This window comes from Pseudomonas sp. (assembly GCF_030690725.1).
Classification (GTDB): Bacteria; Pseudomonadota; Gammaproteobacteria; order Pseudomonadales; family Pseudomonadaceae; genus Aquipseudomonas.
In genome coordinates this window covers 112,712-200,104 of sequence record NZ_JAUYGD010000089.1, presented here as the reverse complement: position 1 = coordinate 200,104, position 87,393 = coordinate 112,712, and the positions used below count along the sequence as shown (strand labels likewise).

At 60.9% G+C, this 87,393-nt stretch carries 77 protein-coding genes, 1 tRNA gene and 1 pseudogene; 35 read left to right on the top strand and 44 right to left on the bottom strand.

What is annotated here, in order from left to right; translation table 11 throughout:
* Window positions 1–592: 592 nt before the first annotated feature.
* Entirely contained in the window at window positions 593–1,405 is an 813-nt protein-coding gene (gene pssA / locus Q8O69_RS21665; RefSeq protein ID WP_296127291.1) for a CDP-diacylglycerol--serine O-phosphatidyltransferase, read from the bottom strand.
* A gap of 156 nt (window positions 1,406–1,561) precedes the next feature.
* Window positions 1,562–2,578, bottom strand: coding sequence for a ketol-acid reductoisomerase (gene ilvC / locus Q8O69_RS21660; RefSeq protein WP_160088600.1), 1,017 nt, complete (start codon window positions 2,576–2,578; stop codon window positions 1,562–1,564).
* Window positions 2,579–2,703: 125 nt separating this feature from the next.
* On the opposite strand from ilvC, the gene ilvY reads away from it, so the two are divergent.
* Entirely contained in the window at window positions 2,704–3,585 is an 882-nt protein-coding gene (gene ilvY / locus Q8O69_RS21655) for an HTH-type transcriptional activator IlvY (RefSeq protein ID WP_305594484.1), read from the top strand.
* 78 nt (window positions 3,586–3,663) lie between these two features.
* Here ilvY and ilvN read toward each other — a convergent pair whose 3' ends face one another.
* Window positions 3,664–4,155, bottom strand: a complete 492-nt coding sequence (gene ilvN, locus Q8O69_RS21650) for an acetolactate synthase small subunit (RefSeq protein ID WP_090256033.1) — start codon at window positions 4,153–4,155, stop codon at window positions 3,664–3,666.
* A gap of 2 nt (window positions 4,156–4,157) precedes the next feature.
* The gene (locus tag Q8O69_RS21645; RefSeq protein WP_160088604.1) at window positions 4,158–5,882 is read right to left on the bottom strand and encodes an acetolactate synthase 3 large subunit; all 1,725 of its coding nucleotides are present in this window, start codon (window positions 5,880–5,882) and stop codon (window positions 4,158–4,160) included.
* Between the two features lie 407 nt (window positions 5,883–6,289).
* Between Q8O69_RS21645 and Q8O69_RS21640 the strand changes: the two genes are divergently transcribed.
* Complete coding sequence (locus tag Q8O69_RS21640; RefSeq protein ID WP_305594481.1) at window positions 6,290–6,733, top strand: DUF4124 domain-containing protein; 444 nt, start codon at window positions 6,290–6,292, stop codon at window positions 6,731–6,733.
* A gap of 15 nt (window positions 6,734–6,748) precedes the next feature.
* Here Q8O69_RS21640 and Q8O69_RS21635 read toward each other — a convergent pair whose 3' ends face one another.
* Genes Q8O69_RS21635 through mrcB form a run of 3 tightly spaced genes read right to left on the bottom strand, consistent with a single transcriptional unit; the run spans window position 6,749 to window position 10,112 of the window.
* Window positions 6,749–7,078, bottom strand: coding sequence for a YqcC family protein (locus tag Q8O69_RS21635; RefSeq protein ID WP_305594479.1), 330 nt, complete (start codon window positions 7,076–7,078; stop codon window positions 6,749–6,751).
* The gene (locus tag Q8O69_RS21630; protein WP_305594477.1) at window positions 7,078–7,776 is read right to left on the bottom strand and encodes a M48 family metallopeptidase; all 699 of its coding nucleotides are present in this window, start codon (window positions 7,774–7,776) and stop codon (window positions 7,078–7,080) included. The genes Q8O69_RS21635 and Q8O69_RS21630 overlap by 1 nt, the downstream gene beginning before the upstream one ends.
* Window positions 7,777–7,793: 17 nt before the next feature.
* On the bottom strand, window positions 7,794–10,112 hold the full coding sequence (gene mrcB, locus Q8O69_RS21625; RefSeq protein ID WP_305594475.1) for a penicillin-binding protein 1B: 2,319 nt from the start codon (window positions 10,110–10,112) through the stop codon (window positions 7,794–7,796).
* A 117-nt stretch (window positions 10,113–10,229) separates the two neighbouring features.
* On the opposite strand from mrcB, the gene Q8O69_RS21620 reads away from it, so the two are divergent.
* The 5 genes from Q8O69_RS21620 to Q8O69_RS21600 all read left to right on the top strand — a co-directional run bounded on the left by Q8O69_RS21620 (window position 10,230) and on the right by Q8O69_RS21600 (window position 14,192).
* Complete coding sequence (locus Q8O69_RS21620; RefSeq protein ID WP_305594474.1) at window positions 10,230–11,792, top strand: bifunctional aminoglycoside phosphotransferase/ATP-binding protein; 1,563 nt, start codon at window positions 10,230–10,232, stop codon at window positions 11,790–11,792.
* An 84-nt stretch (window positions 11,793–11,876) separates the two neighbouring features.
* Entirely contained in the window at window positions 11,877–12,221 is a 345-nt protein-coding gene (locus tag Q8O69_RS21615; RefSeq protein WP_275961630.1) for a pentapeptide repeat-containing protein, read from the top strand.
* A complete protein-coding gene (locus Q8O69_RS21610; protein ID WP_305594473.1) occupies window positions 12,218–12,973 on the top strand; it encodes a class I SAM-dependent methyltransferase in 756 nt (251 codons plus the stop codon). The genes Q8O69_RS21615 and Q8O69_RS21610 overlap by 4 nt, the downstream gene beginning before the upstream one ends.
* A 39-nt stretch (window positions 12,974–13,012) precedes the next feature.
* The gene (locus tag Q8O69_RS21605) at window positions 13,013–13,285 is read left to right on the top strand and encodes a TfoX/Sxy family protein (protein WP_275961632.1); all 273 of its coding nucleotides are present in this window, start codon (window positions 13,013–13,015) and stop codon (window positions 13,283–13,285) included.
* 106 nt (window positions 13,286–13,391) lie between these two features.
* The gene (locus Q8O69_RS21600; protein WP_275961633.1) at window positions 13,392–14,192 is read left to right on the top strand and encodes a Crp/Fnr family transcriptional regulator; all 801 of its coding nucleotides are present in this window, start codon (window positions 13,392–13,394) and stop codon (window positions 14,190–14,192) included.
* Window positions 14,193–14,468: 276 nt separating this feature from the next.
* Here Q8O69_RS21600 and Q8O69_RS21595 read toward each other — a convergent pair whose 3' ends face one another.
* Genes Q8O69_RS21595 through Q8O69_RS21555 form a run of 9 tightly spaced genes read right to left on the bottom strand, consistent with a single transcriptional unit; the run spans window position 14,469 to window position 21,389 of the window.
* Window positions 14,469–14,876, bottom strand: coding sequence for a nuclear transport factor 2 family protein (locus tag Q8O69_RS21595; RefSeq protein ID WP_305594472.1), 408 nt, complete (start codon window positions 14,874–14,876; stop codon window positions 14,469–14,471).
* Between the two features lie 54 nt (window positions 14,877–14,930).
* Entirely contained in the window at window positions 14,931–15,812 is an 882-nt protein-coding gene (locus Q8O69_RS21590; RefSeq protein WP_305594471.1) for a ChaN family lipoprotein, read from the bottom strand.
* Window positions 15,813–15,822: 10 nt separating this feature from the next.
* Complete coding sequence (locus Q8O69_RS21585; protein WP_305594469.1) at window positions 15,823–16,590, bottom strand: heme ABC transporter ATP-binding protein; 768 nt, start codon at window positions 16,588–16,590, stop codon at window positions 15,823–15,825.
* Window positions 16,590–17,627: an iron ABC transporter permease gene (locus Q8O69_RS21580; protein ID WP_305594467.1), complete on the bottom strand. Its 1,038-nt coding sequence runs from the start codon at window positions 17,625–17,627 to the stop codon at window positions 16,590–16,592. Before Q8O69_RS21580 ends, Q8O69_RS21585 begins: the two co-directional genes overlap by 1 nt.
* Complete coding sequence (locus tag Q8O69_RS21575) at window positions 17,624–18,523, bottom strand: hemin ABC transporter substrate-binding protein (protein WP_305594465.1); 900 nt, start codon at window positions 18,521–18,523, stop codon at window positions 17,624–17,626. The genes Q8O69_RS21580 and Q8O69_RS21575 overlap by 4 nt, the downstream gene beginning before the upstream one ends.
* Window positions 18,510–18,941, bottom strand: a complete 432-nt coding sequence (locus Q8O69_RS21570) for a biopolymer transporter ExbD (protein ID WP_305594463.1) — start codon at window positions 18,939–18,941, stop codon at window positions 18,510–18,512. The genes Q8O69_RS21575 and Q8O69_RS21570 overlap by 14 nt, the downstream gene beginning before the upstream one ends.
* Window positions 18,938–19,579 (bottom strand): MotA/TolQ/ExbB proton channel family protein, encoded by a 642-nt coding sequence (locus tag Q8O69_RS21565; RefSeq protein ID WP_305594461.1) that lies wholly within the window; start codon window positions 19,577–19,579, stop codon window positions 18,938–18,940. Before Q8O69_RS21565 ends, Q8O69_RS21570 begins: the two co-directional genes overlap by 4 nt.
* A gap of 1 nt (window position 19,580) precedes the next feature.
* On the bottom strand, window positions 19,581–20,651 hold the full coding sequence (locus tag Q8O69_RS21560) for a hemin-degrading factor (protein ID WP_305594459.1): 1,071 nt from the start codon (window positions 20,649–20,651) through the stop codon (window positions 19,581–19,583).
* A 21-nt stretch (window positions 20,652–20,672) separates the two neighbouring features.
* Window positions 20,673–21,389 carry an energy transducer TonB gene (locus tag Q8O69_RS21555; RefSeq protein ID WP_305594457.1) on the bottom strand — a complete coding sequence of 239 codons (717 nt, stop codon included), beginning with the start codon at window positions 21,387–21,389 and terminating at the stop codon, window positions 20,673–20,675.
* Between the two features lie 130 nt (window positions 21,390–21,519).
* On the opposite strand from Q8O69_RS21555, the gene Q8O69_RS21550 reads away from it, so the two are divergent.
* Together Q8O69_RS21550 and Q8O69_RS21545 are read left to right on the top strand one after the other, a co-directional pair.
* Window positions 21,520–23,712, top strand: coding sequence for a TonB-dependent hemoglobin/transferrin/lactoferrin family receptor (locus tag Q8O69_RS21550; protein ID WP_305594455.1), 2,193 nt, complete (start codon window positions 21,520–21,522; stop codon window positions 23,710–23,712).
* A 126-nt stretch (window positions 23,713–23,838) separates the two neighbouring features.
* Window positions 23,839–24,165 (top strand): Rieske (2Fe-2S) protein, encoded by a 327-nt coding sequence (locus Q8O69_RS21545; protein ID WP_305594453.1) that lies wholly within the window; start codon window positions 23,839–23,841, stop codon window positions 24,163–24,165.
* Here Q8O69_RS21545 and Q8O69_RS21540 read toward each other — a convergent pair.
* Window positions 24,162–25,052, bottom strand: coding sequence for a triacylglycerol lipase (locus tag Q8O69_RS21540; protein ID WP_160088634.1), 891 nt, complete (start codon window positions 25,050–25,052; stop codon window positions 24,162–24,164). The genes Q8O69_RS21545 and Q8O69_RS21540 overlap by 4 nt on opposite strands.
* Before the next feature lie 121 nt (window positions 25,053–25,173).
* Between Q8O69_RS21540 and Q8O69_RS21535 the strand changes: the two genes are divergently transcribed.
* Window positions 25,174–25,902 carry a bifunctional 2-polyprenyl-6-hydroxyphenol methylase/3-demethylubiquinol 3-O-methyltransferase UbiG gene (locus Q8O69_RS21535; protein ID WP_305594450.1) on the top strand — a complete coding sequence of 243 codons (729 nt, stop codon included), beginning with the start codon at window positions 25,174–25,176 and terminating at the stop codon, window positions 25,900–25,902.
* 177 nt (window positions 25,903–26,079) lie between these two features.
* Here Q8O69_RS21535 and Q8O69_RS21530 read toward each other — a convergent pair whose 3' ends face one another.
* Window positions 26,080–27,168, bottom strand: coding sequence for a fatty acid desaturase (locus Q8O69_RS21530; RefSeq protein ID WP_305594448.1), 1,089 nt, complete (start codon window positions 27,166–27,168; stop codon window positions 26,080–26,082).
* A gap of 17 nt (window positions 27,169–27,185) precedes the next feature.
* Window positions 27,186–28,301, bottom strand: a complete 1,116-nt coding sequence (locus Q8O69_RS21525) for a ferredoxin reductase (RefSeq protein WP_305594446.1) — start codon at window positions 28,299–28,301, stop codon at window positions 27,186–27,188.
* 141 nt (window positions 28,302–28,442) lie between these two features.
* On the opposite strand from Q8O69_RS21525, the gene Q8O69_RS21520 reads away from it, so the two are divergent.
* The 7 genes from Q8O69_RS21520 (at window position 28,443) to Q8O69_RS21490 (ending at window position 34,904) form a co-directional block, all read left to right on the top strand.
* Complete coding sequence (locus Q8O69_RS21520) at window positions 28,443–29,105, top strand: TetR family transcriptional regulator (protein WP_275961648.1); 663 nt, start codon at window positions 28,443–28,445, stop codon at window positions 29,103–29,105.
* Window positions 29,106–29,276: 171 nt separating this feature from the next.
* Complete coding sequence (gene ureE, locus Q8O69_RS21515) at window positions 29,277–29,777, top strand: urease accessory protein UreE (RefSeq protein WP_305594444.1); 501 nt, start codon at window positions 29,277–29,279, stop codon at window positions 29,775–29,777.
* Window positions 29,774–30,448, top strand: coding sequence for an urease accessory protein UreF (locus tag Q8O69_RS21510; protein WP_305594442.1), 675 nt, complete (start codon window positions 29,774–29,776; stop codon window positions 30,446–30,448). The genes ureE and Q8O69_RS21510 overlap by 4 nt, the downstream gene beginning before the upstream one ends.
* A 31-nt stretch (window positions 30,449–30,479) precedes the next feature.
* The gene (gene ureG, locus Q8O69_RS21505; protein ID WP_305594440.1) at window positions 30,480–31,094 is read left to right on the top strand and encodes an urease accessory protein UreG; all 615 of its coding nucleotides are present in this window, start codon (window positions 30,480–30,482) and stop codon (window positions 31,092–31,094) included.
* Between the two features lie 32 nt (window positions 31,095–31,126).
* On the top strand, window positions 31,127–31,699 hold the full coding sequence (locus Q8O69_RS21500) for a HupE/UreJ family protein (protein ID WP_305594438.1): 573 nt from the start codon (window positions 31,127–31,129) through the stop codon (window positions 31,697–31,699).
* Between the two features lie 242 nt (window positions 31,700–31,941).
* Window positions 31,942–32,856 (top strand): glycerophosphodiester phosphodiesterase, encoded by a 915-nt coding sequence (locus tag Q8O69_RS21495; protein WP_305594436.1) that lies wholly within the window; start codon window positions 31,942–31,944, stop codon window positions 32,854–32,856.
* A gap of 1,091 nt (window positions 32,857–33,947) precedes the next feature.
* Window positions 33,948–34,904 carry a DUF808 domain-containing protein gene (locus Q8O69_RS21490; protein ID WP_305594434.1) on the top strand — a complete coding sequence of 319 codons (957 nt, stop codon included), beginning with the start codon at window positions 33,948–33,950 and terminating at the stop codon, window positions 34,902–34,904.
* A 41-nt stretch (window positions 34,905–34,945) separates the two neighbouring features.
* On the opposite strand, the gene Q8O69_RS21485 is transcribed toward Q8O69_RS21490, so the two are convergent.
* From Q8O69_RS21485 to Q8O69_RS21460, 6 genes are all read right to left on the bottom strand, one after another.
* A complete protein-coding gene (locus Q8O69_RS21485; RefSeq protein WP_305594432.1) occupies window positions 34,946–35,794 on the bottom strand; it encodes a mechanosensitive ion channel family protein in 849 nt (282 codons plus the stop codon).
* Between the two features lie 56 nt (window positions 35,795–35,850).
* Window positions 35,851–36,756, bottom strand: coding sequence for a transglutaminase family protein (locus tag Q8O69_RS21480; protein WP_305594430.1), 906 nt, complete (start codon window positions 36,754–36,756; stop codon window positions 35,851–35,853).
* On the bottom strand, window positions 36,753–39,245 hold the full coding sequence (locus Q8O69_RS21475; protein ID WP_305594428.1) for a circularly permuted type 2 ATP-grasp protein: 2,493 nt from the start codon (window positions 39,243–39,245) through the stop codon (window positions 36,753–36,755). The genes Q8O69_RS21480 and Q8O69_RS21475 overlap by 4 nt, the downstream gene beginning before the upstream one ends.
* A gap of 126 nt (window positions 39,246–39,371) precedes the next feature.
* Window positions 39,372–42,662, bottom strand: a complete 3,291-nt coding sequence (locus Q8O69_RS21470) for a DUF2126 domain-containing protein (protein ID WP_305594426.1) — start codon at window positions 42,660–42,662, stop codon at window positions 39,372–39,374.
* 291 nt (window positions 42,663–42,953) lie between these two features.
* Window positions 42,954–44,066: an SO2930 family diheme c-type cytochrome gene (locus Q8O69_RS21465; protein WP_305594424.1), complete on the bottom strand. Its 1,113-nt coding sequence runs from the start codon at window positions 44,064–44,066 to the stop codon at window positions 42,954–42,956.
* Window positions 44,066–45,304, bottom strand: coding sequence for a parallel beta-helix domain-containing protein (locus Q8O69_RS21460; RefSeq protein WP_305594422.1), 1,239 nt, complete (start codon window positions 45,302–45,304; stop codon window positions 44,066–44,068). The genes Q8O69_RS21465 and Q8O69_RS21460 overlap by 1 nt, the downstream gene beginning before the upstream one ends.
* A gap of 164 nt (window positions 45,305–45,468) precedes the next feature.
* On the opposite strand from Q8O69_RS21460, the gene Q8O69_RS21455 reads away from it, so the two are divergent.
* The 17 genes from Q8O69_RS21455 (at window position 45,469) to Q8O69_RS21375 (ending at window position 66,529) form a co-directional block, all read left to right on the top strand.
* Window positions 45,469–45,645 (top strand): hypothetical protein, encoded by a 177-nt coding sequence (locus Q8O69_RS21455; protein ID WP_003244646.1) that lies wholly within the window; start codon window positions 45,469–45,471, stop codon window positions 45,643–45,645.
* Window positions 45,646–45,705: 60 nt separating this feature from the next.
* Window positions 45,706–48,660: a sensor histidine kinase gene (locus Q8O69_RS21450; protein WP_305594420.1), complete on the top strand. Its 2,955-nt coding sequence runs from the start codon at window positions 45,706–45,708 to the stop codon at window positions 48,658–48,660.
* A 76-nt stretch (window positions 48,661–48,736) separates the two neighbouring features.
* Window positions 48,737–50,164 (top strand): sigma-54 dependent transcriptional regulator, encoded by a 1,428-nt coding sequence (locus Q8O69_RS21445; RefSeq protein ID WP_305594418.1) that lies wholly within the window; start codon window positions 48,737–48,739, stop codon window positions 50,162–50,164.
* A gap of 700 nt (window positions 50,165–50,864) precedes the next feature.
* Window positions 50,865–52,271, top strand: a complete 1,407-nt coding sequence (locus tag Q8O69_RS21440) for a polynucleotide adenylyltransferase PcnB (RefSeq protein ID WP_305594416.1) — start codon at window positions 50,865–50,867, stop codon at window positions 52,269–52,271.
* The gene (gene folK / locus Q8O69_RS21435) at window positions 52,268–52,780 is read left to right on the top strand and encodes a 2-amino-4-hydroxy-6-hydroxymethyldihydropteridine diphosphokinase (protein ID WP_305594414.1); all 513 of its coding nucleotides are present in this window, start codon (window positions 52,268–52,270) and stop codon (window positions 52,778–52,780) included. The genes Q8O69_RS21440 and folK overlap by 4 nt, the downstream gene beginning before the upstream one ends.
* Before the next feature lie 263 nt (window positions 52,781–53,043).
* Entirely contained in the window at window positions 53,044–53,844 is an 801-nt protein-coding gene (gene panB / locus Q8O69_RS21430; RefSeq protein WP_305594411.1) for a 3-methyl-2-oxobutanoate hydroxymethyltransferase, read from the top strand.
* A complete protein-coding gene (panC, locus tag Q8O69_RS21425) occupies window positions 53,841–54,701 on the top strand; it encodes a pantoate--beta-alanine ligase (protein WP_305594410.1) in 861 nt (286 codons plus the stop codon). The genes panB and panC overlap by 4 nt, the downstream gene beginning before the upstream one ends.
* Window positions 54,702–54,873: 172 nt before the next feature.
* Window positions 54,874–56,538: a glucose-6-phosphate isomerase gene (gene pgi / locus Q8O69_RS21420; protein ID WP_305594408.1), complete on the top strand. Its 1,665-nt coding sequence runs from the start codon at window positions 54,874–54,876 to the stop codon at window positions 56,536–56,538.
* A gap of 95 nt (window positions 56,539–56,633) precedes the next feature.
* The gene (acs, locus tag Q8O69_RS21415) at window positions 56,634–58,571 is read left to right on the top strand and encodes an acetate--CoA ligase (protein WP_305594406.1); all 1,938 of its coding nucleotides are present in this window, start codon (window positions 56,634–56,636) and stop codon (window positions 58,569–58,571) included.
* Window positions 58,572–58,623: 52 nt separating this feature from the next.
* Complete coding sequence (locus Q8O69_RS21410; protein ID WP_305594404.1) at window positions 58,624–59,502, top strand: oxygenase MpaB family protein; 879 nt, start codon at window positions 58,624–58,626, stop codon at window positions 59,500–59,502.
* Window positions 59,503–59,597: 95 nt separating this feature from the next.
* A complete protein-coding gene (locus Q8O69_RS21405; RefSeq protein ID WP_305594402.1) occupies window positions 59,598–60,779 on the top strand; it encodes an acetyl-CoA C-acetyltransferase in 1,182 nt (393 codons plus the stop codon).
* 178 nt (window positions 60,780–60,957) lie between these two features.
* On the top strand, window positions 60,958–61,332 hold the full coding sequence (locus Q8O69_RS21400) for a hypothetical protein (protein ID WP_305594400.1): 375 nt from the start codon (window positions 60,958–60,960) through the stop codon (window positions 61,330–61,332).
* 119 nt (window positions 61,333–61,451) lie between these two features.
* Complete coding sequence (locus Q8O69_RS21395) at window positions 61,452–62,468, top strand: class I SAM-dependent rRNA methyltransferase (protein WP_305594398.1); 1,017 nt, start codon at window positions 61,452–61,454, stop codon at window positions 62,466–62,468.
* A gap of 102 nt (window positions 62,469–62,570) precedes the next feature.
* Window positions 62,571–65,582, top strand: a complete 3,012-nt coding sequence (locus Q8O69_RS21390) for a DUF748 domain-containing protein (protein WP_305594396.1) — start codon at window positions 62,571–62,573, stop codon at window positions 65,580–65,582.
* A gap of 12 nt (window positions 65,583–65,594) precedes the next feature.
* Window positions 65,595–65,891, top strand: a complete 297-nt coding sequence (locus Q8O69_RS21385; RefSeq protein WP_305594395.1) for a DUF2845 domain-containing protein — start codon at window positions 65,595–65,597, stop codon at window positions 65,889–65,891.
* Window positions 65,892–65,894: 3 nt separating this feature from the next.
* Window positions 65,895–66,194: a DUF2845 domain-containing protein gene (locus Q8O69_RS21380; protein WP_305594393.1), complete on the top strand. Its 300-nt coding sequence runs from the start codon at window positions 65,895–65,897 to the stop codon at window positions 66,192–66,194.
* A 44-nt stretch (window positions 66,195–66,238) separates the two neighbouring features.
* Entirely contained in the window at window positions 66,239–66,529 is a 291-nt protein-coding gene (locus Q8O69_RS21375; protein ID WP_170049074.1) for a DUF2845 domain-containing protein, read from the top strand.
* Window positions 66,530–66,593: 64 nt separating this feature from the next.
* Here the strand turns inward: Q8O69_RS21375 and Q8O69_RS21370 are convergent, their stop codons facing one another.
* The 16 genes from Q8O69_RS21370 to rlmE all read right to left on the bottom strand — a co-directional run bounded on the left by Q8O69_RS21370 (window position 66,594) and on the right by rlmE (window position 82,778).
* On the bottom strand, window positions 66,594–66,791 hold the full coding sequence (locus Q8O69_RS21370; protein WP_305594391.1) for a CsbD family protein: 198 nt from the start codon (window positions 66,789–66,791) through the stop codon (window positions 66,594–66,596).
* 63 nt (window positions 66,792–66,854) lie between these two features.
* Window positions 66,855–67,223, bottom strand: a complete 369-nt coding sequence (locus tag Q8O69_RS21365; protein ID WP_304870946.1) for a BON domain-containing protein — start codon at window positions 67,221–67,223, stop codon at window positions 66,855–66,857.
* A gap of 287 nt (window positions 67,224–67,510) precedes the next feature.
* A complete protein-coding gene (gene pnp / locus Q8O69_RS21360; RefSeq protein WP_305594389.1) occupies window positions 67,511–69,616 on the bottom strand; it encodes a polyribonucleotide nucleotidyltransferase in 2,106 nt (701 codons plus the stop codon).
* A 212-nt stretch (window positions 69,617–69,828) separates the two neighbouring features.
* Window positions 69,829–70,098: a 30S ribosomal protein S15 gene (gene rpsO, locus Q8O69_RS21355; RefSeq protein ID WP_275961681.1), complete on the bottom strand. Its 270-nt coding sequence runs from the start codon at window positions 70,096–70,098 to the stop codon at window positions 69,829–69,831.
* A 151-nt stretch (window positions 70,099–70,249) separates the two neighbouring features.
* Complete coding sequence (gene truB / locus Q8O69_RS21350; RefSeq protein ID WP_275961682.1) at window positions 70,250–71,167, bottom strand: tRNA pseudouridine(55) synthase TruB; 918 nt, start codon at window positions 71,165–71,167, stop codon at window positions 70,250–70,252.
* A 4-nt stretch (window positions 71,168–71,171) separates the two neighbouring features.
* Window positions 71,172–71,576, bottom strand: coding sequence for a 30S ribosome-binding factor RbfA (rbfA, locus tag Q8O69_RS21345; RefSeq protein WP_305594387.1), 405 nt, complete (start codon window positions 71,574–71,576; stop codon window positions 71,172–71,174).
* Between the two features lie 108 nt (window positions 71,577–71,684).
* Window positions 71,685–74,174, bottom strand: coding sequence for a translation initiation factor IF-2 (gene infB, locus Q8O69_RS21340; RefSeq protein WP_305594385.1), 2,490 nt, complete (start codon window positions 74,172–74,174; stop codon window positions 71,685–71,687).
* A gap of 27 nt (window positions 74,175–74,201) precedes the next feature.
* Window positions 74,202–75,683: a transcription termination factor NusA gene (gene nusA, locus Q8O69_RS21335; protein WP_305594383.1), complete on the bottom strand. Its 1,482-nt coding sequence runs from the start codon at window positions 75,681–75,683 to the stop codon at window positions 74,202–74,204.
* Window positions 75,684–75,750: 67 nt separating this feature from the next.
* Window positions 75,751–76,212 carry a ribosome maturation factor RimP gene (gene rimP / locus Q8O69_RS21330; protein WP_305594381.1) on the bottom strand — a complete coding sequence of 154 codons (462 nt, stop codon included), beginning with the start codon at window positions 76,210–76,212 and terminating at the stop codon, window positions 75,751–75,753.
* A 301-nt stretch (window positions 76,213–76,513) separates the two neighbouring features.
* Window positions 76,514–76,599: transfer RNA gene (locus Q8O69_RS21325), tRNA-Leu, on the bottom strand.
* A 32-nt stretch (window positions 76,600–76,631) separates the two neighbouring features.
* The gene (gene secG / locus Q8O69_RS21320) at window positions 76,632–77,015 is read right to left on the bottom strand and encodes a preprotein translocase subunit SecG (protein ID WP_275961686.1); all 384 of its coding nucleotides are present in this window, start codon (window positions 77,013–77,015) and stop codon (window positions 76,632–76,634) included.
* Window positions 77,016–77,019: 4 nt separating this feature from the next.
* Complete coding sequence (gene tpiA / locus Q8O69_RS21315) at window positions 77,020–77,775, bottom strand: triose-phosphate isomerase (protein WP_305594379.1); 756 nt, start codon at window positions 77,773–77,775, stop codon at window positions 77,020–77,022.
* Window positions 77,776–77,840: 65 nt separating this feature from the next.
* Window positions 77,841–79,178: a phosphoglucosamine mutase gene (gene glmM / locus Q8O69_RS21310; protein WP_305594377.1), complete on the bottom strand. Its 1,338-nt coding sequence runs from the start codon at window positions 79,176–79,178 to the stop codon at window positions 77,841–77,843.
* Window positions 79,179–79,196: 18 nt separating this feature from the next.
* Window positions 79,197–80,048 carry a dihydropteroate synthase gene (gene folP / locus Q8O69_RS21305; protein WP_305594375.1) on the bottom strand — a complete coding sequence of 284 codons (852 nt, stop codon included), beginning with the start codon at window positions 80,046–80,048 and terminating at the stop codon, window positions 79,197–79,199.
* 8 nt (window positions 80,049–80,056) lie between these two features.
* Entirely contained in the window at window positions 80,057–81,973 is a 1,917-nt protein-coding gene (gene ftsH, locus Q8O69_RS21300) for an ATP-dependent zinc metalloprotease FtsH (protein WP_305594373.1), read from the bottom strand.
* Window positions 81,974–82,154: 181 nt separating this feature from the next.
* On the bottom strand, window positions 82,155–82,778 hold the full coding sequence (gene rlmE, locus Q8O69_RS21295) for a 23S rRNA (uridine(2552)-2'-O)-methyltransferase RlmE (RefSeq protein ID WP_275961691.1): 624 nt from the start codon (window positions 82,776–82,778) through the stop codon (window positions 82,155–82,157).
* Window positions 82,779–82,880: 102 nt separating this feature from the next.
* On the opposite strand from rlmE, the gene yhbY reads away from it, so the two are divergent.
* The gene (yhbY, locus tag Q8O69_RS21290; protein WP_305594371.1) at window positions 82,881–83,192 is read left to right on the top strand and encodes a ribosome assembly RNA-binding protein YhbY; all 312 of its coding nucleotides are present in this window, start codon (window positions 82,881–82,883) and stop codon (window positions 83,190–83,192) included.
* A gap of 65 nt (window positions 83,193–83,257) precedes the next feature.
* Here yhbY and Q8O69_RS21285 read toward each other — a convergent pair whose 3' ends face one another.
* The 3 genes and pseudogenes from Q8O69_RS21285 to carB form a co-directional block, all read right to left on the bottom strand.
* Window positions 83,258–83,704 carry a DUF4149 domain-containing protein gene (locus Q8O69_RS21285; protein WP_371136213.1) on the bottom strand — a complete coding sequence of 149 codons (447 nt, stop codon included), beginning with the start codon at window positions 83,702–83,704 and terminating at the stop codon, window positions 83,258–83,260.
* A complete protein-coding gene (gene greA / locus Q8O69_RS21280; RefSeq protein WP_305594367.1) occupies window positions 83,676–84,152 on the bottom strand; it encodes a transcription elongation factor GreA in 477 nt (158 codons plus the stop codon). Before greA ends, Q8O69_RS21285 begins: the two co-directional genes overlap by 29 nt.
* A pseudogene (carB, locus tag Q8O69_RS21275) lies at window positions 84,149–87,370 on the bottom strand (carbamoyl-phosphate synthase large subunit). The gene greA and the pseudogene carB overlap by 4 nt, the downstream one beginning before the upstream one ends.
* Window positions 87,371–87,393: the final 23 nt, after the last annotated feature.

Below are 87,393 nucleotides of genomic sequence, written 5' to 3'. Positions count from 1 at the left end.
CTGATAATCTTGCGACTAGCAGTCTTACCTCACAAGCACCCACACGAATTGCTTGATTCAGTTGTTAAAGAGCGGTGGTTAAGTCTTTCGTCTCAACCGAGGCGCGCATTCTACAGCAGCCTCATTCTCTGTCAAGTGGTTTTTCTTACCGAGAGTGAAAATTTCTTTTCAATCTCAACCACTTGCGCCTCCGATCAACATCTAGCTTCTCGTCAGCGGGTGGCGAATTCTACAGCGTTTCAAACTGCTGTCAACCGCCTCTTTTACCGCCTTCGATCATCTCGACCGAACCCCTTCAGACTCAAACACTACCTCCTGAAGAGGAGGCGCATTCTACGCAGCTTTCGCTGCTTTGCAACCCCCTTTTAAAATCTAACTTCTTGTTTTATAAGAAGTTTAAGGAGCAGCTTACGCCTGAAGAGCTGCGCATTATAGGGACTGCCGAACGAAGGTCAATCGATTGTTATGCTTTTGTTTCAATAGCACGAAATCAAGGGCCGCAGCCACACAGCCACCTGCGCGCCGCCTGCAGAAACGACAAAGCCGTTGAAGCTGACGCTTCAACGGCTTTGTCGAACCAACCGCGCAGTAACTAGGCGCTTTTACCGCGACGCAGGCGCAGCAGGTACTGAATCGGCCCCGAGGCCGCGTAAGCCAGGAAGATGATCAGCAGAATACGCGGCGGATCACTGAACACCACGGCAAACACCAGCACCACCGCCAGGATCGCCACAAACGGCACACGCCCCTTGAGATCGAGATCCTTGAAGCTGTTGTACTTGATATTGCTGACCATCAGCATGCCGGCAGCTGCTACCAGGATCGCAACCACAAAGGCCATATTCGAACCCTTGATACCGAAATCACTGAAGGCCCACACCGTACCCGCCACAACACCCGCAGCAGCAGGGCTGGCCAGGCCGATAAAGTAGCGCTTGTCGACGCTGCCGATCTGCGTATTGAAGCGCGCCAGACGCAATGCCGCGCCCGCTACATAGATGAAGGCAACCATCCAGCCAACCTTACCCATACTGCCAAGCGCCCACTCAAACGCCAGCAAGGCAGGCGCCACACCAAAGGCGACCATATCGGATAGCGAATCGTACTCGGCACCAAAGGCGCTCTGGGTATTGGTCAGACGCGCTACACGACCATCGAGGCCATCAAGCACCATGGCAACAAACACTGCGGCGGCGGCCACATAGAAGTTGCCGTTCATAGCATTGATGATGGCGTAGAACCCGGCAAACAAGTTGGCCGTGGTAAACAGGTTGGGCAGCAGATAAATACCGCGATGACGGACCTTGCGCCCTTCGGCGTCATGCCCCTCTTCTATATGCTCATCGATTGGCAGCAAACTTTCGGCGTCGACGGGAGACTGCGGCTCATCTGGACGTTCATTCATGAACAACACCTTGCAACGGATTTGGAGAATTTCGACAGGCGCTGACGAACAGGGTTCACGCCAGCGCCCATGCAACACTCAGGCTTTATACCAGAAGCCTTGCCGCACCATGAAAAAACGCGGCCTTGGCCGCGTCTTTTCTTACGTCATAAAACCTTAGTTCTTGGCTTTGTCGACGATTTTGTTGGCACCGATCCACGGCATCATGGAACGCAGTTGCTCACCGATGATTTCGATACCGTGGGCAGCGTTGTTACGACGCTTGGCGGTCATCGAAGGGTAGCCGGTAGCACCTTCGCTGATGAACATCTTGGCGTATTCGCCGTCCTGAATGCGCTTCAGAGCATTGCGCATAGCCTGACGGGATTCGGCGTTGATCACTTCCGGGCCGGTCACGTACTCGCCGTACTCGGCGTTGTTGGAGATCGAGTAGTTCATGTTGGCGATACCGCCTTCGTACATGAGATCAACGATCAGCTTCAGCTCGTGCAAGCATTCGAAGTAGGCCATTTCCGGCGCGTAGCCCGCTTCAACCAGGGTTTCGAAACCGGCTTTGACCAGCTCAACGGTACCGCCACACAGAACAGCCTGCTCGCCGAACAGGTCGGTTTCGGTTTCGTCCTTGAAGGTGGTTTCGATGATGCCGGTACGACCACCACCCACGCCAGCGGCGTAGGACAGGGCAACATTCTTGGCGTTGCCGGAAGCGTCCTGATAGATCGCGATCAGGTCAGGGATACCGCCGCCTTTGACGAATTCGGAACGTACGGTGTGACCCGGCGCTTTTGGCGCGATCATGATCACGTCGAGGTCAGCGCGCGGTACAACCTGGTTGTAGTGGATCGCGAAGCCGTGGGAGAAGGCAAGGGTGGCGCCTTTCTTGATGTTCGGTTCGATTTCGTTTTTGTACAGCGAGGATTGGAACTCGTCCGGGGTCAGGATCATGACCAGATCGGCAGCAGCAACGGCGGAAGCAACGTCAGTCACTTTCAGGCCATGGGCTTCAGCCTTGGCAACAGTGGCCGAGCCTTTGCGCAGGCCAACAGTCACGTCAACGCCGGAATCTTTCAGGTTGCACGCCTGAGCGTGGCCCTGGGAACCGTAGCCGATGATGGCAACTTTCTTACCCTGGATGATCGAGAGGTCACAGTCTTTGTCGTAATAAACTTTCATGTTCTTGTCTCTTTTAATCGGAAAGGGATGGGGTGCATGCACCGCGACGAAGACACCTTAAGTGATCCGCACCATTGCGTAAAATGATATATTTGCAACACAACATGCCGATAATTGAAACAATCATGGATAGTAACGCACTCAGGCTCTTTCTCTCTCTGGCCGATAACCTGCACTTCGGCAAAACCAGCCGCGAGCAGCACGTCAGCCCTTCCGCACTCAGCCGCAGCATCAAACAACTTGAGGACGAGCTCGGCGCGCCACTGTTTCTGCGCGACAACCGCTCAGTGCGCCTGACCCGCGAGGGACAACAGTTCCGCGAGTATGCGAGTGAGGTCATGAACGGCTGGCAGGCCATCCGCCAGACCTTTAAGCAGGACCAGTTGATCCTGCACGGCGAGCTCTCCCTGTATTGCTCGGTAACGGCCAGCTACAGCTTCCTCTATGACATCTTGAGCAGCTTTCGCCAGGACTACCCACGCATTGAAATGAAGCTGCACACCGGCGACCCGGCCAAAGCCGTAGAGCGCGTGCAAGAAGAACTGGAAGACCTGGCCATCGGCGCCCGCCCCGACAGCTTGCCCGCTGGCGTCGCGTTTCAATCCATTGCTCGCTCCGCACTGTGCTTTATCGGCCCGCTGTCACCCCAGCTGTTAACCGAGGAACAACTGAAACACCCCGGTACGGACACTTGGAAAGACGTGCCAATGATTCTCTCAGAAGAAGGCCTTGCCAGGACCCGTACCGATCGATGGTTAAAAAACCACAACATCAAACCGCGCATTTACGCCCAAGTGAGCGGTAATGAAGCCATCGTCAGCATGGTGAGCCTGGGTTTTGGCATTGGCGTGGTTCCGCAAATCGTCCTCGACAACAGCCCACTGACAGCACGCATCCGCATCTACGATATTCAGCCGCCGTTAACCGCCTACGATATCGGCCTGTTCGCGCTGGAGAAACGCCTTAAAGATCCGCTGATTAATGCCTTCTGGAATCGCCAACGCTAAGAGGCATTTACCCCAAAATGCAAAAAGCCCTCAGGAGATATCCTCCCGAGGGCTTTTGGTTTTATCAGTACAACGTAATCAGATGCTCAGCACCTTGTCGCCACGGGCAATGCCGGTCACACCACTGCGTACTGTTTCCAGAATCGACGCAGTGCCGATGGCCTGGATAAAGCTGTCCAGCTTGTCGCTCGTGCCGGCCAGTTGAATGGTGTAAACGCTGCTGGTCACATCGACGATCTGCCCACGGAAGATGTCGGTGGTACGTTTAACTTCAGCACGTTGGGCGCCAGTGGCCTTGACCTTGACCAACATCAGCTCGCGCTCGACGTGAGCGCTTTCCGACAGATCAACCAGCTTGACCACCTCGACCAGCTTGTTGAGGTTTTTGGTGATCTGCTCGATCACTTCATCATGGCCAACAGTGGTCAGGGTCAGACGCGACAGGGTCGGGTCTTCAGTCGGCGCCACGGTCAGGCTTTCGATGTTGTAGTTGCGCTGCGAGAACAGACCCACCACGCGGGACAATGCGCCGGGCTCGTTTTCCAGCAGCAGGGAAATAATGTGTCGCATGATTAGGTACGCTCCGTCTTGCTCAGCCACATATCGCGCATTGCACCGTCTTTGATCTGCATCGGATAGACGTGCTCACTGGTATCAACCTGGATGTCGAGGAACACCAGGCGATCTTTCATCGCGAAGGCTTCCTCCATCATCGGTTTTAGATCCTTCAGATCAGTGATGCGCATGCCGACATGGCCATAGGCCTCGGCCAGCTTGACGAAATCCGGCAACGATTCCATATAGGAATGCGAGTGACGGCTACCGTAGTTCATGTCCTGCCACTGGCGCACCATACCCAGCGCACCGTTGTTAAGGTTGACGATCTTCACCGGCAAACCGTACTGCAGGCAGGTCGACAGCTCCTGGATGTTCATCTGGATGCTGCCTTCACCGGTTACGCAGGCGACTTCGTCATCCGGGAAGCTCAACTTGACGCCCATAGCTGCTGGGAAACCAAAGCCCATGGTGCCCAGGCCGCCGGAGTTGATCCAACGGTTCGGCTTGTTGAAGCGGTAGTACTGAGCAGCAAACATCTGGTGCTGACCAACATCAGAGGTCACGAACGCGTCGCCACCGGTGACTTCGGACAGCGTCTCGATCACGGTTTGCGGCTTGATGATGCTGCCGTCGCCCTTGTCGTAAGGGAACATGATGCGACCACCGCGCCACTCTTCGATCTGCTTCCACCAGCTCGCCAGGGCATCCTTGTTCAGTTGCTCGCCGATCTCTTTAAGGATCGCGACCATCTCGGTCATCACGCTATCAACCGGGCCGACGATAGGGATATCGGCCTTGATGGTCTTGGAGATGGAGGCCGGATCGATATCAACGTGGATGATCTTGGCATTCGGGCAGAACTTGCTTGCGCCGTTGATCACGCGGTCATCGAAGCGTGCGCCCACCGCCAGGATCACATCCGCGTGGTGCATTGCCAGGTTGGCGGTGTAGCTGCCGTGCATACCGAGCATGCCGAGGAACTGGCGATCGGTCCCTGGATAGCCACCCAAGCCCATGAGGGTGTTGGTGACTGGCAGGTTGAGCATCTGCGCCAGCTCGGTCAGCGGCGCTGCTGCACCGCCCATAATCACACCACCACCGGAGTAGATGACTGGACGCTTGGCCGTCAGCAGCAGTTCAGCCGCCTTACGGATCTGCCCGGAATGACCGCGCAGAGCCGGGCTGTAGGAGCGCAGCTTGACCTTCTTCGGATAGACGTACTCGAACTTCTCAGCCGGGTTGGTCATGTCCTTCGGAATATCCACGACCACCGGGCCTGGACGGCCGGATTGCGCCAGATAGAAGGCTTTCTTCAGGACTTCCGGGATCTCCGAGGCGTGCTTGATCATAAAGCTGTGCTTCACAATTGGCCGCGAGATACCGATCATGTCGGTTTCCTGGAAGGCATCGGTGCCGACCATGGTGCTTGGCACCTGGCCAGACAACACCACCATCGGAATGGAGTCCATATAGGCAGTGGCAATACCGGTGATGGCATTGGTTGCGCCAGGGCCAGAGGTTACCAGTACCACACCGGCTTTACCGGTGGCACGGGCATAACCGTCAGCCATATGGGTTGCCGCTTGTTCGTGACGAACCAGGATGTGCTGCACTTCCGGCTCTTTGAACAGGGCATCGTAGATGTGTAGAAGAGCACCGCCAGGGTACCCATAGATGTTCTTAACGCCTTCGTCACGCAAAAAGCGGACGACCATTTCAGCGCCGGATAAAAGCTCCACGTTGTTCACCTCTAAAACGCCAGAAAACCGCCCAACAAGGAGGACGGCCTAAGATAGGTTTACTGTCAGCAGAGCATGAGCGACGGTGGTCGCCGACTACGTCAGCTACAACTGAGCAAGTATTGGGAATACCCCAAAGTGTTGCGGGGTCTTCCCACCCAGCGCGAGGTAACGCGTTGCGGGTGTAACAGGTCGGCGCGGGTGTGCACCTCATGTCTACTGAGCTAAAGCCTGCTTGCGGCGGACTCCACTACAGCGAGCGTGGAATTGTTGGGATTCGGCGCTGCCAAGTCAAGCAATCCGTGATTGAATCTGCAATCTTCTGCTGTGACGCAGCGCAGGATGACGATTCGAACATTTTGGTTATAGTAGTCAGCAGGCACCGCAGCTCAATATAAGGAAACCGCATGCGCCGCATGATGATCACCAGCAGCTTGCTGCTCGCCATGAGCGCCACCGCCATGGCCAGCCAGGTTTACAAGTGGGTCGACGCCCAAGGCGTAACGCACTTCAGCGCACAACCGCCACAAGGCCAAGACGCCACCAGCATCAATACCGCAACACCGCCGCCAAAACCTGTCGCAGCAGAAGAGAAAAAAGCGGCACCGACCTTCGAAAGCATCGCAGACCCCGAGCAGGCGGCCATCGATGAAAAGGTCAAACAGGACGTCGCGGCCAAAGAAGTGGAGCGCAAGAAGTACTGTGAAGATGTGCGCACTAACCTCGCACAACTGCAGAACAATCCGCGCCTGCGCATGGAAGTAGAGGGTGAAGTGCGCCGCCTAAGCGAAGAAGAGCGCCAAAGCCGTATCAGCGAAGCGCAGAAGGCGATTGCCGAAAACTGCAAATAAACCGATTGGCGCGACTCAGCTCGCGCCAACAATTAGCTGATCGAATTCACCCAGCAGCTTGATCAGCGTCCTGGCTTTTTTGGCCTGACTGCCATACACCTGCTCGGCCATCGGCTGAATCCCGGACACACTGGGCAATGTGGCCCCTGCTTCCAGCATCTGCTTCATCCTCGGTAGAAATATCCACTGCAGCCACTGCTCGAACGCCAGCGTATCGACACAGAACGGCTGCTGACTGGATAGCGCCTGCGCACTGGGCGCCTGCGCATCCCACCAGCCTTGCACGCGCAGCTCCCGCTCGATCAGCAGCAGCTGCTCCGCCACCATAGGTACGCGCGCATCCATCAGAGGCTGACTCGCGCCTGTTCACGGGCCTGGGCGGCACCCGCAGCATCACCTTGACGCTCGCGCGCCTGGGCGATCAGGTTCCACAGACTGGCCTGCAAGGCCGGGCGACCGTTGGCATAGCTCAGACCACGACGGGCGAACTGCTCGGCCTGCGCTGCATCACCTTGGGCTAAACGTACTTCGGCAAGTTTATAGAGCACCTGCGGTTCACGCGGCGCAATACGCTGGGCGCGCTCCAGACTGGAGGCGGCACCATTCAGATCACCACCACCCTGCTGTTGCTGCGCCGTAGTCAGCAAGGCCAGGACCGGGCCATCCAGCTGCTCATCCATGGCCAAACCACCGCTTGGGATGCCACTGGGTGCCGGCGCGACATAGCCGCCTTGAGTGGTGGCAGGCGGCGTAGCACTCCACGGCTGGGTAGTGCTGCCGATATCCAGCGGGGCATTGCTTGCCGGGAACGACTGAATCGGCGCGGAACTCCCGCCACCACCCGGCACCATCACTACCACACCGGAGTCTTCCGGCAGGGCCTGAGGCTGTGCGGCGGGGGCACCATAACCGCCTGGCGTACCCGACTGCGCGCCGGCTACCGAAGTACCGCCTTCAACTACCGGGATCGAGCCGCGCGGCACGCTGCTACAGCCGGCCAACAACAACGAAGCCGTTACAGCTGGGATCAACCACTTATTCACGTCACGCCCTCTTTAACTTAATCCAACCAGCCGCGTACCCAATCCATCACCTCGTTGACCGGTGCCTGAATACCACAGGCCGGCCCGGCGACGGGTTGGCTGCCGCGAATATACGGCATCTGTACTGCATTCGGACAACTCGGGTCAGTGCCCTGGCCGCTGCTGGCATCCACCCAGGCCTGCACCACGTTATCCGGCACGGGCATATCCAGCGGCAGTGGGTCGGCCTTGCGCATAAAGTCCGTCCACACCTGCAGTGCGCCCGTCGCCCCGGTCAGTGGCGTTGGGCCGTTGTCATCACGGCCCAGCCAGACTACAGCCAGGACATCCTGGCTGAAGCCGGCAAACCAGCTGTCGCGCGAATCGTTACTGGTGCCGGTCTTGCCGGCCAGGGCCAGGGAGCGCGGCAGCTGACTGTAGACCGAGCGCCCTGTGCCTTCTGACATCGTGCGCTGCATGGCGTTCTGCAGCAGGTAGATGGCGCCGCTGTCAAAACGCTGCTGAATCTGGAATGGATAACGTTTGAGCGGCTCGCCCTCGGCCGTCAATACCGCACGAATACCGCGCAAGGGCGTATTGAAACCGCCATTGGCCAAGGTCTGGTACATATTCGCCACGTTCATCGGGCTCAGCCCACCAGCGCCCAGCAGCATCGACGGATACGCCGGCCACTGCTGCTCGACACCCAATCGATTGAGGGTCTTCAACACCTCCGGCACGCCGAGTTCCAGGCCGAGCTTGGCAGTCGACAGGTTGTAGGAATTGACCAACCCCTGGTACAGATAAATCGTGCCATGGGCTTTGCGGTCATAGTTCTGCGGGCTCCAGACCTGACCGTCCTGGCCCTTGATGGAGAACGGCTGATCTTCCAGCAGACTGGTCAAGGTGTACTGGCTGGGCCGCTCCAACGCGGTCAAGTAAATCGCCGGCTTGATCAGCGAACCAATCGGCCGTACTGCATCCAGCGCGCGATTGAAGCCGGCAAAGCGCGGCTGGCGGCTACCAATAATGGCCTGCACCTCACCACTTTCCGGACTGGTCACCACCATCCCGGCTTCGACCTGATCAACCCCTTTGCGCCCGGACAAGCGTTTCAGGGTGTCGGCCAAGGCGCTTTCGGCCTTGAGCTGCATGATCGGATCGAAGCTGGTGAAGATGCGCAGGCCCTCTTCGGTCAGGTCCTGCTCCTGGTAGTCCTCGCGCAGCTGGCGCTTGACCAGATCAAGGAAGGCTGGGAACGAGCTGTCCGCCAAAGTACCGCGCTGGGTAATGCCCAACGGTTTTTGCTTCGCCGCTTCCACTTCTTCAGTGCTGGCCACGCCCTGGGCGGCCAGTACATCGAGCACCAGGTTGCGCCGCTCCAGCGCGCGCTCGGGGTTGCGCCGCGGGTTGTAGTAGGTCGGCCCCTTGACCATGCCCACCAGCAGCGCCACCTGATCGAGCTTCAGCTCGGACAGCGGCTGACTGAAGAAATACTGACTGGCCAGACCAAAGCCGTGCACCGCACGCTGACCGTCCTGGCCGAGGAAGACTTCATTGAGGTACGCCTCAAGAATGTCCTTCTTCTCGTAATGCAGCTCCAGCAGCACCGCCATCATGGCTTCGGTTGCTTTACGGGCCAGGGTGCGCTCGTTGGTCAGGTAGAAGTTCTTCACCAACTGCTGAGTCAAGGTACTGCCGCCCTGGCGCAGCTGACCGGCAGTGGCGTTGATCCACACCGCGCGGGCTACGCCCTTGGGCGAAACGCCAAAGTGGTTGAAAAACTCGCGGTCCTCAATCGCCACCAGGGTTTCAACCAGATACGGCGGCACCTGCTCCAGCTTGATCAGCACGCGGTCTTCCTGATGCGCGGGGTACAAGCCGCCAATCAGTAACGGCTCAAGCCGCGCCACGGCCAGGTTGCCACCACCTGCCTGAGTCAGTCCTGCAACGTAATCGCCAGAAAAACGCACACGTACGCGTTGCGATGGCTCAACACTTTCGTAGAACTGAAAACCGCGTGAATGCAGCTCGATATTGTTGCCGGCGACCGAAACACCGCCTGGGCCGGCCACCGCGCTTTCACGGCGATAACCCAGGGCATCCAGCTCCTTGAGGAAGTCATCCTTGGCCAGTTTCTGCCCAACAAACAGCTCCAGCGGCCTGGCATAGACCTTGGCGGGCACAGTCCAGCGCTTGCCGGAGAACTTCTCCTGCACCACAGCATCGAGGTAAACCGCAAACACGGCGAGCACCACCAAACCAACCAGGCCGAGCTTGATAGCCCAGCCCAACCAGGGGCGCATACCGCCGGAACGGCGTTTAGAACGGGGACGGGAAGATCGGGTACGAGTCATGGCGCGGCATTATACGCACTTTGCCCACTTGCCAGCAGACCAGCGCAGCGGTTTGCAGACTGCCGTTGAGCGGCCATAATGGCCGCCTCTTATTCAGTACAACGCCAAGGATCGCCCGTGAGCCAAGCTCTGATCGCCGCACTGCAGAACCCGGCCCTCTACCCTCATCCCGTAGAGCAGTTCCAGGTCATCGAAACCCATATTTCCTGGGTGGTGCTCACCGGCCCCTTCGCCTACAAGCTCAAGAAGCCGGTGAATTTCGGCTTTCTCGACTTCACCGAGCTGAGCGCCCGCGAACACTTCTGCAAGGAAGAACTGCGCCTCAACCAGCGCCTGACCCAGGGCCTTTACCTGGACGTGCTGCCGATCAGCGGCAGCGTCGACGCCCCGCAACTCGGCGGCAGCGGCCCGGCCATCGAATACGCACTGAAAATGCGCCAATTCCCGCAAAGCCAGCTGCTCAGTGACGTGCAGGCACGCGGCGAACTGAGCGAAGCGCATATCGATGCCCTGGCCAAACAGATTGCCGACTTCCACGGTTCGACCCCTGCGGTCGCGGCCAGCCATGAATTGTGCACACCCGAGGCAATTGTCGCGCCGATGCGGCAGAACTTCGAACAGATCCGCCCGATGCTCAGTGACGCGGCCGACCTGCAGCAGCTGGAAGCCCTGGAGGCCTGGACCGAAGCCAACTGCACGCGCCTTGAACCGCTGCTGGCCACGCGCGCGGCCAATGGCTCGATCCGCGAATGCCACGGCGACATCCACCTGGGCAACGCCACCCTGCTGGATGATCAGGTGGTGCTGTTCGACTGCATCGAGTTCAACGAGCCGTTCCGCCTGATCGATATCGCCTCGGACGCCGCCTTCCTCGCCATGGACCTGGAAGACCGCGGTCTCAAGGCCCATGCCTGGCGCTTCGTCAATGCTTGGCTGGAGCACACCGGTGATTACGCCGCTCTGGAGCTGCTGAATTTCTACAAAGCCTATCGTGCGCTGGTACGCGCCAAGGTCGCGCTGTTCAGCCTGGCCCATCAGACCGATGCAGTGCAAAAGGCGGTAACCCTGCGCCAATACCGCAACTACGCCAACCTGGCGGAAAGCTACAGCGCCATCCCGTCGAACTTCCTGGTCATTACCCACGGCGTTTCCGCTGTAGGCAAAAGCCATGTGGCCATGCGCCTGGTCGAGGCACTGGGCGCTATTCGTCTGCGTTCGGATGTAGAGCGCAAGCGCCTGTTCGGCGAGCAGAAGGATGCTGACCTCGGCAAACTCAGCGCCGGGATCTACACCCAAGACGCCAGCGCCGCCACATACCAGCGCCTGCACCAGCTCGCCGAAGCGGCCCTGCATGCCGGCTTCCCGGTAGTCATCGACGCCACCTACCTCAAGCAGGCGCAGCGCGAAGCGGCCAGCCAGGTTGCCGAAGCCTGCGGCGCGCCCTTCCTGATTCTGGAATGCAGCGCCCCGGACGAAGTGATCGCCAGCTGGCTGGAACAACGCAAAGTCGCCGGCAGCGACCCGTCGGACGCCACCATGGACGTCGTACACGCCCAACAAGCCAGCCGCGAAGCCTTAAGTGACGATGAACTGCTGCACAGCAAGCGCGTCGACACCCACGAAAGCGCCAGCCTGGACACCTTGATCGCACGCATTCGCCAGCGCCTGACGGGTCTGTAATACGTAAACGGGTAACAGAGTTGCGGCGCGAGCAGAGCGCGCCGCGGCTTCTATACTGGCGGTGAGCCCATAAGGAGATGCACCATGAGCCAGCCCCGACAACTGGATAGCCCGCTGTATAGCCTGATCCACAACGAACAAATTTCTGCCTTCAATGCGCAAAAGCCCAAAGACACGGTCGTTGACCTAAGCGGCGGCGACTTTCGCGGCATTGACCTGCGCGCCCTGAATGCCGAGGGCATTAACTTCACCAACGCCTACTTTCGCGGCACCGACCTGCGCGGCCTTGACCTGCGCAATGCCCAGCTCGAAGGGGCCAGCCTGGCCCACGCGCAGATTTCCGGGGCCTACTTCCCGGTCGAGCTGACGGCAGACGAGATTCTGATGTCGGTGAATTTCGGCACCCGCCTGCGCTACAACACCCGTTGAGCGGTAACCACGTCAGCCAACTGTTCGGCGCCCGAGCAGATGCCTACGCCAGCTTCCGCCCGCATTACCCAGAGAGCCTGTTTGCCTGGCTGGCCGCGCAATGCGCGGAACGCCAGCGGGCGCTGGATATTGCCTGTGGCAATGGCCAGGCCAGCCGTCCGCTGCGCGAGCACTTCAAACAGGTGCTGGCCTGCGATGCCAGCCTGGAACAATTGCAGGCCGGCGTGGATCAACCTGGCCTGCAGTTGTTCGTCGCCGAGGCGCAAACGCAGCCCCTGCCCAGCCAGAGCCTGGACCTGATCGTGGTAGCGCAGGCCCTGCACTGGTTTGCCACACCGGCGTTCTTTGCCGAAGTACGTCGCCTGCTCAAGCCTGGCGGGGTGTTCTGTGCCTGGTGTTACAGCTTGATGCGCATCGACGATGAGCTGGACGCGCTGATCGACGAGTTTTACTGGAATACCCTCGGCGGTTACTGGCCGCTGGGCCGCGCCAGTGTCGATGCCGGCTACCGTGATATCGACAATCCCTTTACCCCACTCGCCCCGCCCGCCTCGGCTATGGAAATCAGCTGGTCGCTGGAACAGCTACTGGGCTACCTGCGCACCTGGTCAGCGGTGCAGCGCTACGAGCAGCAAAACGGCGTCGATCCACTGCGGCAACTGCAGCCAAAACTGCGCCAGGCCTGGGGTGATGCCAAACAGCCACGCTTTGTCCGCTGGCCGCTACACTTTCTGGCAGGCACGCCAAACTGACTCCATCCGCACGACTGCCCAGCAGCGCAAGGAGGCTTGATGAACGATGAACTGCAACACCTGAAGAACCTCGGCAAAACCTCGGCCCAGTGGCTCCACGCAGTCGGTATCCACAGCGCCAATGACCTGCGCCGACTGGGCGCGGTCAGTGCTTATCGCGCGGTACGCGCACGGGGCTTCAGGGCATCCAAGGTGTTGCTGTATGCAATTGAAGGCGCACTACTGGACGTGCACTGGAACGAGCTACCACCCGGGCATAAAGCCGAACTGAACGGCCAGCTCGATGAAAGTTCACCCCACAACAAGAGCTAGCTCACAACCTCTCAGGCTTTTGATTTACCTGAAGCGCGCTGGCAACTATTGTTTTAGGGACGTTCGTGCGGTTTAGTATGCCCAGCCAGTTCAAGGAAATTCGCTCATGTATTTACTCGGGGAGCAACCGGCTTACGCCGATCAGCTAATCAACCGACTACAAAGCATCCCCACTCAATTGCTCGATGGGCTTGCACCTGCTGGATCGCCACTACAGCTTGAACGTGCAGAAGACCTGGCCAAGGTGCTGCCGGGCAATCAGCTATTCATCATTGAAAATGGCCTGCTGCATGCCGTAGTCGATGAACGTCCGCTGTTTTATCTACAGGAAGGCGACCTGGTTGGCCTGCGCCAGGGCCTGGACATGCCCAGCTGCCGTTACAGCAGCGAAGAGCAACTGAGCCTGATCCCCTATTCGCGCAGTGATGTGTTCAAGCACATCTATGCCAGCGAACAGCGCCAGGAACTGTTTATCCAGTACCTGATCGGCCATACCGCCCTGCTGTCCGACGCCCTGGCGCGTTTGAAACAGCCAGAAATTCGCCCCTCCACCGGCTTCCAGCACTTTGCTGCGGGTGAAGAGCTGATCCATCAGGGTGATGTCGCCGACAACGTCTTTATCATTATCGAAGGCCATGCCGAGGCCTATGTCGATGGGCACAAGGTCGGCGATGTGCAAAAGGATGAAATCTTCGGCGCCATGGCCGTGTTCACCCGCGAGAAGCGCAGCGCCACCGTGCTGGCGAGCGAGCCGTGCACCGTAATGGTCATCCCCAAGGAGCAGTTCCTCAGTCTGATGCAGAGCAACCCGCGGATTGCCCACAGCCTGATTGAAAGCATGGCCAAGCGCATCGACCTGCTGAACAAGGAAGTCACCCAGCTGCGCTTGCCGGCCGAAGCGTCCTGAAACCGGCTTGCGGCCTCAACAACCCGACCTTGTGTCGGGTTGTTTGTTTATGGGCCGAACAGGTCGCCAGCAGATCGATAAAAAAGTTTGCTTGGAGGTGTTGACTTGAAAATGAGAATTGTTATTATTACCACAACTGATCGCGAGATCAGCCGATAAGCTTAAGAGACCTTCAGTCGGCCTCTTCAGATTATCTCCTCATCAGGCTAATCACGGTTATTGACCCGGCTCTTGCCGGGTCTTTTTTTGCCTGTCAAAAAGTACGCTCAGCAGCCTTTAGAAATCGACCTGCGCCAACCACTCCGGCAGATTGAAGTGTTGGCTGACCCGGCAGATCTTGCCGTCACGAATCTCGAAGAAACTCGCTGCCGTCAGTTGATAGCTCTGGCCACAGGCATCCGGCAGACCATCATCGGTGCTCAGGTATTCACCGCTCAGGGTGAATTCGCAGGCGGCGCGCTGCCCGCTTGGCTCGGTGAGGATCTGCAGGTTATCGATGCTTTCGCGGTAGCAGCGCTGGGTGCGTTCCAGGTAGTCGGCAAAAGCTTGTACGCCCTGCTCGCGCGGGCCCTGGTTGATATCCAGCAGCACATCAGCGCTGAGCAGGGCCAGGCAGGCGCGGCTGTCACGTTCGTTAAGGGCGTTGAAGTAGCGGGTAAGCAGGGCGTGGGCAGCGGCTGGCATCAGCAGTCTCCGGTAAAAACCGCAGACTACCCGCTCAGCCGCAGACAAATCGGGCTAGGGTCGCAGTTTTGCGCAGTGGTCCTGCTCAGGTTGCGCTGGCGTGTACCAGACGTAATCGGCCGATTCCGCAGCGACCTGGCTACCAACCTCCGCCAGAATCAGCACCTGCACACCTTCAGCTGCACCTAAATCCTGCAGATGCAACGGCACGCCCAGTTCACGGCGCACATGGAAGGCACCGGCAAACAGCAGGCTCGGCTCGGGCGCGGCCAAGAGAGCTTCGGCCATGCGCCGATCACGCTGTTGCTGCACGGCGAGCATGGCGGGCAGCTGACTGTCCGGCAGCAGATTGCAATGCGACTGGCGAATCTGCTGGAACAACGCCTCACGCACCGGCTGCGCCATGGAGGCCTGGCCTTGCAGCTGCGGCACTTCGGCGTATATCTGCATGATCTCGCGACGCTCAAGGTTGGCCGCCAGTAACGGATAAGGCTGACGCAGCGCATGCTGCACCAGCGGCCCGTACAGCGACCAGGCCCAGCCCGGCTGCCAGGCCAGGGCGCTGAGCATGTCCTGCGGCGCCTGTCCGGCCGCGATGGCAGCGCGCACCTGATCGACCTTGGCCTGCTGATCCGGCGTCAGCATTTCCAGCAGCAGACTGCCCTGCGGCCGCTGCGCTGCCAGCGCGCGCAACAGCCAGAGCTGCAGCGCATGGTGATCGGGATTGTCATGCCGCTCGCCGACCAGCACTTTGGGTGCCGCGGCCAAGTGCTCCAGCAGTTGCTCAGGCGTCAGCAGTGCACCGGTGCGCAACTCGACAATCTGCCCCAGCTCAGGATGCTGCAAACCTTCAGGGCTTTGCCAGGCGGGCAAAGCCAGTAACGAGGCATGACAGGCACTCAACAGCGCAGCGACCATCAATAACGCAATACGCATAAACACAACCTTAACGAGCAACGATTAATGGATGACCCCGTTCCGGATGCCGCTGCACCAGCACTTCGAGACCGAACACGGCCTGTAGCGGCTCGGCGCGCAATACTTCCTCTGGACTACCGAGCGCATGGGGCCGGCCGCGCTCCAGCAGCAACAGGCGGTCGCAGTAACGCGCGGCCAGATTAAGATCGTGGAGGATCACCAGCACTGCGGCGCCCTGCTCGACAAAGGCGCGGGTGGCCTGCAGCGTGGTGTGCTGATGCAGTGGATCGAGCATCGAGGTGGGCTCATCGAGCAACAGCATCTGCCCCTCACCACCGGGCCAGAGCTGTGCCAGCACCCGCGCCAAGTGCACTCGTTGGCGCTCGCCGCCGGATAACGCCAGGTAACTGCGTCCGGCCAGGTGCAAGGCATCGGCCGCCTCCAACGCCTGCTTGATAATCTGCGCATCGCGCACACGCCCACTCGCATGGGGCAAACGACCCATGCCGACCACTTCTTCTACGCGAAAGGCGAAGTTCAGCGTCGAGGTTTGCGGCAACACCGCCAGGCGTTGCGCACGCTCGCTGCCGGGCCAGTCCTGCAGCCGCCGCTGATCCAGCCACACGTCGCCGTGGCTCGGCTGCAACTCGCCACACAAGGCACCGAGCAAGGTGCTCTTGCCGGCGCCATTGGGCCCCAGCACACCTAGCACTTCACCCGGACGCAGCTCCAGATTGATATCCGCCAACACCGTGCACGGGCCGCGCTGTACCGCCAGATTTTCCGCGCGCAGCATCAGGTACGCCCCCGCAGCAGCAGATAAAGGAAGAACGGCGCGCCAATCAGCGCCGTGACAATACCAATCGGCAATTCGGCCGGCGCCAATGCCAGCCGCGCCACCAGATCGGCCAGCAGTAACAGACTGGCACCTGCCAGGGCCGAGGCAGGCAATAGCACGCGATGATCCGGCCCCACCAGCAGACGCACCAGATGCGGCACCACCAAGCCGATAAAGCCGATCATCCCCGCCGCTGCCACGGCCGCGCCGACACCGAGGGCGGTGCAGAACACCAGCTCGGCCTTGACCCGTTCCACGGCAAAACCCAGGTGACGCGCCTCGGACTCGCCCAGCAGCATGGCATTCAGCGCCTTGGCACGCCTTGGCAACCACAGCGCCACGGCTGCCGTCACCAGCAGCAGCGGCCACAGGCGCGCGTAACTGGCGCCATTCAGGCTGCCCAGGTTCCAGAACGTCAGGGTACGCAAGGTGGCGTCGTCGGCCAGGTAGGTGAACAGGCCGATGGCCGCACCGGCCAATGCCGTCAGCGCAATACCGGCCAGCAGCATGGTTGCCACATTGGTTTCACCGTCACGCCGACCCAGGCGATAGACCAGCGCTGTTACCCCCAGGCCGCCGATAAAGGCGAACAACGACAACAGATAAGGTGCAAAGGCTTCCGGCAAGCCACCCAGTGCCGCGCCACCAACAATTGCAATCGACGCGCCGAGCGCCGCCCCGCTGGATACCCCGATCAGCCCTGGATCGGCCAGCGGGTTACGAAACAAACCCTGCATCGCCACCCCGCACAGCGCCAGCACCGCGCCGACCAGCAACCCGAGCAAGGTGCGCGGCAAGCGGATCTGCCCGAGGATCAGTTCCGCCTGGGCCAGATCATCACCCGGTTGTGCCAGGCCCAGCAGGCGCAATGCCGCTTTAAGGGTATCGAGCAGCGGCAGGCTGACCGGCCCCAGCGCCAGGGATAACCAGAGCGCGAGCGCCAGCAACAGGCTCAGTGCGATAAACAGTGAGCGCGGACGAATAACAGGATTCATGGCGTGGGCTTAGCTTCGGCGACCAGAGGTTGGCTGGCAGGATAAAAGGCTGCGGACAAGGCCGCCAGCCCATCCGGCAAACGCGGGCCAAGGCCACCAACCAGCAGTGTCGGGTCGAGCATCAGCAAACGCTGGTTACGCGCTGCTCGGGTAGCCGCCAGCGCCGGGTTCTGCTGCAGCAATGCCTCACGCGCGGCATCACCGGCCAGGCTGCGGTCGGCGATGATCACCACCTCCGGGTCAAGCGCCAGCAGGGCTTCGGTGGACAGCGCCTTGTAACCGCTATGGCTGGCCAAATTGCGCCCACCGGCACGCTCGATCAGCCAGTCCGCCGAGGTGTCCTTGCCGCCCGCCATCGGGCTACTACCGGCATGGCCGAGCAACAGCAACACACCCGGCGCCGCCTGCCGACGCTGTGCAGTTACCAGCCAGTCGGCCTGCTGCTGCAAGCGCTGTTGATAAGCCGCAAAGGCCTGATCGGCACGTTGCGGCTCGCCCAACAGCGTGCCGATACGTTGCAAGCTGGCCTGCAGGCTAGTCAGATCCGCTTTGGAGGAGAGCATTTCCACCCGCACACCGGCGCCGCGCAATTGCGCCAGCACCGGCGGCGGGCCCATCTCCTCGCTACCGATCAGTACATCCGGGCGCAGCGCCAGCATGCCCTCGGCGGCCAGTTGGCGCTGATAACCAATGCTCGGCAACGCGCGCAGCGACTCTGGATGCTGGCTGGTGCTGTCCACTCCCACCAGGCGGCTTTCACCACCCAGCGCCACCACCCATTCACTGAGCGAGCCGCCGGAACTGATCCAGCGTTGCGGCAAGGGTTCGGCGGCCATCACTGAGGCACAAGACAACAGGCTCGCGCCCAGGGCGAGCAGAGTATTAAGGCGTTTCATGATTGGCCTCTAGAAGAATGCGACTGTCCTGAATGCCCTGCTGTTGCAGCAGCGCCATCAGGTCGAGAAATGCCGACAGCGGCGCCTGGCGATCCAGCGCCAGATCCAGGCCCGCTGCGTTATCGGCGGCAAAGGCTGCAGTCAGTTCAGTGCGCAGCGTGTTGAAGTCCGCCTGCTGCACGCCGTTAAAGCGCCAAGTCCCGTCCGCGGAGAGTTGTAGTTGCATGCGCTCGCCGCTGCCGGCGCTCGCTGTAGGCAGCGCTTCACGGCTCTGCGGCAACTGCAGGGGCAGTTCCAGCAACGGCGTTTGCGCGGTCAGCAGAAAGAACACCAGCACGATAAAAATCACGTCGAGCAGCGGCGTCAAATCGGGCAACAGATTGCCCTGGGAGCTACTGGCAGCCGGCAGACGAATCACGACAACACCCACTGCGCGGCTGGCGGATTACTCGGCAGTTCCAGCTCCAGGCCATCCAATGCCAGCTGGCAGCGATTGAGCAACGCCTGCACGCCCTCCAGATAATGCTCGGCCCACAAGGCAAAGCCCTGCCCCGCCGCCAGCGCCGGGATGGCGACCAGCAAGCCCCACACCGTGGTGTACAGGGCCTGCCACAAACCATCGGCGAGCAACGCCGGGGTGACCGGGCTGTTCTGCCCGGCGATATTGGCAAACATTTCCAGCATGCCCAGCACCGTGCCGAGCAAGCCGAGCATGGGTGCCAGCATGCCGATCAGCTGCAGCAAGCGCAGCTGGCGATTGAGGCGCTGACGCTCTTCCAGCAACCAGCAGCCGAGCAGCTCTTCGCGCTGCACCGCCGGCAAGGCGCTGTGTTTGAGCAACAACGCCAGGCCATAGCGCCAACCACGCGCACGGCCTTTGCAGTGCTCGCGCTCACAGGTGCGACAGGCGCTGACTGCCGCACGCCCGGCGGCAGTGCTCAGCGGCTGCAAACGCAAAAATACGCTAAGTCGCTCCAGAATCAGTGCCAGCGCCAGCAGCGAACACAGCGCCAGCGGCCAGCCCAGCGGCCCCATCGCACTCCACCACTGGCTCATCTCAGCACTCCAGCGCTGGTGCGCTTTCGGCTAGGGCGCGCCAGTCTTCAAGCTCCGGGATGCCTGGTTTGCGCGCACCAAATAGCTGCACTACCAGCTCGCCATTGGCATCGAAGGCTTCCCAACTGGTGATCACGCCATCGCTGCTCGGCTTGCGCACCCGCCATAGCTCGGTCACGCCAGTGGTCTGCAGATGTAGGTTGAACTCGGGGTCGAGCACGTTGAACCAGGTGTCCATCCAACGCAGGTTGCGCACCGGGCCGGAGTGAATCTGGATGCAGTGGCGATTGCCGACAAACACCATGACCGGCACTTCACGCGCACCAGCCTGCTCCAGCAGTTTCGGCAGCTCGCGCACGTCCAGCTGCTCGGCCCACTCACCCCCGGCCAGACGCAGGGCCTGGGTGCGTGTGGTGCCGTGTTTTTTCAGCAGGGCAAAGAAGTGGTGAGTGTCTTTGAGGGTCGACCAACCCACGCGCAGGGCATTCACATCCACCAGGGCATCGGCTTGCGCCGGCTGCGCCTGGGGCAAAGGCATCAGCTCCAGTTCGGCGCTCTGCTCAGCCATACGGAAACGCTCCAGCAGCGGCGCCCAGGCATTTAGCTGGCTGTCAGCGGTAAGAAACACCTTATGCACCGCAGTGCCCTGGCGGTCGAACACCTGAATGCTGCGCTGGGTGCCTTTGCCGGTTTGCTCCTCGATGGCAAACACACTGGCCCAGCCACCGAGGAACAGGCGCAGGTCGATATCGGCCGACACCACCAGGCCCATCTGGCCATTACCGGTAACCGTTACTTCACGGTAATAACCTTTGCGCTCATGCACGCAATGCTCATTGCGGGTCAGCGCCATCACATAGCCCAGCTCGCCCAGCGCCGGCAGCAGCTGCGCCCAGTCTGGCTGCAAGCGCACAGCGTCGACACCGAGGCGGCTGGCCACCAGTTCGGCCTCGCTAACGGCCAGGCGTTCGGCGGCATCGCGGGCACGCAGGCGTGGCTGCTCGCTGCGCAGCACCTGCCAGGCCAGATACAGATCATTGGTGGGCGCGACGGATTGGGCGTGTGTGCTCATGGAAAACTCCTCACTGATTAATCAACGGCTCGCCGTCAAAGCGAACTGAATAGGGATCTGTACGCGGCTAGGCACGGCCTGGCCGCCGCTGGTTTCAGGGCGAAAACGCCACTTGGCAACCGCCTCCAGGGCGGCTCGATCAAGGCTGTCCACGCCCGAAGAGCGCAGTACGTTCAAGCTGCGCTGCTGGCCGCGCTCATCCAGGCGCACCTCGACCAGCACCACGCCCTGCTGATTACGCCGCCGCGCCTGGGACGGGTAATTCGGCTGGCGGGGCGGCTCACGGAAACTCGGTTTGCTGCTAAGCACTTCAGCGGCCGGCGTTGCGGCAACCGGCTTTGCGGGCGCGGCTTGAGCCGCTGCAACCAACGCTGCCGACTGATTGGTTGTCTCGGTTGGCTGCGCTTGCACGGGCTGGTTTTGAGTTGGCTGTGCCGCTACCGCTGGCTTTGGCTTGGCCACGGGCGCCTGCACTGCCGGCTTAGGTGTCGGTGCCTGCGCCTTTCTCGGCACGACCGCCTGGCGTTGCGGTTGCGGTTGCGGTTGCGGTTGCGGTTGCTCTGGCAGCTTGGTCGGTGCCGGCGCGGCCTGCTGCAAAACGGCAGACAGGCGCAACACCTGCGGGGCTTCACGGGTTTGCGCGGCGCTCAAAACAGGCGGCTGTTCGTCGCCATGCAGCAGCCAGCCGGCGGCATGCAGCGCCAGCGACAGCAGCAGAAATAGCGACAAACGCAACATGCAATTACCCAGTCAAATCGAATTAAATCTATTTGATAATTATTTGCATTAGCATGTCAATGTCGTTTAGCTTTGCCGCCGATGCCAACCCGGTGGCCAGAGAAGCCACCTGTACGACCCTGGAGTCCCCATGCACAGAAGTCCTCCATTCGCCCGCCGCCCCTGGCTTGCCCTGCTATTACTCAGCCCATCACTGGCACTTGGCGCCGAGAAAGCGCCGAACCAGTTCGATACGGTGACCGTCACGGCAACCCGCACCGAACAGACCCTCGACCAAGTGCCGAGCACGGTGTCGGTACAAACCGAACGGCAGATCGACCAGCAGAACATCAAGAACATCAAGGATCTGGTGCGTTACGAGCCCGGCGTGTCGGTCGGTGGTAGCGGTGATCGTTTCGGCCTTTCCGGCTTTACCATTCGCGGTATCGGCGGCAACCGCGTACTGACCCAAGTGGATGGTGTCGGTATGCCAGACGCCTTCTCCTTCGGTGGCTTCCTTAACGCCAAGCGCGATTACGTCGACCTCGACACCGTCAAACAGGTGGAAATCATCCGTGGCCCAGCCAGTTCGCTGTACGGCAGCGATGCGATTGGCGGCGCGGTGAGCTTCCTGACCAAGGATGCCGGCGACTATCTGGGCGAAGGCGATGACGCTTACGCACGCTTGAAAACCGGCTATGACGGCAGCGATGACAGCTGGCAGCGCAGCGCCACCTTCGCCGCACGCCTAGGCCAGGTCGACGGCCTGCTGCACCTGGGCCGGCGCAGCGGCCAGGCCACGGATACCCACAGCGGCCAGGGCGGCATCGGCGCAACCCGCGAACAGGCCAATCCGCTGGATTACAGTACCGACAACCTGCTGAGCAAATTCGGCTGGGATTACAGCGACAGCGGCCGCCTGCAGCTGACCTACGAGCGTTACCAGGACGACACCGACACCCGCGTGCTGAGCAACTACAGCAACACCGCGACCATCCGTACCCAGGATGCTGAAGACCGCGTCGACCGTGAGCGCTATTCCCTCGCCCATACCCAGCAACTCGACACCCTGTTGGTTGACCAGATTCACAGCCAGCTCAGCTACCAGGACAGCCAGACGCGTCAGCAAACGTTCGAGGACCGCGTGGTCGGCGCACAGCCACGCTACCGCACACGTGATTCGTACTACGAAGAAAAGCTCTGGGCGTTCAACACCAAGCTGGACAAGGCCTTCAGCATCGGCAGCACGGAACATGCGCTGGTCTATGGTCTGGACGTCAAACACCTGAAGAACGCGGACCTGCGCGAAGGCGGCGAGACCGTACTGGCCACCGGCGTCACCACGCCTGTTCTGCCCACCAGCGATTTCCCCGATCCGACCACCAAGGAATACGCCCTGTTTGCTCAGGACAGCATCAGCATCGGCCGTTGGACCCTGCTACCGGGCCTGCGCTACGACCACTATGAGATGAGCCCACACGTCACCAATAAGTACCTCAACAGCCAGGCCACCGAGCGCAACCCAAGCGACTTCAAGGATTCGGCGCTGTCGCCCAAGTTTGGCGCGACCTACCAGCTCGACGACGCCCACAGCGTCTACGGTCAGTACGCTGCAGGCTTCCGCGCGCCCCAGGCAATCGAGATCTTCGGCGAATTCGCCAATCCGGGCATGTACCGCACCCTGGCCAATACCAACCTGAAGGCGGAAACCAGCGACAGCTTCGAACTGGGCCTACGCGGCCAGTACGCCATCGGCAGCTTTGGCGCGGCGCTGTTCTACAACCAGTACGACGACTTTATTGAGCAGGTCAGCCGGCCCTCCAGCGTGCCGGGTTTCCCCTTCGGCGAGTTCCAATACGTCAACCGTGATCGCGTGACCATTCGCGGTGCGGAAGCCAAAGGTGAGCTGTTCCTCGACCAACTGGGCCTGCCGGCTGGCTGGAAAGCACGCGGCAGCGTGGCTTACGCCCGCGGCAAGGATGAAGGCACAGGTCAGCCGATCAACAGCGTCGACCCACTCAAGGGTGTATTCGGCCTGGGCTACAGCGAGCCGAGCGGCACGTTTGGTGGCGAGCTGAGCTGGACCCTGGTGGCGGCGAAAACCCGCGTCGACATGACCCAAACCGCTAACCATGAGCAGACCTCGGGTTACGGCGTGCTCGACCTCAATGGCTGGTGGCAGATGACTGATGCCTTCGCCGTGAATGCCGGCCTGTTCAACCTGACCGACAAAGAGTACTGGCAATGGGGCGACGTACGCGGCCTGACCGAAAACAGCCCAAGCATGGGCCGCTTCAGCCAGCCGGGCCGCCATGCCGCCGTCAATCTGGTCTGGGAAATCTGACCCAGCAACACGTCTAGCGCGCGATCAACTAGTCGCGAAACAGAGTTCCACTTGGCGCAAGGATGCGCCCTCCTCTTTCACTTCCACGCCAGGGCGGCATAATGCCGGCCTGTCGGGGAGGTTCCTATGTTGCGTTTGTGTGCACCGGATGAAGTGGCCGAAGGCCAGAGCCGGGGCTTTGAGATAGCGGGAGAGAAGCTGTTTGCCGTGCGCAAGGACGGCCAGCTGTATGCCTATCGCAATCGCTGCCCGCACCGTGGCATCCCCCTGGAATGGCTGCCCGACCAGTTTCTCGATGTCAGTGCCAGCCTGATCCAATGCGCCACCCACGGCGCACTGTTTCTCATCGAATCCGGCGAATGCGTCGCCGGCCCCTGCGCCGGGCAATCGCTGCAGGAGCTTGTCATCCGCGAAGACGATCAGGGCATCTGGGTCGAGCTAAACGAACTCTAGAGTCCGGCAGCCGCCAAACGCTGTGCGTGCTCGACAAACAGCTTTACCGGCTCGGCGCCTTTACCGACCAGGCCGAAGGTCTGATTGATGATGTCGAAGTGATCCATCGGGTACTGATCACCAATCACCGTGCCTAGATGTGAGCTGTAGCGCCCGACCATGCCATCGCACTGCCCCGGCTCACGCTGAAAGGTTTTGGCAAACATCCGACAGGCAACATTCGGCCCGTCGAAGCGGTTACCGCCTTTATCGGTGATACCCGGCTGAATGGTGCCGGACCAGGAGTAGTAGCGCACGCCGTTAACCTCAGCCGCGCCCTCACCGCCCCAGACTTCGGGCAAGCCCTGCGGATACTGCACATTAAAGGCAGCCACGCCGTCGCTGGTCAGCGATTGCTGCGCTGCTGCTACATCCATCGGCAGTGGCTCGCCTTTGTAACCGCGCTCCAGCCAGGCCATGCACCGTGCTACGCCACGCAGCAGACGCGCCAACAAACGCTCGCGCCAGCTGCCGTGCGGGGCTTTGCGTTTGAGAAAATCCGCCAACTCAGAGCCATGATTAGGCCCGGCGACCGAGGTAACGGACGCTACCCACTCGGGCTTTAGCGCGGCCGCGTAACGCGCCGTCAGGGCGCCCTGGCTATGACCGATCAGATGGACCTTTTCTGCGCCGGTCTGCTGCAACACATCGGCGATGCGCAGCAGCAATTGCTCGCCGCGCACCTCCGTGGAATGCACCGACGACACCAGCACCGGGAAGACTGTTGCACCGATGCGGCGCAGCGCCGTGACGATACCGTACCAATAGGGATAACCGAGCAGGCTGATAAAGCCGAGTAAACCTGGCACCAGGACCAGGGGATAACGGGGTGCAGAAGATGTCGACATTGCAAACCATCCTTGTGTCATACCGCCGAGAAAGAAAGTACTGAACCACGAAGCATGCCAATACAGCGCGTGGGAATAGTGGGCCACCTGGCCTATAGTCCTGGCTTCTCTTTGCGCTGCCATGACCATGCATACCATCGAACGGATTTACCCGAAGGATCTCAACCCGCTGAACCCGGACGACCAGGCCAGCCTGCAGATTCATATGCAGCGCTATGAGTTCGCAGCCCTGCACCTAAGTGGCCAGCGCGTGCTGGATATGGCCTGTGGCTGCGGCTATGGCACGGCCCTGCTGGCCGAGCGCAACCCGGACAAACAGGTTACCGGCGTGGACATCGACCCGGCGGCCATTGCCTACGCCCGCGAGCATTACCACCTGCCCAACCTGCGTTATGAATGTGCCGATGCCGAACAGTTCAGCAGCGAGCAGGGCTTTGATTGCATCGTCAGCCTGGAAACCATCGAGCACCTGCCGCGTCCGCAGGTGCTGCTGGCTAACTATGCGCGTTTATTAGTCGAGGGCGGCAAGGTTATCGCCTCGGTGCCGATTACCCCGACCCTCGACGGTAACCCACACCACCTGCATGACTTCAGCAAACGCAGCTTTTATGCACTGTTCAGCCAGCAAGGGCTGCATGCCAGCCAGCACTTGGAACAGATTCAGTGGTGGCAGTTCAAAGGTTTATTCTCGAAACAGGTCGATCAACAGAAACAGCACCGCAGCGAAGGGGTCGGCAATGCCGTACTGCTGTATTACCGCAAGCGCCCGCTGTACCTGTTTAGCCGGCTGTATTCGATGCTGCGCTACGGCTTTAGCAACCGCTATCTGACCTGCGTGTTTACGCGCTGATCGTGTAGCCCGGATGTAATCCGGGAATGCCCATAAAGCGTCCCGGATTGCATCCGGGCTACGGCGCACGGTCATCCTCGCGGGGTGAATCGGGGCGCGTAGCTGACGCTTCAGCCAGCCACCAACGGCAGTGGTGGATGAAAACAGCGTCATCCACCCTACGGAGTTGGGTCGCGGTTAAGCGCCTGCCGGCAGCGCCTCGATCGGGCGCCGGCGGTAGATCCAGATCCGCTTAAGCACTGTCGCGAACTGGCTCCACAAACTTCCGTTGTTATAGACCTGACCGTAACGCTCGGCGATTTCACGGACTTCCACGGCCAGCGCCGCATAGCGCCGCGCCGGCAGATCGGGGAACAGGTGGTGTTCGATCTGGTGGCTCAGGTTGCCCGTCAAAATATGAAAAAGCGGCCCACCATTCAGGTTGCTGGACCCGCGCAGCTGGCGCAGGTACCAGTGCCCCCGGCTCTCGCCGACCACTGACTCCTTGCTAAACACCGCCGCCTGCTCGGTAAAGTGACCACAGAAGATCACCGTAAAGGTCCACAGATTGCGGATCAGGTTGGCCACAGCATTACCGGCCAGCACCGCCACGGCATTGGCGCCGATCAGCAGCGCCAGCAACGGGAAGAACAGGTAATCCTTGCCCCACTGCCGCAGGATCTTGGTGCTGAACTGTTTGATCAGCGGGCGCACTTCGGCCTTGCTCAGCTTGCCCTTGTAGACCTTGTCCAGACGCAGATGCTGGATCGCCACCGAGTACTGGAACAGCAGCGCCTGAATCATCACCCACAGCGGCTGCCAACGGTAGAACGGCTTCCAGCGTTGTTCGGGAAACAGCCGCACAACGCCATAACCAACGTCATCATCCATGCCCAGCACATTGGTCCAGGTGTGGTGCACATGGTTGTGGGTGTGCCGCCAGAAGTCGCTCGGTCCGGCGATATCCCACTCGTAGCTGCGCCCAGCAAACTCGGGGTCATTCATCCAGTCGTACTGACCGTGCATGACGTTATGGCCCAGCTCCATATTCTCCAGAATCTTGCCCAGGCCCAGCAGCAAGGTGCCGAGCAGCCAGGTCGGCGGAAACCAACCGAACATCAGCAGGCCGCGCCCACTCCAACAACAGAACCGCACCGCTGCGCGAATGCGGCGGATATAGCGCGCATCCACCTCGCCCAGATCGGCCAGGGTGCGTTGACGCAGGGCGTCCAGCTCGTTGCCGAAGGCGTTCATTTCATCCGTGGAGAGTTCGCGATCACGACGCATGGGGATTCCCTCGCAAGTTAAAGATCAATTTCTACGTCGCTGTGCGGCGCGCTAACACATAGCCGGATCGGCTGACCCGGCTCGCTAAACAACAGCCCGCTGCGCAAATCACGCACCGTGCCGCTAAGCAAGGTGCAGGTGCAGCTGGCGCAGATACCCTGGCGACAGCCATGCACCGGCTGCAGGCCATGGGCCTCGGCCTGTTCCAGCAGGCTGTGCTGATTATTGGCCGTCGCCTGCTGATGGCTGCGGGCAAAGCCCAAACGCACCTGACGCAGGCTGACATCGGCGCGCAGCACGGGCGCAGTGAAGGCCTCAACCTGCAGCGCGCCAGGCACTCTGGCGGCCTGCCACCACTGCTGCACCTGGGCGACAAACCCCGCCGGGCCGCAGGCCAGCACACGGCGCTGATCCAGCTGCGTGACCTCGGCCAGATGCTCGCCAGCAAAACGCCCAGTCAGGACTCCCGACTCAACCCCGGCAGCGGTCAGCGACCAGCGCACCTGCAAATTACTGTGCTGCGCCTGCAGGGCCTGCAACTCGGCAACAAAACCGCGCTGGCCCTGCTCACGCACGTAATGCAGCAGCGTGATCGGCGCACTGAAACCCTGAGCCAGAGCAGCGCGCAGCATGCCCAGCAGCGGCGTGATGCCACTGCCGGCGGCGAGCAGCAACACGCCCTGTTGCGCCTCGGGCCAACTCAGCTCGCCATACACCGGACCCAGTTCCAGCACATCGCCCACCGCCAGATGCTCCAGCAGGTAGGGCGAAACGCGGCCAGCCGCCTGATGCTTGATCGCGATCTGCAGGCGGCCTTTCGCCTGCACCGAAGTCAGGCTGTAACTGCGGCTCAGGCGTACGCCATCACGTTCGAGATACAGCTGCAGATGCTGCCCCGGCTGCGCGCCGCGCCAGTTGCCGTTGGCCTGCAGGGTCAGTTCGAGCATGTCGTCGGCCACCCAGTGGCGCTGGGTAACCCGGGCAAACACCCGGTTCAGCCGCAGCGCCGGATGCAACAGCGCCAGCCCGGCATCAACATCACTTTCGCGCAACCAGCCGTGGACGACCAGCACGCGCAGCGGATAGAGCAGGCTTGCGAGCCCGCGCACCCAGGCAAAAGGGAAAAGGGCCATGGCAAGACTCCAGTGAACAATTGTTCACTAGACTGGCAGAGCATATTTATTCAGTCAACACTCGTTCACTCAAAATCAATTGAGCAACCGCGGTTCGACGTAAACAACGGCCATTTGTTAGAGTGCGGCGCTGATTTCGCAATGCAGAGCCATGCCCGCTTGAAACCACTACAACCGCGCGCCGAACAAAAACTGCAGACCCGCCACGCCCTGATGGACGCCGCGCGCAGCCTGATGGACAGCGGCCGTGGTTTTGGCAGCCTGAGCCTGCGCGAAGTGGCGCGCTGCGCGGGCATCGTGCCGACTGGTTTCTACCGGCATTTCGAGGATATGGACGCCCTAGGCCTGGCGCTGATCGCTGAAGTGGGCGAGACCTTCCGCGAAACCATTCGCCAGGTACGCCACCACGAGTTCGAACTGGGCGGCGTGATTGATGCCTCGGTGCGCATCTTCCTCGACGCCGTGGCGGCCAACCGCTCGCAGTTTCTGTTTCTCGCCCGCGAGCAATACGGCGGCTCGCTACTGGTACGCCAGGCCGTGGGCGCATTGCGCGAACGCATCACCGCCGACCTGGTGGCGGATCTCGCGGCCATGCCGAAACTGCAACACTTTGACGCCCCGGCGCAAAACGTGATCGCCGACCTGGTGGTAAAAACCGTATTCGCCACCCTGCCCGAACTGATCGACCCACCAGCACCAACCTTGCCGATGCACGCCTCGCCCGAGGTCAAGATGATCGAGCAGCTGCGCTTTATCTTTATCGGGGCTAAGCACTGGCAGGGTCTGGGCCAGACCCGCGATTGATTGCTGGACGCACCAAAAACGCACACAAACCCCGCGCGCGCACCAAACCAAACCCCATCACGCTCCAATCTCAGCCACACCATCACCCACGCGCCCCGCTCTGCGTGGCGCAACGGCAGCTTGGCAAGGCACTTGCTCTATAACCGGCATTGACCTGCCGGAAACTGCCCCATGTTGGTGATCCACCGTCGTATTGCCGCCCAGCCGCACTGGGACGCCGAACTCGAACTTAGCTTCGAGGCCCGCAGCAAAAGCCGCCTGCGCTGTTTCAGCCGCACCGGCGAGGATGTCGGCCTGTTTCTTGAGCGCGGCCAACCCGCCCTGCACGACGGCGAATACCTGCAAGCCGAAGACGGCCGTATCGTCCGCGTAATCGCCCGCCCCGAGCCGCTGCTGCACGTCACCTGCGCCAACCCTTTCGAATTGATGCGCGCCGCCTATCACCTGGGTAACCGCCATGTCGCCCTGCAACTCGGCGATGGCTGGCTGCGCCTGCCGGATGACTATGTGCTCAAGGCCATGCTCGAACAGCTCGGCGCGACGGTAGAACTGATCGAAGCGCCCTACCAGCCCGAGCAAGGCGCTTACGGCGGCGGCCATCACCACTCGCATGCTGGCGATGCTGAATTCAGCTACGCGCCGCGCCTGCATCAATTCGGTGCGCGCAAGTGAATAAATCCTGGCAGCTGTTGAGGCTCGCCAGCCCGCAACTGCCGATTGGCGGTTATAGCTATTCCCAGGGCCTGGAAATGGCCGTGGAACAGGGCCTGGTCGATAACGCAGAAAGCGCCGAACACTGGATTGCCGATCAATTGCTGCTGAATCTCGCGCGTTTTGAAGCGCCGTTGCTGCTTGCCCATTGCCAGGCCGCCGCACGCGAGGACTGGGCGCAGCTGCGCCACCTCGCCGAACAACAACGCGCCAGCCGCGAAACCCGCGAGCTGCGCCTGGAAAGCCGTCAGATGGGTTACTCCCTGCAGCAGCTGCTGAGCGGCCTGCCGGAGCTGGATCAGCCGGCGCAGCAGCTGTTTAACGAGCTGGACGAACCCGGCCTGGCCGTCGGCTGGGCCTTGGCAGCGCGTGCCTGGCAGATAGAGCCAGAGGATGCCCTCGCCGCCTGGCTTTGGGGTTGGCTGGAAAACCAGCTGGCGGTGCTGATGAAAACCCTGCCGCTGGGCCAGCAAGCCGCCCAACGCCTGACCTCGCAACTACTGCCGCTGCTCGATCAGGCGCAGCGTCAGGCCAGTGAACTGCAACCACAACACTGGGGCAGCGCCGCCTTTGGCCTGGCCCTGGCGAGCATGGCGCACGAGCGCCAGTACAGCCGTTTATTCCGTTCTTGATGACGCTCTTGATAATAAGGAAGGCCCAAACATGAACAGCCAACCCCTGCGTATCGGCATCGGTGGCCCGGTCGGCTCCGGCAAGACCGCACTGACTCTGGCCCTGTGCCTGGCCCTGCGCGAGCGCTACAACCTGGCGGTGGTGACCAACGATATCTACACCCAGGAAGACGCGCAGTTTCTGGTGCGCAACGAGGCCCTGGCCCCGGAACGGATCATCGGTGTGGAAACCGGCGGCTGCCCGCACACGGCGATTCGCGAGGACGCCTCGATCAACCTGGAGGCGGTCGACCAGCTCAACCGACGCTTTCCGGGGCTGGACCTGATCATCGTCGAATCCGGCGGCGACAACCTCTCGGCCACCTTCAGTCCAGAACTGTCGGACCTGACCATCTACGTGATCGACGTGTCGGCCGGCGACAAGCTGCCGCGCAAAGGCGGCCCGGGCATCTGCAAGTCCGACCTGCTGGTGATCAACAAGGTCGACCTGGCTCCACTGGTCGGCGCATCGCTGGAAGTGATGGAACGCGACACCCTGAAGATGCGCGGCGACAAGCCATTCGTCTTCAGCAACCAGAAGATCGGCCAGGGTCTGGAACAGATCATCGCCTTTATCGAACAACACGGCATGCTCACCGCAGCCTGATTACGCCTCACATTCAGTCAAGGAGACACCCCATGAACCTGCGTAAAACCCTGTTCGCCATTGCCCTGTTTCTCAGCCCAGCGGTGGCCTTTGCCCACGCTGGCCACGACCACTCCGGGCTAATGGCCGGCCTGGCGCACCCGGTGTTCGGCCTCGATCACCTGCTGGCGATGCTCGCCGTCGGCCTGTGGGCCGCACAGCAATCCGGCGCGGCGCGCTGGGCGCTGCCGCTGACCTTTGTCGGCACCATGCTGATCGGCGGCCTACTGGGCTTTAACGGCCTGCAGATTCCACTGATGGAAACCGGCATCGCCGCCTCGGTACTGGCTTTCGGCCTGCTGGTGGCCGTGGCTATTCGCCTGCCAATGGTTATCTCCATCGCCCTGACCGCGCTGTTCGCCCTGACCCACGGCGTCGCCCACGGCCTAGAGCTGCCGGAACTGGCCAGTCCATGGGGTTATGCCACAGGTTTCGTGGTCGCCACAGCTGCCCTGCACGCCAGCGGCTACGCCCTGGTGCGTCTGCTGCCACAAGCCGCTGCACCGGTGGTGCGCGTACTCGGCGCGGCCTCGGCCGTAACCGGCGCCTGGTTGTTGGCGGGCTGACAGGGGGGACGTCCACTCGTCCATCGCTGAACGCAACATCGTGTAACCCGGATGCAATCCGGGGCTGGTTTGCCGAAGTCAGATCTGCCCCGGACTTCATCCGGGCTACTAATAAAGTGTTTTCCACTTGGCGTAGATGGCCCTAGGGCTGGCGCATTTCGCCTCTCGCCCAGCCGCCATGGCTTTGTCATAGTCGAGGCGTATTAAAGCCCCTCCCCCATTGACTGCACTGGACCCTGCCCATGCTGCGCGTTGCCCGCTTTCTCTCTGTTCCACTGTTGTTGCTGGCCATCGCCCTCGGCGTGCTGGCCCTGACCAGCAAACCCGCCCAACCGGCGGCGGTGCTCAGCCGCTTTGCCGAGCAACCGCTGGTGATTGCCCACCGGGGCGGCAAAGGCCTGTGGCCGGAGAACAGCCTGTTTGCCTTCGAACGTGCCAGCGCGCTAGGCGTGGACATGCTGGAGATGGACCTGCACCTGTCCAGTGACGGCGAACTGGTGGTGATCCACGACCGCACCCTGGACCGCACCACCGATGGCGAAGGCCCAGTTGCCGCGCTCAGCCTGGCGCAGCTGCAAGCGCTGGACGCCGGTTACCGCTGGAGTGCCGACGGCGGCCAGAGTTTCCCCTACCGTGGCCAGGGCGTGCGTATCCCAACCTTTACCGAGGTGCTGGAACGTTTCCCCAGCATCCCCAAGGTGATTGAAATCAAGGTGCCGGATGTCGGCATGGAAGCCCAGCTGTGTGATGCCCTGGAAGCGCACCAGCAACGTGATCGGGTGATTGTCGGCAGCTTCTATGACCGCAGCCTGCAGCTGTTCCGCGAGCAGTGCCCAGGCGTGGCCACCTCCGCCGGGCCTGGCTCGGTACGCCTGCTGGTGGCGCTCAACTGGGTCGGCCTGGGCAGCCTGCTGTCGCCCTCCTACCAGGCGCTGCAGATTCCCGAAGCCCATGGCGGCCTGCGCGTCGCCAGCCCGAGCCTGCTCAAGACGGCTGCACAACGCGGGCTGAACGTGCAGCTATGGACCATCAACGAACAGCCGGACATGCGCCGCCTGCTCGACCAGGGCGCCCATGCGTTGATCACCGACTACCCGGACCGCGCCCTGCAAGTGCTCGGGCGTTCGACACAAATCAGCGCCCTGGAAACCGAATAGCCCGCTGTATAAAAAATCGCCGGGAGCGATTTTTCACGTCGCTCCGCAACGGCCCCGAAGGGGTGACCGCCAGGGATGGTGGTGTACAAAAAACAACCTACCGCGCTCAGGCCACGCCCACTGTGGCCTGAACGCAAGCGTGCGCAGCTTATCCACAGATCACTCCACAGCAACCTGGGATAAGTTATCCACCGAGCGCCGCAGCACTGCGGCAAAGCCTTGAAATAGCGCGATTATTGCTTGACTCGGCAGAGCGTAAATGACGTATTTCGAGACCTCGGCAAGCTGCTCAAAAATCGATCAAATGGCGCAAAACCAGGCCTTATAAGCCTCTCAGCCAGGCATACCAGAGTTATCAACAGCTCTACCCACAGTAGCCGTGGACAACTTCAGCGCTACCCTACAACGCCCTGAATAACCAGGCTAACTTGTTGTTTCTACAATAAATAACGTGCTGATCAAAAAGCGTACAAACACCGCAAACAACCACGCGACTAAGCCTGCAAGCGCCTACGCCCACCTTATCCACAGTTCGCTCCACAGTCTTTGTGCACAACTACCCGCATGCAGCGGCAAGGGCTGTGCATAACGCCAACACGGCGGCTGGCTATGAGCCCTATCGAGACAATCAACAGCCCAGCCGCCGAGCACAGGCGTAACGTCACTCCACTCATTCAGGAGATACGCCCATGCCGCTCAATGACCTGTTACGCAGCATGCTCGCCGCCTATGCCAGTGGCGCCAGCGGCAGCAGTAACGATTAGTCTCACGACACAAAAGCTGCCGCTTCCGTGGGAGGGGCCGGGCGGCGTTCCGCTTCAGCCGCGACGCTTTCAGCGTTCTATGGGATCAATCGCGGCTAAAGCCCCTCCCACATCGCCAGCCTATCTACCGACAGATCAGGGGCGGTGCCGCTATAGCAGTGCCGTCGCGCCCGCATGGCATTCGCGGGCGATTTTTTCGTGCACTGCGGCAAACCTGGCTTTGCCGCCTATGGCTGATGCGTGCTGACTCACGTATAAATCTGCGCCATATCACCCGCAGTTCTGCCGGGTGATTTGCCCCAGAAACCGTAGAAAGGAATCCGACCCATGGCCGGCGCTAGCCTGTTAACCCTGCTCGATGATATTGCCGCCGTCCTCGACGATGTGGCGGTGATGACCAAAATCGCCGCCAAGAAAACCGCTGGGGTGCTCGGCGACGACCTGGCGCTGAATGCCCAGCAGGTCAGCGGCGTACGCGCCGACCGTGAGCTGCCGGTGGTCTGGGCGGTCGCCAAGGGCTCGTTCAAGAACAAGCTGATTCTGGTGCCGGCCGCCCTGCTGATCAGCGCCTTTGCGCCCTGGGCGGTAACGCCGCTGCTGATGTTTGGCGGCGCCTTCCTTTGCTACGAGGGCTTCGAGAAGCTGGCGCACAAGTTCCTCCACAGTAAGGCCGATACCCAGGTGCAGCACGTCGAACGCCTGCACGCCGTGGCCGACCCCGAAGTGGACATGCTGGCGTTCGAAAAGGACAAGATCAAAGGCGCAATCCGCACCGACTTTATTCTCTCGGCGGAAATCATCGCCATCACCCTCGGCACCGTGGCCCTGGCCAGTTTCGGCAAACAGGTGGCGGTGCTCTCGGGTATCGCCCTGCTGATGACGGTCGGGGTTTATGGCCTGGTGGCGGGTATCGTCAAGCTGGATGACGCCGGCCTCTATCTCAACCAGCGCGCCGGCGACGGTCTGGGCAGCCGCCTGCAACGCAGCATCGGTCGCGGCATTCTGTTTACCGCGCCGTATATGATGAAAACCCTGTCGGTTCTCGGCACCGCGGCGATGTTTATGGTCGGCGGCGGCATCCTCACCCACGGCGTACATGCCGCGCAGGAGTGGATCGACCAGTTGGCGCACAGCGTGGCAGCCAGCAGTGGCCTACTCGCAGCCTTGCTGCCAACCCTGCTGAATGCCATCGCCGGGATCATCGCCGGGGCCCTAGCTCTGCTGCTGGTCAGCCTGGCGACCCGCATCTGGAAAGCCGTGAAACCGAGCAGGGCGCACGCCTGATCCAGCGCCGGCCGCCATCCCCTGGCGGCCGGAACTCTCTGTTACCCCGCCTGCTGCATGATCACCGTCTGCGCCGGCATCGGCGCCGGGAAGCCGCCTTCGCCGAGGGCATCCTTGATCATCTTGTTGGTGTCGAAATACACCTGCCAGTAATGATCGGTGTGGCAATACGGGCGCACCGCCAGCACCGGGCCGACCAGATTGAACTCGATAATCTCCACATCCACTGCCGGTTCCTTGAGCACGTTGGCAATGCCGGCGATGCGCTCTTTGAGCAGCGCCGCAGCGGCTTTGTAGTCCGCCGCGCCGGACAGCTGCGCCTGCAGATCAACCCGACGAAACGCGTTGTGGCTGAAGTTCTGAATGTTGTCGGAAAATATCTTGTTGTTACCCACAAGGGTCATCACGTTGTCCGGGGTGTTAATCGCGGTGACGAACAGGCCGATTTCGGTGACGGTGCCGACCACGCCGCCGGCGCTGATAAAGTCGCCGACCTTGAACGGCCGCAGCACGATGATAAAACCACCGGCCGCGAGGTTGGCCAACAGCCCCGACCAGGCCATGCCGATGGCCAGACCGACCGCCGCAATCAACGCCGCCAGGCTGGTGGTCTGCACGCCGAAGTAGCCGAGAATGCCGATGACCAGAATGATGTTGAGGGTCACCGAGATAAAGTTTCCGACATAGCGCAGCACCGTCGGGTCAACCCGCTGCTGGCCCAACGCGCGCTGCACCATGCCGACGGCAAAGCCGATCAGCCAGCGGCCGATCACCCAGAAGGCAATCGCTGAGAGAATTTTGATGGCAAACGCCGCGCCGTACTGCGCGACCAGGTTGTAGAGATCGGCAACTTTCTCGGTGCCGAGATTGATCAGATTGGTTTCTTCCATGGCGCAGCTCCAGTGAGTGTTCACTGGAAAAACGCTAGCACGCCGTTACATAAGCGCTAGCCCTCTATAGCGGGGATCGGCAGCACCGTCACCTGCACCTCGGGGTCATGGCTGCCGCCGCCGAGAATCACCCCACGCAGCGGCGAAACATCGGCAAAATCGCGCCCCCAGGCCAGGGTGATATGTTCCAGCGCCGGGCGGATATTGTTGGTCGGATCGAAATCCACCCAACCCTGCTGCGGGCAGAACACCGAGACCCAGGCATGCGAGGCATCGGCGCCGATCAGCCGGGGCTGGCCTGGCGGAGGCTGAGTCAGCAGATAACCGCTGATATAACGCGCCGAAAGGCCCATAGAGCGTAGGCAGGCAAGCATCAGGTGGGCAAAGTCCTGGCACACGCCGCGGCGCTCCTCCAGCACCTGCAACAGCGGCGTGGCCACCTGGGTGGCGGCGGCATCGAAGCTGAACTCGGCAAAGATCTTCTGCATCAGCCCGTCCACCGCCGCCAGCAACGGCCGGCCGGGGCTGAAGCAATCCGCCGCGTAGGCGGCGAACACCTGCTTGAGGTGCACATAGGGCGACTCGAAACGAAAGCGCGTGGCCTCCAGCACCCCAGGCAATAGTGCCTGACCGCTGTAGCGCAGCGCCGTGCAGGCCTCCTCCCAGGGCGGCGACGCCTGCAGATCCAACGTTGGCCGCGCCAGCACTTCGACCTGCAGGCGCGCACTGACTTTGAGCTCATCATGCGGGCGCTCGAATACCAGGCGGGTCAGCGGGTTGCCGAACACATCCAGGGCGTCCTGGCGCTGACACGGCTGCGGGCTGACCTGCAACTGCTGGTTGTGATTGCGCTGCCAGGGGCAGGCGCGCGGCCACAGATGCGCCAGCTGCTGGGCCAGCGACACCGGACTGGCGTAGCGGTAATGGGTGTCGTGAAGAATCTGGTAGCAGGCGCTGCTCATGAGGATTGCGTCCGCTGGCTGGCGTCGACATGCACAAAGAAACGCAAGCCTAAACGGTCGGAGATTTCCGCACTGGCCTGGCTGATGCTTTCCAGCAGCGCGGACAGGCCGTCGAGCACTTCCTGCACGCTGGCCGCGCCAAACAGCGGATTCTCCAGGCTGGCCAGGCTAAAGCGTGCCAGTTGCCCTTCCAGGTGTTTCAGCCGGCGCTCACTGGGCAGCTCGAAACGCTCGCCCAGGCGCGACAACGAACGCAGCAGGGTGCGCACCTGGAATAGCACGGCATGCGGGTTCTGCTCATCCAGTAGCAACAGGTCGAGCACCGGAATCAGCTGCGCCGAAGCCAGGTAACGGGTGCGGTAGGTGATGCTGCTGTTGCCCAGCTCCAGCAGCCACTCCAGCGCCGATTGATCCTGCGCCGCGCTGCTGGTGAGGAAGTTGGCCAGGCTGTCGCAGAGAAACTGCAGGCGTTCGATACAGCGGCCGATCATCAGAAAACGCCAGCCGTCGTCACGGGTCATGTCATCTAGGGCAAAGCCCGATAGCGCCGCCAGCGACAGCAGCAGGCGGTCGAGAAAATCCAGTAATTCGCCAAAGTCGGCCTGCTCAGCATCCAGGCCCTGGGCCTCGCGCTGCAGTTCGAGCAAGGCTTGCCAGTTGGCCTGGGACAGCTTGCCGCGCACGCTGCCGGCCACCCACTGCAGGCGTTGCAGATTGCCACGCAGGCTATCTGGCCAGTCCTCACCAAGCAGCGCTTCGAGCAGACGCGCGTGCAGTTCGCCGCTGTCGGCATCCGGCAGCAGGCCCAGGCTCTCAGCCAGACTCAGGGCCGTTTGCAATGCCTGGGGGTCATCGTCGTCATCCACATAGCGCGCCAGCATGATGCGCAGCAGCCGCGCACCGTCCTCGCAGCGTTCGCTGTAGCGGCCAAACCAGTAGAGGTTTTCCACCACCCGCGAAGGCAGATAGGGGTCACTGCGCACCAGATCGGCCACGCCCAGCGGGCGCAACCATTGCCAGGGTTCGCCGCCGGCATGCCGTTCGCCGAGCACCCAGGTGTCCTTGCTGGCACCGCCGCGTTGCATCGACACCACTTCGGCGTCGGCTTCGGCGGCTACCCGGGTCAGGCCGCCGGGCATTACCCGGTAACCCTCGGCGCTGGCCACGGCAAACACCCGCATACCAATCGCACGCGGCGCCAGCTGGCCCTCTTCCGGCTGCCAGACCGGCGCCTGCGACAGTTGCGCCAAAGCCTGAGCGACATAGGCATAAGGTCGCGCCTTGAGCCGTTCAGCCAGCTCGGCGCGCTGCGCTTCATCCAGATCACGGCCAAACACCGGGGCAAAGCTCTGCGAGGGAAAGCTGGCGCGCACCAGCAGCTCGTCGAGCTGCTCCAGGGCCTTGTCCAGCACTGGTGGCTCGCCGCACCACCAGCTGGCGATGCTCGGCAGCAGCAGTTCTTCGCCCAATAATTTTTCCGCGATGGCCGGAAGAAAGCCCGGCAAACCGGGGGATTCCAACACGCCACTGCCGAGAGCGTTGGCCACCAGCACATTGCCCTGGCGCACCGCTTCGAGCAGGCCGGACACGCCGAGGGCCGAGTCGGTACGCAGTTCCAGCGGGTCGCAAAAGTCATCATCCAGACGGCGCAGCACCGCATGCACGCGGCGCAGGCCGGCCAGGGTTTTCAGGTAGACCTTGGCGTTACGCACGGTCAGGTCGCTGCCTTCCACCAAGGGGTAGCCGAGCTGACGCGCCAGGTACAGGTGCTCGAAATAGCTCTCGTTAAAACGCCCAGGGGTGAGCAGCACCACCAGCGGCGTTTCACTGCCGGCCGGGGCCTGACGCGCCAGGGTGTCTTGCAGGGTGCGGAAGAAACCGGCCAGGTATTGCACGCGCAGATCGCGGTACAGCTCGGGAAAGGCGCGCGAGACGATCTGCCGATTTTCCAGGGCATAACCGGCGCCAGACGGCGCCTGGGTGCGGTCGGCGGTGACCCACCAGCGGCCATCCGGCGCACGGGCCAGGTCCACTGCATACAGATGCAAATAGGTGCCACCGGGCGGCTGCACACCCTGACAAGGCCACAGGTAATTGTTGTGGCCAAACACCAGCTCGGCCGGCAACAGCCCTTCGGCTAGCAGCTGCTGCGGGCCATACAGATCGGCCAGCACGGCATTCAGTAAACTGGCCCGCTGGGCCACGCCGGCGGCGATCTGCTGCCATTCTTCCGCCGGAATCAGATTAGGCAGCAGGTCCAGCTCCCACGGCCGGTCGGCGCCATCGGGGTCGGCGTAGACGTTGTAGGTCACGCCGTTTTCCTGAATCTGCCGCGCCAGCAGGGCCTGGCGCTGGGCCAACTGCGCCGGGCTGCTGCGCTGCAAACGCTCCAGCAGCAGGCGCCAGTGCGGGCGCACCTGACCGTCGGCGTCGAACAGTTCGTGATAAGCCCCGGACGTCAGGGGGTAGTCGGCAAGCAGGTCGGGCATGGCAGGCTCGGCAGTGGCAAGGCAATACGGCTTTACGCTCCCCTCTCCCATTTATGGGAGAGGGGCCGGGGGAGAGGGTAATCCATCACCCTCTCCCCAACCCTCTCCCGCAAGCGGGAGAGGGAGTTAAACGAGGCGCAGGTCCAGGGTCATGGGCATTTCATTATTATTGATCGGGGCCAGTGCCGGGCGTTTGCCTGGGCTGTGGCCCAGACGGAAGAAGCGCGCCAAGCGCCGACTCTCGGCCTCATAGGCGTTTACCGGCAGGCTGTCGTAATTGCGTCCGCCGGGGTGGGCGACATGATACTGGCAACCGCCGAGGGAGCGGCTCATCCAGCTGTCCACCAGATCGAATACCAGCGGCGCGTGTACTTCGATGGTCGGATGCAGGCAGTTGGCCGGCTGCCAGGCGCGGAAACGCACGCCGCCGACAAACTCGCCGACCTTGCCGGTAGGCCGCAGCGGCACCGGCACGCCATTGCAGGTCAGCACATAGCGGTCACTCGGCAGGCCGCTGAGTTTGACCTGCATGCGCTCCAGCGAGGAATCGACATAGCGCACCGTACCGCCGCCACCGCCCTCCTCCCCCAGCACATGCCAGGGCTCCAGGGCCTGGCGCAGCTCCAGCTCGATGCCCTTGACGTTGAAGTCGCCGGACTTGGGAAAGCGGAACTCGAAGTGCGGAGCAAACCACTCGCTGTGCAGGCGGTAGCCGCAGCCGTCCAGCTCCTGCAGCACGTCGGCAAAGTCCTGCTCGATAAAGTGCGGCAGCAGGTAGCGGTCATGCAGTTCGGTGCCCCAGCGTACCAATCGCGCGGGCTTGTAGGGCTCGCGCCAGAAACGCGCGATCAGCGCGCGAATCAACAGCTGCTGGGCCAGGCTCATCTGCGCATGGGGCGGCATCTCGAAAGCGCGCAGCTCCAGCAGGCCGAGACGCCCGGAGGCCGAATCCGGCGAGTACAGTTTGTCGATACAGAATTCGGAGCGATGGGTGTTACCGGTCACGTCCACCAGCAGGTTGCGCAGCAGCCGGTCGACCAGCCAGGGCTGGCAGTCGCGACCCACTTCGGGCATCTGCGCGAAGGCGATTTCCAGTTCGTACAGCGCATCGTTACGCGCCTCATCGATACGCGGCGCCTGGGAGGTCGGGCCGATAAACAGGCCGCTGAACAGGTAGGACAGCGACGGGTGGTTGTGCCAGTAGCTGATCAGGCTGCGCAGCAGATCCGGACGTCGCAAAAACGGCGAGTCCGCCGGTGTCGCACCGCCGAGAACAAAGTGGTTACCGCCACCCGTGCCGGTGTGGCGGCCGTCGATCATAAATTTCTCGCTGGAAAGGCGACACTCACGGGCCTGCTCGTAAAGAAATTCGGTGCGTTCGACCAGCTCATCCCAACTGGCGGCCGGGTGGATATTCACCTCGATCACGCCGGGGTCCGGAGTCACCCGGAAGAACTGCAGACGCGGGTCCAGCGGCGGCTCATAACCTTCCAGTAGCACCGGGCATTTCAGTTCGGCGGCGGTGGCTTCGATGGCGGCCACCAGTTCCAGGTAATCCTCCAGGCGCACCAGCGGCGGCATAAACAGATAGAGCTTGCCCTCGCGCGGTTCGGCGCACAGCGCGGTACGTACCACACCAGCGGCCGACTGGCCGAGCAGTGGACGCTTGCCCGCACCGTTCTGGCTGCCCGGCCAAACGCCGCGCAGCTGCGGCTTGATCTGCGCCGCAGCCGGTAGCGGGGCGAACACCTGGCTGGGGTCTTCCGGGGTCACGTAGGGGTAATCGGCCTCGCTGACCCAGGGCTGGGAGTCCAGCGGCAGGCGGTAGCCCATCGCCGAATCGCCCGGTATCAGCCGGCAATGCTGGTCACGCAAGAACCAGCTGCCGCTCTGCCAGCCCAGCTGCTTGGCATGCCGAGCCAGCGGCAGGATATGCCCGACTACCTTATCCAGCCCCTGCTCGAACACCTTACGCAGGCGCTCGCGCTCAAGTGGGTCGGCCAAGCGCGGGTCTTCAGCGCTGACGTTGATCGGCAGCTTGCGCTCGCGCCACAGGTAGTAGAAACGGTCCTCATAAGCCGGCACGCAGTATTTACCATCCACGCCCAAGCGCTCGGCGAGCAAGCCAAGGAAGTCGGCGGCCTTGGCCGCATCGACGCCGTAGTCCTGCTGCTCATCGGCATACAGCGCCGAGTTGTGCCAGATTGGCTCGCCATCACGCCGCCAGTAGGCATTCAGCGACCAGCGCGGCAGCTGTTCGCCGGGGTACCACTTGCCCTGGCCAAAATGCACCAGCGCTTCTGGCGCGTAATGCTCACGCAGACGATGAAACAGCTCGGTGGCCAGGCGGCGCTTGTTCGGCCCCAAGGCGGCGGTGTTCCACTCGGGATCATCGGGGTAATCAAGGGCAACAAAGGTTGGCTCGCCGCCCATGGTCAGGCGGACGTCCTGGGCCTGCAGATCGTCATCTATTCTCTGGCCGAGGCCGACAATCGCCTGCCACTGCTCGTCGCTGTAAGGCTTGCTGACGCGCGGCGCTTCCCAGATGCGCTCGACCCACATTTCATGGCTGAACTCGCATTCACTTTCATCCACGCCACCGCTGATCGGCGCGGCCGAAGACGGCTCAGGGCTGCAGGCCAGCGGGATATGACCTTCGCCAGCGAACAGGCCGCTGGTCGGGTCCAGGCCAATCCAGCCGGCGCCCGGCAGGTAAACCTCGCACCAGGCGTGCAGGTCGGTGAAATCCACCTCGGTGCCGGAGGGACCATCGAGGGATTTCACATCGGCTTTCAGTTGGATCAGGTAGCCGGAAACAAAGCGCGCCGCCAGGCCCAGGTGGCGGAATAACTGCACCAGCAGCCAGGCCGAATCGCGACAGGAGCCGGAGCCTTTTTCCAGGCTTTCTTCCGGGGTTTGTACGCCCGGTTCCAGGCGGATCAGGTAGCCGATGTCAGTGGACAGGCGCTGATTCAGCGCTACCAGAAAGTCCACGCTCGGCAGTGGCGTGCGCTCAATGCTGGCCAGGTACTTGGCAAACAGCTTGCCGGCCGGCAGCTTGACCAGATAGGGCGCCAGCTCCAGCTGCTCGCCCTCGGTGTAGGCGAAAGGAATTTTTTCGGCGTAGGGTTCAAGGAAGAAATCGAAGGGGTTGAAGACTGCCATTTCGGCGACCAGATCAACCTCGATTTTCAGTTCACGGGTCTTTTCCGGAAACACCAGGCGCGCCAGGTAGTTGCCCTGGGGGTCCTGCTGCCAGTTGATAAAGTGCTCGCCTGGCTCGACCTTCAACGCGTAGGACAGAACCCGGGTACGGCTGTGCGGTGCAGGACGCAGGCGCACGACCTGTGGGCCAAGGTTGACGGCGCGGTCGTAGCGATAGTGGCTGACATGGTGCAAGGCGATATGAATCGACACAGCGGGCCTCCTGCGAGCCTGGGCGATAACCAGGCAGCGCAAGACTTATGCCAGTGGCCCAAGCCAGAGCTGGCGTGGCCTGGCGCATTCACCCGCTACAGGCACGCACCACAACAGGGCCCGGCATGCCCCATGCCTGCCTCGGCGCACGAAAACAGGTCGCGCCTTGATCGCATGGCATCTGCAAAACCGTGGGAGGAGCTTTAGCGGCGAGCTGCTGTCGCGGCTAAAGCGGATCGCCGCCCGGCCCCTCCCACAACCCCTATGCCAAGTCATATAGCCAAAGGTGATTCAGCAATCCCCTTGCAGACTGGCGATCCAGCGCTGCAGCACCTCAACCCCTTCGACATGCACAGTGGAACGGCCCAGCTCCGGCATCATGATGCTCGGGTCGACACTTTCCACACGGAACAGCAGCACCGATTTATCTGGCTGGCCAGGGTGAATATCCACCAGCCGATCACCCGAGCCTTTACCCGCAGCCACCGGCTGTTTGCACAGGCCATAGCTGATGCCAATTGCGGTGGCCGGGTCGAGCAACAGCCCCGAGGTACGCCCCGGCCCCTTGGGGTTGTGGCAGTGGCTGCAGTTGGCATCCAGATAACTGCGCGCCTGCTGCTCCAGGCTTTCGCCAGCGCGCGGCGTCGGCCATAAGGCGTTCTGCGGCACGCCCTGCAACTCGGCCGGCACGCCCTGCAGACGGCCCTGCTGCTGCCAGTGCTGCAACTGGTTATAGCTGCCATCGGCGTAGGCAAAATCCTTGTTCAAGTGCCGCGCCTTGGGCCCCAGCGGGTTGACGCCCTGCCCTGCCGTTTCCTCATGGCAACCGGCGCACTGGTTGGCGTCCGGCACCTGATAGGCCACCGCCTGAGTCTTGCCCTCTGCATTCAGCAAGCTCAACTGGCGGCTGTCGCCAGCCCACTCCAGGTGCGCCTCCTGTTGCTGTTCATCCCACACATAGGGCAATGCGACCCAGCCGTCTTGCTGCTTCAGCAGGATGCGCGTCTCGATCAACTGTACCCGCGCCAGCTCCAGGCCGCGCTGCGTGTCGCGGTCATCCTGCTCATTAAGCAACAGGCGGCCCTGGGCGTCCTTGGGGTAGTAGAAGGTCTTACTCAGAACCGTGCCGACCGGGTAGTCGAAGTGCGCCTCACCGTAGGTCGCCGGCGTGCCTGCCGGCATCCACACGCTGCGCAGCTTGTGCGCATAGTCAGTGAATAACGGGGTATTCAGGTCATAGGGCAGCGCCTCGGCAATCGGCGCGATAAAGCCATCGGCACGCTGCAACATGCCCCACTCGCTGAGTTTTTCCGGGTAGTTCTCACCTTGCGGCAGGTACAGCGGGGCCGGCTGCTGCTCGCAGCCAGCGAGGAGCAACAGCACCCCCAGTAACAGACGACGCATCAGGCCCCCTGGTCGGCGTCAGCCGAAGCCAGTTTGACCGCCGGCAGCGCTGGCAGGCTGCAACGGTAGTCGGCCATTTCGGTGCTGATGTTCTTGAAGTTGTTCGGCCCGTCGACGTTGATCATCCCCGCCTCGCCGTTATTGATGCAGATCGCCCGATCAGCCGGCAGCTTGCCGTCAACCAGGATGTCGAGGTTGACGTAACCGTCCCAGAGAATATCCGGCAGGCGGCCATTCAAGCCGAACTGGCTGACCTTCAGGGCTTTCAGCTCCAGGTGATCCGGGCTTTCGCCACCCGGGCCAAAACGGTTGCCGTGGATATGGATGCCTTCTGGATAGGGGTCGAAGTTCTCGGCGGTGGAGAGGTCGGTGTAACCGGTGCTGAAGTAGCTGCTGATGATCACGTTGGCGGTCTTGTGGTCGCCGATATCGTTGTCGAACACCTCAACATCGTCATTGGAGTTGATCACCACCCCCGAGCCGGCCGGCACGCTGGCCACCGGTGTGCCTTTGTGGCCAAAGTTCTTGTGGTTGTTGCCTTCGATCTTGTTGCGGAACACTCGCGTCACCCGGCCGGCCTGCGGCAGGTTGGGCATGTTGAACACCAGAATGCCGCCGGTGTTGCCAGTGGCGACGTTGTCGTATACGTCGGCGTCGATGGTGTTTTCGATCTCGATGCCGGCGACGTTGCGCTCGGCGCGGCTGTTACGCACCACCACGTTGCGCGACTGGCCGACATAGATACCGGCATCAGAGGCGCCAATGGCCACCGCGCCGTCGATCAGGGTGTTCTCGGTCTGCACCGGGTAGATGCCATAAGCGCCGTTCTCGGTGGCCGGCCCATTGGTCCACTCGGTGCGCACACGGCGGATGATGATGTTCTTGCCGCCCACCACTTTCAGCGAATCACCCAAGGTGTCCTCGAAAGCGATGTCTTCGATGGTGAAATCCGAGGCATCCACCAGCAGGCCTTCGGCGCCGGACTTCTGCCCCTTGAAGCTCAAGATGGTCTTGTCCATACCCGCGCCCTTGATGGTCACGCCGCTGACTTTCAGGCTCAGGCTGCGGTCGAGCTGATAGGTGCCTGCAGGAATCTCGATCACGCTGCCGGGCTTGGCCTTGATCAGCTGGGTTTGCAGGTCTTTCTGGAAATCCAGATCGGCCACCGGGGCCGGTTCTTCGCTGCAGGCAGCCAGCAACACGGACAGGGCAAGCACGGAAAGCGGGGCAAGGCGCATGGCAATCTCCAGCGTTTTTCTTATTAAGTGGAACGATAGTACCAATTAATAAGAAAAAGCCAAGCCCCGCGCCAGCACAGCGCAACCCTCCCGACCAACAGCCAGCCTACGCAGAGCGCGATGCATCCGTTACCATCGCCGGCAATTAAGCGAAGAGATGCGGCATGTATATCTATCGATTGGTGCTGATCCTGGTGGTGGGGATCTACCTGTTCTCACCGGCCATCATGGACTGGTGGATCGACCCCAATGGGGCCTGGTACCGCCCCTACCTGCTGTGGCTGATCCTGATAGTCGTGACCTTTATTCTGCAGAGTCAGCGTGATGCCGATGAGCTCTGACCCGCTGCGGCGCGACGTACGTGACCGTTCCTTACCTTTATTCGCTGCAGAGCCAACGTGATGCTGACGAGCTTTAGCCTGAGCCAGCTGATTTTGATCAGCGCTGCCTACCTTCTTATTCTGTTCGGCGTGGCCTGGATCAGTGAACACGGCCTGATTCCACGCTGGGTGATCCGCCATCCACTGACCTACACCCTGTCGCTCGGCGTCTACGCCAGCGCCTGGGCCTTCTACGGCACAGTGGGGTTGGCCTATCAATACGGTTACGGTTTCCTCGCCAGTTACCTAGGGGTGTCCGGGGCGTTTCTGCTGGCGCCGGTGCTGCTCTACCCGATCCTGCGTATCACCCGCACCTACCAGCTGTCATCCCTGGCCGACCTGTTCGCCTTCCGCTTTCGCAGCACCTGGGCCGGCGCGCTGACCACGGTGTTTATGCTGATCGGTGTGCTGCCGCTGCTGGCCCTGCAGATTCAGGCGGTCGCGGACTCCATTGGCATCCTCACCCGCGAGCCGGTGCAGGAGCGCGTGGCACTGGCCTATTGCGGGCTGATTATTCTGTTCACCATCCTGTTCGGCGCGCGGCATATCGCCACCCGCGAAAAACATGAAGGCCTGGTGTTCGCCATCGCCTTCGAGTCGGTGGTCAAGCTGGTGGCGATCAGCGTGATTGGCCTGTACGCCCTGTACGGCGTATTCGATGGCCCGCAGGACCTGCAATCCTGGCTGGTGCAGAACCAGTCTTCGCTGACCAGCCTGCACACACCGCTGCAGGAAGGCCCATGGCGCACCCTGCTGCTGGTGTTTTTCGCCTCGGCCATCGTTATGCCGCACATGTACCACATGACCTTTACCGAGAACCTCAACCCGCGCGCCATGGTCAGCGCCAGCTGGGGTCTGCCGCTATTTCTGCTGCTGATGAGCCTGGCAGTGCCGCTGATTCTCTGGGCCGGGCTCAAGCTCGGCGCGACCACCAACCCGGAATATTTCACCCTCGGCGTGGGGATCGCGGTCAATAGCCAAACCCTGGCGTTGATCGCCTACGTCGGCGGCCTGTCGGCCTCCAGCGGCTTGATCATCGTCACCACCCTGGCGCTGTCGGGCATGGTGCTCAACCATGTGGTGTTGCCGCTGTACCAGCCGCCGTCGGAAGGCAATATCTACCGCTGGCTGAAGTGGACCCGCCGCGCGCTGATCCTGCTGATCATCATGGCCGGCTACGGCTTCTATCTATTGCTCGGCGCGGAACAGGACCTGGCCAACTTGGGCATTGTCGCCTTCGTCGCCACCCTGCAGTTCCTTCCCGGCGTGCTTTCGGTGCTGTACTGGCCGACCGCCAACCGCAAAGGCTTTATCGCCGGGCTGCTGGCGGGTATCGGCGTTTGGGTGGTGAGCATGCTGTTGCCGATGCTCGGCAACCTGCAGGGGCTTTACCTGCCCTGGTTCAACGTCATTTATGTGCTGGATGACAGCAGCTGGCACCTGGCGGCCATCGGTTCGCTGGCGGCCAACGTACTGGTGTTCACCCTGGTGTCGCTGTTCACCGAAGCCAGCCCGGAAGAGAAAAGCGCCGCCGAAGCCTGCGCCGTGGATAACGTGCGCCGCCCGCAGCGCCGTGAACTGCTGGCCGCCTCGCCGCAGGAGTTTGCCGCGCAACTGGCCAAACCCCTGGGCGCCAAGACTGCCCAGCATGAAGTCGAGCAAGCCCTGCGCGACCTGCATCTGCCGTTCGATGAAGGTCGGCCCTATGCCCTGCGCCGCCTGCGTGACCGCATCGAGGCCAACCTCTCCGGCCTGATGGGCCCCAGCGTCGCCCAGGACATCGTCGAAACCTTCCTGCCTTATAAAGCCGGCAGCGAAACCTATGTCACCGAGGACATCCACTTTATCGAGAACCGCCTGGAGGACTACCACTCGCGCCTCACGGGCCTGGCCGCCGAACTCGACACCCTGCGCCGCTACCACCGCCAGACCCTGCAGGAGCTGCCCATGGGCGTCTGCTCGCTGGCCAAGGATCAGGAGATCCTGATGTGGAACAAGGCCATGGAAGAACTCACCGAAATCCCCGCCCAGCGCGTGGTCGGCTCGCGCCTGAACACTCTCGGCGAACCCTGGCGCGGCCTGCTGCAGAACTTTATCGAACTGCCCGACGAGCACTTGCACAAACAGCGCCTGGCCCTCGACGGCCAGACTCGCTGGCTCAACCTGCACAAGGCGGCCATCGACGAGCCCCTGGCGCCCGGTAACAGTGGCTTGGTGTTACTGGTTGAAGACCTCACGGAAACGCAGATGCTCGAAGACAAGCTGGTGCATTCCGAACGACTGGCCTCCATCGGTCGCCTGGCCGCCGGCGTGGCGCATGAGATCGGCAACCCGATCACCGGCATCGCCTGCCTGGCGCAGAACCTGCGCGAAGAGCGTGAAGGCGACAGCGAGCTGACCGAGATCAGCGAACAGATCATCGAACAGACCAAGCGCGTGTCGCGCATCGTCCAGTCGCTGATGAGCTTTGCCCATTCCGGCAGCCATCAGAACAGCGAAGAACCAGTCTGCCTGGCCCAGGTCGCGCAGGACGCCATCGCCCTGCTGGCCCTCAACCGACGCAGCGTCGAGGTGCAGTTCTTCAACCTCTGCGATTCCGACCACTGGGTGGTCGGTGATCCGCAGCGCCTGGCCCAGGTGCTGATCAACCTGCTGTCGAACGCCCGCGATGCGTCACCGCCGGGTAGCGCGATCCGGGTCAAGAGCGAACGTTTCGAGCACACCGTCGACCTGATCGTAGAAGACGAAGGCAGCGGTATTCCCAAGGCAATCATCGACCGTTTGTTCGAACCCTTCTTCACCACCAAGGACCCGGGCAAAGGTACGGGACTGGGCCTTGCACTGGTCTATTCGATCGTGGAAGAGCATTATGGACAGATAACAATCGACAGCCCGGCCGACCCCGAGCTTCAACGCGGCACCCGCATTAGGGTCAGCCTGCCGAGGCATGTCGAGGCGACGTCCATAGCGACTTAAACCAGCTACCAGCGAGCATGCCTGCCAGGCCCCTTAGTCCAGCGGCATGCCCCGAGACCGTCGAGAGACCGAATTGATGCCTCATATTTTGATCGTCGAAGACGAAACCATTATCCGCTCTGCCTTGCGTCGCCTGCTGGAACGTAACCAATACGAAGTCAGCGAAGCCGGCTCGGTGCAGGAAGCGCAAGAGCGCTTCAGCATCCCCAGCTTCGACCTGATCGTCAGCGACCTGCGCCTGCCAGGCGCACCCGGCACCGAGCTGATCAAGCTCGGCCAGGGCACCCCGGTGCTGATCATGACCAGCTACGCCAGCCTGCGCTCGGCGGTCGACTCGATGAAGATGGGCGCGGTCGATTACATCGCCAAACCCTTCGACCACGACGAAATGCTCCAGGCCGTGGCGCGCATCCTGCGCGATCACCAGCAGGCCAAGAGTACCCCGGCGCCGACCACCGGCACGGCGAAAGCCAGCGCCGACAAGGTGGTGGACAACAGCAACGGCGAAATCGGCATCATCGGCTCCTGCCCAGCCATGCAGGAGATGTACAGCAAGATCCGCAAGGTCGCGCCCACTGACTCCAACGTGCTGATTCAAGGCGAGTCCGGCACCGGTAAAGAACTGGTCGCCCGCGCCCTGCACAACCTCTCGCGCCGCGCCAAGGCGCCGCTGATTTCGGTGAACTGCGCCGCCATCCCGGAATCGCTGATCGAATCCGAACTGTTCGGCCATGAGAAAGGCGCCTTTACTGGCGCCAGCGCCGGGCGTGCGGGCCTGGTGGAAGCCGCCGACGGTGGCACCCTGTTCCTCGACGAAATAGGTGAACTGCCCCTGGAAGCTCAAGCGCGTCTGCTGCGTGTGCTGCAGGAAGGCGAGATTCGCCGGGTTGGCTCGGTGCAATCGCAGAAGGTCGATGTGCGCCTGATCGCCGCGACCCACCGCGACCTGAAAACCCTGTCGAAGATCGGCCAGTTCCGTGAAGACCTGTATTACCGCCTGCACGTAATCGCCCTGAAACTGCCGCCGCTGCGTGAACGCGGTGCGGATGTGATCGAAATCGCCCGCGCCTTCCTGATTCGCCAGAGCACCCGCCAGGGCCGTCTCGACCTGAGTTTTGCTGCCGATGCCGAACAGGCCATTCGTCATTACCCCTGGCCGGGTAACGTGCGCGAGCTGGAGAACGCCATCGAGCGCGCGGTGATTCTCTGCGAAGGCAGCAGCATTTCCGCCGAGCTGCTGGGCATCGATATCGAACTGGACGACCTGGAAGACGACTTCACCGGCCTGCCCGCGCAAAGCGGCGGCCTGGGCCATGAGCCGAGCGAACCAACCGAAGACCTGTCACTGGAAGACTACTTCCAGCACTTCGTGCTGGAACACCAGGACCATATGACCGAGACCGAACTGGCACGCAAACTCGGCATCAGTCGCAAATGTTTGTGGGAGCGCCGCCAGCGCCTGGGCATTCCACGGCGCAAATCTTCGGGGGCAACCGCAGGCTAGAGGCCTGCGCCAAGGTGACAGACACGCACACACAAGGTTCCACAGTCTGTTACCCATTCAACACTTAGTAACAAAAGCCGGGTCTTATGGTAACGAGAACCCGGCTTTTTTATGCCACCCCAGCACCCTCATCACAGCTCAAACCCTTGTTTTTAAAGGGATTGCAAAAACTGGCACGGGTTCTGCTTTATTGCTGGCACAACAACAATAACAAGCACGCTCCAAACCTAATAAAAATAAGACGTACCGACTCCAGCACAATAAAAACAACAACGCGGAGGCGCAGCTAACTGATTCTTTTGGAAAGGAATTGCCTTTGGGGTTCGCCCCAAAACCAGGCTGAGAATAATAAAACTGCCCTAAGGCAGCGCCAGAACTGGTTGGGTCACTGTGTGATCATGGCAGCATCAGCATCCAAAGCAATCCGTTTGCTCTTGATTCCCAGCTTGGGAAGTTTTCCAAAAGTCCTTGACTGGATGGAACGGGTAAATCAACAAAAACAACAAGCCCGCCATAATAATAAAAAAAGAGCACGCACCAATTTGGGGGGGAGCTTCGGCTCCCCCAGTAGCTTCAAACTCCCCGCCTGCAGTAGTCTCCCGCCGTTTCCTGCATCAACCCCCGACTCAATGCTAGAATCCGCGCCATTCCTGCGGCCGGCATATACTCTGGCCAGTCATTTAGTCAAACAGTGCCTCCCATGCTGAAAAAGCTGTTCAAGTCCTTTCGTACCCCCATCCGCCGTGGCAAACACTCGCACAGCACGCCTGAAGTGCTGAGCAGCAGCCAGCACCCGATCGAGCGCGGGGAAATCAGCCGCTACGCCATCAGCGTGGTCGAACGCCTGCAACAGGCCGGCTACCAGGCGTATCTGGTCGGTGGTTGCGTGCGCGACCTGCTGCTGGACATCGACCCCAAGGATTTCGACGTGGCCACCAGCGCCACGCCCGAGCAAGTGCGTGCCGAGTTCCGCAACGCCCGGGTAATCGGTCGGCGCTTCAAGCTGGTCCACGTGCATTTCGGCCGCGAGATCATCGAAGTCGCCACCTTCCGCGCCAACCATCCCGAAGGTGATGAGGAAGAGAACAGCAACCTGTCCTCACGCAACGAGAGCGGACGCATCCTGCGCGACAACGTCTATGGCAGCCTGGAAGACGACGCCCAGCGCCGCGACTTCACCATCAATGCGCTGTATTACGATCCAAGCACCGAGCGCATTCTCGATTACGCCAATGGCGTGCACGACATCCGCAATCACCTGATCCGCCTGATCGGTGACCCGACCCAGCGCTACCAGGAAGATCCGGTGCGCATGCTGCGCGCGGTGCGTTTTGCCGCCAAGCTGGATTTCGACATCGAGAAACACAGCGCCGCGCCAATCTACAAACTGGCTCCGCTGCTCGGCGGCATCCCCGCCGCGCGCCTGTTCGATGAAGTGCTCAAGCTGTTTCTCGCCGGCTATGCGGTGTACACCTACGAGCTGCTGGTGGATTACGGCCTGTTCGGCCAGCTGTTCCCGGCCAGTGCCGAGGCACTGAAACTCAACCCGGACTACACCGACCAGTTGATCCGAAATGCGCTGGACAACACCGACCTGCGCATCCATCAGGGCAAGACGGTGACTCCGGCCTTCCTCCTTGCAGCATTGCTTTGGCCGGCCCTGCCAGCCCGCGTGATCAAACTGCAGGACCGCGGCATGCCGCCGATCCCGGCCATGCAGGAAGCCGCTCACGAGCTGATCAGCGAGCAATGCCAGCGCATCGCCGTGCCCAAGCGCTTCACCATGCCGATCCGTGAAATCTGGGATATGCAGGAACGCCTGCCACGCCGCAGCGGCAAACGCGCCGACATGCTGCTGGAAAACCCACGCTTCCGCGCCGGTTACGATTTCCTGCTGCTGCGTGAAAGTGCCGGTGAGGAAACCGGTGGCCTCGGCGACTGGTGGACCCGCTATCAGGATGTTAGCGACAGCGAGCGGCGCAATATGATCCGCGACCTCAGCAGCAAGGACGATGGCCCCGCCGGCCCGCGCAAGCGCAAACGCAGCAACAGCAAGCGCAAACGCGGCCCGGCCAGTGACGCCGCCAGCCCCGCCGCGAGTGAATGATGGAGCGTGTGTATATCGGCCTGGGCAGTAACCTGGCCACCCCGCTCGAACAACTGCGCAGCGCCCTGGCCGCCCTGGCCGCGCTGCCGCACACCCGCCTAATCGCCCAGTCGTCCTTCTATGCCAGCGACCCGCTCGGTCCGGCGGATCAGCCACGCTACGTCAATGCCGTGGCCGCGCTGGATAGCGAACTCAGCCCACTAGCCCTGCTTGATGCGCTGCAAACCATCGAGCTGGAACAGGGCCGCACGCGCAAGGCCGAACGCTGGGGGCCGCGCACCCTCGACCTGGATATCCTGCTGTTCGGCGAACGCCAGCTGGATGAGCCACGCCTGACCGTGCCGCACTACCATATGCACGCCCGCGCCTTTGTCCTCTACCCGCTGGCCGAGATCGCACCCGACCTGCAGCTGCCGGATGGCCGCACGCTGGCCGAGCTGCTTGATGCATGCCCCTTTGTCGGGCTGGAACGGCTCAACACATTTGAAACCGTCACGAGCGAAGGTTAGGCAAGGCAAAAGCAGGCGAAAAAGCGGAGTGTACGTCTGTACATGAGCATTTTGAGTCTGCTTTTAACGCTGCATAACCGAGCGCAGTAGGTTTCATTGGCGGTAACGCCAGTAACAGGCCGGTAACACCTGCAATTGACTTCGAGCCCCCCCATCAGGACTATAGGCGTCCCGTTGCCCCGCACCGGTGCAATTCGAGGCCAATGCAGGCCAACTTGAAGCAGCACAACTGCTGACTGAACGCCTGAGTGAGGACAGTTTTCATGCCTGATGTAACCCTGACCACCCTGCAAAGCCTCAAGCAGAGCGGCGAGAAAATCGCCATGCTGACCTGCTATGACGCCACGTTCGCCCAGACGGCCTGCCAGGCCGGTGTCGATGTGTTGCTGGTGGGCGATTCCCTCGGCATGGTCTTGCAAGGCCATGACAGCACGCTGCCCGTCACTGTCGCCGAGATGGCGTACCACACTGCCAGCGTTAAACGCGGCAACCAGGGCGCGCTGATCCTCGCCGACCTGCCGTTTATGGCCTATGCCACCATTGAGCAGACCCTGAATAACAGTGCCGCGCTGATGCAGGCTGGCGCGCATATGGTCAAGCTCGAAGGCGCGGCCTGGCTGGCCGAGCCGATTCGCCAACTGGCCGAGCGTGGTGTACCGGTTTGCGCCCACCTGGGTTTGACCCCGCAGGCGGTCAACATCCTTGGTGGTTATAAGGTGCAGGGCCGTCAGGAATCCCAGGCGCGGCAGATGCGTGCCGACGCCATGGCGCTGGAGCAAGCCGGCGCCGCCATGCTGCTGCTCGAATGCGTACCCAGCGAGCTCGCTGCTGAAATTAGCCAAGCCGTAAAAATCCCGGTGATCGGCATTGGCGCCGGCGGCGCAACCGACGGCCAGGTACTGGTACTGCACGACATGCTCGGGCTGTCGCTGAGCGGTCGCACGCCGAAGTTCGTGAAGAACTTTATGGCCGGCCAGAGCAGCATCCAGCACGCCATCAGCGCCTACGTCAAAGCCGTCAAAGACCAGAGCTTCCCAGCAGCCGAACACGGATTTTCTGCATGAACACAGTTAAAAGCGTGCGCGAATTGCGCGCCGCTGTCGCCCAGGCACGCGCCGAAGGCAAACAGATCGCCTTCGTCCCGACCATGGGCAACCTGCACGCCGGCCACGCCGCACTGGTGGAGAAAGCCGCCCAGCGCGCGGACTTCGTGGTCGCCAGCATCTTCGTCAATCCGTTGCAGTTCGGCCCCAGCGAAGACCTCGACAAGTACCCACGCACCCTGCTCGCCGACCAGGAAAAACTGGTCGAAGCCGGCTGCCACCTGCTGTTTACCCCGGATGTTGAAGAAATCTACCCGCACGGCATGGACGGCCAAACTCGCGTTAGCGTGCCGGAGGTTTCCGAAGGCCTGTGCGGCGCCAGTCGCCCAGGGCACTTCGAAGGCGTCGCCACCGTAGTGAGCAAGCTGTTCAATATGGTGCAGCCGGACCTGGCAATTTTTGGCCAGAAGGATTTCCAGCAACTGGCCGTAATCCGCACCCTGGTGCGCGACCTGAACATGCCGATCCAGATTATCGGCGAGCCCACCGTACGCGCCGAAGATGGCCTGGCGCTGTCCTCGCGCAACGGTTACCTGAACGCCGAACAGCGTGAAGCCGCACCCGTGCTCTACCGTTCACTGCAGGAGATGGCCGCAGCGATTCGCGATGGCAACCGCGACTACGCCACGCTGGTTGCGGCAGCGCAGCAGCAACAGAGCGCCGCCGGTTTTCGTCCGGACTATTTGGAAGTACGCGAATCGAACAGCCTGCGCCCGGCCACCGCCGATGATCGTCAGCTGGTGATTCTGGTGGCCGCCTTTATTGGCAGCACCCGGCTGATCGACAACCTGGCCTTCGACCTCGATACTCCAGCCTGATCAACAGGCACTGACAGACCACTGCAAACACCGTCGCGGCAACCCAGACGGTTTTCAGGGGTCTACTTGGGCAGGTTCGCCAGCCGCACCTGCCAGCTACACTCCAGGCCCGGATCACTCCGGGCCTTTTTGCATGATTGATTGGACGCACACAGGAAAGGAACACGCACCGATGGCCTATTACCAGCAACCGCATGACGTCACCACCCTGCCCGCCTGGCAGGCGCTGCGCGCGCAGCGCGAGCAGATGAACGACTTCAGCATGCGTGAGGCCTTTGCCAGCGATCCGCAACGCTTTAACCGTTTCTCCCTGAGCAGCTGCGGCCTGTTGCTGGATTACTCGAAGAACCTGATCGACGAAAAGGCCCTGAACCTGCTGGTGCAACTGGCCGAACAGGCCGGCCTGCCGGAGTCCATCAACGCCCTGTTCAGCGGCGAGCAGGTCAATGCTTCCGAAGGCCGCGCGGCCCTGCACACCGCCCTGCGCAGCCCGATTGGCCGGCGCCTGGAGCTCGATGGCGTCGACCTGATCCCGCAAGTCCATCGCGTGCTCAATCAGATGACCGAGCTGGTCAGCCGCATTCACAGCGGCCTATGGCGCGGTTACAGCGACAAACCGATAACCGAGGTGGTGAATATCGGTATCGGCGGTTCGTTCCTCGGCCCGCAACTGGTTTCCGAAGCGCTACGGCCCTTCACCCAACGCGGCGTGCGCTGTCACTACCTGGCCAATATCGACGGCAGCGAGTTCCGTGAGCTGACTGCGCGCCTGAACCCGCAGACCACACTGTTTATCGTCTCGTCAAAATCCTTTGGCACCCTGGAAACCCTGAAGAACGCCCTGGCCGCACGCGACTGGTACCTGGCCCTGGGCGGCCCGGAAGCCGAACTGCACAAGCACTTTATTGCGGTGACCAGCAATCCGACTGCCGCCATCGACTTCGGCATCAAGGCGGAAAACATCTTCCCGATGTGGGACTGGGTCGGCGGGCGTTATTCGCTGTGGTCGGCCATTGGCTTGCCAATCGCCCTGGCCATCGGCATCTCCAACTTCAAGGAACTGTTGGCCGGCGCCTACGCCATGGACCAGCACTTTACCCAGGCGCCGCTGGCCGAAAACATGCCGGTATTAATGGCCCTGCTGGGCATCTGGTACGGCAACTTCTGGGGCGCGAAAAGCCAGGCGATCCTGCCCTACGACCACTACCTGCGTAACTTCACCAAACACCTGCAACAGCTGGATATGGAGTCCAACGGCAAGTCGGTGCGCCAGGATGGCAGCCCGGTAACGTTCAACACCGGTCCGGTGATCTGGGGCGGCGTTGGCTGCAACGGTCAGCATGCCTACCACCAGTTGTTGCACCAGGGCACCGAGCTGATCCCAGCGGACTTTATCGTGCCGGTGAACAGCTTCAGCCCGCTGGCCGACCATCACCAGTGGCTGTTTGCCAACTGCCTGTCGCAGAGCCAGGCGCTGATGCACGGCAAGACCCGCGCTGAGGCTGAGGCCGAGCTACGCGGCAAAGGTCTGGATGAGGCAGAAGTACAGCGCCTGGCGCCGCACAAGATGATTCCCGGCAATCGTCCGAGTAATATCCTCGCGCTTAACCGCATCGACCCATTCGGCCTCGGCGCGCTGGTCGCGCTGTACGAACACAAGGTGTTTGTGCAGAGCGCCATCTGGGGCATCAACGCCTTCGATCAGTGGGGCGTCGAACTGGGTAAGGAACTAGGCCAGGGCGTCTACCAGCGCCTGACCGGCCAGCTCGACACACCGGCCAGCGATGCTTCGACCCAAGGTCTGATCCAGCACTTCCGCGAGCGTCATCGCGGCTGATCCACGGCGACTGAGCACAAGGCCAGCACTTGAACCAAGCACCCGCTTGGGTGCACCCTTACGGGCATTGCGGAACACAACAACAAGGACCCGCCATGTTCGAAATTACCCGCCATCCCGTGCCCGACGCCGTGCGCCAACGCGCCCACCTGAACAACGACGACTACCTGCGCCTGTACCAACAGTCGATTGAGCAGCCGGAAACCTTTTGGGCCGAGCAGGCCAAGGCCTTCCTTGACTGGAGCAAACCCTGGACCAGCGTGCAGCAAGGCGACCTGCTCAGCGGTTCGGGCTCCTGGTTCAAGGGCGGGCAACTGAACGTCAGCTACAACTGCATCGACCGCCACCTGGAAAAGCGCGGCGAACAGATCGCGCTGATCTGGGAAGGCGACAACCCCAGCGAATCCGCCCATATCACCTACAACAAGTTGCACCACAACGTCAGCCGCCTGGCCAACGTGCTGAAAAGCCGTGGGGTGAAAAAGGGCGACCGGGTGTGCATCTATATGCCGATGATCCCCGAGGCCACCTACGCCATGCTCGCCTGCACGCGTATCGGCGCGGTGCATTCGGTGGTGTTCGGCGGCTTCTCCCCAGATGCCTTGCGTGACCGCATCCTGGACTCCGACTGCCACACTGTGATTACTGCCGATGAAGGTGTGCGCGGTGGCAAGTACGTGGCGCTCAAGGCCAATGTCGACAAAGCCCTGCAAAGCTGCCCGGCAGTCAGCACGGTGGTGGTGGTTGAGCGCACCCAGGGCGAGATCGATTGGGTCGATGGCCGCGATATCTGGTACCACCAGGCCCTGCGCGACGCCGACGGCGATTGCCCGCCGGAGCCGATGGACGCCGAAGACCCGCTGTTTATCCTCTACACCTCGGGCAGCACAGGCAAACCCAAGGGCGTGCTGCACAGCACCGGCGGCTACTTGCTGATGGCGGCCATGACCCACAAGTACGTGTTCGACTACCACGAAGGCGATATTTACTGGTGCACCGCCGACGTCGGCTGGGTCACCGGGCACAGCTACATCGTCTACGGCCCGCTGGCCAACGGCGCCACCAGCCTGATCTTCGAAGGCGTACCCAATTACCCCACCGCCTCGCGCTTCTGGCAGGTGATCGACAAACATCAGGTGAACATCTTCTACACCGCGCCCACCGCTCTGCGCGCGCTGATGCGTGAAGGCAGCGGCCCGGTCGAATGCACCGAACGCACCAGTCTGCGCCTGCTCGGCAGCGTCGGCGAGCCGATCAATCCGGAAGCCTGGGAGTGGTATTACAACGTGGTCGGCGAACGCCGCTGCCCCATCGTCGACACCTGGTGGCAGACCGAAACCGGTGCCATCCTGATCACCCCACTGCCCGGCGCCACCGACCTCAAACCTGGCTCGGCGACCCGGCCGTTCTTCGGCGTACAGCCGGTGCTATTGGATGAACAGGGCAAAGAGATTGATGGCGCAGGCAGCGGCGTACTGGCAATCAAGGACAGCTGGCCAAGCCAGATTCGCAGTGTCTACGGTGACCATCAGCGGATGATCGACACCTACCTCAAGCCTTACCCCGGTTACTACTTCAGCGGTGACGGCGCGCGCCGCGACGAGGACGGTTACTACTGGATCACCGGGCGCGTGGACGACGTGATCAACGTCTCCGGCCACCGCATCGGCACCGCCGAGGTGGAAAGCGCCCTGGTGCTGCATGATGCCGTCGCCGAAGCCGCGGTGGTCGGCTACCCGCATGACATCAAGGGCCAGGGCATCTACGCCTTCGTTACGCCGATGAACGGCGTGGAGCTCAACGACGCATTGAAGAAGGAACTGCTGGCCCTGGTCGGCAAGGAAATCGGCAGCTTCGCCAAACCCGAGCTGATCCAGTGGGCACCCGGCCTACCGAAAACCCGTTCGGGCAAGATCATGCGGCGCATCCTGCGCAAGATCGCCTGCAACGAGCTGGAAAACATGGGCGACACCTCGACCCTGGCTGACCCCACGGTGGTTGACGGGCTGATCGAGCAACGCCTGAACCGCTGAACCCAGAGGTAGGGCGGCCATGCACACAACATGGCCGTCCTGCAGAGCCGCTATGGAATTTCTTCGCCGCCGTATCGAAAGCCAAGTCCTTAGCCTGAGCGGTATCGCCCTCGGCCAGATCGACTTCGAAAACCCCAAGGGCGACCCCGGCCTATTCGGCCCGGACTCGGTGAGCTGGCAGGTGCATGGCGACTTCACCAGTATGCTGATCGGCGGCATCAGTGCCCTGCTCCTGCAAGCCCTGCACCCACTGGCATTGGCCGGCGTGTGGGACCACTCGAATTTCCGTGATGACCTGCTCGGCCGCCTGCGCCGCACCGGGCAGTTTATTTCCGGCACCACCTATGGCTCACGCGCCGATGCCGACTGGCTAATCGACAAGGTCAAAACCATTCACCTCAAGGTCAGCGGCACCGCCCCGGATGGCCGCGCCTATGCCGCCAGTGATCCAGCGCTGCTGACCTGGGTGCATGTGGCTGAGGTGAACAGCTTTCTCCAGGCCCACCTGCGTTACCGCAACCCGCAGCTGAGCGAAGCCGATCAGGACCGCTATTACGCGGAAATCGCGCTGATCGCCGAACGCCTGGGCGCCACCCAAGTGCCGCGTTCGCGCGCAGAAGTCGCCGCCTACCTGACGGCTGTGCGCCCTGAACTGCTCTGTGATGAACGCTCGCTGGAGATTCTGCGCATCCTGCTCAACGCACCAGCCCCGAGCGCCCTCGCCGCCCCGGCGGCCAAGCTGTTGATGCAGGCCGGTATCGACCTGCTGCCGGATTGGGCACAAGAGATGCTCGGCCAGCAGATCAGCCCGGCACGCAGCCGGGTAATCCACGTCGGCGTGCACAGCCTGGCCCCGGTGCTGCGCTGGGCGGTACGCGGCGGCGCCATCCACCGCGCGCGCAAACGTTTGCAGTTGCCATCGCGCGGCTGACCGGTCGGTTCGCACGCTGGCCGTAAACAAAGCCGCTGTGCCACCATAGCGACCTTTCGCGGCCCGCCGCGCCTGTCACTTGTGAGGATCGCGTTATGCAAGACGTCGTCATCGTTGCCGCCACCCGCACCGCCATCGGCAGCTTTCAGGGTGCGCTGGCGAATATCCCGGCACCGGAACTGGGTGCTGCGGTAATCCGCCGCCTGCTGGAACAAACCGGCCTGGACGGCGCGCAGGTCGACGAAGTGATCCTTGGCCAGGTGCTGACCGCCGGCAGTGGGCAGAACCCGGCGCGTCAGGCGGCAATTCTCGCCGGCCTGCCGCACGCCGTGCCAGCGCTGACCCTGAACAAGGTCTGCGGCTCGGGCCTGAAAGCCCTGCACCTCGGTGCCCAGGCGATCCGCTGCGGCGATGCCGAGGTGATCATCGCCGGCGGTATGGAAAACATGAGCCTGGCCCCCTACGTCATGCCTGGTGCGCGCACCGGCCTGCGCATGGGTCATGCCAAACTGATCGACAGCATGATCACCGACGGCCTGTGGGATGCCTTTAACGACTACCACATGGGCATCACCGCCGAGAATCTGGTCGACAAGTACGGCATCAGCCGCGAAGCCCAGGACGCCTTCGCCGCCGCCTCGCAGCAGAAAGCCGTCGCTGCTATCGAGGCCGGCCGCTTTGTCGATGAAATCACCCCGATCATGATTCCGCAGCGCAAAGGCGACCCGGTTGCCTTCGCTACCGATGAGCAGCCGCGCGCCGGGACCACCGCCGAATCGTTAGGCAAACTTAAGCCGGCGTTCAAGAAGGACGGCAGCGTCACCGCCGGCAACGCCTCCAGCCTCAACGACGGCGCTTCCGCCGTGCTGCTGATGAGCGCCGCCAAAGCCCAGGCACTCGGCCTGCCGGTACTGGCGAAGATCGCCAGCTACGCCAACGCCGGCGTAGACCCGGCGATCATGGGCATAGGCCCGGTCAGCGCCACCCAGCGTTGCCTGGCCAAGGCCGGCTGGAACCTGGCTGACCTGGACCTGATCGAAGCCAACGAAGCCTTCGCCGCACAAGCCTTGGCAGTCGGCAAAGAGCTGAATTGGGACGCGAGTAAAGTCAACGTCAACGGCGGCGCCATCGCCCTCGGCCACCCCATTGGCGGCTCCGGCTGCCGCGTGCTGGTGACACTGCTGCACGAGATGATCAAGCGCGACGCCAAGAAAGGCCTCGCCACCCTGTGTATCGGCGGCGGTCAGGGCGTAGCACTGGCGATCGAACGGGCCTGATAACACCGCTCAGCTATAGCGACAAAAAAGCCGGCTCCCATCAATCAAGGGACCGGCTTTTTTATTTACCATCGACAGCAATGATGATTGCTATTGACCGCCTGCGTTTCTCAAGAGTCGGGCTGCGGCGCAACATTAGCCCCGTAGCCACTTACCCCACTCTTCCGAGGACACCCAGATGAACAAGTACCTGATCGCTTCCCTGCTTGCCGCCAGCCTGACCAGCAACGTTTTCGCCGCAGACGGCGCAGAACGCACCCTGAGCAACCGTATCGCCGCTGATGGTTTTGACCGTACCAGCATCAACCGCATCGCCGAAGATGGTGCAGATCGCACTGGCGGCAACCGCGTAGCTGCTGACGGCGCTGACCGCACTGGCGCTAACCGTATCGCCGAAGATGGTGCTGATCGTACTGGTGGTAACCGCGTAGCTGCTGACGGCGCTGACCGTACTGGCCGCAACCGCATCGCTGCTGATGGTGCAGACCGCACTGGCGTTAACCGCATCGCTGCTGATGGCGCTGACCGCACTGGCGGTAACCGCATCGTCTGATCGAATAACACTCGCAAATTAAAGGGCACCTTAGGGTGCCCTTGCTGTTTTTGCCGAGCCTGCGTCCCGGCAGGTGAATCTTGATAAACTGCGCGCCCTCCTTTTTCGAGTCGCCGCGCATGCCCTCTCTCGATCAGGCGCTGCGCGCCGCACTGCATAACCGTCAAGACCTGCTGGCCGAGCTACATCAGCAAGGCACCGACTGTTATCGCCTGTTTCATGGCAGCCAGGAAGGTGCCGGCGGCCTGACCATCGATCGTTACGGCCCGCAATTGCTGGTACAGAGTTTCCACCAGAGCCTGAGTCGTGACGAACTGCTGCAACTGGCCGAGCAGTGCCAGACCAGCCTTGGGACGCAACTGCTACTGGTCTACAACGACCGCTCCGAGGGCAACTCGCGGATCGACCGCACTGACGCGGTCTACCAAGCCGAGTCGGCCGCCCTAGAAGACCTGATCGGTCATGAATGGGGCCTCAATTACCGCGTGCGCGGTCGCCATGCAGGGCAAGATCCGCTGCTGTTTCTCGACCTGCGTAACGCCCGCTGCTGGGTCAAAGCGCACAGTGCCGGCAAGTCAGTGCTCAACCTATTCGCCTACACCTGTGGCGTCGGCTTGAGCGCGGCTGCAGGTGGGGCCAGCGAAGTGCTCAACCTGGACTTTGCCGAGGGCAACCTGGCGGTCGGTCGCGAGAATGGCCAGCTCAATCCGCAGCTTCTGCCCATGCAGTTTGTGCAATCGGATTACTTCCCGGCGATTCGCCAACTGGCCGGCCTGCCGATCAATGCGCGGCGCGGGCAGAAACTGCCGCACTATCCGCGCCTTGAGCAACGTCAGTTCGACCTGGTGCTGCTCGACCCGCCGGCCTGGGCCAAGAGCGCTTTCGGCACCGTCGATCTGCTGCGCGATTACCAGAGCCTACTCAAACCCGCAATTCTCGCCACCGCCGATGATGGCGTGCTGATCTGCTGCAACAACCTGGCAAAAGTCGCCATGGCCGACTGGCGCGAACAAGTGCTGCGCTGCGCGGAAAAGCTTGGCCGCCCGGTACGTGATTGGCAGGTGCTGCCGCCGGCTGCGGACTTCCCCTCACAGGATGGCCAGCCACCGCTGAAAACCCTGATCCTGCAGTTCTGATCCACGCGCAAGTTCGCAGAAAATCCCCGCGCAGAGCCTCTGCGGAACTGCACACGCGTGCCATACTCCAAGGCACTTCTCGTCGGGATAGATGACGTTTTTATGCTTAAAGGAATAAAGCGCGCTGCCAGCGCCATTGTTATCGCTGTTGCCCTCTACAGCCTGCTGGGCTTTCTGATTCTGCCCGGTATCGGTTTGCGCATCGCCAACCAGCAGCTGGCGCAATACGCCGAAGTACCCGCCACGCTGCAACGCTTGCAACTCAACCCGTTTAGCCTGGAGCTCAGCCTCTGGGGCCTGCAGATTGGCGAAGCCGACCAGCAGCAGATCGCCTTCGAACGCCTGTATGCCAATCTGCAACTCGACAGCCTGTGGAGCGGCGTATTGCATCTGGCTGATATCGAGCTGGACAAGCCGCACAGCGAAGTGCTGTTCGGCAAGGACGGTCGGCTTAACCTGACCCAACTGTTCAAAGTGCCGGCCAGCCCGCAGCCCGCCGTCGAAGAACCGGCCGGCGAGCCGTTCCCGCTGCGTATAGCGCGGATCAAACTGAGCGGCGGTAACGTGCACTTCCAGGATCTGCGCCCCAGCGAGCCGATCGAGTTTGTCTACGACGACCTCAGCTTCGAACTGCACAACCTCAGCACCCTGCCCGACGACAATGCCGACATGAGCCTGGTCGCCACCGGCCCCAATGGCGGACGCCTTGACTGGACCGGGCGCATCAGCCTGGTGCCGATCAGCTCCAGCGGCAATCTGAAACTCACTGACGGCAAGCTGAAAGGCGTCTGGCCTTATGTGCGCGATGCTGTGCCGCTGGTTCTGGAAGACGGCATCGTTAACCTCAACAGCGACTACAGCCTGAACCTCGCCAAAGGCACCGAACTGCTACTGAGCAACACCCAGCTCAGCGTCAGCAGCTTTGCCATCAAGAGCCCGGAGGACAAACCGCTGCTGCGCCTGGAAAGCCTGGATATCAGCGAAACCAGCGTGGACCTGGCCAAGCAACAGGTCATAGTCGGCAAGATTCGGAGCCAGAAGCTGGAAACCTGGGCCGCACGCGAGGCCGATGGCCAGCTCGACTGGCAGAAATTGCTGGCCAGCCAACCCGCCAAACCGGCTCCAGCTCCAGCTCCAGCTCCAGCTCCAGCTCCAAATGAGGGTGGCGCAGGCTCTGCGGCAACAGAAGCCGAACCGGTAAAAGAGCCAAGCGAACCGACCACCGCAGAGCAATCCGCCGACCTGGAAACCGCAACTGCAGGCCAGCCGGAAGAGCCCAGCAAACCTTGGCAGGTGGTCCTGCGTGATGTGCAATTGCGCGACTATCAGGTGCATCTGGCCGACCGCGCCGGTGGTGCGGAAGTCAAAATCGACCTGGCGCCACTCAACCTCGATCTGAACGACTTCGACAGCCTGGGCACGTCGCCCTTCGGCCTCAAGCTCGACACGGGAGTGAACAAGACTGGGCAGATCAAAGCCGATGGCCAGGTACAACTGACCCCAACTACGGCCAAGCTGCAGGTGGCCACCCGCGATATCGACCTGCGCCTGGCGCAGACTTACCTGAGCCCCTTCGTGCGTCTGGAACTGCGCAGCGGCAAACTCGGCAGCGACCTTGCGGTTGACCTGCAGAGCGTCGAACCACTGGCCTTCAGCATTGGCGGGCAAGCCGAGATCAACCAGCTGCATACTCTCGACACACTCAAGGACCGCGACTTCCTCAAGTGGCAGCAAGTGCTGGTGGAAGGGATCGACTATCAACACGGCAAGGGCCTGGTGATTGGCCAGGTCAAACTGCAGCAGCCCTATGTGCGCTTTATCATCAACGAAGACCTCACCACCAATATCAACGACCTGATGATTCCACAGCCGGAAGAGGCCAACGCCAAGCCCGCAGCGGCGAGTAAACCGTTACCGATGCGCATCGGCGGTATCAGCATCAAGGATGGCTCGGCGAACTTTGCCGACTTCAGCCTGACGCCCAACTTCGCCACGGCCATCCAGCAACTCAACGGCCAGATCGGCACACTCGACAACCAGAGTCCGAAAACCGCCAGCGTCGATATTCAGGGCAAGGTCGACAAGTACGCGCCCGTCAGCATCAAGGGCAAGCTGACGCCGTTCGACCCGATGAACAGCCTGGATATCGCCACCAGCTTCAAGAATGTCGAGCTGACCACCCTCACGCCTTATTCCGGCAAGTTCGCCGGCTTCCGCATCCGCAAGGGCCGCCTCAACCTCGACCTGCATTACCAGATCGAGAAAGGCCAGCTCAACGCCGAGAACAAACTGCTACTGGAAGACCTGCAGCTGGGCGAAAAAGTCGACAGCAAAGACGCCATGGACTTGCCAATTCGCCTGGCCATTGCCCTGCTCAAAGACACCGACGGCAATATCAGCATCCAGCTGCCCGTGCAGGGCGACCTCAACAGCCCGCAGTTCAGCGTTATGCCCATCGTCTGGCAGACCCTGCGCAACCTGGTACTACGCGCCGCGCAGGCACCGTTCAAATTTATCGGCGGCCTGGTCAGCGGTGGCAGTGACGTTGACCTCAGCACCGTGCGCTTCAATGCCGGCGACAGCGAACTCGACGGCGATGCACAGAAGGCCCTGGACACCCTGGCCAGCGCCTTGAAGGAGCGTCCAACCCTGCGCCTAGAAGTCGAAGGCATGAGCGCGCAGAGCAGCGACGGCCCGCCGCTAGCCGCCGCGCGCCTGGAGCGCGAATACCAGAACACCTGGTACAAGATGCTGCAACGCCGCGGCGATGATGTGCCCGCCGAAGCCAGTGAGCTGGTGGTGGATGAGGACGATAAGGCGGTGCTGCTCGAAGGCATCTACCGCACCCGCCTCAAGCAGCAACCACCGGCCGAATGGGCCGAACTTGAAGACGAAGAGCGCAGTGCGAAAATGCGTGAAGGCGTGCTGCAGTTCTGGGCGCAGAGCGAACTGCTGCAGCGGCAGCTGGCCCAGGCGCGGGCGGCAGAAATAAAGAGTTATCTGGTCGAGCGCGGCGGCCTAGCCGACGAACGCATCTACCTGCTGGATGTCAATATTGCACAGGCTGACGCCGATGGCCGCGTCGCCACCACCCTGCATCTCGGCAGCGAGTAAGGTCTTCGTAATATGCGTGCATTGGCTACAACGCTGCTCCTTGCCCTGACGGGCGCATCGTCTCTGGCTCAGGCTGAGACCTTGCGCTGCGGCAGCCAATTGATAAGCCTGGATGACCGGCGCTTCGAGGTGCTGCAGAAATGCGGCGAACCAGCCTTCCGTGATTTGGTCGGCTACTCCCTCGGCCCAAACGAGCGCCGCGAATACCAGATCGAGGAATGGGTCTACGGCCCGGATAACGGCATGCTGAGCATCCTCACCTTCGAAGGCACGCGCCTGCGTGCCATCGAACGACGTCGTAGTCGCTAACCCATGAAACGCCTGATTACCGCTCTGCTGGTGTTTGCGCCCTTCTGCGTACAGGCCTCTTCGACCCTGCGCTGCGACAGCGGGCTGGTCAGCCTTGATGACACCACCAGCGAAGTCAGCAGCAAATGCGGCGAACCACTCAGCCGTGACTTTCTCGGTTATCGCGAAGTGCTGGATGAATACGGTTTCTACAATGAAGTCGCGGTCGAAGAATGGTCATACGGACCGCGCAACGGCATGTACCAATTTCTGCGTTTCCAAGGCAACCGACTAATCAAGATCGACAGCAAACGCCGTAATTAGCAACACCCAGCACTCATCCAAACCAACGATAAGGACATTGCACCATGCAACGGATAGCACTCAGCCTCTCCCTGCTGCTTCTGGCAACCAGCGCCCAGGCCAGCACCCTGCGCTGCGAGAAAGGCATCGCCAGCACCGGCGACCGCACCACAGAGGTCGCCAGCAAATGTGGCGAACCAATTGCCCGCGACATGCTGGGCTACACCCTGGATGCCCACGGCAATAACGAATTCCTCGTCGAGGAGTGGGTCTATGGACCGCGCAACGGCATGAACTACTACCTGCGATTCGAAGGCGGCCGCCTGAAGAGCGTGGAAAGTAAACGCGGCAGCTAAGCCCTTCCAGAAGAGCCATAAAAAAGCCCCGCAGGTTATGCCTGCGGGGCTTTTTTACGCCTGATTACAGCTTGCTGCTGAAATCACGCAGCTCGTCCTGAGCCTTTTCCTTGGTCCAGCCGTAGCGCTCTTGCAGCTTGCCGGCCAAGTACTCGCTATGGCCTTCAGCGACGTCCAGGTCATCGTCGGTCAGGTTGCCCCAACGCTCCTTGATGCGGCCATTGATTTGCTTCCACTTGCCTTTGATTACGTCAGCATTCATCTGTTTGTCCTCGTCGTTGAGTGGCGGCCAGGCCCATGAAAGCGCCTGGCACGCAGCCATGGATTACTGAGCGGTTTTCAGCGCTTCAGCGGCTACTGCTTTCACACCTTTGATCTCGCCGGCCTTGGCAATCGCCAAGTCACGCTCGACCGAGCTGGCCACAACCCCGGACAGTGCCACCACACCCTGGTTGGTTTCGACCTTGATATCGATGCCGCTCAGGTTGCTGTCAGCCAGAAAGGTCGACTTCACTTTGCTGGTAATCCAGGTATCGGTTACCGCATCTTCTGCCTTATCCATGGTTTCACTGGCAGCCAGCATGACCGGTTGCACGGTCGGAGTGCCAGCAGCCAGAACCGGCCCGGCGAGCAGCACACTCAGGGCGGTAGCGGTCATGGCGGTTACGGCGAAATGCTTGATTGGCTTTTTCATAAATAATGCCTCCTGCGTGTACTGAACAATCTGCAAGCCAGTACGAGCTGCAGTCTCCCCAGTACTATCGCAAGTGCTGTGCCAACCCATTAAAAGTAATTTTATATCTAAATATCAATAACTTAGATAAATACAAAAACAGCCTGAGTCGTGCAATCTGCATGTTGGGACTATCTGCACAAGGCATATTGCACGACAGCTGTTGCCCCACTGACGGCTCGGCTTTTCGCAGGCAAAAAAAGAGGGCCCCGAAGGGCCCTCTGTTCTGCGCTTAAGCAATCCGGCGATTAAACGCCCGACGCCTTGGCAGCAGCTACATCCTTGATCGACAGCTTGATACGGCCGCGGTTGTCTACGTCCAGTACCAGTACTTCAACTTCCTGACCTTCTTTGAGAATGTCAGTCACCTTCTCAACGCGAGCATCGCTCAGCATGGAGATGTGCACCAGGCCGTCTTTGCCCGGCAGGATGTTGACGAAGGCGCCGAAGTCGACGATGCGCTCAACCTTGCCGACGTAGATCTTGCCGATTTCAGCTTCAGCGGTAATACCCAGAACGCGCTGACGCGCAGCCTCGGCCGCTTCCTTGGTTTCGCCGAAGATCTTGATCGAACCGTCGTCTTCGATATCGATCGACGCCTTGGTTTCTTCGCAGATCGCGCGGATGGTTGCACCACCTTTGCCGATCACGTCGCGAATCTTGTCCTGGTCGATCTTCATCGCGATCATGGTCGGTGCGTTGGCCGACAGCTCGGTACGCGATTGCGCGATCACCTGGTTCATCTGACCGAGAATGTTCAGGCGTGCTTCCAGTGCCTGATTCAGGGCGATTTCCATGATTTCTTCGGTGATGCCCTGGATCTTGATGTCCATCTGCAGCGCAGTGACGCCATTGGCGGTACCGGCTACTTTGAAGTCCATGTCGCCCAGGTGGTCTTCGTCGCCGAGGATGTCGGTCAGAACGGCGAACTTCTCGCCTTCCTTAACCAGACCCATGGCGATACCGGCAACCGGTGCCTTCATCGGTACACCGGCGTCCATCAGGGCCAGGGATGCACCGCAAACCGAAGCCATGGAGCTGGAACCGTTGGACTCGGTGATTTCCGAAACCACGCGGATGGTGTACGGGAACACGTCGGCAGCTGGCAGCATGGCCTGAACCGAACGACGGGCCAGGCGGCCGTGACCGATTTCGCGGCGGCCAGTAGCGCCCATACGACCACACTCGCCCACCGAGTACGGCGGGAAGTTGTAGTGCAGCATGAAGGGGTCTTTGCGCTCGCCTTCGAGGGTGTCGAGCAGCTGAGCGTCACGCGCGGTACCGAGGGTGGCAACTACCAGCGCCTGGGTTTCGCCACGGGTGAACAACGCCGAACCGTGGGTCTTGGCCAGTACACCGACTTCGATGTTCAAGCCACGTACGGTACGGGTGTCACGGCCATCGATACGCGGCTTGCCGTTAACGATGTTCTCGCGCACGGTGCGGTATTCGATTTCGCCAAAGGCGTCTTTGACTTCACCGGCAGACGGCTGGCCTTCTTCACCGGAGAACTTGGCAACGATTTCATTGCGCAGTTCGCCCAGACGGGCATAGCGCTCGTGCTTGACGGTGATGGTGTAAGCCTGGGAGATCGCCTCGCCGAATTCGCTACGGATAGCGCTCAGCAGTGCAGTGTTCTCAGCTTTTGGCTGCCAGTCCCAGGTCGGCTTGGCGGCTTCGGCGGCCAGCTCGGCAACCGCGTTGATCACAACCTGGAATTCGTCGTGGGCGAACAGTACGGCGCCCAGCATCTGGTCTTCGGTCAGCTCTTTGGCTTCCGATTCAACCATCAGCACGGCGTCTTTGGTACCGGCTACGACCATGTCCAGGCTGGAAGCCTTGAGCTGCTCGTAAGTCGGGTTCAGCAGGTAGCCGGTTTCCGGGTGGAAAGCTACGCGCGCGGCACCGATAGGGCCGTTGAACGGAATGCCGGAGATGGCCAGAGCAGCCGAGGTACCGATCATCGCAGCGATGTCCGGATCGGTCTTCTTGCTGGTGGAGATCACGGTGCAGATGACCTGCACTTCGTTCTGGAAACCTTCAGGGAACAGCGGACGGATCGGGCGGTCGATCAGACGCGAGGTCAGGGTTTCTTTCTCGGAAGGACGGGCTTCACGCTTGAAGAAACCGCCTGGGATCTTGCCGGCTGCGTAGGTTTTTTCCTGGTAGTGCACGGACAGCGGGAAAAAGCCTTTGCTTGGGTCGGCAGTCTTGGCGCCGGTTACGGCAACCAGTACAGCGACGTCGTCGTCAACGGTGACCAGCACTGCGCCGGAGGCTTGACGGGCGATACGGCCTGTCTCGAGGGTAACGGTCGATTGACCGAACTGGAACTTCTTGATTACCGGGTTCACGGTGTTTTCCTTCTCTTTGTTGCCCTTGGGGAAAGCGTTTCTTGCAACCGTTCTATCACGTCAACGTGAACAAACGGGTCTTGCAGAATGTGTGGGCGGTTACGGGAATCGGACCCGCTATCGTCCAAAACAGCTAAAGCAGAAAAGCAAAAGCTGGAAGCAGGGGCGAACCCCACTTCCAGCTTCGGCAGTCAGCTACGCGTAAGCATTGCTTAGCGACGCAGACCCAGGCGACCGATCAGGGCGCTGTAACGACTAACATCCTTGCCCTTCAGGTAATCCAGCAGCTTACGACGCTGGTTAACCATACGGATCAGGCCACGACGCGAGTGGTGGTCTTTACCGTTGGCCTTGAAGTGGCCTTGCAGCTTGTTGATGTTGGCGGACAGCAGTGCAACTTGCACTTCCGGGCTACCGGTGTCGCCAGCAGCTTGCTGGTAGTCAGTTACGATCTGGGCTTTTTCTTCAACGCTGAGTGCCATGTGGGCAATCCTCTCAGTTAGGCAACTGCCGAAACAGTCGCAATAGGCCGGGAATCGCTTCCCGTGTTTTTAAGTGAGGTATGACCGCGCCTATTAACAGCCACCCTCGATACACGCAGACCAGAGCCGAAACCCCCTGCCTGCGCTACGGTCATGCTGACCGAATCAAACGACGCGGCGCTATGCGCCCGTCTTCGCTCACTTCACCGATACCGATAAAGCGACCGTTGTGATCTTGCACCCGAACCATGCCGAACTTCGGCGCTTCCGGGGCGCGTACCGGCTGCCCTTGCAGCCAGTAAAACGAACTGTGCTCAGAGAACTGCAGCAGCGGCCAGTGTTGCAGACCGCTATCGACCGGTTGCAAGAACTGGTCAACGGCCTCGTTGCCACCTTCGCCATGTACCCGCTCCAGCTCTTCGAGCGTTACGGTGCGGCTCAAATCGAAGGGACCGGCTTTGGTTCTGCGCAGCTCTGCAACGTGTGCACCGCAACCCAGCAGGTGGCCGATGTCTTCGACCAGGGTACGGATATAGGTGCCTTTGCTGCAATCGACCGCCAGGCGCGCTTGCTCCGCCTCGCAGCCCAGCAATTCCAGGCGCGCAATAGTAACAGAACGCGGCTCGCGCTCCACTACTTCACCGGCACGAGCCAGCTTGTAAAGTGGCTGACCATCGCGCTTGAGCGCCGAGTACATCGGCGGTATCTGGCTGATTTCACCACGAAAACCCGGCAGAACCGCTTCGATATCGGCGCGACCAACGGTCACCGGGCGACGCTCCAGCACTTCACCTTCAGCATCGGCGGTGGTAGTGGTGACACCCAGCTGCATCAGGGTTTCGTAGCCTTTGTCAGCATCCAGCAGGTACTGGGAGAACTTGGTCGCCTCACCGAAGCACAGCGGCAGTACGCCAGTGGCCAGAGGGTCGAGGCTACCGGTGTGCCCGGCCTTCTCGGCATTCAGCAACCAACGCACCTTCTGCAAGGCGGCGTTGGAGCTAAAGCCCTTGGGCTTATCCAGCAAGATGATGCCATCGACGGCACGACGAATACGTTTGACCTGGGCCACGTGCTTACTCCTTGGCCTCGTGTTCATCACCGTGCTGACGGTCTTCGCTGACTGCACGCTCGATCAGTGCCGACAGCTGCGCACCGCGAATCACGCTTTCGTCATAGTGGAAACGCAGGTTCGGCACGCTGCGCAGCTTCATTGCCTTGCCCAGCTGCATACGCAGGAAGCCGCTGGCATCGTTGAGCACCTTGATGCTCTGCACGACGGGATCGACACCCTCTTCAGGCTCCCCACCCATGATGGTGACGAACACCTTGGCATGACTGGAGTCACGGCTGACTTCCACCGCGGTGATGGTCACCAGGCCGCCAAGACGCGGGTCCTTGATTTCCAAGCGGATCAACTGCGCCAGTTCGCGCTGTATCTGGTCGCCGATGCGCTGGGCCCGGCTAAATTCTTTGGCCATTTCTACTACCTTCACTCGTCACGCTGCTCGAAAAAGCAGCGGACCTAAAAGCGGCAAACGCCCGGCCGCGCAAAAGCGGGGCCGGGCGCTGCGTGTTGCGACTCGTGCTTACAGGCTACGAGCCACTTGGACTTTCTCGAACACTTCGATCTTGTCGCCGACCTTGACGTCGTTGTAGCTCTTCACGCCGATACCGCACTCCATGCCGTTACGCACTTCGGAGGCATCGTCTTTGAAGCGACGCAGGGATTCCAGCTCGCCTTCGAAGATCACTACGTCGTCGCGCAGTACGCGGATCGGACGGTTACGGAAGACCGTACCCTCGACCACCATACAACCGGCAATCGCACCGAACTTAGGCGAACGGAATACGTCACGCACTTCGGCGATACCCAGGATGTTCTCGCGAACATCGCTGCCGAGCATGCCGGTCAGGGCTTTCTTGACGTCTTCGATAATGTCGTAGATCACGTTGTAGTAACGCATATCCAGACCTTCCTGCTCGACGATCTTGCGCGCGCCGGCATCGGCACGCACGTTGAAGCCGAACAGTACAGCGTTGGAGGCCAGCGCCAGGTTGGCATCGGATTCGGTGATACCACCGACGCCGCCACCGACCACACGCACTTGCACTTCATCGTTACCCAGGCCGCTAAGCGAGCCTTGCAGCGCTTCCAGCGAACCACGGACGTCGGATTTGAGGACGATGTTGAGCGTCTTCTTCTCTTCCTGGCCCATGTTCTCGAAGATATTTTCCAGCTTGCCGGCGTGAGCACGGGCCAGTTTCACTTCGCGGAACTTGCCTTGGCGGAACAGGGCCACTTCGCGGGCTTTCTTCTCGTCAGCCAGCACGCTCATGTCGTCGCCAGCATCCGGGGTGCCGTCCAGGCCGAGAATCTCGACCGGAATCGACGGGCCTGCTTCTTTAATCGGCTTGCCGTTCTCATCGAGCATGGCGCGGATACGACCGTAGTTGGAACCGATCAGCACCATGTCGCCTTGACGCAGAGTACCGTCCTGAACCAGCACGGTCGCAACCGGACCGCGGCCTTTATCAAGACGCGATTCAACCACCACACCACGGCCCGGGGCCGATGGAGTAGCTTTCAGTTCGAGGATCTCGGCCTGCAGCAGCACAGCTTCGAGCAGTTCGTCGACACCAGTACCGACTTTCGCCGACACCGAGACGAATGGCGTATCACCGCCCCACTCTTCAGAGGTCACGCCGTGTACCGACAGTTCGCTACGAATGCGATCAAGGTCAGCGCCCGGCTTGTCGATCTTGTTCACCGCAACCACCAGCGGCACGCCAGCAGCCTGAGCATGCTGAACGGCTTCAATGGTCTGCGGCATCACGCCGTCGTCCGCGGCAACCACCAGGATCACGATATCGGTCGCCTTGGCACCACGAGCACGCATCGCGGTAAACGCAGCGTGGCCTGGGGTGTCGAGGAAGGTAACCATGCCGCGTTCGGTTTCTACGTGGTAGGCACCGATGTGCTGGGTGATACCACCGGCTTCGCCAGCAGCAACCTTGGCGCGACGGATGTAGTCGAGCAGCGAGGTCTTACCGTGGTCAACGTGACCCATAACGGTAACAACCGGCGCACGAGCAAAGGTCTCACCTTCAAACTTCAGCGATTCAGCCAGGGAGTCTTCCAGAGCCGTGTCGCTGACCAGGATGACCTTGTGGCCCAGCTCCTCAGCAACCAGCTGGGCAGTTTCCTGATCCAGCACCTGGTTGATGGTCGCCGGGGTACCCAGCTTGAACATGAACTTGATGATTTCAGCGGCTTTGACCGACATCTGCTGAGCCAGATCGCCCACAGTGATGGTCTCGCCAATCTTCACTTCACGCACGATCGGACCGGTCGGGCTCTGGAAGCCGTGAGCATTACGCTTCTTCAGCTTGGCCTTGCCACGACCACCACGACGGAAGCTGTCGCTTTCCTCGTCGATGGAACGCGGCGCAACACGTGGTGCCGGAGCCTTTTCCTTGACGGTCGGACGATGTTGGGTGGTCTTGCGCTCACCACCACGACGGTCGGCATCATCATTGCGCGCTTTGTCTGGACGGCGCGGTTCATCTTTCTTGCGCTCGTCGGCCGCAGGAGCCGCCATTACTGGCAGCTCAACCGCAACAACCGGAGCCGCTTCAACTACCGCTTCGCCAGCAGCAGGTGCAGGGCGCTGCGCTTCTTCTGCGGCGCGACGCTTGGCTTCTTCGTCAGCTTTCGCCTTGGCCGCTTCAGCTACAGCGCGCTGCTCAGCCAGCTCACGCTGCTTTTCAGCTTCGATTTCTTCAGCGCTGCGCTTGACGAAGGTTTTCTTCTTGCGCACTTCGACGCTGATGGTCTTGCTGCCGGCAACCCGCAGGGTGCTGGTAGTTTTGCGCTGCAAGGTAATCTTGCGCGGTTCTTCTGTCTTGCTATCGCCGTGACTGCTCTTGAGATGGGCCAACAGGGCCTGCTTCTCACTGTCGGTCACCGCTTGCTCAGCACTTTTGTGCGGCAAACCTGCCTCACTCATTTGCTGCAGCAGGCGTTCAACCGGCGTATTGACCACTTGGGCCAGTTCTTTAACCGTGACTTGCGTCATGCATTTCTCTCCTCAGGCCGCAACTGCTTACTCGAACCAATGGGCTCGGGCGGCCATGATCAACTTGCCGGCTCGCTCAGCGTCGATACCGTCGATGTCGAGCAGGTCATCAATCGACTGCTCGGCCAGGTCTTCGCGGTTAACAACGCCGCGCACTGCCAGTTCATGCGCAAGCGCCTTATCCATCCCCTCAAGCGAGAGCAAGTCTTCGGCTGGGTGGGCATCTGCCAGCTTTTCCTCGTTGGCGATGGCTTTAGTCAGCAAGCGATCTTTGGCACGGGCGCGGAGCTCGTTGACGATATCCTCGTCAAAGCCATCAATGCTGAGCATTTCTTCCATCGGTACGTAGGCAATTTCTTCAAGGCTGGTGAAGCCCTCTTCGACCAACACCTGGGCCAGTTCTTCGTCGACTTCCAGCTCGTCGATAAAGCGCTGCAGGATGTCGCCTGTTTCAGCTTGCTGCTTGGCCTGGATGTCCGCTTCGGTCATCACGTTCAAGGTCCAGCCAGTCAACTGACTGGCCAAACGCACGTTCTGACCGCCACGACCAATGGCCTGAGCAAGGTTGTCTGCGCCAACGGCGATGTCCATGGCATGGGCATCTTCGTCAACGATGATGGCTGCAACTTCGGCCGGCGACATGGCGTTGATTACGAACTGCGCGGGATTGTCATCCCACAGCACGATATCCACACGCTCGCCCGCCAACTCGCCGGAAACTGCTTGCACGCGCGAACCGCGCATGCCGATACAGGCACCCTGCGGGTCGATGCGTTTGTCTTTGGAACGCACGGCCAGCTTGGCGCGCGAACCAGGATCACGGGACGCGCCCATGACTTCGATCAGCTCTTCGGCGATCTCTGGCACTTCGATGCGGAACAGCTCGATAAGCATTTCCGGTGCGGTGCGCGAGAGGATCAGCTGCGGGCCGCGGTTCTCGGTGCGAATTTCCTTGAGCAGGGCGCGCAGGCGCACACCGACACGGAAAGTTTCGCGGGAGATGATGTCTTCGCGAGCCAGCATGGCTTCTGCGTTGTTACCCAGATCAACGATCACGCTGTCACGGGTAACTTTCTTCACGGTGCCGGAGATGATTTCACCCAGACGCTCGCGATAAGCCTCGACCACCTGAGCACGCTCAGCTTCGCGGACTTTCTGCACAATCACTTGCTTGGCAGTTTGCGCGGCAATACGACCGAACTCGATGGAGTCGATCTTCTCTTCCAGCACTTCACCAACTTTTGCATTGGCTTCAACTGCGCGCGGCATGTCAGTGGTGACCTGGTGCGCAGGATCATCAAAGTCAGCTTCTTCAACCACTGTCCAGCAGCGGAATGTTTCGTAGTTGCCGGTCTGACGATTGATCGCCACACGCAACTCGACTTCATCTTCAAAACGCTTCTTGGTAGCCGTGGCCAAAGCCAGCTCCAGCGCCTCAAAAATTACGCTCGCCGGTACGCCCTTTTCGTTGGATACCGACTCAACAACCAGCAGTACTTCTTTGCTCATCGTACGCCTCGCCTTTCGCAATCCATTGGATCCGCGCTATCCGCGCCACTTGCGGGGGATCCGCGTCTCAATCAAACCTGGGGATAATGTTGGCCTTGTCGATCATGTCGATCGGCAACAGGAATTCATGGTCATCCACCTGCACTACCACGTCCTGCTCTTCCACACCGCGCAGAAGGCCCTGGAAGTTGCGTCGACCTTCAAAAGGCGAGCGCAGCTTGATCTTCACTTGCTCACCGGCATGGCTGGCGAACTGTTCAATGGTGAACAGCGGCCGATCCATACCTGGCGAGGACACCTCAAGGGTGTACTCGGCGCTGATCGGGTCCTCGACATCGAGCACACCACTGATCTGCCGACTGACAATTTCACAGTCTTCGATCAGTACGCCGTCAGGCTGTTTATCAATATAAATTCGCAGCAGAGAATGCCGCCCTTGTGACAGGAACTCGACACCCCAACATTGGTAGCCAAGAGCCTCGACTACCGGGGCCACCAAGGCCTGCAACTGTTCTAGCTTGCTCGACACCTGAACCCCTCGCGCATGCTGTAAAAATAAAAAATGGGCGAATCGCCCATCATCAAACCGCCCTCTAAAGGCCGGCAAAGCTGTCGCCCAGCTAGCAAAAAGCCCCTTAAAAGGGGCTCCTCTGCAACTCAATGCGGGGGCTGGTTTTACCCAGCCAGCTTCGGATTAAACACCCGAGGAGCGACCTTGCTGCTCAATCCCACATCAAAGCTGGGGCCGGATTATACGACTGAACCCCAAGCAGGGTCAATCGACACTCCAGCAACAAAAAGGCCCGCATCGAGCGGGCCTTCCTGAAAATTGGTACCGAGGAGGGGACTCGAACCCCTACAGCCTATGGCCACTACCACCTCAAGGTAGCGTGTCTACCAATTCCACCACCTCGGCAAAATCGTTTGTTGCGTACAACCTACTGCGTATTACTGCTGCTCAGGAGCCTGAGGTACGTCCGCCGCTTCGGTAGCCGGCTTAGCTGCATCAAGAACAGGTACATCTTCAACAGCTGGCTTAGCCTGTTGTACTTCCAGGACTGCCGGATCAGGCAAACCGACCTGAGCCATACCATCAGCTTTGTCTTTAGCAAAGAACGCTAAACCCAAGCTAGTCATGAAAAAAGCGGTGGCGAGTATAGCAGTAACGCGACTCAAAAAGGTAGTGGTTCCTTGACTACCGAATACGGTAGAAGAAGCACCCGCACCAAAAGAAGCACCTGCGTCCGCACCTTTACCCTGCTGCAGCAAAACCAGCACAACAACACCGATAGCACCCAGCAGATGAAGAACAACGATAACTGTTTCCAGCATTTCTTTAGCTTCCTGCGGCGCGACAGATCGCACCGAACTCATCCGCATTCAGAGAGGCTCCACCCACAAGCCCCCCATCGATATCCGGCATACCGAACAACTCGGCTGCACTGGCGGCCTTGACACTGCCGCCATAAAGAATTCTTACCTTGCCCGCCAACTCAGGGCTTTTCACCGCCAACTGTGCGCGAATTGCCGCATGCACTTCCTGCGCCTGCGCAGGCGATGCTGTCAGACCAGTGCCAATGGCCCAAACTGGCTCATAGGCAATAACTGCACGCGCAAACACCTCAACACCCAACGCATCGGTTACCGCAGACAGCTGCGCAGCAACCACATCAAGCGTTTGCCCCGCTTCACGCTGAGCCAGGGTTTCGCCGACACACAGCACTGGAAGCAAACCTGAAGACTGCGCCGCCGCAAATTTGCGCGTCACAACCTCATCACTTTCACCCAGCAGCGATCTACGCTCGGAGTGACCAACCAGCACCAATGAACAGCTCGCGTCATGCAACTGACTTGCAGCTACTTCGCCACTCAAAGCACCTTGCTGCGCTTCGGTCGCACAATCTTGCGCACCCACCGCAACAGCATTGCCTGCCAGACCATCAACCACCTGACCAAGATGCAAACAAGACGGGAAAACCGCTACATCCACATCAGCAGGCAACACCTGCTGATTGAGACCGTTGATCAGCTCTGCGACGCTGGCGCGGGTACCGTGCATTTTCCAGTTACCAGCAACCATTGGGCGACGCATGCTTTACCTCGTCGGTCAAAGAGGGCGCAGATGTTACCCAACAGCTACCCGACTGGCAAGCCGAATCAAGCACATACATCCGCAACAACTTTAGCCAATTCATCGGCATAGCCGCGCACCTGGCCTTCATCGTCACCCTCGACCATCACACGCACCAATGGCTCGGTGCCGGATTTGCGCAGCAGCACCCGCCCACGCCCAGCCATTTGCTCAGTTACCCGCGCGCTAGCCTGCTGCACAGCTGGATGCTCCAGCGGGTCAACACCACCGGCAAAGCGTACGTTAACCAGCACTTGTGGGCACTTCTGCATACCCAACCGCGCCTCACCCAGAGTTTGCCCACGACGCTTGAGCGCCATCAGCACCTGCAGTGCAGCGATGATCGCATCACCGGTTGTAGTGTGCTGGAAACACACCAGATGGCCGGAGTTCTCCCCGCCCAGCTGCCAGTTGCGCGACAGCAACTCGGCAATCACGTAACGGTCGCCAACCTTGGCGCGGACAAACGGAATGCCCAGATCAGCCAGAGCCAGCTCCAACCCGAGGTTGCTCATCAGCGTACCGACGACGCCACCTTGCAGCTTGCCGCGCTCCAGCAGGTCACGGGCGATGATAAACAGCAGCTCATCACCATCCACTACGGCGCCGGAGTGATCGACCATCAACACCCGATCCGCATCACCGTCGAAGGCGATACCCAGATCAGCCTGCTGCGCCAGCACTTCAGCCTGCAGCGCTTCGACGTGGGTCGAGCCGCAGTTGTCATTGATATTCAGCCCATTGGGCTGCGCTGAAAGCACAGTGACCTGCGCACCCAACTCGCGGAATACGCTAGGGGCAACCTTGTACGCGGCGCCATGGGCGCAATCGACGACGATCTTCAGCCCGGCAAAGTCGGTGCTGCTCGGCACACTGCTCTTGCAGAATTCGATATAGCGCCCGGCAGCGTCATTAATTCGCGAGACTTTGCCCAACTGCTCGGACTCGACCACGGTCATCGGCTGATCGAGCAACTCTTCGATCATCAGCTCGATTTCGTCCGGCAGCTTGGTGCCCTGCCCGGAAAAGAACTTGATGCCGTTGTCATGATGCGGATTGTGCGAGGCACTGATAACGATCCCGGCCTCGGCATGAAAGGTACGGGTCAGGTAGGCGATGGCCGGTGTCGGCATCGGGCCGAGCAGCATCACATCCGCCCCGGCCGCAGACAGGCCAGCCTCCAGGGCAGACTCGAACATATAACCGGAGATGCGCGTGTCCTTGCCGATCAGAATGCGGCACTTGCCCTGCTTGCGAAACGCCATCCCGGCCGCCCAGCCGAGCTTAAGCATGAATTCCGGGGTAATAGGGAAGTCACCGACACGCCCACGAATACCGTCAGTACCAAAATATTTTCTACCCATCCCACAATTCCTTCTAACTTATTCGGCCGCTTCAACCGCGGCGATCATCCGTACTACATCAACCGTTTGCGCCACATCGTGGACCCGCAGGATATGTGCGCCTTTGCTCAGCGCCAACGCGGCCAAGGCCAGGCTGCCATACAGGCGCTCGCCCACTTCATGCCCCAACACTTTGCCGATCATACTCTTGCGCGACACCCCGACCAGTAAAGGCCGACCCAACGCATGCAGCGCCTGTAAATGCTTGAACAGCGAAAGATTGTGCTCCAGGGTTTTCGCAAAACCGAAACCTGGGTCAAGAATGACTCGCTCAGCGCCAATCCCTGCCGCCGCACAGGCCGCCAGCCGCTCAAACAGAAACTCGCGCACTTCCGCCACGACATCAGGGTATTGAGGGCTCTGTTGCATGGTGCTTGGCTCACCGCGCATATGCATCAAGCACACCGGCAGGCCGCTATCCGCTGCCGCGTCCACAGCGCCGTCGCGCTGCAATGAACGCACGTCATTGATCAAACCAGCGCCCAGCCGCGCAGTTTCGCGGATGACCGCCGGCGTTGAGGTATCCACCGAGATGATCACATCCAACTCGGCGGCAATGGCCTCGACTATGGGCGCAACCCGCTCCAGTTCCTCAACCGGAGAAACCGCACGAGCGCCAGGGCGCGTCGACTCACCACCAACATCAATCAGTGTTGCCCCGGCCTGCAGCATCGCCTCGGCATGACGCAAAGCCGCATCACGCTGGCCATAGCGCCCACCATCGGAGAAGGAGTCGGGGGTAACGTTGAGGATGCCCATCACTTGCGGACGGCTTAAATCAAGAAACCGGCTGCCACAGGGCAGCCGGTCAAAGGTTGGCGTAACAGACATGGAAAACCTTAAAGCTCGGCGGCTGGGCCACCAATTGGTTTTTCTGTGGACTCAGCGACTTCAACTGGCGCAGTCGGCGTACCGTTGCTGTCGTCACCGCCCTGCCAGCCTTTCGGCTCACGCGGCGCGAGGCCATTCATGATGTCTTCGATCTGCTCAGCGTCGATGGTTTCGTACTTCATCAGCGCTTGCGCCATGGCGTCCAGCTTGTCGCGGTTCTCTTCCAGCAGACGACGAGCCGTGCTGTAGCAGCCATCAATAATGCTGCGCACTTCCTGATCGATCACCTTGGCGGTGTCGGCAGAAACATTGCTCTGATTGCTGCCCATGCTGCGCCCAAGGAAGACTTCGCCCTCTTCTTCGGCATACATCATCGGGCCAAGCTTCTCCGACAAGCCCCACTTGGTGACCATGTTTTTAGCCAACTGGGTGGCACGCATGATGTCGTTGGACGCGCCGGTGGTGACGCCGTCGAAGCCCAGGGTCATTTCTTCGGCGATACGACCGCCGAACAACGAGCAGATCTGGCTGGTCAGCGCACGCTTGCTCAGGCTGTAACGATCTTCCTCAGGGAGGAACATGGTCACGCCCAGGGCACGACCGCGCGGAATGATCGACACCTTGTAGACCGGGTCATGCTCAGGCACCAGGCGCCCGACAATCGCGTGGCCGGCTTCGTGGAATGCGGTGTTGAGCTTTTCCTTGTCCGACATGACCATGGTCTTGCGCTCGGCGCCCATCATGATCTTGTCTTTGGCCAGCTCGAACTCTTTCATCTCGACCACACGCTTACCGGCGCGAGCAGCGAAAAGCGAGGCCTCGTTAACCAGGTTGGCCAGGTCGGCACCGGAGAAGCCCGGCGTGCCACGCGCGATTACGGCTGGTGCAACGTCTTCACCCATTGGCACTTTGCGCATATGCACTTTGAGGATCTGTTCGCGACCACGGATGTCTGGCAGACCCACCACGACCTGACGGTCGAAACGACCCGGACGCAGCAAAGCAGGGTCGAGCACGTCAGGACGGTTGGTGGCAGCAATGACGATGATGCCGTCATTCATTTCAAAGCCGTCCATCTCTACCAGCAACTGGTTGAGAGTCTGCTCACGCTCGTCGTGACCACCACCCATACCAGCGCCACGATGGCGACCCACAGCGTCGATCTCGTCGATAAAGATGATGCAAGGCGCGTGCTTTTTGGCCTGTTCGAACATGTCACGCACGCGGGATGCACCGACACCGACGAACATCTCGACGAAGTCCGAACCGGAGATGGTGAAGAACGGCACCTTGGCTTCGCCAGCAACTGCCTTGGCCAGCAAGGTTTTACCGGTACCCGGCGAACCCACCATCAGCACGCCGCGCGGGATACGCCCGCCTAGACGCTGGAATTTGCCCGGATCACGCAGGAACTCAACCAGCTCGCTGACTTCTTCCTTGGCCTCGTCGCAACCGGCGACGTCAGCGAAGGTGGTTTTGACCTGATCTTCCGAGAGCAGGCGCGCCTTGCTCTTGCCGAAGCTCATCGGCCCGCCCTTGCCGCCCGCGCCACCTTGCATCTGGCGCATAAAGAACATGAACACGGCGATGATCACCAGAATCGGGAAGCTGGCTACCAGCAACTGAGTCCAGATGCTCTGCTGCTCAGGCTGCTTGCCGACGATCTCGACGTTGTTGTCCATCAGATCCTTGATCAGGCCGTTGTCCTGAATCGCCGGACGCACGGTCTCGAACGAGGAACCATCGGTACGGGTACCACTGATGATGAAACCATCCACCGTCACCCGTTTAACGCCGCCATCCTGAACCTGCTGGATAAACTGCGAATAGTTGAGTTTGTTCGACTCAGTGGGGCTGGAAAAATTGTTCATCACCGTCACCAAGACGGCGGCGATGATCAGCCACAGGACCAGATTCTTTGCCATGTCGTTCAATTAGCTACCCTCTGAAGCAGGCCCCGTGTCGAAGCGCGCTTCGCATGACGACCAGTTATGTACCGATCTAACTTACTACACAACGCCCACCCCTGGCAGACGCCGTCTGTAACCCTTTATTTGTTGTGAGACCGCAAAGCCCCACCACAATTCGCCGCAAAGCCTGCAGCCATCAGAGGCCGCGAAAGCCCCGCGCCAGCATATATTGCTCGCGGGAGCGGTCACGCGAGGACAGCGGCTTGCGCATCTGCACCTTGTCGAACAGCTGACGCACCTGTTTGTGGTACAGATCAAAACCTTCGCCCTGGAAGATCTTGATCAGAAAATCCCCACCCGGACGCAACACTCGGGTCGACAAATCCAACGCCAGCTCGCACAGGTACATCGCACGCGGCTGATCCGACTCCCTTACCCCACTCATATTGGGGGCCATATCGGAAATCACAAGGTCTACCGGGTGTTCGCCGATAGCCTCAAGAATCTGCGCGAACACCGCGTCGTCGGTGAAGTCGCCCTGGATAAAGGTGACATCAGGGATGCTGTCCATCTCGAGAATATCTGAAGCGATCAAACGCCCCTTGTCACCGATCACCCGACTGGTGACCTGCGACCAACCGCCCGGCGCTGCGCCCAGATCGACTACAGTGATGCCAGGCCTGAGGATGCGATCCTTCTCCTGAATCTCCAGCAGTTTGTAGCTGGCGCGCGAACGATAGCCATCCTTCTGCGCCATTTTGACGTAGGGGTCGTTGAAATGCTCTTTCAGCCAACCTTGACTGGTCTTGGAACGGGCCACGCAATACCTCGAATGTGCAACGCATGAATATCTGGGCGGTCCCGAAGGCGCTCGGGTAAACTAACCGCCGTTTTTTACCAGATTAAATGCAGGAATCAGATTATGCCGCTCACTCAAGAGCAGAAGAAACAATTCAAATCTATCGGTCACCATTTGAAGCCTGTATTGATCGTGGCTGACAACGGTCTGACCGAAGGTGTGCTGACAGAACTGGAACGCGCACTGGGCGATCATGAACTGATTAAAGTGCAAATACGCATCACCGAGCGTGAAGACCGCCTAACGGCCATCAACGAACTGTGCAAGGCCAGCAAAGCTGACCTGGTTCAGGTGATTGGCAAAATGGCGCTGATCTACCGCAAGAACCCGAAAGTGAACAAGAACCTGTCCAACGTTCACCGTCATCACGGCTGATCTATCAGCCGTTGCAAGGCGCGCTCAGCGCCTTTGCAACCACCTACCCTGCCCACTCTTACCGCTTAGAGCTTGTGCCTGAGCTTTTGTGGCAGCGGCTGCAACACCAGCAACAGGCCGCAAAAGGCCATGACCAGGTAACTGAACATCAACCACAGTTCAGCTTCTGGCAGCAGTTGGCGCACAGCAAAGTAACTGCCCGCCATCGCCACCACGACCAATAGCAATTGCCCACGGGCATCACGCCACAGGCTTGCCAGGCGTTCGGCACGAATCAGCACCAGCACCTGCAATCCGGCGCAAACCGCCGCCAGACCAACCAGTAATGGCCGCAGGGTATTGCCGATTTCTTCGACCAGCAATGAGGCCAGGCCGATCTTGGCAATCGCCGGTATCAGCAGAAAATGCAACAACCAGAGGCCGCCAACCCAGAGCGTCTGAGCCAGCAGCCAGCTGATTACGCCGGCATCACGCGTACCCGGCTTAGAGATGGCGAACCTCGACAATCTCATACTCAAGCGCACCGCTCGGGGTCTGCACCACCACCACGTCACCTTCGTTCTTGCCGATCAGGGCACGGGCGATAGGTGAACCGACGGAGATCTTGCGCTGCCGGATGTCCGCCTCGTCCTCACCAACGATCTGGTAAACCACGCTTTCATCGGTTTCGCAGTTGGCGATCTCAACGGTGGTGCCGAAAATCACCTTGCCGGTGTGTTCGATACTGGTGACATCGATGATCACCGCATTCTGCAGACGGCCCTCGATATCGCGGATACGCGCCTCAACCATGCCCTGCTGCTCGCGCGCGGCATGGTATTCGGCGTTTTCCTTGAGGTCACCGAGCTCGCGCGCGGTGCCGATATCCTGACTGAGCTTGGGGCGTACCACCTTGGTCAGATGAGCGTGTTCTTCCTCCAGGGCGCGCGCGCCCTGGACGGTCATCGGGTATTTGGTCATGCCTTGATTCCTGCATGTAGATCCTGCAGCCGGCGCACGGTCTTCTCGGGACCGAACTTCAGCGCTTCACAGATCGCCTGACCCGCCGCAATGGTGGTGGTGCAGTAGATCTTGTGCTGCAGAGCGTTACGACGAATGGAGTAGGAGTCGGCGATGGACTGGCGACCCTCGGTGGTGTTGATGATCAGGGTGACTTCGTCATTCTTGATCATGTCGACCACGTGTGGACGGCCTTCGGTCACCTTGTTCACGCGACGCACTGGCAAGCCAGCAGCCTCGATCAGCTTGGCGGTACCGGCAGTTGCCACCACTTCAAAACCCAGGCCGATCAGGTCGCGGGCAACGCCTTCCACCAACGGTTTGTCGTCATCACGCACACTGATAAACGCAACGCCTGCGTTTGGCAGAATCTCGCTGGCACCCGACTGCGCCTTGGCAAAGGCTTCGCCGAAGGTATCGCCCACGCCCATCACTTCACCGGTGGACTTCATTTCTGGGCCGAGGATCGGGTCGACGCCTGGGAACTTGGCGAACGGGAATACCGCTTCCTTGACGCTGAAGTACGGCGGGATGATTTCCTTGGTATAACCAGCCTCAGCCAGCGACCTGCCTGCCATGACGCGCGCTGCCACCTTGGCCAGCGAGACACCGACGCACTTGGAGACAAACGGTACGGTACGCGAAGCACGCGGGTTCACTTCGATTACGAAGATGTCCTCGCCCTGCACGGCCATCTGCACGTTCATCAGGCCAACCACATTCAGCTCCAGGGCCATTTTCTTGACTTGGTCACGAATCTCATCCTGGATGTGCATCGGCAGCGAGTAAGGCGGCAGCGAGCAAGCGGAGTCACCAGAGTGCACGCCAGCCTGTTCGATGTGCTGCATGATCGCGCCAATCACCACGGTTTCACCGTCGCACACCGCGTCCACGTCCACTTCAATGGCGCAGTTGAGGAAATGATCGAGCAGCACCGGGCTGTCGTTGGAGACTTTTACCGCTTCGCGCATATAACGCTTGAGCTCGTCTTCCTGGTAGACGATTTCCATCGCCCGGCCGCCCAGTACATAGGACGGACGCACCACCAGCGGATAACCGATGGTCTTGGAGTGAGCCAGGGCTTCATCTTCGCTGCGCGCGGTGGCATTGGCCGGCTGACGCAGACCGAGACGCTGAACCATCTGCTGGAAGCGCTCGCGGTCTTCGGCACGGTCGATGGCATCAGGGCTGGTGCCGATGATCGGCACGCCGGCTTCTTCCAAGGCGCGACAGATTTACAGCGGGGTCTGGCCGCCGTACTGCACGATCACACCTTTCGGCTGCTCGACGCGGACGATTTCCAGCACGTCTTCCAGGGTTACCGGCTCGAAGTACAGACGGTCGGAGGTGTCGTAGTCGGTGGAGACGGTCTCCGGGTTGCAGTTGACCATGATGGTCTCGTAACCGTCTTCACGCAGTGCCAGTGCGGCGTGCACGCAGCAGTAGTCGAACTCAATACCCTGGCCAATACGGTTCGGCCCGCCACCGAGGATCATGATCTTGTCGCGGCTCGACGGATTGGCTTCGCACTCTTCCTCATAGGTCGAGTACATGTAAGCGGTGTCGGTGGCGAATTCGGCGGCGCAGGTGTCGACGCGCTTGTACACCGGCAGCACTTTCAACTTGTGGCGCTGGCTACGCAGGGTCTTCTCGGTCACGCCCAGCAGCTTGGCCAGGCGAATATCGGAGAAGCCTTTACGCTTGAGCTTGTACATCGAGTCACGGTCGATGCTGGACAGAGCCAGCGTTTTGATCCGCTCCTCGTCCTTGATCAGATCTTCGATCTGCACCAGGAACCATTCATCGATATTGGTCAGCTCGAAGACTTCGGCCACGGTCTTGCCCGCACGGAAGGCATCGCCGATGTACCAGATACGGTCAGCGCTTGGCACGGTCAGTTCGCGACGCAGGGTGCTTTCGGCTTCAGGATCGGCCAGATCAAGCATCGGATCGAGGCCCGAAACGCCTACTTCCAGACCGCGCAGGGCTTTCTGCAGGGATTCCTGGAAGGTGCGACCGATGGCCATGACTTCACCGACAGATTTCATCTGGGTAGTCAGGCGGGCGTCGGCCTTGGGGAATTTCTCGAAGGCAAAACGCGGGATCTTGGTGACGACGTAGTCGATGGCCGGCTCGAACGAGGCCGGAGTACGACCGCCGGTGATGTCGTTGCTCAGCTCGTCAAGGGTGTAACCCACGGCCAGCTTGGCGGCGATCTTGGCAATCGGGAAGCCGGTGGCCTTGGAGGCCAGCGCCGAGGAACGCGATACGCGCGGGTTCATCTCGATCACGACCATGCGGCCAGTGTTCGGGCAGATACCGAACTGCACGTTGGAGCCGCCAGTTTCCACGCCGATCTCGCGCAGCACCGCCAGAGAGGCGTTACGCAGGATCTGGTATTCCTTGTCGGTCAGGGTTTGTGCCGGGGCCACGGTGATCGAGTCACCGGTGTGCACGCCCATCGGGTCGAAGTTTTCGATGGCGCAGACGATGATGCAGTTGTCCTTTTTATCGCGGACCACCTCCATCTCGTACTCTTTCCAGCCGATCAGCGATTCGTCGATCAGCAGTTCGCTGGTTGGCGACAGATCGATACCGCGGGCGCAGATTTCTTCGAACTCTTCGCGGTTGTAGGCAATACCGCCACCGGTGCCGCCCATGGTGAAGGACGGACGGATGATGCACGGGAAGCCAACCTTCTCCAGCACGCCGTAGGCTTCTTCCATGTTGTGCGCGATGCCAGAAACCGGGCAGGCCAGGCCGATGTCTTTCATCGCCTTGTCGAAGCGCGAGCGGTCTTCAGCCTTGTCGATGGTGTCGGCGTTGGCGCCGATCATCTCGACGCCGAATTTTTCCAGGATGCCGTGCTTTTCCAGGTCCAGCGCGCAGTTCAGCGCGGTCTGGCCACCCATGGTTGGCAGCAGCGCATCAGGGCGCTCCTTCTCGATGATCTTGGCCACGGTGGACCACTTGATCGGTTCGATATAGGTGGCGTCCGCCATGGCCGGGTCGGTCATGATGGTGGCCGGGTTGGAGTTCACCAGAATGACGCGGTAACCCTCTTCTTTCAGCGCTTTACACGCCTGGGCACCGGAATAGTCGAACTCGCAGGCCTGGCCGATAACAATCGGGCCAGCGCCGAGGATCAGGATGCTTTTAATGTCTGTACGCTTTGGCATGTTCTCTCTCTCGAATCCTTGGG

Bases quoted from the DNA above. Each gene is read 5' to 3' on its own strand.
- Q8O69_RS21545 (WP_305594453.1), top strand. From the start codon at position 23,839: ATGTTGCGTTTGTGTGCACCGGATGAAGTGGCCGAAGGCCAGAGCCGG.
- Q8O69_RS21450 (WP_305594420.1), top strand. From the start codon at position 45,706: ATGCTGACGAGCTTTAGCCTGAGCCAGCTGATTTTGATCAGCGCTGCC.
- Q8O69_RS21605 (WP_275961632.1), top strand. From the start codon at position 13,013: ATGAACGATGAACTGCAACACCTGAAGAACCTCGGCAAAACCTCGGCC.
- folK (WP_305594414.1), top strand. From the start codon at position 52,268: ATGATGGAGCGTGTGTATATCGGCCTGGGCAGTAACCTGGCCACCCCG.
- Q8O69_RS21370 (WP_305594391.1), bottom strand. From the start codon at position 66,791: ATGAATGCTGACGTAATCAAAGGCAAGTGGAAGCAAATCAATGGCCGC.
- Q8O69_RS21445 (WP_305594418.1), top strand. From the start codon at position 48,737: ATGCCTCATATTTTGATCGTCGAAGACGAAACCATTATCCGCTCTGCC.
- acs (WP_305594406.1), top strand. From the start codon at position 56,634: ATGTTCGAAATTACCCGCCATCCCGTGCCCGACGCCGTGCGCCAACGC.
- Q8O69_RS21475 (WP_305594428.1), bottom strand. From the start codon at position 39,245: ATGCCCGACCTGCTTGCCGACTACCCCCTGACGTCCGGGGCTTATCAC.
- Q8O69_RS21385 (WP_305594395.1), top strand. From the start codon at position 65,595: ATGCGTGCATTGGCTACAACGCTGCTCCTTGCCCTGACGGGCGCATCG.
- ilvY (WP_305594484.1), top strand. From the start codon at position 2,704: ATGGATAGTAACGCACTCAGGCTCTTTCTCTCTCTGGCCGATAACCTG.
- Q8O69_RS21380 (WP_305594393.1), top strand. From the start codon at position 65,895: ATGAAACGCCTGATTACCGCTCTGCTGGTGTTTGCGCCCTTCTGCGTA.
- ureE (WP_305594444.1), top strand. From the start codon at position 29,277: ATGTTGGTGATCCACCGTCGTATTGCCGCCCAGCCGCACTGGGACGCC.
- Q8O69_RS21460 (WP_305594422.1), bottom strand. From the start codon at position 45,304: ATGCGCCTTGCCCCGCTTTCCGTGCTTGCCCTGTCCGTGTTGCTGGCT.
- Q8O69_RS21615 (WP_275961630.1), top strand. From the start codon at position 11,877: ATGAGCCAGCCCCGACAACTGGATAGCCCGCTGTATAGCCTGATCCAC.
- Q8O69_RS21365 (WP_304870946.1), bottom strand. From the start codon at position 67,223: ATGAAAAAGCCAATCAAGCATTTCGCCGTAACCGCCATGACCGCTACC.
- greA (WP_305594367.1), bottom strand. From the start codon at position 84,152: ATGACCAAATACCCGATGACCGTCCAGGGCGCGCGCGCCCTGGAGGAA.
- Q8O69_RS21410 (WP_305594404.1), top strand. From the start codon at position 58,624: ATGGAATTTCTTCGCCGCCGTATCGAAAGCCAAGTCCTTAGCCTGAGC.
- Q8O69_RS21635 (WP_305594479.1), bottom strand. From the start codon at position 7,078: ATGGATGCGCGCGTACCTATGGTGGCGGAGCAGCTGCTGCTGATCGAG.
- Q8O69_RS21575 (WP_305594465.1), bottom strand. From the start codon at position 18,523: ATGAAACGCCTTAATACTCTGCTCGCCCTGGGCGCGAGCCTGTTGTCT.
- Q8O69_RS21565 (WP_305594461.1), bottom strand. From the start codon at position 19,579: ATGAGCCAGTGGTGGAGTGCGATGGGGCCGCTGGGCTGGCCGCTGGCG.
- rbfA (WP_305594387.1), bottom strand. From the start codon at position 71,576: ATGGCCAAAGAATTTAGCCGGGCCCAGCGCATCGGCGACCAGATACAG.
- Q8O69_RS21640 (WP_305594481.1), top strand. From the start codon at position 6,290: ATGCGCCGCATGATGATCACCAGCAGCTTGCTGCTCGCCATGAGCGCC.
- rpsO (WP_275961681.1), bottom strand. From the start codon at position 70,098: ATGGCACTCAGCGTTGAAGAAAAAGCCCAGATCGTAACTGACTACCAG.
- Q8O69_RS21540 (WP_160088634.1), bottom strand. From the start codon at position 25,052: ATGTCGACATCTTCTGCACCCCGTTATCCCCTGGTCCTGGTGCCAGGT.
- ureG (WP_305594440.1), top strand. From the start codon at position 30,480: ATGAACAGCCAACCCCTGCGTATCGGCATCGGTGGCCCGGTCGGCTCC.
- Q8O69_RS21405 (WP_305594402.1), top strand. From the start codon at position 59,598: ATGCAAGACGTCGTCATCGTTGCCGCCACCCGCACCGCCATCGGCAGC.
- Q8O69_RS21495 (WP_305594436.1), top strand. From the start codon at position 31,942: ATGCTGCGCGTTGCCCGCTTTCTCTCTGTTCCACTGTTGTTGCTGGCC.
- folP (WP_305594375.1), bottom strand. From the start codon at position 80,048: ATGTCTGTTACGCCAACCTTTGACCGGCTGCCCTGTGGCAGCCGGTTT.
- ilvN (WP_090256033.1), bottom strand. From the start codon at position 4,155: ATGCGACACATTATTTCCCTGCTGCTGGAAAACGAGCCCGGCGCATTG.
- infB (WP_305594385.1), bottom strand. From the start codon at position 74,174: ATGACGCAAGTCACGGTTAAAGAACTGGCCCAAGTGGTCAATACGCCG.
- Q8O69_RS21500 (WP_305594438.1), top strand. From the start codon at position 31,127: ATGAACCTGCGTAAAACCCTGTTCGCCATTGCCCTGTTTCTCAGCCCA.
- Q8O69_RS21485 (WP_305594432.1), bottom strand. From the start codon at position 35,794: ATGGAAGAAACCAATCTGATCAATCTCGGCACCGAGAAAGTTGCCGAT.
- yhbY (WP_305594371.1), top strand. From the start codon at position 82,881: ATGCCGCTCACTCAAGAGCAGAAGAAACAATTCAAATCTATCGGTCAC.
- secG (WP_275961686.1), bottom strand. From the start codon at position 77,015: ATGCTGGAAACAGTTATCGTTGTTCTTCATCTGCTGGGTGCTATCGGT.
- Q8O69_RS21580 (WP_305594467.1), bottom strand. From the start codon at position 17,627: ATGAATCCTGTTATTCGTCCGCGCTCACTGTTTATCGCACTGAGCCTG.
- Q8O69_RS21285 (WP_371136213.1), bottom strand. From the start codon at position 83,704: ATGAGATTGTCGAGGTTCGCCATCTCTAAGCCGGGTACGCGTGATGCC.
- Q8O69_RS21395 (WP_305594398.1), top strand. From the start codon at position 61,452: ATGCCCTCTCTCGATCAGGCGCTGCGCGCCGCACTGCATAACCGTCAA.
- nusA (WP_305594383.1), bottom strand. From the start codon at position 75,683: ATGAGCAAAGAAGTACTGCTGGTTGTTGAGTCGGTATCCAACGAAAAG.
- Q8O69_RS21455 (WP_003244646.1), top strand. From the start codon at position 45,469: ATGTATATCTATCGATTGGTGCTGATCCTGGTGGTGGGGATCTACCTG.
- Q8O69_RS21400 (WP_305594400.1), top strand. From the start codon at position 60,958: ATGAACAAGTACCTGATCGCTTCCCTGCTTGCCGCCAGCCTGACCAGC.
- panB (WP_305594411.1), top strand. From the start codon at position 53,044: ATGCCTGATGTAACCCTGACCACCCTGCAAAGCCTCAAGCAGAGCGGC.
- Q8O69_RS21595 (WP_305594472.1), bottom strand. From the start codon at position 14,876: ATGCCAGCCGCTGCCCACGCCCTGCTTACCCGCTACTTCAACGCCCTT.
- Q8O69_RS21465 (WP_305594424.1), bottom strand. From the start codon at position 44,066: ATGCGTCGTCTGTTACTGGGGGTGCTGTTGCTCCTCGCTGGCTGCGAG.
- Q8O69_RS21600 (WP_275961633.1), top strand. From the start codon at position 13,392: ATGTATTTACTCGGGGAGCAACCGGCTTACGCCGATCAGCTAATCAAC.
- Q8O69_RS21550 (WP_305594455.1), top strand. From the start codon at position 21,520: ATGCACAGAAGTCCTCCATTCGCCCGCCGCCCCTGGCTTGCCCTGCTA.
- Q8O69_RS21440 (WP_305594416.1), top strand. From the start codon at position 50,865: ATGCTGAAAAAGCTGTTCAAGTCCTTTCGTACCCCCATCCGCCGTGGC.
- mrcB (WP_305594475.1), bottom strand. From the start codon at position 10,112: ATGACTCGTACCCGATCTTCCCGTCCCCGTTCTAAACGCCGTTCCGGC.
- ilvC (WP_160088600.1), bottom strand. From the start codon at position 2,578: ATGAAAGTTTATTACGACAAAGACTGTGACCTCTCGATCATCCAGGGT.
- Q8O69_RS21525 (WP_305594446.1), bottom strand. From the start codon at position 28,301: ATGGCCCTTTTCCCTTTTGCCTGGGTGCGCGGGCTCGCAAGCCTGCTC.
- Q8O69_RS21560 (WP_305594459.1), bottom strand. From the start codon at position 20,651: ATGAGCACACACGCCCAATCCGTCGCGCCCACCAATGATCTGTATCTG.
- Q8O69_RS21480 (WP_305594430.1), bottom strand. From the start codon at position 36,756: ATGAGCAGCGCCTGCTACCAGATTCTTCACGACACCCATTACCGCTAC.
- Q8O69_RS21520 (WP_275961648.1), top strand. From the start codon at position 28,443: ATGCAGAGCCATGCCCGCTTGAAACCACTACAACCGCGCGCCGAACAA.
- panC (WP_305594410.1), top strand. From the start codon at position 53,841: ATGAACACAGTTAAAAGCGTGCGCGAATTGCGCGCCGCTGTCGCCCAG.
- Q8O69_RS21375 (WP_170049074.1), top strand. From the start codon at position 66,239: ATGCAACGGATAGCACTCAGCCTCTCCCTGCTGCTTCTGGCAACCAGC.
- pgi (WP_305594408.1), top strand. From the start codon at position 54,874: ATGGCCTATTACCAGCAACCGCATGACGTCACCACCCTGCCCGCCTGG.
- Q8O69_RS21390 (WP_305594396.1), top strand. From the start codon at position 62,571: ATGCTTAAAGGAATAAAGCGCGCTGCCAGCGCCATTGTTATCGCTGTT.
- ftsH (WP_305594373.1), bottom strand. From the start codon at position 81,973: ATGGCAAAGAATCTGGTCCTGTGGCTGATCATCGCCGCCGTCTTGGTG.
- Q8O69_RS21555 (WP_305594457.1), bottom strand. From the start codon at position 21,389: ATGTTGCGTTTGTCGCTATTTCTGCTGCTGTCGCTGGCGCTGCATGCC.
- glmM (WP_305594377.1), bottom strand. From the start codon at position 79,178: ATGGGTAGAAAATATTTTGGTACTGACGGTATTCGTGGGCGTGTCGGT.
- tpiA (WP_305594379.1), bottom strand. From the start codon at position 77,775: ATGCGTCGCCCAATGGTTGCTGGTAACTGGAAAATGCACGGTACCCGC.
- Q8O69_RS21530 (WP_305594448.1), bottom strand. From the start codon at position 27,168: ATGCGTCGTGATCGCGAACTCTCCACGGATGAAATGAACGCCTTCGGC.
- Q8O69_RS21490 (WP_305594434.1), top strand. From the start codon at position 33,948: ATGGCCGGCGCTAGCCTGTTAACCCTGCTCGATGATATTGCCGCCGTC.
- Q8O69_RS21590 (WP_305594471.1), bottom strand. From the start codon at position 15,812: ATGCGTATTGCGTTATTGATGGTCGCTGCGCTGTTGAGTGCCTGTCAT.
- Q8O69_RS21585 (WP_305594469.1), bottom strand. From the start codon at position 16,590: ATGCTGCGCGCGGAAAATCTGGCGGTACAGCGCGGCCCGTGCACGGTG.
- pssA (WP_296127291.1), bottom strand. From the start codon at position 1,405: ATGAATGAACGTCCAGATGAGCCGCAGTCTCCCGTCGACGCCGAAAGT.
- Q8O69_RS21535 (WP_305594450.1), top strand. From the start codon at position 25,174: ATGACCATGCATACCATCGAACGGATTTACCCGAAGGATCTCAACCCG.